The organism is Microcoleus sp. B3-A4, assembly GCF_036705385.1.
Lineage (GTDB): Bacteria > Cyanobacteriota > Cyanobacteriia > Cyanobacteriales > Microcoleaceae > Microcoleus.
This window is the reverse complement of the sequence record NZ_JAUBUI010000001.1, coordinates 214,593-319,397: the sequence shown is the minus strand read 5'-3', so window position 1 is coordinate 319,397 and position 104,805 is coordinate 214,593. Positions and strand designations below refer to the sequence as shown.

Sequence of the window (104,805 nt, the reverse complement as noted above, 5' to 3'; positions counted from 1 at the left end):
ATAAGCAAGTTGTACTAGCTTTGGATCGAGCAGGGTGGCATACTGCCGGGAAACTTGAAGTCCCAAAAGGTATTCACATTGTTGAGATGCCATCTCACTCTCCAGAACTTCAACCAGCAGAAAGACTTTGGCCACTTACAAATGAGCCTCTTGCTAATCGAACATTTGAAAATCTTGATGAATTAGAAGAGGTTTTATTTGATCGTTGCAAACAATTACTCCAACAGCAAGATTTAATTCGGGGTTTAACAAACTTTCACTGGTGGCCTCAAGTTCCAGTTGCTGCTTAATTATGGGTAAGCACCCGGACATGATATGAGCCATCTTCGCGAGCAATAAAACCGTCAACGGTGCAAGCAACGTAATATTTTACTTTTCTCATATTTAACCTTTCTTTTGATAAAGTTAAAAGCCAATAAATGGAGAGGACGGGACTCGAACCCGCATCGATCGACAGCAACTTTCAGGAAACGCGCTTCCTTACTGCCCGCAAGCAGATGAGAACTGCCCCCATCTCGGACTGTTAATTCCTTTCAGTGCCTCCGCAACCCGCTGCCAGTTTGCGTTTTCCGGGAACGTCGCGAAGCAACTTTTTACCCTACTCAACACACCCGATCGTCCTTGTGAGAGCCGCTTTTCCAAAGTTTTTACGGTGCCATTCCAGTTAGGCAACCTCCCCATAATTTTGCTCAGTCTAGGATAGCAAATCTCGTAAAAAAATTACCCATAATTCTCCCTTATTTATATATAAAATCATAAGCAATCCACCGAGGAGGTACTGCCCCTCCTATCCCCGCGTTATCAGCACGGTGTCTCGCTTTTCGACTTCCGGTGGTTAAAAGGAAGATGAAGGAATCGAACCCTTACAGTTACCTGTACCCCAGTTTTCAAGACTGGTTGCCAACCATTTAGCGGCATCTTCCAAGGGGTGTCTGACGGGAGTTGAACCCGCTATTACTGGTTCCACAAACCAGCGCCGCTACCACTTTGGCTTCAGACACCGAAAGTGGAGTCAAGGAGAATCGAACTCCTGGCCTCTTGCGTGCAAAGCAAGCGCTCTACCAATTGAGCTATGACCCCGCGTAAAAGATTCACCTGTGGAGTAAATCTAAAATCTACAATCTAAAATCTACAATCGACTTCAGACACCACAAGTGGAGTCAAGGAGAATCGAACTCCTGGCCTCTTGCGTGCAAAGCAAGCGCTCTACCAATTGAGCTATGACCCCGCGTAAAAGATTCACCTATGGAGTAAATCTAAAATCTAAAATCTAACATCTAACATCGAATGACCCAAATTTGGTGGATTGCGATCGGATTTGAACCGATATCTTTCTAACAGCCAGTTAGATGCTTTACCAATTAAGCTACGAACCCCAGGGAGCAGGAGCGGTAGGACTCGAACCCACAACATTCGAGGTAGAAGCTCGACACTCTATCCAGTTGAGTTACACTCCCGTATTTTTTGTTGATTTGTGCGATCGTACTTTGACGTGCAAGTTATCAGAGCATTGCGTTTTCTCAGTTACTAGAGGGACTCCGCCGATGAGTTATTACACACTCTTTAAAGGATGGCTACCTTCAAGCCAACCTGCCGGGTTCAATGCACTCCTCGTTCTCAAACGCCCGCTGAATTTGACAGCGTTACCTTTCCTCTCGTACTAAAGTATGTAGGCTCCAAAGATTGGGACACGCAAAGGGCGATCGCTCTTCATATAAAAAATTATCCATTCAATGGAATCAACCTCCTTAAATTAAAGCAAAAACAACGAGAGTGGCAGGACTTGAACCCACAACATCCGCGTCCGAAGCGCGGCGCTCTATCCATTGAGCTACACTCCCATAAATTAGTAGTCCTGGCAGGATATTACCCCGCGTCTGCTTGTAACGCAAACGCTCTACCATCGAAGCTCAGGACTACAAAAGCGGATGATGGGACTCGAACCCATGCGCTGAGAATGGCATACTCAGATGCTAGCCTTTACATCACACCCGCAAACCGATTTTAGATGGGAAATTTGAGATTTTAGATTGAAAAAACCTCTCGTTTAGCCAAGCGGATAACGAGGATTGAACTCGTGCCTAGAGTTAGGAAGACTCGAATGCTACCGTTACACCATATCCGCAATTCTGGGGCTGGTGATAGGAATTGAACCTACAACCGACTGATTACAAATCAGTTGCTCTGCCTAATTGAGCTACACCAGCACGCCAAGCAGATGGTGAGATTTGAACTCGCAAGAAAGCTTTACAAGAGCCTCATCTTGCCAATTACATCACACCTGCATTTTTGGTGGCGGGGGCAGGAGTTGAACCTGCTATTAAGAGGCTTATGAGACCTCCAAGCCTACCCAGGCTACTTCACCCGCGATGTCACCAAATACCCCTGACTGGCATCGAACCAGCACTAACTAGATCCTAAATCTAGCGCCTCTACCGATTGGGCTACAGGGGCAAAACCGATTTGAGATTTGAGATTTGAGATTTGAGATTGAATAAAACCTCATACCCCTGACAGGCCTCGAACCTGCAAAAAACACTCGTTTTGAGCGAGTGATGTTTTCCAATTACATCACAGGGGTAAAGTCGGGATGGTTGGATTTGAACCAACGACTCCATGCTCCCAAAGCATGGCTTCTGGCCGCTGAATTACATCCCGTTCATGCTCCTAGTGAGACTCGAACTCACACTCTAAATAAAACAGATTTTAAGTCTGCCGCGTCTGCCAATTCCGCCACAGGAGCAAGTAGAAACTTAGTTAAAAATTTGGTACTCCTGGTGAGATTTGAACTCACACAACACAATTTTTGAAATTGCGGCCTCTGCCAATTGGGCTACAGGAGTGTAATTTATCTGCTTTGGTAATAGCAGAACTGGGAAGGCAGGGATCGAACCTGCATTTTGCCGCTTTCAAAGAGCGGTGCCATACCGATTAGGCGACTTCCCAATAACATTTACTCAACTTACTAAATATTTAGATATTTAATATTTTTTATTTCGATTCCAATATCCTCTTGGCGGTTTCTGAATTCCATAAGTCTTACACCATTTTTCTATTGCCTTGCCACTGACACCAAACTCTTTTGCTAAGCAAGTGGTTGGTTTTTCCCAAAGCATTTTTTCTAGCTCTTCTTTAGAGGGACGCTCAACTTTTCTGGCTTTCATATGAGGAACTCTTTTGTTCTGGTGAGCTATGTAATTATTTGCTTCCTGCTCTCTGCGTTTACTTCCATAATTTTCAGTTTGTCTGTGACAGTTAGGGCAAATAAATCTCAGATTCTCTTGCCTATTATCTTGCCAATTCCCATTGATGTGATCGATGTCTAAAACTAACTTCTCTCCTAACCATTCACTTTGCACCAAACATTTATTGTTTTCACATTTATACTTTCTCCCAATCTCCATTAATGCTCTTCTAAGTTGGAATGTTGGTGTTCTTCGATTGCGCGAACTTAGAACCAAAATTTCTTGGCAAGGCTTTTTGGGGTTAAGCCCTTTCAAACTTTGATCGGATTGTTTAAAGTGAGAGGTATCAATACCCAACTCTTTAATCCGCTTAGTTATGTGACCATGACTTCCACCACCTGCTATACCAAGTTGCCTTAAAACCCCACTGATAGAAAATGAATGTTTAACAGCTTCTTCCAAGATTTCTTTGGTGTATTTCATGAAAAGTGTAGAACTCAAGTAATTATTATTATAAATGAGTTCGGCACCATGCTTTACCAACTTTTTAACGTTGTCTAAAATGGCTGCCCCAGTAGGACTCGAACCTACAACCTAACGGTTAACAACCGCTTGCTCTACCATTGAGCTATAAGGCAACGCAATCCCCCAAGTCAGTATCGAACTGACGACCTCTTGTTCTTCAGACAAGCGCTCTACCAACTGAGCTATCGGGGGAAAACGGAGAAGGAGGGATTTGAACCCTCGACGGCTGTTAAACCGCTCTTTCTTAGCAGGAAAGCGCCTTAAGCCACTCGGCCACCTCTCCACAGCGAGAACGGAGGGATTTGAACCCTCAATCTTCAGTTTTATTAACTGAGATGTTATCCGGCTACACCACGCTCTCAAGATTGCAACTGCAGATTAAATGCAGTTACAAATGGGTCGGGCTGGAATTGAACCAGCAACGCTTTAAGCTACTGTTTTACAGACAGCTACCCACGCCAATAGGAGGGCCGACCCAAGATAGAAATTTTGGTAGGTCGTCGAGGAATTGAACCTCGATCCATCCGCTTAAAAGGCGGCTGCAAAACCATTCTGCCAACGACCCACGAGAAGTGCTGACGGGAGTTGAACCCGCAATCACTTGGGTGAAAACCAAGCGGCTTAAACCATTTGCCTACAGCACTATAAATTGGCACAGGAACTGAGATTTGAACTCAGAATGCTGGTTTTGGAGACCAGAGTGTTGCCAGTTACACCATCCCTGCTTGTGGTCGCAGCGGCGGGATTTGAACCTGCATTGACCAAGGTATGAACTTGGCGCTTTAGAATTAAGCTACGCTGCAATGTCACTTTCGCTTCGTTCCTTTTCAAAGTTAAAAATTTCAATTAAAAGACTGTTAGTTTAATCTTTTAATTTCTAATTTTTAATTCCTGATTGGGAACAGAGGTTAGGGCGGGATTTGAACCCGCGCAATTCGGTTTTGCAGACCGACGCTTTGAGCCACTCAGCCACCTAACCTGGGAGTCCCGACGAGGTTTGCACTCGCAATCTTCTCCTTGAGGGGGAGACGGCTTGACTTTTGCCTACGGGACTTTGACGGGAGTAACGAGACTTGAACTGGCAACCTTTCGCTCGACAGGCGACTGCTCTGACCGGTTGAGCTATACCCCCGCGAAAATGAACAATATTCTGTCCTTGAATTACTGAAGTTGGGACGGGGTGGCGGTTGATTCCGCGTACTACAACCCGATCGGGCTATTGTTGCCGGAGTCTACACCGCCAATGTCCACAATTATGTGACAAGATTAACTTCCTATTCAGTTGTCAAGGTTCATATTGCTTGTGGGGTAAAGCTTTGAATCTCTTTCCCCTTCGCCATACATTTATACTACATTGCATAATACAAGACTGTCAAGGGGGTAATACAACTTTTTTTTAAATTGGGTTTTTTCAAGGGGTGTCGATCGCTCCAACCCACCCTCTGCTTTCCCCTAAACCCTTATAAATCAAAAGATTTTGCGGCTGAACTGATGTTGCGGCGTAAGGTGAATCTGATGCTGAAACTGTACTACACTCCAATTTCTCTGAATTCTCGCCGTCGCGCGAGGTGGCACTTCTGGAAAATGCGATAATCAGCTTTGAGATATCAAATACTACAAATCAAATCTTGTCTGAATTGCCGTTAACTCCCGTGCCCGCATTGCCAGAAGCCGATCGCCCAAACCTCCATCACTGGCTACACTCCTTGGATACCTGTCCGAGTACCAACAGTTGGGCGATCGCCCGCGCGGCCCAACTCCACCACGGAGATGCTGTATTTACTAGGCGACAAACCAGCGGGCGCGGCCAACACGGGCGCACCTGGCACGCCCCAAGCGGTGTCTTGACTGTTAGTTTTGTACTCGAAAACCTCAACCCCACTCTGTTGCCGGGACTCAGTTTAGCAGCGGGTTTAGCCGTGATTTACGCGATCGAAGATTTGGTTCCCGACTGTCGCGATATGCTGCGCCTGAAATGGCCAAACGATGTCTGGATCGATCGCCACAAATTAGCCGGAATTCTCTGCGAAGCTACTTCCGGCAATGTTTTTGGTAAAACTCGCGCGGTTGTGGGAATTGGACTCAACCGCTGCGTAGATTTCGCGGCTGCGGGATTGGATGAAAAGGATCTCGGCAATGCGGTAAGCTTGCATTCTCTTGCTAGTACAGTACCAGATGAACTGTGTTTGCTTGATCGACTGCGGCACTATTTACTCGAACTAGCCGATATGTTTTCTACCACAGACAAGCCAGCCTCCAAGTCCGGTTTAGCGCTACTTTTGCCGGAATTGCGCCGCCGCGATGCGTTGATTGGCTGCCCGGTGGCGATCGAACTTGCGTCGGAAACCATCTGCGGAGAAGCCGCCGGCCTTGACGGATGCGGCCGCTTGCTAATATGCTTGGCGGGCGATCGAATACAAGCCTTTACCTCCGGGCGAGTTCGATTAATTTAAGAGGAAGAAGGAAGAAGGAAGAAGGAAGAAGGGAAAGGGAGTCAGAGCAATATTTTCAGCGATAACAAATGTCCTAACCTTCTTGCCAGTTACTATAAATTAAGAGAAAGAAGTCATTAGTCATTAGTCATTAGGGAAAATCCCCAATTAACAATGCCCGATGCCCTATGCCCTATGCCCGATGCCCAATTCCCAATTCCCAGTTCCCTATTTTAATTTATCACCTCAAATACTACCAATCTGCTCAGCCACAGCGGTTGATTTGCCTCCACACCTTCAGGACGACCCTTAGTAGAAGCAACTTGTATTCTGTTGCCATTTATCCCTTGTCTAACCAAAATATTTTTCACATTTGTCGCCCTTTCCAGTGCCAGCTTTTGATTTTCTACCGGAGCGCTTTTAAAATCACTGTAGCCAACTATCCTTAAATTCTTCGTGCGATTTTTCTCCATATATTCCTTGATTTTGCTAAGCTTTTGTGCTACATCTTTCGCCTGCAAACTTGCCGAACCTGCACCGAAATACACGCGAACTGGCATTATTATCTTTGGCGGCGGTGGAGTTCCTATTATCACTGTATTTGTTACAGACTTCACCCCCGGAATTTTCTCAAAAGCTTGAGTTATTTTCTGAGCATCGGGCACTTTGCTCACGCTGCCTGCAACGGCGACTTTTCCCTCTGCATAGCGAGCTGAGATATCAATGCTTTCTACTTTATTCAAAAGAGCTGCCGTCCGCTTGACATCGGCTTCTACTAAAACCGGATCAGGAGGTACTTCAACGGCTATAATTTTATTATTAACTCTTAATTGTGGAGCTGCTTGCTGAGCGATGTTTTCCGCTTTCGAGCGCAGCTTTTGATTGGGCACTCGTCCCGAAATCTCCAATAATTTATCTTTAACATCTGCCACGATACGATAAACCGATAACTCTGGAGCAGATTGTAATGCTAAATTCGTATCTGCTTCTAAGCTCGCTTCAACTCCGCTGCGGTATTGATGAATTCCCCAAGGTACGCCAATTAAACCTAATGCTGCCAAACCGATAATTGGTAAAATGGGAAGTTTAGAAGATTTAACTTTTACATCTGTATCGATTAATTTTTGCAATTTCGAGTTTACTTCTGGTGGTACAGTTGCTGGATCGCCGTTAAATGACCGAATTATCTCTCCGTATTCTTGAACAATATTGTTGAATATCGTTCGCATTTTATACTTAAACCACTGGCGGCTTTCTCCTTGTATAACTACTGCCAGATAACACGAACCCGCTACTTCCAATACTATCTTCGATGTGCCGTATTCTATAGCATCAATCTCTGCAATATTTCCAGACTGAGATATGCAATCGTTGACAAAAGCCCGAATAGCAGTCAGCATCCCTGCTACCATGTCTGATTCTAGCTGTTCGCGTTCAGATTTTTGCACTGCTGAAATTACTAAGCCCGATTTTGCTTGAATTAAAAAGACAGCTCTAACACTCAGTGGTGTTGTTTCTTTCATCAGCACTTCTGCTTCAGAAACTCCCTGTAATTTGGCTTTAATTTTGCGACTAATTCCCTCTGGGCTTAAAGCTGATTCGAGTTTTTCATTAATCTCCCGCATCATTTCGGCGATGTATTTTAAAATCGTGCTGCCGATGATCGGATAAAGTGCATCCGACATTGCTTCTCGCTTGAGATGAATTTGCTGTTTGATAGCGGTGGCCATTTCCGGCGCGAGCGCCATTGCAATTTCATCGGGCGATTCACTGATTCTGTGGCTGATTCCCACAGGAATAGCCGGCGATATTGCTACTCCCATCGACTGCCTGTTTTGTCGGGTTTTGCTATTAATTACTTCATCAATTATCGGAGCTATAGTTTCGGCAAATGATTTTCTCGACTCATTAATTGTTTGGATCATCATTTCTGGAAAGATGACTTTAATTCTGGCGAGTAATTCTTCCCGATTGCCTCCCCATTCAGCATCAGTAATTTTGCGATCGAGTTCGCCTACTTTATCGTTGAGTCTGTAATTATAACTTACCACTTCATCTAACAATGGTAAAATAGATTCTATGACCGACTTTTGCAGTTGGGCGTGATGGCTAACCATCAGCTCGTCAATCAAAGGTTTCAGTAAATCGGTAAACAAGTCTGTCGATTCATAAATCCGGTGTTCGATCGCCACAATCTGTTGTTCGATCTTCCCGAGTCTTTGATCGATCCTTTTATTCTGAATGATGGCATCGACAGCGGGGGCGATCGCAGATTCTATCTCTAGCTTTGCTTCCCCGATGTTTCGGGACAGCATTTCTACAATCACTGGCATTATTCTTGCCATCAACCCTTCTATCTCGCCTAAAACTTGCTGCTGAACTTCGACAATCTTAGTTTCATTATTTAATATTTGTGTTGCAATACCGCTGTTTTGAATAGCCGTGTTGACACTGGGCGCGATCGCCTCTCTCACCTCTAACTTTGTCTCCTCGATTTTCCGGTTCAGCGACTCAATCATTAACGGCATTAACCTTGCCATTATATCTTCCGGCTGAGATTTTTGCTGTCGCTGAAGATTATTTAGTCTACTTTCTACGTCGCTCAATTTTCCTTGAACTTCTCTTTGAAGAATTGCTGATTCTATCAAAGGTTCAATCGTCGCTGCTACTTGTAATTTGGATTCATCTATTTTCTGATTCAGCAAATCAGCTATTGCGGGCATTAGCATCGCCAGTATCTCTTCTGGCTTCTGAATAGGCGACTGTTGTGTAGCCAGTCGGCGTTCGATGATGCTCAATACTTTTTCTTCTATTTCTACCCAAGCTATTCTTACCTGTACTGAGGGGGTAACAGCTTCTACAATCTCTGATTTTAATTCACTAATTTTGCGGCTTAGCAACTCGCTAACTACTGGTACTAGCTGCTTGATTAAATCTTCCGGTTGCTGCTGGTAGCGCTGCTGGATATTCGCAACTCTATCTTCAATTCTTACTACCTGTTTTTCTAGTCCGTTTTGATTGTGAATTACTTGATTGACTTTTGGTGCGATCGCCGAAGCTACCTCTAACTTAGACTCCTCTACCTTACGCTTGAGCAGCTCGCCCACCACCAACATCACCCTTTGCATTAACTGTTCTGAATTCGGCAGTTGCTGCTGGTTGAAATTAGCAATTTTATTTTCCAAATCAGCTATTTTGGTCTGCAATTCGATCTGATTAATTTGATCGCTGCTAGCGATTTCTAGTGCCTTTTTTAATTCCGACTTCAACCCCTCTAATTCATCTCTCATTAACTCAGGAATTAACGGCTTCAGTAAAGTCATCAACTCTTGGGGTTCAGACATCAACTTCTCAAAATTTTCTAATCTTTGTTCCACGCTCAAAACATTACTGTAAAATTCCGGTAAATCCCTTTCAAACAGCAGTTGCTGCAACCGCTTAAACTCCTCCACTGCTTGTTCTAATTCTTCCTCCGACGGCGGATTTTTTTTTGCTCCCTTGGCGGCTATAGATAAATCGGGTTCCTCATTACTTTTTTCTCGTCTTTGAGATGGGATCTCTTCATCGTTACTTAATACTTCCGGTACAATACTCGGTGATTCGATCAGGAAAGACAATTGTTTGCGCCGATTTTCCTCATCTTCCAACCGCTGAACAGACTTTTCCGAAAGCGGTAATTTTATCTCGCTTGGCTCTTTTTTGGATTTCTTCAATAACTGAAATTCAGTCAGTATGGTTAGCAATTCCTGAAGTTGCTCTCCAGCTTTAGAACTTGCCTGAGTTGCATCAGAAACCTCTTTTTCTGACTGATACATTTTGCCTGAATTATCATTAGATGCTGCCATACTGCGCTACCCAAACGTAATTTTTATCGACCGAAGTAAATTACCAGCTTGCTTGCCGCCTCACCCCAGCGACAATCAATAGGAATGACACAATTTTTCCCAGCGTCAGGCGTACTAAAGCTATCGCCTTATTTTAACTGCTGTTCTGCGACTAGCCAACTGGGCGGCCAACTGCAATGCTGCCGTCATGCTGGAGGCATCTGCAATCCCTTGACCTACAATATCAAAAGCTGTGCCGTGATCCGGAGAGGTGCGGACAAAAGGCAAGCCAATTGTAGTGTTGACTGCTTTATCGAAAGCCATCAATTTTACTGGAATCAACCCCTGGTCGTGGTACATTGCCAAGTAACCGTCGTGAGCTTCCTTGGCTAAACCGTACCAAACTTTAGCCGGTTTTACCCACAGGGTATCGGGGGGGACTGGCCCGTCTAACTGCACTTGAGGAAAGCGATCGCGCTGCGTTTCCAACCAAGGTATCATCCAGTCTTGCTCTTCATTTCCCAGTTTGCCATTTTCGCCGCTGTGAGGATTTAAGCCAGAAATCGCAATTTTCGGTCTTTCCAGCCCAAAATCTTCCCGCAAACACTCTACCAGCAATTCTAGTTTTTCGCTCAATAATTCTGGACTCAACGCATCTGGGACTTGACGCAGGGAAATATGTGTAGTAGCCAGTAAAGTTACCAGCGTCCAACCGCTGTGTGGAGATGTGGCGGCAAACAGCATTCCGAACCGCTGCGATTTTGCCCTTTCTGCGAGGAGTTCTGTTTGTCCCGGATAATTGTAACCGGCCGCCTGCCAGCAAGTTTTGGAAATCGGGCCTGTCACGATGGCGGAGAATTCGCCCGCGAGGGTACGGGCGATCGCGCTTTCCATGTAAGCAAAGCTAGCGGCCCCGCTAGCTGCACTCCCGACACCGGGGACAATTTCGCCCCACTTGCTGTCTGGTTCAATATCAATAATGTTTAATGTTTCGGGATTTGCCGCTTGTGCTGCTGGATTGCTCGATCGCAACATATCGTAAGTTTGCTGCAAAATTCTCTTAGAACCTATAACCGTTACTCTCCAAGCAGCAGCGGGATCTGCCAATGCCTTGAGAATCACTTCCGGGCCAATTCCCGCCGGATCTCCCAGAGTTACAGCTAGTTGTGATTCCCGATCGAGACTCAAGGCAGTTTTCTCCAACAAAATTACAGGAATTTCGGCACTGAAATTTTAGCATTCATGTACCTGCTTGCCCCAAATTATATTATCTTTATTTAATGTGATCGCCCAATTGGACATATAAAATCGTCAAGAACCTCAGCCTAAAGGCATGAGGCTTGAAAGAGAAATCTAACAAGCCATCTTGACCCGCCTAAGTCTTAACTGACTACGTTTTTTGAGTCACGACACCCTGGAATGCGAAGCTAGTTCCCTGCTCTGTCGCTAGTGGTTAAACAGTTCTAAGGTCACTGGAACAGTGCTGCTAGCCTAACAAGCTCACTAAACATTGGCAAAGCTAACTTTACCCCAGAAATGGGAGATTGAGGACACCCATATCCTCACGGGGGGGCAACCATACCCCCCTACCCCGCAAGGGGATTCAAATTAAATGTAAAGCCGTCCTGTAAGGACGGGGTTTCAGACCCGAGGAATTTTGATGAATCCTGAAATTTTCACTGCAGCCTTTTTGTCCTTTTCCCTAATTTTCGTGGGTATAGGTGGAGGCTTCCTCCTGCTCAAATTGCAAGGCCGCGAAGAATAAGTTTTTTTCAACCAATCCTTCAGAAGCCTTCTCCCTTCTGCCTTCTAGAGTCTACTTTCTGCCGAAAGCCAGCCTTGTGCCGAATATCTCAAGCCTAAAATGAGAAAATTTCAGGTTTTTGTTAAGTTTTTATAACAAACTTAACAAAAACCTGATACCATCTTATAGAAAGTTTAAGATTCATAATTAATCCCTAGATGACTTTATTGATTTTAGGTGCCACCGGCACTCTCGGCCGCCAAATAGCCCGCCGCGCCCTAGACGAGGGCTACCAGGTGCGCTGTTTAGTCAGAAGTTACAGAAAAGCTGCATTTTTGAAAGAATGGGGCGCTGAACTCGTACCCGGGAACCTTTGCCAGCCAGACAGTCTGCCTCCGGCCCTAGAAGGCGTCAGTGCTATTATCGATGCAGCAACAGCGAGTGCAGCCGATTCTGTCAGCATCAAAAGAGTAGACTGGGACGGAAAAGTATCGCTGATCCAAGCAGCAGCAGCAGCAGGCATCAAGCGTTACATATTCTTTTCCTTTCTCGACGCTGAGAAATATCCTCAAGTCCCCTTGTTGGAAATCAAGCGCTGTACCGAATTGTTCTTAGCAGAATCCGGTCTAGACTACACAATCTTGAGACCTTGCGGCTTTTTGCAAGGACTGGTGAGCCTGTATGCAATGCCGATTTTGGACAATCAGGCAGTCTGGCTGCCCAATAAGCCATCCGCCCTTGCCTACATGAACACTCAGGACGTTGCTAAATTTGCCGTCCGGGCCCTTTCCGTTCCTGAAACCGAGAAAAAAAGCTTTCCGGTGGTGGGAAATCGCGCTTGGGATGCTGACGAAATTGTGCGGTTGTGCGAACGGCTGTCAGGGAAGCAAGCCAAAATTACGCGCACCCCAGACGCCTTGTTGAAGGCTACTCGTCAATTTGCTAAGTTCTTTCAGTGGAGTTGGAACGTAGCTGACAGATTGGCTTTTTCAGAAGTTTTGGCAGCCGGAAAACCCTTGAAAGCTCCGATGGATGATGTTTACAGTGTCTTCGGAATCGACCCCAAAGAAACTACTACTTTGGAGTCTTATCTCGAAGAATACTTTAATCTGATTATGAAGAAGCTCAAGGAAATAGAGTACGAGCAGCTTAAAACTAAAAAACGGAGTAAACAAAAAATGCCCTTTACATTTTAAAGTGCCGAAAGCTGGGATTATATACAACGACGTTAAACCTGTGGCTTGTCGCATCGCCGCAGAGTTGGAAGACAAGCTGACTGCCCGCGGCTGGGAGGTTTGCTCGGTTTCTGGTTCCGGAGGAATTCTGGGCTATTCTAGCCCCGATCGCCCGATGTGCCACAACCCGATCGAACAACTCGTCCCCCCCGGTTTTGACAGCGACATGGAGTTTGCAGTGGTTTTGGGTGGCGACGGTACGGTGCTGTCGGCATTTCGCCAAGTCGCTCCTATTGGAGTGCCGCTGCTGACTGTCAATACCGGTCACATGGGCTTTTTAACAGAAACTTACCTGAACTTGCTGCCGCAAGCTTTGGAAAAGGTAATCGCCGGAGAATACGAAATAGAAGAAAGATCGATGCTGGCGGTGCGGCTGTTTCGAGAAAACGACTGCCTCTGGGAAGCTCTTTGTCTCAATGAAATGGTGCTGCACCGGGAACCGCTGACTTGTATGTGTCATTTTGAAGTGGCGATCGGCCAGCACGCCTCTATTGACATTGCCGCAGATGGAGTCATCATCGCGACTCCCACAGGATCGACAGCTTACGCCCTTTCTGCGGGTGGCCCTGTCATTATTCCAGGAGTGCCGGTGTTGCAGTTGCTGCCTATTTGCCCGCATTCAATGGCTTCGCGGGCTTTGGTGTTTTCCAACACCGAGCCGGTCAAGATTTTGCCGGCGAGTCCGAACCGCCTGGTAATGGTGGTAGACGGTAACGGCGGATGTTATGTTCTGCCCGAAGATTGGGTGCAAGTCGAGCGAGCTCAGTACCCAGCCCGGTTTATTCGGGTGCAATCTTTTGAGTTTTTCCACATTTTGCGGGAAAAATTGGGCTGGGGCTTGCCTCACATTGCTAAACCGAGTTCGGTTGAGTTGCCTTGATAGTTGTTGTTGACACTCCCCGACTATCAAGGTACGGGGATTGTTGGCTCAACCAGTTGGCTTGCTGGTAGATATCATATCAAGTCCTAGCTGTAGTCGATCGCAATTCCCCTTCCCGTTTTTCACCGATTGAAGGGATTTTGATTTTTTTATCTGTTGATAAATCGTAGAATAAAGCAGCAATTAGTGTTGGTAATGTAGGGCGACATTTATCCACCGGAATCCTTAATTCTCGATCAAGCTTCCGAATCATCTCCACAGTCAGGCAGCGTTTATGATAGATGTATTCTCGTACTTCTGGGAGTTTAAACCATGTCTCTCGCTGAGTTAATTCCTTTGGTGAACAATCTGAGCCAGTCAGACAAATTATCACTCTTCAAACTCCTAGCCGCACAAATCCCAGACGCTGAATTACAAGTCATCTTTTCTGCATCAGAGTATCCAGTTTGGTCGCCCTACGATGCAACGGAAGCTGCAAACATTATGATGCAGATGATTCAGGACGATCGAGAGGCATCTACTCATGCCTAGTTCGATCGAGTTTCCCTTTTCTGACGATGAAGCATTACCCACGATTCCCATCACTCTGATTCATGCAGGCTTTTCTGTCTCGGCGAATGCACTGCTAGATACTGGGTCTGCGGTCAATCTATTACCTTATGACATTGGTCTGCAATTGGGTGCAATTTGGGAGGAACAAACTGTCCGCTTGCCATTGGCTGGAAATCTGGCAACGGTTGAGGCGCGGGGTGTATTTGTAGATGTTCAAATTGGGAATTTGGAACCCGTTCGCCTAGCATTTGCTTGGGCACAAGCCTCTCAGGTTCCATTAATTCTCGGGCAAACCAACTTCTTTCGAGAATTTGATGTTTGTTTTGTGCGATCGCGAGGCACGATCGAAATTATTCGCTTCTAATAAGCGTCGATGCAGAACTCGGAGTTTTATTTATAGCTTAACTCTCGATCGAGCTTCCGAATCATCTCCAAGGTCAGGCAGCGTTTGCGAGATAACGTTGCCCATCACCCGCCCCCAACAACCTTTCTATCATAACAAATTACCTTTCGACAGTCGGTGTGCATGGGCGTTGTTAGGCATCAAGGTCACCTAGACATTCTCATAGCTTATTGTCACTGAGAATGATGTTGCATCTTGCGTAAAAATTGCTGGAGAAAGATTTTGATGCTTTAGCATTTTTTTTACCCATAACAACCCACTACCAACTAACTCAACAAGCCCTTTTTGTCGAAGCTGCAATGCTAATTTTTCATTCCTTATTACAACGTATCCTCCAGAAATTTGATTGTTACTAAGACTTACAGGAGGCAATAACCTTCCAGGATTTTTTACCTGAATCGAAGTTGGCATAACCTTAATAACTACATCATTAGCTCGATCGTATGCGCGATGTACTATCGCATTTACTAATAATTCGCGAAGCAGCATGATAGAGATGCGCTCTTGGTGAATCAGAGGTGAGAAATTAGGAATAATAAACTCTTCTAATATAGAAATTGCTGAGGATATTAATTCCTCTATTGTATCTTCAAGTCGATATTTCTTCCTAACGACTTGACCGCTAATGTCCAATACTTCTACTACTACTGCACATTTACTTTCAATGGTAGTGATAGATGAAATGATTTCGTCTGAGGGAACAATATTTTTTTCAATCTCAGATTTTAATTCTTGAAAACGACTGTTTAGATAATTGCAAGGATCAGCAGGAATTTTCCATTTTTGATTAAATAATATATCTTTGCAAGGTAGAGCAATGCGTATGTCAGCATCCCAAGACAAGTTATTATATGGACGATGCTTTGCGTTCCACGATTCTTGTGAATGATAGACTTCTTGTATTTTTTTGCTGCCGTTTATAAACCATATTTCATTTGTTTCAGGACGGTAAATGGCAAGACATAAGTATGGTTGACGTTCTAAATATTTTTTCTTTAATCCCTGAATAAAATTATGTTTTATATTTCTTTTATCTGGAAATTGAACCGATTTAACTTGTATAGGAATTGTAATATTAAGTTTTCCAATTTTTACTCTGATGTTTACATCAATCTCGTCATCAATTTGTAAAGGTTTATCAATATTGAATCCGCATCGCGACAAAACTGCTATGACATTCATTTCGCCAGCAGTACCAGATCGGGTATTTCTTAATTTATTGGGCATTTATATAGTTTCCCTCACATGGCATCTGTAGTTTCGGTAGTTCATAGTTGGAATTTTTGAGAATCTCCTAGTTTGAGGTTTGGTGAAAAGATTGGATTTACGAGCTTGTTGTATGGTGCGCGATGAAGCGTATCTATTTATTCTACCAATTTTCTTTCGGTAAAGCTCTCGATCGAGCTTCCGAACCATCTCCAAAGTCAGGCAGTGTTTGCGAGATAACGATAAAGTTGAGCTGCAGCCGATCGTCCCGATTACCCACAAACACACTTGATGCAGTCGGAGCCAACGCAAGGTTGGACTGTGCTTACTTATTTTGGGTAAGCTTACCAAGCAGTGCTGTATGTTTAGCTTTCAAAAACTCAAAACTTACTATCACTTCCCGCTCAAAATCAACAGGCCAATTAATTTTTGAATGCCACGAATATTCGACACCTTCTTCCTTCCATCGCTTGTGTTGGATTGACCATGAGTTTTGATGATCTAGAAAAGCAACATAGCTATCGGGAAAACGAGTTCCTTCAATTAAATGTGTTTTAGATGTTAGCAATTCTTTAATCTGCTCATTTCTAGGTAGAAAAGATTTTTCAGCCCAGAACAGCCAAGTTTTAAGTTCTTGTTCAGGAAGTGGTTTACCTTTTATAAAAACATAATCCCTTTTTAGCGTATCAAGGAGATCCTGATACGTTCGACGAGCTTCATAAAGAAGAAAAGCCATTGGACCATATAATTCCTCAAGCTGTCTTTCTACGTGTTTTAACGAAGCTTCTGTTCTTTGTCGTATACGCTCGCGTCGCTCGGTAAGTATATGATTGACTATCCATCCGACAGCACTAACAGCACCAGCTATTAAAGCAACAACTACTGAAGTATCCATACAATTCCTCGCTTAACCTTACAACCTAATTCAGCATTGGTTGATCGTTAACATAAATTTCCCACCCCTAGCTTTGAAACAGGGTCGATATTCAGAAATAAAGCAGTCCAACTTATAATTCGCAGTTGCGTTACAATACTGGATATAATCGAATAATACCGCAGTTTGATGATGTATGTCAACCGCTTCTTAATCCCCATCGGAATCTCCTTTCCTCGATCGAGTTCGCCGCACGATTCGACTTAATCACTTAAGCCGCCGCACTGAAAAAAGCTATCTATATTAGATTTTAGATGAGAGAGCATTTAGAGTCGATCGCACACTAGGGCGATCGCACAAATCGAGACATTCATCAGAACTTCTTCACGCACGAATAACTGTAACAGTTCGCCCCATTGGTGTCAGATGAATTTCAGTATTCAACCGCTCTTCTAATTCGAGCGCATTCTCGCGTCGATCGAATATCACCAACCACCCTTCATCTTCTCCCAATCGAGCCAAATATCCATCTAACTGTTCCAACCCTTTACTCAACGGATCGACTTTCCGAGTTCGCCAAACCTTCAGTTCAATTCCCAATGTTACCTCACCATAACGCAAACATAAATCCATTCTGTCGCGTCGGATCGCATATTCCCGCTCCAATGTTCCGCCACCATTAATCACTCGATGCAGAAATGCCATCAACACTAAATGCGGGGCAATTTCGGGATAAGACGCACTTTTGAGTAACGGTTCGCCATGTTGCAGCCAAAATTCCAGAAAAGTTTTGAGTAACGCTTGCGTGTCTAATTTGCCTTCATGAGTCAACCAACTCGGTGCAATTTGCGGCAGAGAAGCCATTGGCGTTACGGTGAGGACGCGGGGCAAAACTTCTCGATAAATTGGGTTAGCGATCGTCAATCCACCCTGAACATCCATCTTACACAAACCCAAATCGATTAAAAACTGAATATCATCATTGGGGATATTTCCCAATTCCAAACCCGCCAACATCGGCTCGATAATGGCTTTGACTCGGTTTTCTCTGAGTCGTTCTGCCAAGCTATCCAAATGCGTATCTTGTCGTTTGATGAGAATTTCTTTAGCTGATAAAATATGTTCTGTGGTAATTTCTATAGATTCATCTGTCACTAATTCTTCTACAATTTCCTTAGCTAAAGCATTCACTAACCAAGGTTGTCCCTGAGTCAGTTCAAAAGCTAAGGCTACGGCTTCAGGTGTAAAAACTTGTCCGGTATCTTGCGTATGTTGCGCGTATAGTTCGGCGACTTCTGAGGCATTAAAATCTCTCAGAGTAATCGATCGCACTTTAATATTAAACGGACTGGATGTATTGAGTCGATCGCTTCCCCCCGCAGCCACTTTGTAATCGCGAACATCCCGCAAACCAATTAAACCCACCGATTGCGGAAACGCTTTCGGGCGATTGGGATAACCATCGCGTAATTGGCGCAGAATAGAAATCAAAGCTTGGTCTTGTAGTGCGTCAATTTCGTCGATAAAAATGACCAAAGGACGAGATGAAACTTGTGTCCAAGCTTGTAAAGCAGCCCGAATTTTCTGTCCCGATTGCATCGCTGTCCAGTCAGGCGGTTGCAGTTTGAGTGGGAGACGGACGGAAATGTTATCTCGCCAAGCCCCCAAAATAGCCTCTTCTGCACCCGCGATGTCTTGACTGAAGGGTGCGCCCACTTCAACTGACAGCATCACGGCGGTGTATTGTCCGCTTTCGGTGAGTTGTTTGGCTAACGCCAGCATGGCGGTGGTTTTCCCCACTTGCCGGGGTGCATGGATGACGAAATAGTTGCGTTGAGCGATTAACCGTTCTAAGCTTGGTAAGCGTACCGTGGGCGACAGTGCGTAATGAATGTCTTCTTGGCAGGGGCCAGCAGTATTGAACCAACGCGGCATAGGTCAACTGGGGCGAATGGGGCTGCTCTCAGTTTATTGTACTGTTGTTGGAATGGCGTTCTAGTTGTTAAGCGGGGGTTTGTATCGACTCTCCGGGCCCGATGAAACTCTCTCAGAGCGAAAGTCGTACTCGATTCTTGATTCATAGAACGGAAGAACCCCAACTGCCAACTGCCAAAGTTTCACTCTTCAACGCGATAGCCCAATTCCGCCAAACGAGTACGCGACTGCCGCCACTTCGGCTGCACCTTGACAAATAACTCCAAATACACTTTGCCTTCAATTAACTTTTGAATCTGTTCCCGGGCCGCACTGCCGATCGACTTGAGCATACTGCCGCTTTTACCGATTAAAATGCCTTTTTGGGAATCCCGTTCGACGTGAATTGTCGCCAGAATGCGAGTAATTTTTGCTTCTTCTTGAACTATGTCGATCGCAATTGCTACGGAATGCGGCACTTCTTCCCGCGTCAGCAGCAAAATCTGTTCCCGAATCAATTCGCCCATAATAAAGCGTTCCGGCTGGTCAGTCACCAAATCGGGCGGATAATAATAAGGCCCAACCTCCAAATGTTCGATTAACAATTTTTGCAGCGACTCGACACCCTCGCTCGTGAGAGCGGAAAATTTCACTACAGGCCACTCAGGATTGACAATTTGCTCGTAAGTTCGATCGATCAACACGGAATCCGACGGTTGTTCGTCCAACTTATTCATCCCCAAAATCACCGGAATGCCGATATTGCTGAGAATTTCGACAATATATCGATCGCCCCCTCCCGATTCCACCGAACCATCCACCACAAACAGCACCACATCCACCGACTTAATCGCCGTGCGGGCATTCTGCACCAAAACCTTGCCCAATTGGTGGTGCGGCTTGTGAATTCCGGGAGTATCTACAAAAATAATTTGTGCTTCCGGTGTCGTCAGGATGCCCCGTAGCCTGTTGCGCGTCGTCTGAGACACCGGCGAAGTAATAGCAATTTTCTGCCCCACCAACTGATTCATCAGCGTTGATTTGCCGACATTCGGGCGTCCGACAATACCCACAAAGCCGGATTTGTAACCCGCCGGAGCCGCGGGAACACCCATAATGTCCGATACGTCGATAAATTTACTGTCTTCCACTAAAATCACCTATTTTCAAGCCCCTTCTCTGTCTATTGTCGCCTGAAAATACTCAAACGGCCATTGGTGCACTCTAGCATCTTTCTCGCTTTGGTATACCCCGCAACAGTCAAAGCTCGATCGACCCGCAAACCAGTGTTAAAACGTGATACGCCATCGGCAAAACTTGATATCTGAGACAAAATTTGATAAAGTTCCAATGACATCGCTCAAAAATGAATCATTCTGGTAAAACCGACTCCCAAATGCTGTAACAACTTCAGATGTGTAAATGTCTAACTCAACTGAAACTATTCTACAGTTTGTCAGGCCAACCAGTTATAACATTTTTGAGAATGTTTGGTAATAAATTAGGTAGATTAAACTCAAACTCAAAAGCTCAATGTCATGAGGCGCTTTTTTCATAAAAGCTACTGTTTTTAGAGCATACCTAATTAGTGCTAATCGTCATAAAGTTGAGGAGATGAATCAGATGAAATCGAAATTATTTTGGAGTTTTTGCACCGTTTTGGTAGCCAGCCTGCCTGTTCCTGGGTTGGCTCAAACAAGCCCTCCCACAAGCCCTCAAGTAGATTTTGACTACAAGGGTGGCTCAATGAAATACCAGTTGCTACCGGGCCGAATCCAGGACAGAACCTTGCCCAGAGCCTTTGACTTTCCAATTATTACCAATGTTGGTACTGACACTAGCATCACCTCGGATTTCCTAATTACCGATCAGTTTCGCGCCCCAGCGGGTCGTACAGAATACACCGGAGCTCTCACCGCCTGGGCAACATCAATCAGAGAATGTCTCGCCAAACAGCCTCTCTTGATTCGAGCCAGCACTAAGAACCCGGTTCGGATTAATGGCAGAGCAGGCACGATTGTTAGAAACGTAAATAACCGTGCAGTTTGCAAATAAACCAGCAATATCACGGCGGCTAAATTGACCGTAATTGCTGTAAGGGCGGGTTCACCAATATCTCCCATGCAAGCATCGATACAGTAAACCCGTCACCGCAGCGATATTGGGGTCAATCGAAGCCAGTTGATATAACTTCCGCTATCTTAAAGATAAAAACTAGAGAGTGTTTTTGAACAAAAAGAGCAATAGAAAACCTATTGCTCTTTTTGTTGGCGAAATTTCAATTAATATCTATTAGGACTTATATGATATCGGGTGAAACGACATCATATAAGAGGTTTGTAGTGAGGAATGCAAGTCCTTATCAAGGTTTAAGGGCTTGCATTCCTCACTGCAAACGACATAATTACGCCGAAACCAGCTTTTTTCCAAAAAATCCCGTGGAACGCGAGGGATATAAATTTTAACACCCCGTTTATGAAAGTTTGTCTGCGTAATTCAGGATTTAGTAGCGCAAAATTCATGTGTACTCAGTAAGATTTCGCCATAATCAGGAATCCAAGCTAGCCACTGTTCTTCCGAACATTCACACAACAGCCACGCTTCGTCAAAGCTGAATGCGGTTGGCGGATTGAACAATTTAACCCACATAGAAGGAGCCAATTTTGGTGCAGGTACGGCGCAGCCAAATTTTTCCCAGTCGCGGACACTGGCGAAGCTTCCGGGCGTTGGTTGGGATTGCCAAGTACGAATATCTGTTTGCAGTTGCATAACTACTCCTGTCTAGCTAAGAGTCTGCACCAGGGCGCGGTTGAAATAACGCAGAGCGAAGGCGCAGATAAACTTTGATTCTGTAGTCTATGTTACCGAATTATCTAGGCGAATGTGTAAGGTTGTAGCAAAAATTTACAATCGAGAGGAAAACCCTGCCTCAAAGGTGAAAAGGTCGATCGGCTATTGTTCAGCTCGGCAACCATCGCCTACCATAGCAAGCAACATCTGATTTATTTAAAAAATTCCGACATGAACCAAACTGCAAAATCCCACTGGAAAACTCTAGACCGCTTTGTAGAAATCAACTCTCGTTGGGTAAAACTAATCGCGGAACATCTCGAAACAACAGAAGGAAAAACAGTAGAATATTGGCGAGTAGAAAGAGCTGATTCAGTTGTAATCTTGACCATTCAAGCTGACAAATTGCTGTTTCCCCCACCGATGTATCGCCCCGGCGTGGCAGAAGCAACCCTTGATTTTCCCGGCGGTCGCGTAGAAGCCGAAGCCACGCCAGCAGCGGAAGTTCCAGCTATACTCAAAAAAGAGCTAGGCGTGACAGAAAGTGCGATCGCCCGCATCCAACCGATTAACACCGTAGGCTGGGCAATAAACAGTTCATTCTCCAATCAAAAACTCTACGGTTTTGTTGCAGAATTGCACCCGACAGTAACAGTAAACCCCGAACTGATCGGTGCTGAATATCCTGTCACCCCAGACGGAATTCGCGACTTGCTCAAAGAATTAACTTGCCTGCAATGTCGAGCATTACTGCTAGAATGGCAAAATCAAGTCGATTTTAGATTTTAGATTTTAGATTTTAGAATGGGGAATTGTTCCCCGATGCTCGCTGATTTGAATTTTAGGACTTACGCTCATCAACCCGGTTTCTCTGACAATTTTTGGGTTAAGCAGCAAATTATCTAAGAATAAAACCGGCTTTCTAGACCCTTGTCTGTAAGTCCTAAAATTCCTGAAAGCCCAAATCACCGGAACTAATCATGCCTCTAAATAATGAAGTTGCTGTCGAATGCCTGGACGCGACATATCGCCTCAACCGCAGGCATTTAGTAGACAAACTTAATTTCAAAGTGCTGCAAGGTGAAGTTTTAGTATTGCTGGGACGCAGCGGCAGTGGCAAAACTACTACCATGAAATTGATTAACAATTTACTAACGCCAAGCAGCGGCGAAGTTCTTGTCATGGGAAAACCGACAACTCAGTGGAACCCAATTCAACTGCGCCGAAAAATTGGTTATGTGATTCAAGAAATCGGTTTGTTTCCCCATTTTACCGTCGAGCAAAACGTCGGTTTAGTGCCAAAATTAGAAGGTTGGGAGGGCGATCGCATTCAATCTCGCGTCCGCAAACTGTTAGAATTAGTCAACCTCGACCCCCAGCACTTCGCCAAACGCTATCCCCATCAGTTATCCGGCGGACAGCGGCAGCGAGTAGGCGTCGCTAGAGCACTGGCGGCTGACCCTCCGATATTGTTAATGGACGAACCGTTTGGTGCTTTAGACCCGATTACTCGTCTGGAATTACAGCGGGAATTCGGTCAATTGCAGCAGCAACTCGGCAAAACTGTGATTTTTGTGACTCACGGCATTCAAGAAGCTTTTTTGTTAGCTTCGAGAATTGGTTTGATGCAAGATGGGCGGTTGATTGAATTGGCAACACCTGATGATTTTCTCAAATCTCAGCATCCAGAAGCTCAGGCATTTCTTGAATGTTTGCAATTACCCGGGACTGGGTAATAATATGATGTGCGCGCGCATCATTCGTTTATGGCTCTGGGTCGCTTTTTGAAGCTGATGGCGGGAAATTAAAGATTTTGGTGAACCGACTCCTACGAGATATTCGATTATAGGAAAATTTACAATTCTGAATTCCTAATTACTAATTTCCACATGATGCAATTTATCAATCGGTATGGCGCTGAGATAATTAAGCGCGCGAGCGAACACTTATATTTAGTAACTGTGGCAATTTTTATCGCTATTAGTGTGGGGATTCCCCTCGGGATTTTAGTCACCAGACAACCAAAATTGAAAAAGCCTATTTTGGGATTTGCTAATATTATGCAAACAATTCCCAGTTTAGCTTTGTTTGGCTTGCTAATCCCGGTGCCAGTAGTGGGTGGAATAGGCGATCGCACGGCTATTATGGCGCTCACTCTGTATTCTTTACTGCCAATTATCCGCAATACTTATACTGGTATTGTCGGCGTCGATCCAGCGATTACGGAAGCCGGCAGAGGCATGGGGATGACTGATATGCAACTGTTATGGCAAGTGGAAATTCCCCTGGCGCTGGGCGTGATTCTGGCGGGGGTGCGAGTTGCTGCAGTAATTGCGATCGGACTCGCTACAATCGCCGCTGCAATTGGCGCGGGTGGCTTGGGGGTGTTTATTTTTCGCGGCGTTGCTACCGTCAACAATCAGTTACTTTTGGCTGGGGCAATTCCGGCCGCTTTAATGGCCTTAGCTGCGGATTTTGGGCTGGGTTTGGTAGAAGCGCGCCTCTCTAAAAGTACCTTAAAAACTATTAATGAGGACTAAAATCCTGGTTACCTTCCGTCAGCGTTGTCACTGTCTGCGAACCAGAAGCATTCGCAGGATTTGCTATCAGATTGCGGATTTCATTGGAGCGTTCAATGTACTCTCGATCGCTCAAAACAGCTTCGCTTCCCTCCAGCGAAATAGCATCTGCCAAATCGATCCAAGAACGGCAACCGCCGTATTCAGGAGTGTAGGGAATTTCGCGGATTTCTGCAAGGCGATAAGCCCGCAGCAATAAAATATAAATTGGCTGATTTTGTTTCCATTTCAGGCGATCGCTGACAAAATTTTCATTCCAAATATGGTAAGGAAATAGCGCAGTAATTGCCGGTTCCCAAGCTACCAAAAAAACATCGGTAATCTCAGCCCAACTGCCAATTCTAATAACTTCAGGATGCCAGCCAGATTCGACAGTCTTGACTTGATGTGCAAACTCCGGCTTTAATAAATCCGGCTGTTGGTGTTCAAAAGTTGGATAGAGCAAAACTTGTTTGTCAGTGACATTGAACTGTCCTGCTTGCTCGCGAATTCCCCCCTTCCGCAGCAGCACAATTGTTTGACCTTGTTCCAAAGCATTAACTGCTACATTCCATTCTTTCAGCGCCCTAGTAGTTGATTTCATAGGAATTTAGTTGGGTTTTAACAATAGTAACAAAAATCGGTACTTTCAAGCAAGTACAGCCATTTTTTCCTGTTAAAATTTGCGTATTCCTGACTATGCAGGACTACCTTATTTTGATAAAGACAATAATTGGTTGCATCACATCGTGGGTCAACTGCTGTTTTCTTTATTACTCTAACCGATAAAATAATCGTCTCTTCTGTGTCCAAGCTATTCTATACTATGACACCGGGTATATTCAGTAACTTTGTGGTTAATTTTTCAGGATTTTACTTAAATACTTAAGAAATTTTAAAGATTTTCGCAGGCATATTAAGTACCAAACCAGCATATTTAGATTTGTTAAAATTTAAATAGTATTCAAAAAGCTTAGATTATACTTATTTATAGTGCATTGAAACTTTTTTTAATTCTGTTGTCTCATAAATATCAGTATAGCTACTGAAATACCGCCTGCTCTTCAATTTCTTATTAGTAAAATTACGCACATGAGCATTACTATTTTCGGTTACAACCTAAGCGAAGCTATTTACGAAAGTGTCAATACTATTATTTATCGCGGCACAAAAGACATTGATAGAACCTCAGCAATTATCAAAACCTTCAAAGCTGAGCATCCGACAATCGCAGAAATTTCCCGCTTAAGACACGAACATAAAATCCTCAAACATTTAGACAGTGAAGGAATAGTTAAGCCCATAGCCTTAGAAAACTATCATAACAGCTTAGCGCTGATTGTAGAAAATTTTAGGGGTCACTCTTTGAAAGATTTTCTCAACAATCAACCCTTGGCTATAAACGCCTTTCTCAAAATCGGCATTCAGTTAGCAAACACTCTGGGAGAGATCCATCATAGTAATGTGATCCATAAAGATATTAAGCCCCAAAATATCCTAATTAACCCAGAGACAAAAGAAGTAAAAATCATTGATTTTAGCATTGCTTCTCTTTTAGAGCGAGAAAATCAAACCGTAACAAATCCAAACTTATTAGAAGGAACTCTTGCTTATATGTCGCCGGAACAAACCGGCAGAATGAACAGATCCGTGGACTACCGCACCGACTTTTACTCCCTCGGTATTACATTTTATGAAATGCTGACGGGTAAACTACCTTTTTCCGCAAAAGACCCCCTAGAACTCGTTCATTGCCATATAGCTAAAGCACCCATACCACCTAAAAAGCTGAATCCAGAAATCCCGGATGCAGTTTCTGAAATTGTAATGAAATTATTATCTAAAACTGCTGAAGATAGATATCAAAGTGCTTTCGGAATAAAAATTGACTTGGAAACCTGCCAGCAGATGCTGTCTGCTGGAGAGATTTTCCCCTTTATGATAGGTCAACTAGATTCCTACAGCCAATTTATGATTCCGCAAAAACTCTATGGACGGGAAAAAGAAGTTGCTAGTTTGCTAGAAGCCTTCGCTCGCGTCAGTGGTGGGACAACGGAAATGATGCTAGTTTCCGGTTATTCAGGTATCGGCAAATCTTCCTTAGTTAACGAAGTTGATAAACCTATAGTCGGAGCACGAGGGTATTTTATTTCCGGTAAATTTGACCAATTTAAGCGGAATATTCCTTATGCTGCTTTAATTCAAGCATTTCAAGGATTGATGCGGCAACTGCTCACTGAAAATTCTGCTCAAATAGCAATTTGGAAAGCTAAAATTCTCGAAGCACTTGGTGCCAATGGGCAAATTATTATTGAGGTTATTCCCGAAGTAGAAAAGATTATTGATCCACAGCCTGCGGTTCCGACTTTGGGACCCACTGAATCTCAAAACCGATTTAATCGAGTGTTTCAAAAATTTATACAGGTGTTTAGTAAAGCCGAACACCCCCTAGTTATATTTTTGGATGACTTGCAGTGGGCAGATTCGGCTTCCCTCAAGCTTATCCAGCTAATTATGACCGATCCAGATAGTAAATATCTGCTATTAATTGGCGCTTATCGGGATAATGAAGTCAGTGCCACTCATCCCTTAATTTATACATTAGAGCAAATTCAAAATACCAACGCAACAGTAAATAATATTATCCTCCAATCTTTGGAACTCTCTCATGTCAACCAATTAGTGAGCGAAACTCTTCGCAGTCACATTTCCGAAGTTTTACCCCTGGCTGAGTTAGTTTTTAAGAAAACCCAGGGAAATCCCTTCTTCTTAACTCAACTGCTCAAATCCCTTTATCTAGACAAACTTCTATCTTTTGATTTCGATCTAGTTTGTTGGCAATGGGATATCCAACTGCTTCAAGGCATTGATATCAGCGATAATGTCGTCGAATTGATGGTCAGCCAAATTCAAAAGCTATCCTCCCCGACGCAGAATGTCTTAAAATTAGCTGCCTGTATAGGAGATAAATTTAGTTTAGACGTTTTGGCAATTGCTAATAAAAAATCTCAGTCAGAGACGGCAAGGGATTTATGGGAAGCGCTACAAGCGGGTTTCGTTCTGCCACTAAATAATTCCTACAAAATCCCCCTGCTATTTGAATCGGAAATATCTACAGAAAACTCAACGGAGCAGTTTAATGTCACCTACAAGTTTTTGCATGACCGAGTGCAACAGGCGTCTTATTCTCTGATTCCCGACGATCAGAAAAAAGAAACTCACCGAAGAATTGGTCAACTACTGCTGAATTCCACAACCCCTGAAGAACGAAAAGAAAATATCTTTGCACTGGTTAACCAACTAAATTATGGAACGGATTTAATCACTTTAGAGTTGGAAAGATATGAGTTGGCAGAACTGAATCTGATCGCCGGACAGAAAGCCAAAGCTGCCACAGCTTATGAGTCTGCTGTCAAATATTTGAATGTGGGTTTAGGATTACTCGCGGAGAATAGCTGGGAGAGTCAATATGAGCTGATGTTTAACCTGCATCTGGAAGCAGCAGAAACTGAATATATAAACACTAATTATGAGCGAGCGCAACAGCTTTGTGAGACGAGCCTGACACAAGCGAAAACCCTTCTGGAAAAAGCCAAGTTCTACGAGCTGAAAATTCAATTAGAGATGTCTCAAAATAGGATGCAATCAGCTATAGATAATGGGATCGCCGTTCTAGAAAAGTTTGGAGTTCGCCTAGAGCAAGAACCCCCTCAAGAACTAATCTTTGATGATTTAGCTAACTTGCCGCCAATGACAGCTCCCGATAAGCTCGCAGCTATGCGGATATTAAATATCATGACAACGCCGGCTTTTGTTGTAAATCCAGCGATTTTTCCGCGGATTCTTTATACAAAAATAATCTTGTCTATTAAGTATGGAAACTCGCCTCAAGTCGCTGTTGCTTATGTGTGGTATGGAGTGTTACTCTGTGGAGGATTAGGAGACATAGATTCTGGATATCAATTTGGTAAATTAGCTATTTTGCTACTAGAAAGGTTTAACACGATTACCCTTAAATCAAAAATATTTTGTGTATTTAATTGTCTGATTAGATTTTGGAAAGAGCCGCTTAATACTACCCTAGAACCTTTGATTGATGCCATTCAAAGTGGTGTGGAAACTGGAGACCTAGAATATGCTTGTCACAGTACAGTCAATTATTGCAATCAGTTATTTTTCAGCGGGCGGGAACTACAGAAAGTTGAGCAGGAACAGGCAAAGTATGTTGCCCTAACCATTAAACTCAAACAAGAATACGATACTTTATTTGTTAAAATATACCAGCAAATAGTTGACAATCTACTCGATAAAAACTCAGATAAATACTTTTTGCTAGGTGAAATTTTTAATGAAGAAGAACTACTGCCAGGAATCGAGGCGTCTAACACTGGGACTTTGCTCTATGCTTACCATGTGGGCAAAATGATTCTCTCTTATCTATTTAAAGAGCCAAATAAAACAGTGTCGAGTGCAAACTTAGCATTAAAATATGCCGACACGGGGGCAGGATTAATGCACATGAGTATCTACAACTTCTACTATTCTCTTGCCCTTATAGCAGTTTATCCTGAAGCGGAACCAAACCAGAAAGAACAATACCTAAGTGAATTAAAAGCAAATCAAGAAAAATTAAAGACCTGGGCGTTTTATGCACCGTCTAACTTCCAGCATAAGTATGACTTAGTAGAAGCAGAAAAAGCGCGGATTTTGGGACAACCTTTAGAAGCCGGTGATTATTACGATCGCGCCATAGCCGGAGCCAAAGAACAGGGATATATCCAAGAAGAAGCCTTAGCTAACGAACTAGCAGCAGAGTTTTATTTTTCCCGCGCTAAAGATAAAATTGCTCGGATTTATTTAACCGATGCTTACTACGGATATAGTCGATGGGGAGCTAAAGCTATAGTCAAAGATTTGGAAGCCAGATATCCTCAAATATTTTCCCGGATAGCCAAGCCAGAAACTCAACGTAGCCAGGTCACGATGAGCACTACCTCGACGAGTGGAGGGAGTGCAGGATTTCTAGATTTAGCTACTGTGATCAAAGCATCCCAAGCTCTTTCTGGTGAAATTGTACTGAGTAAGCTGTTGGCAAAATTGATGAAAATTGCGATCGAGAATGCGGGCGCTCAAAGTGGCGTTTTCATTTTAGAAAAAGGGGGAACTTTACTAATAGAAGCTTATGGAACCGTAGATAGCGATGTAGAAGTTCAGCAAACAAGACCAGTGGAAAATAGTCAGCAACTACCCATATCTTTGATTAATTATGTTGCAAGAACTCAGGAAAATGTTGTATTAAGCGATGCGAGTTGTGAGGGAACCTTCACAGCCGATACTTATATCGTCAACCAAAAACCCAAGTCAGTATTATGTACTCCAATCGTTCATCAAGGAAAACTTACAGGTATCCTTTATTTAGAAAATAATCTCACAACTGGTGCTTTTACTCCCGATCGTTTAGAAGTTTTACAGCTTTTATCTTCTCAAGCAGCTATTTCGATTGAAAATGCCCGTCTTTATAACGATTTGGAAGCAGCAAACGCTACTTTAGAAGCGAAGGTGGCAGAAAGAACGCAACAGTTACAAGAAAAAAATATCCATTTACAAAAAGCAGAAAAATCAGCGAAAGCCGCCAACTCTGCCAAGAGTGAGTTTCTTGCTAATATGAGCCACGAGCTCAGAACTCCACTTAATGGCATTTTGGGTTACACGCAAATCCTCAAACGACAAAAAAACTTGGCTGACCAGCAAAAAGATGGTCTGAACGTCATTAGTCAGTGCGGCGATCACCTCTTAACCCTGATTAACGATATTTTAGACCTCTCTAAAATCGAAGCCAGAAAAATGGAAATCCACCTGAGTAATTTCCATTTATCAGAATTTTTGGAAGGCCTGGCTGAAATTTGCAATATTCGGGCAGAACAAAAGGGAATCTCCCTGATTTACGAGGCAATTACCCAACTACCTATTGCCGTCCAGGGTGATGAAAAAAGGTTGCGGCAAGTTTTAATCAACTTACTCGGCAATGCGATTAAGTTTACGGAAAAAGGTGGGGTGGCATTCAAAGTAGGATATCAAGATGGCAAAATCCGGTTTCAAGTGGAAGATACCGGAGTTGGTATGGCACCAGAGCAATTGCAAGATATATTTTTGCCTTTTCACCAAGTAGGGGATGCCAACCGTAAGGTTGAAGGAACCGGGTTGGGACTGGCAATTAGCCGCCAATTAGTCCAGATGATGGGCGGTGAAATAAAGGTGAAGAGTACATTAGGACAAGGGAGCGTTTTCTGGTTCGATTTAGATTTGCCAGAGGTATCCGAATGGGCGACTAATGCAGCCAAAGCCAATGCCCACACCATCGTTGGTTTCAAAGGCGGAAAGCGAAGAATTCTCATAGCTGACGACAAGTGGCAGAATCGCTCGATCATGGCAGGAATGCTTCAGCCGTTAGGATTTGAAGTTCTGGAAGCAACGGAGGGTCAGGACTGTTTAAACAAGGTGGCAGAGTTTAAACCAGACTGTATTTTAATGGACTTGATGATGCCAGTAATGAGTGGCTTAGAAGCAACGCGCCGGATTCGCAAATCACTAGGTCAGACTAAGTTAGTGGTGATTGCTACTTCGGCCAGCGTTTTTGATTTCGATCGACAACAAAGTGTCGAGGTAGGTTGCAATGATTTTATTCCCAAACCCATACGAATCGAGGAGCTTTTAGAAAAATTACGTACTCATTTAGGGTTAGAATGGATTTATGAAGAAAACCAGGAAGAGATTAGGAAAGCAGAAGGAGAAACAAAATCTCTAAGTTCTGAAATTGTAGCTCCCCCCGATGAGGAAATCGCCGTTTTATTCGATCTAGCGATGATGGGCGATCTCCGAGGGATTGCGGAGCAAGCTGCAAAACTCGAACAACTCAATGAGCAATGGGTTCCCTTTGCTACCCATCTGCGCCAGTTAGCAAAAGGATTTGAAGAACAACAAATCCTAGAGTTTATTAAACAATATAGGACGACAACTAATGAGTAGTGAACTTGCCGAACCAAGCACCATTTTAATCGTAGATGACACCCCGACTAATTTAGGTGTCCTGTTCGATTTTTTGGCTGATTTTGGCTTTAAAGTATTGGTAGCTAGGGATGGCCAAAGTGCTCTCCAGAAGGTCGCTTATGCTGCGCCAGATCTGATTCTGTTGGATGTGCTTATGCCGGGAATAGATGGGTTTGAAACTTGTCGCCGTTTGAAAGCGAATGATTTAACGAGAGACATTCCCGTGATTTTTATGACGGCTCTTGCTGATACGGTGGATAAGGTTAAAGGTTTGAGTCTGGGTGCGGTGGATTATATCACTAAGCCTCTTCAGCATGAAGAGGTTTTAGCTCGTGTTAATGTCCACATGAAGCTCCGCAATTTGTCGAAGAAACTCTTAGAGCAAAATGTGTACTTACAAGCAGAAATCGAACAGCGTGTCAAAGCGGAATCTTCGCTCTTGAAGCTGGCATCGGAGTTGGAAAGGCGAGTTGACGAAAGGACGGCTGAACTTTTTCTATCCAATCAATTGCTCAAACAGGAGATTCAAGAGCGTCTGCAAGCAGAGGCGGGATTGCAAGAATCGGAAGCTCAATTGCGAACCCAAGCTCAATGTTTAGAAAAAGCTTTTCGCGAATTGCAATTAACCCAAACTAAACTTGTGCAGAGCGAAAAAATGTCTTCTCTCGGCCAGCTTGTTGCAGGTGTAGCCCATGAAATCAATAATCCCGTTAATTTTATTTTTGGGAATCTTTCTTATGCCCATGATTATACCAAAAATCTGATCGATCTAGTCAATCTTTATCACCAAGAATTCCCTGCGGCTGGGCAAATAATTGAACATAAAATAGAAGAAATAGAACTAGATTTTTTGGTTGAAGACTTACCTAAATTGCTGAGTTCCATGAAGGTAGGTGTAGACCGGATTCGGGAAATTGTTCAGTCGCTGCGAATTTTCTCGCGATTGGATGAATCTGAGATGAAACCAGTGGATATTCACCAGGGTATTGATAGCACTCTGTTAATTTTGCATAACCGCGTTAAAGGAAGGGGCGATCGACCTGCAATTGAGGTTGTTAAAGAATTCGGCAATCTGCCTCTGGTAGAGTGTTATGCGGGTCAGCTTAACCAGGTGTTTATGAATCTTGTTGCTAATGCTATTGATGCCATAGATGATTATAATACGACGCGATCGTTAAGTGAAATGAAAGCTAATCCTTCTAAGATTTTCATTCGCACGGAGGTCACGGAATCTAATCGGGTGTTAATTCATATTAAGGATAACGGCCCTGGGATGACCGAAGAAATTAGCCAACACCTATTTGAGCCATTTTTTACTACTAAGCCTATCGGGAAGGGTACTGGCATAGGGCTGTCAATTTCCCATCAGATTGTAGTGGATAAACACGGGGGCCAGCTCAATTGTATTTCAGCTCCAAATCAGGGGGCAATCTTTATTATTGATATTCCAATTCACCAGAAAATTTTTGCTAATAATTTAATTACGATGTCTGAAACAGCTTTGGGTATTTCTTAGTTGATTTTAACTAAGGGGAGTTCAATAAATTTTAAGGGTTGCACAACTATATCAAAATCGATCGCGCATGGGGATATTCCAATACTTTAGGTAATGAAGTAAGAGACGGATAGAAGCCTTCGGTAGCATCTCACTTTTGCAGCCAAGCTAGAAATTGGAGTTTTGAGGCAGGAGGCAGAAGGAAAGAGAAGAAGTGTTTTTACAAATATGAGATGCTCCCTTGCTATTGTTGATGGGGGCGGATTCACATTTAGGACAGTTCATATTTCCATTATGCAACGCCCGAAAATACACGGGACGGGCGGGACGCCCATCCCACAAAAAAAATCAAAATCATCCCGCTATTATGCAACGCCTAAATTATTGCTCTCGAAGCTAGTTTGCGACTAGCCTAGAAAGGATTAACGGACTGCTATCAAACTATTTAATTTGGCAACTAAAACGTCCAGATGTTCCGATGTTTATCGTCTAGTGGGTGGAGTCTCCTGTGCGGTGTAGTCGCACAGGAGAGCTTACGATCAGGGGTTTAGTGCTGACCAACTTTATTGCTAAATTCTCACTGCAAAAGATGCTGCTAATTCCCGTTCTGGTTCCATACCAACTGTAGGCGGCATGGAACGATTTGCTACTTGCTCGATCAGTTGTAAATGTTGCGGTAGCATTTTAGCTAAACTGTAGCGTTCTAGGGCGGTTTGACGGGCTTTGATGCGAATTTCTGCCATGCGGGTAGGATGGTCTAAAACTTCATCAATGCGATCGGCTACTTGTTTTGGTGAGAAGTAATCGACTAGCAAACCGTTTTCTCCGTCGCGGATAACTTCTCTGACTGGCCCTGTGTCGGAACCGATTACTAAACATCCGGTTGATAGAGATTCAATCATCGACCAAGACAGCACAAAAGGTCTGGTCAAATAAACGTGTACGTCGGATGCTTGAATTACTTTTAAATACAGTCCGTAAGGTAGCGGCCCGACAAAGTGAACTCGCGACAAATCTAGGGGGACTTTTTTGAGCATATAGTCTTTGTAAGACTCGCCGTTGGGTAAAGAACGCCCGTAACAAACTCTTTCTGAACCAACGATTACGACGTGACAGTTGGGGCGGCGTTCTTGTACATAGGCGATCGACTCAATGAATTCGGGAAAACCCCGGTAAGGTTCCATTCCCCGCGATACGTAGGTGACAATTTCATCAACGCCAGACAAGTCTAAGTTAGGCAAAACCAGTTTAGCACCGGGGTCTGGTTTGAAGTAATCGGTATCTACGCCGTCGTGGAGTGTGGATAATTTTTGTTGTAATTCTGGCGGAAATTGCGATCGCTGCCAATAAGTAGGCGACACACCCCAATCGCAAGAATATAAATCGATCAGAATCGGCGCATTTTTGATTCTAATTCTGGCCATATCGTCAACTGTTAAAGGTTCCGCTGGGTCGAAATCTGCGTCGGAACCAATAGCATGATAAAACCACTCGAAATAACACAAAAGCGGCGTATTTGGAAAAGCTTCTTTGACAAATAATGTTGGCCCCCAACCGGAATGTCCGCAGATAATATCGGGTACGAAACCGTCTGCTTTGAGTTGTTCTGCCATTCTAAATACGGCTTGTCCGTAGATGACGGCACTTTCTAAAGGGCGGACGTATTGGTGAGTCTGCGCGTGGGGTTCCCGGCTGGGGGTAAATGCTGCTTTGCGAACGCCGGGAATGTTCCACTCTGGGCGCTCATTTTTAGTGCCGAAAACAATTTGATTTTTGGGATCTGCGCCTAAAGCCGTGATAATGTGGCGGTATTGGGCGGGGAAGTTGGGATGGAGAAATAATGCTTTCATTGTCAGTTGTCTGTTGACTGTTGACTGTTGTCTGTTGACTGTTGACTGTTGACTGTTGAAATAAAATACTTTGATTCGGCTAAAAAGCTTTGGTTTTATTCATTGGGGGTTGGTGCTTTGCATATCCAGACACAATCTCGCGGTACTGAAGATGTATTTTTCAGGATGATTTCATAGTTTAAATGATGGAGAAATTTTTCCATAATTGTATCAGTCATAACTGAAAATGCTGTGCCGTCTCTGTGCCCTAGCAAGTTTTTGTCCCACTCGCTGGCGAATTTTTGCCACCCTAATTCGGTGAAAATATTGGTGTGGTGAAACACGCAAATTCGATCGCCCCGCAGCAGTTTGGGAATTCGAGTCAGGTAGTTGAATATATCTACCGGCTCTACGTGTACCATTGTATCGTAACAAAAGCAGACATCGGCTGAACTTGGGGCGATGCCGTCTAATGTTAAACCGTCGAGTTTGACGTAAGAAACTCGATCGTCTCCCAAGCGCGATCGCGCCGCTTGCAGCATTTGACTGGAAATGTCGGCACAAATTAGTCGATCGCAATATTTCAGCAGCAGCGAACCGGTTTTTCCGCCGCCGATACCAATTTCTAAAACCGTATGTTCTTTTTTGATGTACGGTGCAATAAATTGCTGTTCTATCAGCGCTTCGTATTCGGCTAAGGAGTTAGCGGCACCGGCAGCTTTTCCTATCCATTCATCGCCCAAATAAGCGAGTTCAGGATTATTGTCTTTCCATTCTTGGGCGTAGCTGTCCCAGGCCGTTTCATAATCTACTTTAGGCGGTATTATTTCCATTGTTTTTTTTTATGTCTCAAAATACACAAACAAAAGTCGCTTGATAGTCCTCCCGGCAGATCCATTAAGATTGTTTCAATCTCCAGCAATAACTTTATTATTGTTTCACTCTTGGGTTCTCCGTCTGAAAGTTGATCGTGAGCTAAGAAAGGGTAAAGTTCGTGAAGCAACCCTCCACCGGCTGGATTCAAGACTTCCACATCAAAGTAGAATTCTAAAAACGGAAGGATCAGCTTTGACCGGACTGCTTCTGAAGGGTCTCTCGTAAATACTTTCTCAATACTTGGACTCGAAAATTTTTCAGTTGTTCCCGACTTTAGCGTGTAGTGAAAACATTTGTAAATGCGATTAATCAAATCCACTTGAGCTTGATTATATATATTGTAGCAATCTCCTATGTATTCATTGACAATAAAATATCCATCTGGTTTTAAACATTTCTGAACAATTGATAAACATCGTTCTAGTTCTCTGACGTGATGCAGCGAACCCGAGCAAAAAACTAGATCGTATTTTTTATTATCATCAATCGTAAACAAATTAAAATTATCTTGATAAAAATTAATTTCTACTCCCGCTGCCGCGGCATCTTTTCTAGCAATTTCTAAAGAAGTTTCGGAAAAGTCAAAGGCATCAATTTGATTGGCCAATCCTAATTTAGCCATCAAAATCTCGTGATTTCCCACACCGCAACCAATAGACAAAAGACGATCGAACCGTCGATTCTTGAAATATTTTTGGACTAACCAGGTTAGCCAGTAACCTTGAGTGCTACCACCTGACAGCCGATAGTTTATAGCTTTTTCAATAATCGGATTAGACAACCAGTAACCTTGCTTCGTAAAGCCTGCTGTTGGGTTAGTCTCCCAGTAATTTCTAGCTGTTAATTCATTGGAGGTGTTCTCCTCCCCGATCCTCGAAATTTGACGCCATACTTTTTTACCATTGAATATTGAAGGGTTACTTTTTAGTCGTAAAATAAGCTTCTCTAAAAATTTGACCATAAGCTTGAGTCATTTCTGCAAAACTATTCAACGACTCTAACACATATTTAGCGTTTCCAGCTAACTGCTGCCGCAATGATCGATCGTCCAATAAACTAATCAAACCTGCAACTAATTCGTCCGGACGATCGGGCGTATAAAACAAACCATTAATTCCCGGTCGCACTTGTTCTTTAATCCCAAAAACTGGCGATGTAACAATTGGCAAATCGCAGGCCATCGCCTCCAAAATCACTCTGGGAAAACTTTCGACCCGAGAAGTGCAAACAAAAATATCAGCCGCTTTGTAATATTTTCCCGTCTCCCCAGTTTCGGGGACTACTGTCACCCTTTCCCGCAACTCTTCTGGCAATTCCCCCACCAAGTCTGCTAATTTATTGCTGTAAATACTCGGGCGATCACCCACAATAAAACACCTAATTTTATTGTGCCATTTGTCAGGTAAAAGTGAAAGTGCCTTAACTAAATCCTGCTGTCCTTTGCGTTCGCATACCGTTCCCAGCAGCAAAATTACCACATCTTCCGCTGCAACACCTAAAGTTTTTCTAGCCAATTCAGAGTTATCCGAATTTTCCAATTTGCTCAAATCTAAGCCGTTGTGAATCACTGTAAAATTGTGGTGGCTGTTGAGAGGCAAATACCTGTCCCGCGTTGCATCTGCGACAAAAATAACTTTGTAAGGAAAGCGAAAACACTCTAAAGCTCTCGCCGCAATCTCCGAACCAAACCTATTAAAATAAGTTTGCCAAGGTTCGCTTTCGTGCACGTTCCACACTGTAGGAGTTCCGATTTGTCGCGCCGCATCAACTACAAAAAAGTTTTCTAAAGTATTGGCATAAATTGCATCTACTTTTAAACGTTCAATTTCTGTGCTAAAACTGCGGATAGCTTCATCATAAGCATCGCGCTGATAGATATGTTCGAGAGGATTGTCGCGCACAATTACTTCAATTCCCTGCTGTTCGTAAGCTTGACGCAGGGGCCCGTCTGTTGTGCAAAGTACGATCGGCTTAATCACACCCTCAGCCGCCAATTTCACCGCGATTTCGTACTGATGCAGCGGCGCACCAGTGAAATCCAGCGAATTGCTGCACATTAAAACTTTGATAGGATGGATAGAACTGTTTGCTATGGATAACAAACCACAATCAGCACATTCTAATTCTTCCTTATTCCTGACATCAGTTACATCAGTTACATCAGTTACAAAATGCCGTGCCGAACTTCCTTCTTCCTTCATAAAAACCCGCCGGGGTTGAATATGAAAATACTCATCTTCTAAAGACAAGTGAGGACTGTAAAAACTGTCATTTTTTCCCGCATACTTGCGTCTAAAAGCCGCCACTTCTTGAGGATTGTCGGTAAAACCCCTAGAAGTTCCTTCTTTATGCAACAACTCCGCATCGGGACAATATACGCACCGATAACCCCGTTCTAACAGTCGGTATCCATAATCTGCATCATTGTAAGCAACAGCAAAATTCTCCTCATCAAAACCGCCCAATTCTAAGAACAATTGACGCGGAGTAATCGTGCAAGCGGCTGTTACCGCAGAGTAATTTCGCGTTACCATCGCTTGAGACAGATAGCCTCGATTGTCGCTGTTCATCAGCTTAAAAGCGTGACCAGCCAAGCCGTGATGCAGCCCGTGAATTACGCCCGCGTGCTGAATTCTGCCGTCGGGATATAACAGCCTCGCCCCGACTGCACCCACGCCAGGGATTTGAGCGTATCCCACCATTTGACTCAGCCAGCGCGGGTTAATTACTTCAGTATCGTTGTTCAAAAACAACACATAGTCGCTATCTACTTGTTCGGCAGCGCGGTTGTTAATTGCTGCAAAACTAAACTTACCACCCGGATTTTTAATATGCAAAACTTGGCAATTTAATTGCTTTAAATATTCCAGAGTTTTAGGGTCGTCGCTTTCGTTGTCGATGACGGCAACTTGATAATTTTTATATGTTGTAGTTTCTAGAGAATCCAGACAGGCTTTCAGCAATTTAAACTGATTTTTAGTAGGAATAATTACCGTTACTGATGGGCCATTATCCGGGAAATCCTGGGCAAATATGCCCAAATTTTCTGTAATCGCCCATGCGTGCTGAGCGACATTGCCGTTAATTTTGCGGCGGTTTAGTGCATCTTGAATGGCTTTTTGACCTGCGGCAAAACTGGCGGGTTTCGCGGCCCCAGATATGGCTGTAGAACCGGGTGCGGTTCGCCAGTGATACAGCACTAACGGCAGGTGCGCGACGTGGCGAGAAATTTCGGTTGCTCTCAATGCAAAATCGTAATCTTGCGAGCCTTCAAGACCTATCCGCAAACCGCCTATTTGTTCAAAAATGTGTTTTCTCACGGCGCACAAATGACCGAGATACATATAGGAAAGCAGCAGTTCCGGCGACCATTCCGGTTTAAATTGCGGGGCGAAGCGGCGACCTTTAGTGTCGATTTTGTCGTCGTCGGAATAGAGAAAATCGGTGGCTGGATGTGAGGCAAAATATAAGGCGACTTCGCCTAATGCGTCGGGAGTGAGTTCGTCGTCGTTGTCTAAAAACAGGATGATGTCGCCTGTTGCGAGGGCGGCGGCGCTGTTGGTGGCTGCGCTGATGTTGCCGTTTTCTGTACGAAATGTGATGCGGATACGATCGTCCTTTTGAACCCAGTTTTTCAAAGTGTCAGCAACAGTGAAATCGGTACTGCAATCGTCGGCAATGCAGAGTTCCCAGTTTGGATAAACTTGATTGATTACGCTGTCGATCGCGCTTTCTAAAAAATCTATCTGCGGGTTGTAAACTGGCATTACTACCGAAATTTTTGGCAGGGGTTCCCGGCAGGATTTTAACCTAGAAATTAAGTAATCGCGCGCGCGATCGTTCCACTGATTCACCTCCAGCCATGCGTCATATCTATCAATGGGTTGAGGCACCACAAAACCCGCAGGTGGCAGTAAATCTCCCGGCGCAGTAAACTGTTTTTGCTGCCGATAAATCTTCCCCAACTGGCGAATCACCTTGACAATTTCCCAAGGCATCGGCACAATTCTGCCGAGACGCTGTTTTCTCTCCTTCGCCCGCTGCTGAATTGCGGCTGTAAACCTTGATAACTCCTCAAATTTATCTGTACTTCGCTGCCAGATATTGTAGCGCCGCACGGTCAATATTTTCGGCGCTTGAAAATACAAAATTTCCCCGGTTTCTAACTCAGCTTGCAGAGAAACGTGCCATTCGCCCGGAGGCAAATCGACAATGGCCTCAAAACCGCTTTCCGAACTGTTAATCCAGTCGGGGAACACTTCGCCGACATCTTTTCGCCGCAAACCGTAGGCGCATTCTACAGAAATATCGCCGCAAAACAAGCTTAATTTAGCAATTTTGCGATCGTGGTGGCAGCACCAACCTGCAAACAAAATTTGACCCTGACGCTGTTCCCACACCACCGGTACATCTAACGATGCTTGAATCGTTGAAACTAACAACGGATAAGCTGCCAACAAATGCCATTTACCTCGCTCATCTTGCGCTTCCAGTAGCACTTCGTGCCGTCCGGCAGGGGCTTCTAATTGAATTGTAAAACCTGATTTCTTCGCAGCCGGAATATTAGAGTGTGCTAGCGCTATATCACTTCTATCTATGCCGTAAACGCCTGGGAAACTCTGGTCTTTAATTCTGGCCCGGACTGCTGTAGTCTCTCTTTTTTGGTTAAAAACCCAGCCCACAATTAGCAGGTTAGAATCGCAAACTTGCCAAGTAGTGGGTTGGTCTAACGAAAAAATAAATTTAGGGAACAAGTCGCGGATTTTGCGCTGAACTTCCCACAACTTTTCTCTCACTTGCCACGAGATTGAAGACTTAATTATAGCAAGTTCTGCACGAAAAATTTCATTTTCCTGGCGGGCTTGTTCTAAATTTTCCTGAGTATCCTTTAATTTTTCCTGAGTTTGACTTTGTGTTCTTTCTAACTGAAGTAACTCAGCTAACTTTTGCTGCAATATAAATTCAGTCTCTTCAAATTGTACCTGAGTTTGTCCTAATTCTGCTTCTAATTCTAATACTTTCGCTAAAGCGGTTTGAAATTGCGATTCTTTGCCGGCAAGCTGTACCTGAGTTTGTCCTAATTCTGTTTCTAATCCGAGGAGTTTTGCTAACGCTTCTTGAAATTGCGATTCTTTGCCGGCAAGCTGTACCTGAGTTTGCCCTAATTCTGCTTCTAATTTTAAGACTTTTGTTAAAGCTTCTTGAAATTGCGATTCTTTACCGGCAAGCTGTACCTGAGTTTGTCCTAATTCTGTTTCTAATCCGAGGAGTTTTGCTAAAGCTTCTTGAAAATTGGATTCTTTGCCTGCAAGCTGTACTTGAGTTGCTCCTAATTCTGTCTCTAATCCCAACACTTTCGCCTGGGCATGGTGAAATTCTTCTTGCCACTGTTTGAGTTCTGCAGACCTAGTTTTTTGCTGTTTTTCCAGCAAGCGGATTTTTAGCCAATCTTCAAATGGCCAGACTGGAGAGGCTGGCAAATGAATAACTTGATCGATCGCCCCTTTCGATTCGCTGCTCAGATTGCCAGCTTGGGTTTCCAAAAGTTCATATAGTTCTAATGCTTCGGGAAAATATTTTTCTATTAAACTCGGTCTGTGACTTTTGACAATATCGTTGACTAATAAAGATTCTTCAAAATTGTCGCCTGGTATGGCACCTAAGTTAACATTAAATTTTTCGTTGACTCGATCGAGGAAAAGTTCAGGAGTGTTGCCGATGGGGTAAACATTGGCTAGGAGACAGCGATTGGGGAAACGTTCGTAAAGTTCTAAAACTTTTTGATTGTAGTGAATCCACATTTTTACTGCCATTTCGGGATTTTGCAGCAAGCTGACATCGGTTCCCCGGCGGTAAAGGGAATCGACTACTTCCCAGGGCGATCGATAAACACAGATAAAATTAGCTTCGGGGAGTAAAGTCAGCCAAAAATCCCAAAAAAGGGCTGTTCGCGGGTCTTTCCAACCCCAATGTTTGTGAGTTTGTTGATTTTGCTCGATCGCGCGTTTGGCGATTTCCACGTATTCTGCTGCTACCGGAATCGTTTTTTCAAACGTACATCCGAGTTCATCAATACCGTGCGATCGCAAAACACTTTTGTGAAACTCCACAAAATCAACATTCTCGAAATGACCTTTCACATTTCCGTCGGCCGGGCCCACTAACTTTTTGCCAATATCAACCCCGACTTTCTGAAACAAAGAAGCTGTTAAAGACGTACCGGAACGGTGCATTCCGGTAACAATAAAAACCGACGGTTTGCTGTCATTTGTACTCACAATTTCTCTCCCTCGCCCTAATTCCCACACCAAATTTACTCGCTACTCTCCCGCTAAGCCCAGGGATCGCCTGACTTGAAACCACGCGCTTCTGATCTTCCAGAACTTGCTGCTTTCCATTGCTAAAACTCGACACTTCGCTTGCTCTAGTTCTTGTTTGAGATTAATTAGTTGATTTTCCGTTTTCTCCAACTGCATTTGCACGGATAATAAGTGATTTTGAGTTTGCTCCAATTGCGTTTGAGCTAAAACTAATTCAGTTTGAGTTTCTTCCAACTTTGTTTCAGTAATCATTAACTTACTTTTCTTTTGCTCCCATTCTATCTTAGCCGAGGCTAACTGAGTCTCGAGTAATTTTAGTTTTGTCTGGGTAGACCCCAACAAAGACTGCGATTGCCTTTGGTTAAGCAGCGATTTAACAGTGCAAGTTTCCAGAATCCATTCCAAACCGTAGTTATTGATTGCTTTGACTATTAACACATCCTCCAGCGCCACTGTGTTTTTTAGTAAATAACACCTCCAACCCGACTGCAAAGCCCCATCATTTTCAAAATATCCAGCCACATCCGGGCGATCGTAAAAAGGCTCGCACCTCTGTACAACCTCGCCGTTTACCAGCACTTGCAGCTCCTCAACTCTACCGTCGCAATTCACATCAGCCACCCATCCTTCCAGATACAAATTCTTCTTCTTCGTAAAAGCAGCAACATCAATATATCCTTCCGGATGATGATGGAATTTCAACTCCGAAAAATCTCTAACTAACTCATTTGTTACAACATACAAATCCTGAAACCTGCATATGCCTTTTTTGATGCGGTGAACAAAAGCTTTGCCTCCGCTAACTTTCTCGACACATTCTCTCACAAACTTTTCAGTTACATAAGTTGTGCCGTATTCCTCCTTATCTAAAGACTGACTTTCGCTTAGAGGGCTAAACAAAATACCCTTAGCCGGCATTTCTGTATTAGCTGCACGCAAACACTCATCGTGAACGCTGAACATCAAAATGCCGTTAGGAGTCAACAAATCGTACAAATTTTGTAACCAATTTGTAAAAGTTCTTTCCGGCATATGGCTGAAAAAAGAATTAGCCAGAATGCAGTCAAACTTGCGGTCAATTAAATAATTTTCTGGTTCTCCAGTTGAGACAATACCGTTGACGCCCAAGTATTCAGTTTGAAACTTAACCGCGTTAGCATAAATATCAGAAACCCAAATTTTTTCCGGCGGCATTTCCTGAATCAAAAACCGGGTAAATCGACCGTAACCGCAGGCAAAATCTAGAAAAGAGGGAACATTTTCAAAACAGCCAAAATGCCATTCCACAACTTGTTTAACCGTATCCAAGATGCGACGCCCAATCGAATAATAGCGCACCAACGCCCGATCGCGATCGTCTTTGACGTTGTTCAAGCTGAACAAATACATTTCATCGTCTTCGCAGATATTCAGTTTAAAATTTTCGGGAAACTTAGCTTGATCTTGAATAAATGCTTTGATTACGGGATTTTCGACTAAATCTAAATTGATATCGCTCATTGTTTTTACAGAATTTTAGATAACCTCTGTTGATTGCTCTTTCACTATAGAATCAGCATTAACAACAGTTAAACACGGTTCGATCAGCAAGTCAACGATGCCGTTACCGCAGGACTCTGTACAAGACTGAACTCTAAACATCGCCACATCAACGCAGCGATCCAGATAAGTTAAATCTCCATCAACCGTTCCCACAACCCCAGCATTCAGAAAATAAACCCCGGGATTCAGCAAACATTTAAACTGAAACTTAACTACAATTGTCGTTCCCGCTTCCACATACCTAACTGACTGACTAGAAGCCTTCAAAGAAGCACCCGCCAACTCAAAACCGCTAATCGTTTTAATCAACATTCCAAACCTAACCTTGGAAGTTGACCGCGAGAAAGTGACCGAGTAAGTATAAATATAATCTTGACGGCCTAGCAAGTGATTTACCACATTGCCCTTCAGCGTCTCGATGTGGGGGTTGATAATTTCCGCTCCGCGAGACGGATACCTTACCGTATTCGACGGTATCATCCCCGGATCGTAAAATTCATCGTAATATTCTTTGGGTTTAGAGAGATGTTGCTCCGGTTTAACTTCCCTCTTTGTGCTTTCTAAATTAACCTCCTGAAGGTGGTCTTGACTTTCCTGTTTTGTCAGTTGGTTCAGAGATCGAATATCTGACTTCAACCCCAAAACCTGATCCGGATCGGCATAAATCAGCTTTTGATACTTAGAAATTACCACCTTCGGCGTGTGAGCGAGCAGCAATTCACCGCTATCCATTAAAATAGCCGACGTACAAAGTTGCACCACAGAAGTAGCAGCGTGAGAAACAAATAAAATTGTTCCGCCACCTTCCTGAATGCTTTGCAAGCGGGCAAAACACTTGCGTTGAAAAGCTTCGTCGCCCACCGAAAGCGCCTCGTCAACCACCAAAATATCTGGCTCGACGCTAGTCGCAACAGCAAAAGCTAGCCTGACAAACATACCGCTAGAATAAGTCTTGACTGGCTGTTCGATGAAATCCCCAATATCAGCAAAAGCAGCTATATCGTCAAACTTTTCTTCAGTTTGTTTTTGATTGAATCCCAGTAACTGAGCGTTAAAAAACACATTTTGCCGCCCGGTAAATTCCGGGTTAAACCCGCTTCCGAGTTCCAACAAAGCGGAGACTCGCCCTTTAACCTCCACGCTTCCGGCGGTAGGCGTTAGCGTCCCCACAATTATTTGCAGGAGAGTGCTTTTTCCCGAACCGTTGCGACCGACGATTCCCAGAGTTTGTCCTTGCGGAATTTCCAGATTGATGTCGTGCAGGGCCCAAAATTCGTCAGCCAGTTTTTTGCTGGGGTAAATAATTTCCTTTAAGCGGTCTCCTGGACGATCGTACCGCTTAAAGCATTTGGAAACATTTTTTAGTGAAATTACATTTTCTGTCATTGGCGGCAGTCAATCGATTTTAGATTTTAGATTTTAGATTTTAGATTGACTTGAAATCTCAAACATATTTACAGCACAATCGATTTTAGATTTTAGAATTTAGATTTTAGATTGACTGTAGATCTCAAACAAATTTACAGCACGTCAGCAAAAGCGGGACGCAAACGCCGGTAAACCGCCAAACCTCCACAAAATATAGCAGCAGAAATTAGCGTGGCGACACCCCATTCGCCCCAATGCTTAACTTCTCCAAGCAGTATGAGGTCTCGATAAACCTCCGCGATGGCGGCCATTGGATTCAGCCAAAATATCCACGCCCGCCACTCTTGGGGGATTATTGATGCTGGGTAGACGATCGGCGTCAAATAAAACCAAAAATTTAGAATAACACCTAATGTCTGAGGAATGTCTCGCAAAAATACAGTCAAGCCCGCTGTCAAATACCCCAAACCCGCTGTGATTAGCAACTGAGGCACCCACACAAGCGGTAGCAAGCATAAAGTAGCGTTCAGCTTTTGCGACGACACTACTACTATCACAATCAAAGCTGCTAAACCCAGAGAACTTTCAATAAAAGCTGTAAAAATCGGCACTAGCGGCAGCAAACCGAGAGGAAATACCACTTTTTTTACTAAATTCGGCTGCCCCACCACCGATACTCCCGACTTGATCAAACCGCTGGTGAAGGCACTCCAAGGCAACAAACCTGCAAACAGCCAGACTCCAAATGTAATGTCGCTGTTTTCGGGAAAGCCTGTAAGGCTGAGCTTTACCTTGAGGACGATTGAAAATACGTATGTGTAAATCACCAATTGCGATAGCTGATTCAGCAGCGGCCACAAATTGCCCAGAATCGAGCCTTTGTATTGAGCTTCCAAGTCCCGGCGCACCAATGTTGCCAGCAGATTCAGCTTCGCCCACCGCCGGGGCGTAATTGCGGGCAGCCTACCGCGCACCCTTCGGGCTTTTTGGGCAACTCCTTTCACCGTTCTCAGCAATTTTTTCGCCCTCGTTCACTACCTTCACACCTAAATCAACTCAAGCTACAATTGTGCAGCTTTTGTTAAACCGCAATTATTCCACAGCCCCGCCGCTTTGATCAAGGATCTGCCACCCTAGCTTCGGCTTCTTCTTTCTTTCTTCTTTCCTCTTCCTTCGGAGGTTATTTTAGCCGATCGCCGATCGAACTGCCGAACCCATCGCTAGTTTTTGCTCGTCATCGTAGCCCCACCGCTGGAAAAATTTTTCATACTTGCCGTTGGCACTCTGCAAACTTTCTAGCATTTGCGACGCTATAGTTTGACAGGCTGGCATTTGCAGGATTTGAATTAAATTGCGCGATCGCTCCTGCACTCTAGCAGAATCGGCCGCCATTTCCTCCTTTTGCTGGCGCGAATGATGTACAACCATTGCCGCCGACATCGCCAAATTTTTCACCAGCAGTTCTGCTACGATCTCAGGAGCCGATCGCAGCGCCTCGACTACTCCGGGTGACGGGTGATCTGCCTCCTGTCCATCGTCCGTTAGATAGGTAACAAAAAAACCCCTAGCACCGTTCTGTGTTTTCACCAGAGATGTAACAGCTTGCTGGATGTCGGCTTGTAAAAGTCGATCGGCCTCAATGAACGACAGTAAAGATTGAGTCAGCTCGATCGCCCCCTCAAAAGTTATGCTTTCCGATGCTAATAAAGAAGATGGAATACTCATAACGAACTCAATAATTTTAAAGATTCTGCTAACAATTGTAAACAATTCCCGCTGCCCGATCGCAAATAAATATGGCTATTATCTCCTCCAAACAACAGCCCCCCGACCCAAATCTACCCGAAGACATAGCCCCGACCCGTCGCAAAAAAGTGGCCAAACCCGAGGCGGAATCGCTGCTAGAATCGCAAGAACTACCCGACGAAATCAACAGCAAACAAGACGACAAAATCCGACCCCAGCGGTTAGCTGAATACATCGGGCAAAAAGACTTGAGAGAAGTTTTGGCGATCGCAATTGCAGCCGCCAAATCTCGCGGCGAACCGATGGATCACCTGTTACTCTACGGGCCGCCAGGGTTGGGCAAAACCACAATGTCGCTAATTCTAGCAGCAGAAATGGAAGTTGAATGCAAAATCACCACCGCCCCAGCTTTAGAAAAACCGCGAGATATTGTCGGATTGCTGATCAACCTCAAAGCAGGCGACGTGCTGTTTATCGACGAAATTCACCGCTTATCTAAAGTTACAGAAGAAATCCTCTATCCGGCGATGGAAGACTGTCGGTTAGATATTACGATCGGTCAAGGGAAAAGCGCCAAAATCCGCAGCATTCCCCTGAAACCATTTACCTTAGTAGGAGCAACCACAAAAGTCGGATCGCTGACATCTCCATTGCGCGATCGCTTCGGCTTGATCCAAAGATTGCGCTACTACGAAATAGACGAACTCAGTTTAATAATCCAAAGAAGCGCCCAAGTTCTCGACACTCAAATCACCCCAGAAGGAGCCGCAGAAATTGCCCGCCGAGCTCGCGGAACCCCCCGCATCGCTAACCGCTTGCTGCGGCGAGTTAGAGACTACAGCGAAGTCAAAAATTTAAAGCCAATTGATGCCGAAATTGCCTCAACCGCCCTCGAATTGTTCAACGTCGATCCGCTAGGTTTGGATTGGACTGACCGATCGCTTTTGACAGCAATGATCGAAAACTTTAACGGAGGCCCGGTGGGTTTAGAAACTCTCGCAGCTTCCACAGGAGAAGACACTCAAACAATTGAGGACGTGTACGAACCGTACTTAATGCAAATCGGATTTTTGCAGCGGACAAGTCGGGGCAGAATTGCCACAGCGGCTGCTTGGAAACACTTAGGTTTACTCGCAGATAAGGAGTAGAAAATGGTACAGATACCAACGAAAACACTAACTTTGTCAGAGTTCCTAAACCTGCCAGAAACAGAACCAGCTAACGAATATATCAACGGTATAATTATCCAAAAACCTATGCCCCAAGGAAAACATAGCCGTATTCAATGTGAATTAGTGTCAGCCATTAATGTCGCAGTTAAAAATCAGAAAATTGCCTTAGCTTTTCCTGAATTGCGGTGTACTTTTGGCGGTCGATCGCTCGTGCCTGATGTCACAGTATTTACTTGGGAAAGAATACCAGTTGATGAAAATGGGGATGTTGGTAATGTATTTGAAACTTACCCTGATTGGACAATTGAAATTATGTCTCCGGGTCAGAGTCAAACTAAAGTAACAGGGAATATTTTACACTGTCTGAAAAACGGCACTAAAATGGGTTGGCTGATCGATCCGATGGTGCGGTCGGTCTTAATTTATCCCCCTGGAAAGCAACCGGAAATTTTAGCAAAACCCGAAGAATTGTTGCCAGTTCCAGATTGGGCAGCAGAATTGCGGCTGACGGTAGGAGATGTGTTTGGGTGGTTGAAACTATAGCAGAAGTCAGTTGACAGTTGACAGTTGTTATTGGATACCAATAATTTTCCAGGCTCTCCCTCCAATTAGCAATTACCAATTACCAATTACCAATTAACAATTCCCAATTCCCAATTCCTCATGTTGCTATACCTCAGAATAGAAAACTTTGCCTTAATTGACTGCCTGGATCTAGAATTTGGCCCGAGTTTGAACGTATTTACAGGGGAAACCGGGGCCGGCAAATCGATTATCCTAGATGCGATCGATGCAGTTTTGGGCGGGAAAGTCGATCGCCGATCGATTCGCACCGGAGCAGCGCGGGCAATATTGGAAGCTACCTTTGAGTTGGACAAAGCCGCAGCTTTGTGGCTGGGCGACCAAGAAATCGAACCCATAGACGGAAATTTAGCCGTTTGCAGCCGGGAAATTAACGCATCTAGCGGTGCTCTGCGTACCAGGTCCCGCTTGAATGGAATTCTCGTCAACCGCCAGTTAATCGACCAACTGCGCGATCGGCTGGTCGAAATTACCGCCCAAGGCCAAACCGTCCACCTCGGACAAGAAACCCTCCAGCGAGAATGGCTTGATTTATACGGCGGCAAAAAACTTGCTGAAGCTCGATCGATCATCGCCTCCGCGTCGCTGGGAGCCAACAACGCCAAAACAGCCCTCAAACGCAGGCGTCAGTCGGAACAGCAGCGACTGCAAAGACTTGATTTGTTAGAATACCAAGTCCGAGAACTCGGCGAAGCCCACATCGAAGACGCCGACGAACTCGAACAGCTAGAACAAGAATCAATCCGACTCGGCCACGTCGTCGAATTGCAGCAGCAGAGTTACCAGATCCACCAAGCCCTGTACCAAAACGACGGCGACAGCGCATCAGCCGCCGACTTGTTGAGCAAAGCCGAAGTAATTTTAAGCGACATGGCCGTTTACGACGTGCAGTTGCAACCAATCCTAGAAATGGTCAGCGATGCTTTAGCTCAAGCCACAGAAGCCAGCCGGCAAATTAGCAGCTACGGCGAACAATTAGAAGCAGATCCCGAAAGACTCGAAGAAGTAGAAGATCGGATTCGCGAACTCAAACAAATTTGCCGCAAATACGGGCCGCTCAAAGAAGCGATCGCCTACTACCAAAGCATTCAAAACGAACTAAATGAACTTTTAGAAGGAGGCGAGTCAATGGAAGCCTTAGAACTCGCATATCAGACTGCTTTAGAGCAATTAAAAGACGCTTGCAGCCACCTCACCACCCTGCGACGCGAAGCAGCCCTCAAACTAGAAACACACCTCGTAGGAGAACTTAAGCCGTTAGCAATGGAAAAAGTGCAATTTCAAGTCGAGATCTCGCCTTGTACCCCAACCGCTACTGGTGCCGACCAAATCGCCTTTTGTTTCAGCCCGAATCCGGGTGAACCTTTGCAACCCCTGGGCGCGATCGCCTCCGGGGGAGAAATGAGCCGCTTTCTACTCGCCATCAAAGCCTGTTTTTCCCAAATAGAAAGTGCCGGCACCCTGATTTTTGACGAAATTGACGCCGGAGTCTCCGGGAGAGTCGCCGGGGCGATCGCCAAAAAACTTTACCAACTTTCCGACAAACACCAAGTTCTCTGCGTCACCCACCAGCCGCTGATCGCCGCGATGGCTGATTTTCATTTTCGCGTCAACAAACAGACGATCGAAGCAGAACCAAGTATCGGCGAACCCGCAGCCGACTCAGAACCAGTCGAACGCACAGTAGTCAGAGTTGCCGCCCTCAACAGTGAGCAGCGGCGCGAAGAACTCGCCCAACTCGCCAGCGGCCGCTCAGCAACAGAAGCCATCGCCTTCGCCGAATCCCTGCTTGTCGAAGCCGCCGGATTGCGCCAAACTCAGTCTGCCAAACCCTAAGCAGACCCTCCAGCCGATCGTGGGGTTTAAAAGGCGGAGTTTTTTCAGAGTCGGAGGTTACACTAAAAATATCAACCGCAAATCTTACAAAAAAAAGCTGAAAACCCCGTGAATTTAGTGGGATGAAAGCTAAGAGCAGCAAAATTGAGAGAAATTCTAGTTAAAAACCACAATTGTGTAGAGAAGGGCACACATCACTAGCAACTGGTAGTGTCACAATTGCGGCTAGTCCTACAATGCCATCCCTCTTTCAGCGGTCCTCCCAGCAGTACGCATTCATGTTCCTGCAGGCGATCGGCTCAAAGATCGGCAGAACCTACTTAAACCAGGTACGCACAATGTCAAAATCAGTTAATAAACCATTTAAACAACATTCGCGCTCTCTAAAAAGATTGCAGCACTCCCATAGCCTCGTTACTCTCCCACCCTCCGTTCAGCAGCAAGGCCAACTGAATTTCCCTTGGCCTGTGGCCGGAGTTCTGTAAACTGGGAAATACTTTCACACATAATTGAGTTTTGTGCGACAGGTGACTCACTAATGAACTTGCCCGCTCTCCTAGCTTAGAGACTAACCCTTACGCTTAAGATTCTGTAAAGGTCTATGAAATCTGCATCTCCCAATCTGCCAGCTATGGAAAACAACACGACAGTGACAGTAGAGGCCACTGTTGTCAGTGAAAACCATGATTTTACTGTTGTCAGTGAAAACCATCAGGAAAAATATTCTCAGCCTTCCTCTAGCAGTAGCGCTCTTGCCAAAAGTCCAGGATTATCCGGTGTTCTCGATCTCCTAAATAAGGAAAGCTTTACAGAAGTAGTTAAGGAAGTAGAAGAGAAACTTAAGGTTGTCAATCAAACCCTGGGAATGCTGGACAATATTCTTGACGCGCAGGGATTCGACGCCATCCTTAACGAAATGTTGCAGTCGATTACCCTCAAAACCGGGGAATTGCTAAATGCCGATCGCAGCACGATATATTTATTAGACGACGAAAAAAATGAACTCTGGGCGATCGTCGCTAAAGACGAAAATGGCAAAAGTCTAGAGATCCGAGTTCCCGCCCATGTGGGTATTGCGGGAGAAGTAGCCACGGAAAAAAAAGTGGTGAACATTCCTTATGATTTTTATAACGACCCCCGATCGGCTAACGCCCAAAAATTTGACGAAAAAAATGGATATCGCACTTATACAATGCTGGCGATGCCCCTGCTCAACGAAGAAACAGGAGAGTTAGTAGCAGTAGTTCAACTGATTAATAAACTCAAACCCAACCACCAACATTATGGTACTTTAGAATCACAGATTGACAAGGCAGGATTTACTCAAGAAGACGAACAAGTTTTTCGAGAATTTGCCCCGTCGATTCGCCTAATTCTAGAGTCTTCTAAATCTTTCTACGCAGCAACTCAAAGACAACGGGCCGCGACAGCGCTGATGAACGCCGTCAACGCTCTTTCTCAGAGCGGTTTAGATTTAGAAGATACCCTAAAAAGGGTGATGGATCAGGCCCAAGAACTCATGAACGCCGATCGCAGCACGCTGTGGCTGATCGATGAAGAGAAAGACGAACTGTGGACGAAAATCCCGTTCGCCGGCAGCTTGAAAGAACTTCGCATACCCAGATCAGCAGGTTTTGCAGGCATCGTGGCCGAATCCGGCGAACCGCTGTTGATTCCCTTTGACGTGTACGACGATCCTCGCGCTGAAATGGCCAAAGAAGTGGATCCAAAAACTGGCTACCGTACTTGCAGTATGCTCTGTATGCCAGTCTTTAATGCAGATCACAAATTGATCGCAGTTACTCAATTAATGAACAAAAAAAAACAAGGAGAATTTCCCCCCTACAACCCCGAAAACTGGCCACAAGCCCCAGAACAATGGAAAGCGAGTTTCAATCGCAGCGACATGGAATTTATGAAGGCGTTTAATATCCAAGCAGGAGTCGCCTTGCAAAACGCCAAACTGTTTGCAGAAGTCAAACAGCAAGAACAAAGACAAAAAGATATGCTGCACGCCCTGACTAACGGCGTGATTTCTACAGATAAAAAAGGCCATATAGTAGCGACCAATCCCAGTGCCACAAAATTACTGGGTGTCAGCGATGCCGAATTAGCCGAAGGTCAATCTTTGCGCGAGTTAATTAAGTTAGAAAAAGGCGATTTTGCTAAGTGGTTTGATGCGTCTTTGTCTCCCGAAGACGATAAGGATCGCCAGCAGTATTACCCCGATCAAGTTTTGGTATCCTGTGTAGGGAAACCGCAGAGTATCAATCTATCGATAAATTCTATGACGGATGCGATCGACCCCAGCAAGGTCAACGGCGCGTTAGTCGTCATGGAAGATATTAGCGAGGCCAAGCAAGTCAAGAACTTGATGTACCGTTACATGACGCCTGAAGTAGCCGAAGCTTTGTTAGCTTCAGGGGATATTGGATTGGGCGGTAAGCGCAAAAACGTTTCGGTGCTGTTCTCAGATATTCGCAGCTATACCACACTTACGGAAAAATTGCAAGCCGAAGAAGTGGTAGTGATGCTGAATAAATATTTTGAAGTGATGGTAGATGTCGTATTTGAGTACGGAGGGACTCTCGACAAATACATCGGCGACGCTCTGATGGCAGTTTTTGGCTCTCCAGCGCCCCTAGAGGATCATGCTTGGTGCGCCATGCAAACGGCGGTGAAAATGCGGGAAAAACTGGCAGAGTTCAATCAAGAGCGTATGGCACATGGGGAATTGCCGATCGGCATCGGTATGGGCGTGCATTCCGATGAAGTTGTCAGCGGCAACATCGGCAGTAGCAAACGCATGGAATTGACTTCGATCGGAGACGGCGTAAACCTCGCCTCTCGCTTAGAAGGCGCCAGCAAGCAATACGGCACCGACTTGATCATCAGCGACAATACTTACAGAGATTATGCCGATCGGCTCTACGTGCGAGAACTCGACTTTATTACTGTCAAGGGCAAAAGCGAACCCGTAATCGTTTACGAACTCGTCGGCATCCGCGAGGGATACTCGCCAGTGGGCAAGTCACTAACCGAAACACAGCAACAAATTATAGAACATTACACCAAGGGGCGCGAACATTACAAAGCTCCAGTCACCCAAAGACTCTCAGAAAGTGAGGTGAAAAACATCTTAAATGATGTCGCCTCCATGCCAGAGGCAGAGATTAAGAAACTGCCCAACAATTTTGTAGAGCAACAGTTGGAACACGAACTCAAGAACCTGTTATATCAACTGAAAAAGCTGTCAGAGTACGACCCCAAAAACCTGTCCGAAGCAGACAAACTCATCGTACTGTTGCAGACAGAAATCCAACTGCTGAAATTTGAAGGCATCAAAAACCTCTCGGAAGACGAAGCCAAAATGCTGCTGCAAGCAAAAATCAAGCCCCTATCAGCAGACGATATTAAATACTTGCAAGAAGGCGATGTCAAAAAGCTGTTGGAAGCAGACATCTTAGAACCATCAAATCCTCAAATCAAACGGCTGAAACCTGCAGAGATCAGGCAGCTATTGCAGGCGAAAATTAAAAGTCGGGCCTGCGAGACAGTTGCAGAAATGTTAGATGAGGAATTTGAAAACCTGGGACTCGATCGGGTGAAAAAACTGCTGAGCGAGTTTAAGAAAGCCTTAGAACCAAAAGCCAAGCAAGCCTTTAAAGACGCTGCACGCGAATTTGAGGCCGTTCTGGATGTTGACCCGAAAAACAAGGCAGCTAAATTGCACGTCGATCGCTGTATGTTATTTCAGCATAGTTTTTCAGACGTACTCAACTGGGATGGTGTGTGGAATCTCACAGAAAAATAGCAGTAGCCCACAGCAAATCCTCGCGGTGGGGTCAGGGTTCGGGGTGGGGGCGATCGCGATCGGGGGTGCGCCTCCCATCCGGCCACCAGTTAACCGGAATATCCTATGGAGGTAATTGTAAATAAACTCCAACAGGTATTATGGTTATATAACCGGATTTGAATTTGCAAGCGAGATGCCGGGGTTTCGCCCTAGGTGTTTCGGTCGCACTACCTACCGCAACAAACTTAGCACTTCTATTATTTGAAGCGCTTAAAAATAGTTATGACTGGCGGCAGCGTTACCCGGTTTCTGAGAAAAATCTTGGAGAAAGGCGACGAAACATCCGCTCAAAAACCGGGTTTCTCACCCCGCCCGCGTAAGTCTTAATAGCGTTACCGGCTCCTAAAAAGAGCTTCGTTCGCAGATAGTCAATGTTCTAGTCTTAGATATAGAAAACCACTAGCGTCAGTTATGAATAATTGGAATTCGCAATCGGGAGATGTTGAGTGGGTAGATCAGGTTTACCAACTATTGCTGGAGATTGCTCGCAGCTCCCTGTCAGATATCCCCAGAATCCCGGAAAACATCACGGTTAAGGCTATCCCTCTGATCCAGAAGGTACAAAGCATTCAGCAAAGACCTGACGGGCAAGTGTTCAAATCTGGTTCCTTTTCAGTAAACGATCACGAATGGGTCGATCGAGTCTGCCAATTATTGGTAGAACTAACCAGCGCGTCTTTGTCCGAACAGCCCAAAATGCCGGAAAACCTTGCAGGCAGATCTTTAGCCCTCGCCGATCGAGCACAAAAAATTAAAGAAGATATCGAAGAAAATGCAGCCCAAACCCCAGCAGATGAAGATGACAATTCTTCACAGTCTCCAGATGCGCTGCTTTCCCTATTGCACCACAGTTTGAAAACTCAGCGCGCCAAAAGCTACAACCCCGATGCCCCCGAATGGCAGCAAGTCTTGAGCCTGCTCGACGTAGTGCAGTCAATTTACAAGCAAATCCAAAATTAAATTCCAGCTTTATTCAGGGGCGTCTTTATTGTGCCAGATCGCTGGCTCTTAAAGGCAGTTGCTCTTTGACATAAAATTTTTTTTGCCGTAGCCCGAACATTTCCGATTATTGGACTTTTGTCAACTACACTAGGTTTAATCGGTTCTAGGGCAAGAGAACATGAGCGGACAAAACATCGGCGATTTGTCAAAAGAAATATTAGCCGATCGCTATCAGTGCGATCGGCGGCTCGGCAAGCAAGCAGGAAGGCAAACTTTACTCGCCCGCGACTTAAAAACCCAACAGCAAGTAGTAGTCAAACTCCTCTCATTCAGCAGCGACTTTAACTGGGAAGACTTAAAACTGTTTGAGCGAGAAGTCGAAACCTTAAAATCCCTATCCCATCCCGCAATTCCCCGATATCTAGACTCCTTTGAAATCGACACCCCCAACCGCAAAGGATTCGCCCTAGTTCAGAGTTACATCGAAGCCAAATCCCTACAAGAACATCTTTCAGACGGCCGCACCTTCAGCGAAAGCGAAGTCAAACAATTAGCAACAGCATTATTAGACATTCTCGCATACCTGCACCAGCGACAGCCCCCGGTGATTCACCGGGACATTAAACCCAGCAATATTTTACTCAAGAATCGATCGGGCAACAGCGTCGGCGAAGTCTACCTAGTTGATTTCGGTGCAGTTCAAACTCTAGCAACCCAACAAGGGAAAACAGTCACCGTTGTCGGAACTTACGGCTATATGCCGCCAGAACAATTTGGCGGGAGGGCGGTTCCCGCTTCCGACTTGTACGGCTTGGGAGCAACATTAATCGCCTTAATTACCAAGCAGCATCCTGCCGACTTGCCGCAGAAAGATTTGCAGATCGAGTTCGAGCAATTCACCCAACTGAGTTCCGGTTTTACCAATTGGCTGAAGTGGATGACACATCCGAGTTTAGATCGCCGTCCCGCCTCAGTCCAAATCGCAAAAGAAGTTCTAGAAAAACCACAGCAAATAAACCAATATTCCCTGCCATTGAAAAAGGAAAAAACGGTGGATACCTCTAGCTTGTTCTGGAATGCGATCTGGCGCAGCACTGGGACAGGAGCTCTAGCTGTAGGAGCTTCTATAGCAATTTACAGCACCTTTATTTATCCAGGTATGGGGACAATTATCGGAGGAATCGTGGGCGTTTCTCTCGGCTTGCTGCTGGGGCTGTGGAACGGAATAATCGTAGGAATTGTGACCCGCTTGTGGTTTTTTCCCCTAACTAATCCCAAACTTAATCGACAGGTTTTAAGTGCAATTAGTATCGTACTCTGTACCTCGACAAGCATCATCTTCTTTTGGATAAATCCTTTGTTTGGTAGGAATTATGATATTATCTTCGCATCTGCACCGTCCCTAATTGCAGGACTGTCAATGGGGGCAAATACCAACTCTATTGCTCGGTGGTATCAAAAAGCAAGCGGACTGTAATCTCAAATTGAGAATAAGATCATGATACCCAGATACCCGACTTCTCCAAGAAGTCGGGGATATAAAAGAAGAGCTTTTAATGTCAAGTTAAAATTCAGATGGAAAAACATGACTGGCCAAATATTAGCAGAACGCTACGAAGTGCAGCGACTATTGGGAAAACAAACTGGTCGCCAAACGCTGCTAGCTCGTGACTTGCAAACTCAAGCATTAGTTGTCATCAAACAGCTATTCCTCGGCAGCGATTTTGAATGGCAAGAACTCAAGCTATTTGAACGGGAAGCGGAAACTTTAAAAGCACTTGCTCATCCAGCAATTCCCCGCTACCTCGACTACCTGGAAATTGACGAACCAGACACTAAAGGATTTGCCCTGGTACAGACTTATGTAGAGGGGAAAACTTTGGAAGAGCATTTGCGATCGGGACGTACTTTTAGCGAAAGCGAGGTTAAAGAATTAGCTAAATCGCTGTTAGAAATTTTGATTTATTTGCACGAGGAGCAAGAGCCGCCTGTTATTCACCGCGATATTAAACCAAGCAATATTTTACTGCACAGCAGATCTGCCCACTCCGTCGGACAAGTTTATTTAGTTGATTTTGGTTCGGTGCAGAACCAAGCTGCAAAATTTGGCGGCACAATTACAGTAGTGGGGACATACGGATATATGGCACCGGAACAGTTTGGCGGGCGATCGGTTCCGGCTTCGGATCTCTACGGTTTAGGTGCAACTTTAATTTATTTGGTAACGGGTTTGCATCCCACTGAACTGTCGCAGCAGGATTTGAAAATTCAATTTGCCGATCGGGTAACGCATCTCAATTCTAATTTAGTCGATTGGCTGGAGTGGATGACAGAACCTAGTTTAAACAAACGGTTATCCTCGGCTGGGGAAGCATGGCTATCGCTCAAAAATCCCCGCCCGACAGACAAAAATCCTATAGCAGTGCAGCGGCAAGGCAGCGATATTAAATTGACCAAAAATTCGGAATTTATAGAAGTTATAATTCCGCCGCAGGGAGTCGGTTTTGGTTTAATTGCCATGCTTTCGGGTGTGATTGCTGCGAATGTCACATTATATATCAATTTTCATAACGGGGATATAAATCCGCTACTTTTTCTGATATTAGGAAGTTTCTTAGCTGTGGCAGGAGTATTAAAGTTTATCGATGCACTATTTGTGGAAGTGCGTCTCAGAATCGATCGACAGCAAATCTCCTATATCAGCCATCTGCTAGGGTGGGAATGGTATTATTGCCCGCCAGCTCCCAGACAAGACATTGGCCAGTTGGAAATTGAACAAATTGAATATACTAGGCGCGGCACGAAAAACAAATTATCTAGAGTTTCTCAGATAATTATGCAAGCGGGCAACCAAAAATATCAACTAGGAATGAAGCAGGGACTAAGTGAATCAGAAATCGAGTGGTTAGCGACAGAACTAAGCCAGTGGTTGGGACTGAAAATTCAAATAACTTTGAGAGACGATAAAAAGAATAAATGGTTCTGACAATATCTATCTCGCCCAAACAAAGCATTACCCTCTCAAGCTGGGGGATGCGTCCCGCCCCTCAGGTGTATTTTCACAGCAGGTGGGACACCCCACAAGCCTCATCCTCAAATTGTGTAACCCCGATCGCACTCGTCCGCTTTCGGTCAATCTCATGCAGCCGTTCGGCCCGATCGCCCGTAAAATGCTATCAAAGGGATTTGGCAAGTAGCACTCATCCCAATCATCTGTTAACTTGGAGATATTGTTGTGGACTTATCGCTAATTCCGGCACAGCCGAAACCAGGACTGCTCAACGTCCTCATCGAAATTACCGCCGGTAGCAAAAACAAGTACGAATTTGATAAAGACTTGCAAGCCTTTGCTCTCGATCGGGTGCTTTCTTCCTCAGTCCAATATCCGTGCGACTACGGCTTCATACCCAATACCTTAGCCGATGATGGCGACCCCCTCGACGGCATGGTGATGATGGATGAGCCTACATTTCCAGGGTGCATAATCGCAGCCCGTCCGATCGGAATGCTGGAAATGATCGACGGAGGCGACAGGGACGAAAAACTGCTGTGCGTTCCCGACAAAGACCCCCGCTACGCTCACTATAAGTCCCTCAAAGACGTAGCCCCCCACCGCTTGGACGAAATTGCCGAATTTTTTAGAACCTACAAAAATTTGGAGAAAAAAGTCACGGAAATTCTGGGTTGGCAAGATGTCGATCAAGTCATGCCCTTAGTCGAAAAGTGCATCGCAGCCGATCGCAAATAAGCCCCTAGCCCGCACTCCTCGACTACAACCCGACTAAAAACTCAGGAGGCCGAACTTAAGGCAACCGCTGCAGGTCAGGCGATGCAGTCGAGGAACGGGTAGCTAGAAGGTCAAATCAGTCGTCAATGCCGATTCACCGGAACGGCATTCCTCAAAACCCCGCCCCGGTCCCAATCTTGAAAAAAATACTACTCCTAGAGTAAGATTAAGCGCAAATTATACCCCTGGGGAATGCGTTCTACGTTTGAGGAAATTTTACCCTAACACTTAGATCGATCGGCGCTATCTTAATCTCAGAACACAGAACACGCCGGGCAGCCCGCATGATGCAAAAAATAATCTCTCAAGCGTGACATCTCCTACACCAACCCGTAAGGTTGAGAATTCTAACAGCCCAAGTGTTCGGCACTCGGATGGTTTCCCGATAAAGCGCTGGATTATAGTACAGATTGCTAAAAAGTAAAAACTAAAAAGTAAAAACTAAGATTTCAACTCCCAAGTTCCTGCCGCCAAAACTAAAAAAAATGCCAGATTCCGCACCCTCTCTACCCAATCCACAGCCTTCAGATCGCAAAGCCACAATGGAAAATAGTCCTTTGACCGAGTTTGTCGTTCAGTTTTGGGGCGTGCGGGGCAGCATAGCCACCCCCGGCACCAAAACACTGCGCTACGGAGGCAACACCTCCTGTGTAGAAATGCGCTTGGGCAAAAAACGCCTGATTTTTGACGGCGGTACGGGCCTGCGAGTTCTCGGCCTCAACCTGCTGCGGCAAATGCCTGTCGAAGCCCATATGTTTTTTAGTCATACTCACTGGGATCACATTCAAGGGTTTCCGTTCTTTACTCCCGCTTTTATCCCAGGGAACTGCTTTCACATTTACGGTGCGATCGCCCCCAACGGCACTACCATCAAACACCGTCTTGCCGACCAAATGGTGCACCCCAATTTTCCCGTCCCCATCCAAGTGATGCAGTCAGACCTCAAATTCAACGATTTGACCCCTGGGGATATTCTCGAACTCGACGATGTGAAAATCGAAACGGCACTGTTGAACCATCCCAACACCGCGATCGGATATCGAGTCACCTGGGAGGGACACACGGCCGTCTACTGCACCGATACAGAACATTTTCCCGATCGGCTAGACGACAACGTGTTACACCTAGCTCGCAACGCCGACGTGCTGATTTACGACGCCAACTACACCAACGAAGAGTATTACAACTTCAAAACCCCGAAAGTCGGTTGGGGACACTCGACTTGGCAAGCAGGAGTAGAAATAGCGAAAGCTGCTGGAGTCAAAAAAATCGTGATGTTTCACCACGATCCGGGCCACGACGACAATTTTCTCGATCGAGTCGAAGCAGAGGTGCAGGCAACGTTCGCCAATGCCTGCTTAGCCCGCGAAGGCATGAGCATACCAGTGATTTAACCAAAAATAAATTCAGAATTATGAAACAGGAAAAACCCCGCAAACGTCGCAGAGTAGGCTTGCGGGGGCTTTACTCAACGTTGCTAGTGTTGGTAATTATCTGCTGTACCTGTGGCGGATGGGTTGCAGCTCAGACTGCCTACTCTCGCACTCCCGCGCGACTTGCTCAGGTGTCTTCGATCGAGGATACTGGTACGGTCGATCGCATTCCCGAACGCTACCAACTCGGACAGCAACTGTACCTAGAAAACTGCGCCACCTGTCACATCGGTTTACCGCCGCAAGTATTACCTACAGAAACTTGGCGCCGCTTGCTGCAAGATTCCCAACACTACGGACAAACCATCAAACTGCTAGTAGACCCGCCCCGCCTGCTAGTGTGGAACTACCTGCAAACTTTTTCCCGTCCCCAAGGAAAAGACGAAGAAGTTGCCTACCGAGTCGCCAGTTCTCGCTATTTCAAAGCACTCCACCCTAAAGTAAAACTGCCACAACCCGCAAATATCAGCAGTTGCGTTACTTGTCACCCCGGCGCGTCTCAATACAATTTCCGCAAGCTTACCGCCGAGTGGCAAAACTCTCCGTAACGAAGATTAAGTTCGTAATTATATCCGAGTGCGAGCGAGAAGATCGCACTAACCAGAAAAGGGCGATCGCATTCTGACCTAGAGACTTATCCAAAGTGTGGGTGCGATCTTTCAATTTATGCTTACTGGGCATCGCACCTTACAAATAACCTCTGGCTTTACCCTCATCAATAACTCTGACGGCTAACGGTGAAGTTGTGCGACTGCCGATAACGTCTGTTGCAAAACCGACCAAACTTGCTAGTGGGTTCCAAGCGAGTGGTTAGCTGCTGCTTGACTGGCATAGAAGTAAAAAATCTGTGCCTTTAACTACTTTTTGACAAATTGTTATGATATCTTAACTTTAGCGGAGGCTAGTTCAGACAATTTAAGAAGCCTGGTTATTAACTAACCTGATTTATGATTGACCTTAAAAAAATTCGACTGAAATGGGAAAGTTATTGGTTTAAAACCCTTGGGAGATGGCGATCGTGTCCATTGGCCTGCCCAGTAGACAGACCTCATCCTCGGCATATTTTTTGGAGTTGGATTGGCAGTTTTTTGGCAATTACTGCAACGTCATATCTGGCTGTAAAAACTAATTCTCCTTTACTGATGGCTCCGTTTGGCGCTACAAGCGTTCTGATCTTTGGTGTCCCTGACAGCCCTTTGGCTCAACCCCGGAATGTCATTGGGGGCAATTTCTTCGCTGCTCTCACCAGTTTAATCATTCTGCATTTTCTCGGTTCTTCTCCCTGGGCGATGGGGATGGCTGTTTCTAGTGCGATCGGAATTATGCAGATTACCAGAACTCTACATCCGCCTTCGGGAGCAGTTGCCTTAGTCGTCATGATGACCCAACCAGACTGGAAATTTTTGCTAACACCTGCTTTTGAGGGCTCAATAATCTTGGTCTTGTGCGCCGTCATCTTTAATAATTTAGCGGCAGAAAGGACGTATCCCCAGCACTGGTTATAGGAAATAAGCTGAAAACCCTGTGACTTCAGTCCAGGGAAGGGCGATCGCGGGAGACTTTAGTCTCCCAGTCAAATCCTTGCTTAATCAGCAATACGAGTTATTCTCTCATCCTTCCCTCGGGATCACTACCCAAAATCGATATCCTCCCTAGATTCCGACTTCCATCGGACTTCTTTCTTCCATCCGTTACATCCCGATCGCGTGCAACGGAAGCCGAAGTTCCTTCTGCTAGATCAATCAAAAAAAACGGACGGATCGGCGGAAGGTCGAGATCCCTTTTGAAAGCGTTCCCAGGACTCCTTTAACTGAGCCGGCGCTGGATTTTCGCGATCGTAAACCACCAGCACATTCGTCAAATTCCGGCCCGGTGGCAATAAAACCTGCCCCTGATGAGCCAAACCCACCGAAGCGCCCCCATCCAAATTCATCGCTTCCAAACAGCCGATCGCTTGCATAACTTTAGCTTCTGCTTCCAAAGACAAACTATCAAGAAAAGTCACCAAAAATAACTTATCTCTCGAAGCTGGAAAGCCGATCGCCGTTCTCGAACCCACACCCAAAACATGAGAATCTTTAAAACCTTCCGATAAAGGAGACAGCCAAACTTTCCCCCCTTTAACCAATCTCGGCCCGCAAGTCAGAGAAAACCAATGTTGACTCCAATCCGGCTTACCTTCAGTTCTAGCCGTCACCATTTCCAATTGATTTCCCGCTTTCATCCCCAAAGTCGTGCCGTAATTTTCCCATCGGCTGTATTTCAGAAACTTACCCGCCGCCACCATATTTCCCAGCACAGATTTCTGCTCATCTTTACCAAAAAAAGTCCCGTTAGCAACAACAGCAGCCCGGTAACGCGACACCATATTTTCAAAAGGTTCGTCACCCCGCGTTACTTTAGAAGTATTTGCAAAGTCTGCATTATTAGCTAACCCAATTGTGATATAAATTTCTGGGTCGGCGAGGTCAATAGTTGTCAGATAAAAACTTGCGCCAGCTAGATTTTGACTGCTGAGTTGTACAGGTTTTGCTTGATTAGCGGAACGTCTAATAACTTGAGTTTGAGACTTCACAAAAGGAGAATTCGCGGCCTTTGGTTGAGGACTTTCGGGCGATTTAACGATGGGATTGCTGGGCGGAGTTTGAGGAGTTTTCGCGGATTTTAGAATGGAATTACTAGGCCGAGGTGGAGGAGTTTGATTGGATTGTATACTGGATAAAAAAGCGAGTGACTTTTGCCACATTTGACCCATGAAAGTCAAGAAACTATCTCGGTTTTGGGCGATCGCAAAATAGTCAGCCGCAACCCGGGCCAAAGCTATGCCCGTTAAAAATAAAAAAGTGCGCCGCAGCATCGGGCGACAACCTTCAGACTGTTTGCGTTTAGACATAAAAAAATCTCAGCTAGCATAGCGAACAGTTTTCTATGGCTGTGACTACAATGGGCGATCGCCTGAATTCTGAAACTAGCAGTAGCAAGGTGCGTAAGCGCGCACCTCACCACGAATTCAAAACTCAAAACTATTTCCTTAGCCGGTATTCCGCATCCCCGCAGCAATTCCATTAATCGTCAGCAGAGCTCCCCGCAACAATTCACCCTTGCTGTAACGCGAGTGAATCACCCCCGGAACCCCGCCACTACCGTGCTGCCGCAAACGTTTCAGCAGCGAAACCTGCAACAAACCCAAAGGCACAATCGTCGCATTTCGCAACTGCACCGATCGCTGCAATGCCGGATCTTCGTCCAACAAACGTTGGTGTCCGGTAATCGTTAAAACCAAATCGCGAATCAAGTGAAATTCGGCAGCAATTTGATCGAATAAAGCCTTAAACCGCTCCTTATCAGCAGGCAAAGCTAACTCCTGCACGTAATGTTCTGCAATCTGCAAATCCACCTTAGATAAAGTCATTTCCACCTTAGAAATTACCATTCTAAAAAATGGCCACTTCAAGTAGAAATATTGCAAAAGTTTCATGTGTTCTTCTGGTTCCTCCAGCAAAAACTCTTGCAAAGCTGTGCCGACACCGTACCAAGAAGGCAGCAAAAAGCGGCTTTGAGTCCAGCTAAACACCCACGGAATTGCTCGCAAACCGCTGATGTCTTTTTTGCCACCGCGACGGGCCGGGCGAGAACTAATTTGCAACTGGCTGATTTCTTGAATCGGAGTAACTTGGTGGAAGAAATCAACTAAATCCGGCTGTTCGTAGATTAAATGGCGGTAGTGCGATCGCGATCTCACCGACAACTCTTCCATAATCTCATTCCAAGGGTCGATGCCATCAAAACCAGTGTGCAGCAAACTAGCTTGAATGACCGCTGCCGCCACAGTTTCCAAATTGTAAAGCGCCAACTCCGGCAAAGAATATTTAGAAGCCAAAACCTCGCCTTGTTCGGTAATCTTAATTCGCCCGCTAATACTCTTTCCAGGCTGAGCCAGAATTGCCTTGTAAGCAGGCCCGCCGCCGCGCCCTACAGAACCGCCTCGGCCGTGAAAAATTCGCAACTCTATATTGTATTTTTCCGCAACCATTTGCAAAGCCTTTTGAGCTTTGTGGATTTCCCAATTGCTGCTGAGGAAACCAGAATCTTTATTGCTGTCCGAATAGCCCAGCATCACCTCTTGCAATTTGAGAGTGTCGATTGGACATTGGATATTTTCTTCGCTTTTTTCCGCTATTTCCTGCGCGTATCCTCCTATTAGCAAAGCTCGATAAAGCGGCAGATCAAAGATTTTTTGCATTACTTCCGGCGCTTTTTTCAAATCTTCCACAGTTTCAAACAGGGGAACTACTTGAATGCTGCTAATTCCTGTCGCCGGATCGTAAAGTCCGGCTTCTTTTGCTAACAGCAAAACCGCCAGTAAATCGCTGACATCATGGCTCATGCTAATGACGTAAGTTTGGCAAATTTCCGGGCCAAACTCCTGGTGCATTTGCCGCAATATCCGGAAGGTATTGATCGTCTCGCAAGTTTTGGGAGAAAAGGGCAATTCTGCTGGAATTAAAGGGCGGCGAGTTTGCAGTTCCGTTGCCAGCCAAATAATTCGATCGCATTCCGACATTTGATTGTAAGGCTTGGGCAAAATTTGCAAGTATTCAGCAATTTCGCTCAAAGCGTCGGAGTGTACTGTTGACTCTTGGCGGATATCTAGGTAAGCCAAATTAAATCCGTAAATTTCTACTTGGCAGAGCAGATTTTCCAAGTCCCGACAGCTCAAACCTGTTTCGACTAAATTGCGCTCGATGAGCTGCAACTCGGCTAAAAACTCAGTACCCGATCGATAAAGCCCCGACATTCCGGGAGGTTCTGACAAAGCTTCGCGTTCCCGCTGCAACTCGTCTCCTTTGTAGAGCCGCCAATTGCGATCGCGCGTATTTTCCAGCCGCTGCAGCACGTAGGCCAGCTTCAACCGATAAGGCTCTTGGCGGTAGCGGATCGCCCACTGCTCGTAAACCTCGGGAAATTCCGATCTGTCGCGATCGAGAGATTCGAGCAATTCCGGCAGCACGTCGCTCCAGTGCAGCGACAAACTCAACAGTTCATTGAGGCGTTTCACGGCGTTGATGTACTTACACAGCACCAAATGGCGCTGATAACAAGCTGTTTGCCAAGTAACTTTCGGAGTCACAGAAGGGTTGCCGTCCCTATCCGATCCCACCCAAGAACCGAACTTGCAAAAATTGTAACTCGGCGGTTTCAGATAAGGATAAGAAGCGTGGAGCGCTTGCTTTAAGCGGTGGTAGAGTTCGGGAATCGCATCAAACAGCACTTCATCGAAGTAGTGGAGAGTGTATTCCACCTCGTCAAGCACAGTCGGCTTGAATTGGTGCAGTTCGTCCGTGCGCCACCAGAGGCGAATTTCTTCCATCAGTTGCTCTTGGAGAGCCGCCGCTGCCCAACAAGACACCGGGTAGGGGCTTTGAGGGTCGGCTCCGAGCACCTGAAATTTCTCGTCAACTTGGTCTAGCTGTTGGAGAATCTTCGCCATCCGCCGCTGCTTGGTGCGGATCGTGTGGCGGACAATTTCCGTCGGGTGAGCGGTGAATACCAAGCGGATGTCTAACTGATCGATCAAACGCTGGATTTGCTGGCTGGGCACGTTCAAGCGCAGCAGCATCGGGAACAGTTGGTGAAAAGTGCCGGCATCTCGGGCGATCGTCTCGCTGCTGTCTGCATTGCTCAAAGCTGTTTGGGTGGGGCTTGGGCCTTCCCTGTGCCGCGGGCGATCGGGGGCATCCGTTGCTTGTCCTGGCAGCTTAGAAAACATCCGCCCACCAGCATCGTTGCTGCTAGAGTAAGCTAGCTGTTGGTCTCGCTGTTCGTAGTGCTGTTCGACAATGTTGATCAACTGAAAATACAGTGCAAAAGCCCGAGCGGCGCGGATGGCGGCGTTGAGGTCGAGCTTTTCGATTAACTGTACGACATTCGACTCGCGAAACTGAGTGGCTTGTCCCTCAGCGGAATTGACCGATCGCATTTGTTGGAGCAAATCCACCAATTCCTGCCCGCACTCCTGTCGCAGCACCGATTCCCACAAGTCCTCTACTACTTTGAGGCGATTGCGCAGAAACAGGTCTGATTTTGGGTAAGCGGGAGAATGGGAAATAGATGTTGCATCAATAGCCTGTTCTGAAGACTGGAGGACTGAACTCATCGGGCTGTTCCTCAATAGCTGCGGGTGTCAAGAAAATTGTATGGTTTAGTTTCGCCTAAAACACTTTTGTTTGCAGTCAAATTTGAGACAACTTCTTGCAACGTAGAAAGTAGAAGGCACTTATGTACAAAGTATAAGGAAAGATTAATTCTTAGGCCACAGATTGTACCTATTGTCAAGCTTTCATATCAGTTGACTTGCGATTTTAGATTTTAGACGCTCAGCCTGAGAGGTTCGGCGAGCGGTCAGTTGACTCGCGCTCAGTCGAACAATTTTAGATTTACTCCAAAGATGAATCTGGGAAGTTGAACTGGGGTCGAAAATTTTTATCTCTCCACGACAGGAGTACGTGGCACCGTATCCGTTTTTAGGCGGGGTCAAAAAATTAAACTTCTAGCTGCAGCATCCTTCCTTATCCTTCCTTGGGCCTTCTAGTCCTGTGATTGAGGAAAGTTGAGCACGGGGAGGCGCGAGCCCCGAAAAACTTCTTCGCTTTCAACGCCGATCGACGCAACAAACTCAGCAGCAGCTTTAGCCACCACCAACCCGCCCAGCATGGGTAAGGCGACCAAGCTCAATAAAATGTCTGAGGGAACTGGCAACTTTGGACTGTTAGGTGTTTTATTTTTGAGCAAGTCTTGGTTTTCCGACGGCATAAATTTCTCCTGTGTCAATCCGTAATCCTCAGTTTACAAGGCAAACAATCATCTTGACTGCTGCTTTTTGACTAATGACTTCCGATCTCAAATCCGGTGACATCCGAATGATATCCTGCAAGCGATCGTCCCCGCGCAGCCAAGTCTATAAATATCTTCTCGCGAGATCTTAAGCTTGCACTCGGAAAAAACGCTTTGTATAAAATCGGGATGCTCCCCGAATGAGATAGATCGTGCGACTCTCTCCGCGGAGCATGGCGAAACCACAGCACTACAGTCGGAAAATAATAGAAATTTCCCGAAAAGCCAGTCTTGAACAGGCAGGATGCCTGTTCCACAAGAATTATGAGAGAGGTCTAATTATTATTCGGATGCAAACGGAAACGATATGACTAATGACGAATAACTTATTGCTTGGCTTAAGTTGGACCTATCTGTGCCAAAATGTCGAGGTATTATCAAAAAAATATTCCCCAACGGCTCGAAGCCGAGGGGATACAAGGCAAGACACTAAGTCCAGCATGGCTTAAACCAGACAAAACGGTTAGGCTCGGCAAATCAAATAATTGTCTGTAAAATCTGTAACTGTGCTATTTCTAGAAAACAAAACCAGCTTTGGCAAAATTTAGAGTTTCATGTTGAATGCGAACGGGAGCATATTGGCAGACAATCGATCGAGCGCGTCGCAGTGGGCCGGGGAAGCTTTAGGGCTTCCCGAAGTTCAAGTACAAGCGCGTTTGCGGGGAAATCACCTGCACATTTTGTGCGAAGCAGCGCAGTGCCCGTCTCAAGAATTGGTGACGGCGAGATTTACCAACGCCCTCGAACACACTGATTTAACGCGACTGCTGCCCGATCGACCTAAAATTTACCAGTTGTTTCTGTGCGGTCGCAAAATCGGTTCCCGACAAAATGACTGGACAGTCCGGCTCGATTGCAGCAGTCCCAAGCGACAGCAACAGCCACAGCCACAGCAACCGGAACCAAAAGTTGCCGAAGTGCCGCCGCCAGCTAGTTCCCCCGACGAACCGCCAGCCAGCCCTAAAAGAGGCGGATTTTTCGACCAATTTAAGAATCAAAATCACAAACTCAAACAGACACCAGAGGCTGTAAAAACATCGACCCACCCGCCGCAAGTACGGGAAGAACTGGATTTTGACGCCGAAAGTCTGCCCGTCGCCTCCCGGATTCAATACCCAGAAGTTTTTGAAACTTCCGCCGTGACGATCGACACTTCGGCTGCTGCGACGCGGGAAGTTTTCGGTTCCGCCGTTCCCCCGCAGCAGAAAGCGAACCGTGGCGCGGTGGCTTTGATTCAATCCCCCGAAGCTGACTCAGGCGAGGGCGATCGCGGTGGAACATTGACGGTTTCGCCGGAAACTTTGGCGCGCCGGGGCTATCCAGAGGCGATCGCCAGCTATCTCAGCGAAATCCTCGGGCCGATGGGAGTTTCGGTGAAAGTAAGCATTCGCGAAAAAGAACTCAAAAGCAGCCGGGAAAACCTGCAGGCTCAGGCGCCGGAAAATATCAAGCCCAAGGAACGCCGGCTGCTGGTGCTGTGCGAGTCAGCTTACAGCCCCGACCCTTCCTTGCTGGCAGAACCCATCGCCGGCAGGCTGCGGAAACTGGAACTAGAGGATTTCCGGGAAGCATTAATCGGCAGCCAAGTCAGCGGCGAAGCGAAGCCGGACTGGGTGCTGCGGGTGGATTTGACTTCGCCAGACAAAATTCTCAAGGAATGGGCCAGGTGGGGAGACGTACCTGCGATCGCCAAACTGCTAAACCAACACTTGGCAGCATCGAGAGTCGAAGTGCGGGCCACCCTCAAAGAAGCAACCCTCCACCTGTTTTGCAGCAAAACTGCCAAAAAAGGACAAAAGACTAAACGGCAAGAATACCCCGACAAGCAGCAAACCACCGACACGATCGCCCCTTTGTTGGCTTCCTTCGCACCCCAAGGCATCCGCGCAGCTACTATCTACGGCGTAGAACCAGCCAAGGACTCTCAGGCGGCCCCGGAGTCTCCGGTGTGGATAGACTGGGTGGACTTGCCTGCTGCCCACCATCCCGACTTGGCTGCGAGCACCAAAACGCTCGCGATCGAGGGCGACCAATTGGCTTTGACTTTTTTATTGAACAGGTTGCTCAACCCCAGTCTCAGGCGCAAGCTGGAAACTGGAGGGATTCGGGCGGTCGTGCTGCAAAAAGCCGACGTGCTGCACGTCATGACTGAAGCTCTGACTTGCCCTTCTCAGTCGAAGGTCGGGCCGCCGGTGGCTAAATTCTTGCGGCAGTTACAAATTCCGGGAGCCTCAGGGGTGCGAGTCTACGGACGCCGCGCGGGCCAGAAAGTGCCGCTGTGGCGCTACGCAATTGACCTCAGAACGGCGGTTGACGAGGAATCAGCAGCGGCACCCGCACCGGCTCCCTCGCAACTGGCTGTGTTGGAAAAGGAACCGGTACCGGAGTTTGCGCCGGCGGATGAGGGGGCTTTTTCGGGTTTGGGCGACAATTTGGTGTTCGATGCTCCGACGCCCAACTCCTGGCGGCCCCGCTTCAAAATCAGACTCCCGGGATACAATCTGGGCGAGCAGTTAGTTCAAGCTGCGGTGCAACCGCTTGTCGCTTCGGGTTTGTTTGTTCCCAACGATGGTTTGTCAACGAATGCTGCTGCGCCGGGAGGCGTGAGAGCCGATCGCGCGGCGGGAATAGCTTTGATTTGGGCGATCGCGGGCTGTCTGCTGACTTTCAATACCGATTGGCTCCTCGGTCTATTTCTGCAATCTGCGACTGTCAGTCAAGCTCCTAGCGCCTCGGAAGTTTGTAAGGGCCCAAATTGTCAAAATCCCTCTCCCAAGGCTGTGGACGACGTTACAGCCCCACTTCCGAAGGAAAGCCCGAACCCCGTTCCCCCTGCTGATGAGGTAAATTTGCCTCAAATTCCGTTGCAGCCGTCGCCGTCGGCGAACCAGCAAGAGGCTTTCAATGGCTCTGGGTTTACGAAACCGGGAAATACTAGCGTTCCTGTAGCTGATGTTTCTGCTCCTGCGGTGTTCCCAACTTTGAGGAGCCAGCAGCTTGACGAGCAGATAGCGCGCTATCAAGAGTACATCCACTTGCACAAAAAACCGCCGGATATTTTAATTGTCGGTAGTTCGAGGGCGCTGCGAGGCATCGACCCGGCGGTTTTGGAAACAGCTTTGGCAGCTTCAGGCTACCCGGGGCTGAGGGCTTACAATTTTGGGGTGAATGGAGCTACTCTCCAGGTTGTAGATTCGCTCATCCGCCGGATTTTGCCGCCGCAACAACTGCCGAAATTGCTGGTGTTGGCGGACGGGGCGAGGGCTCTAAACAGCGGGCGGCCGGATTTGACTTTTAGTGCGATCGCTTCTTCGGAAGGTTACAGGCAATTGAGCCGGGGTAGTTTTCTGATCCGCACCAATCAATTAGAATCCGAAACATCGAACGAAAGCGCCAACAATCCGGTGGGGACTGCCACTGAATTGGTGAACAATTTGGCACAAACTCAAGCTAACGTTCAGCAATTGGTGAGTAAAAAGTTGGTTGAGGGTTCTGCAATTTACAAAAAGCGCGATCGACTCAAAGGGTTTTTGCGATCGATCGTTAATCCATCAGCCCCTGCTGCAACTGACAGCCCCCAAACCGCAGCCCTGGGCGAACAAACAACGGAAAATGCCCAGCCAACTGCTGCGAGTAAACCCGTCAGCGAGTTTCAACCAAATGGCTTTTTGCCGATCGATATCCGCTTCAATCCCGAGACTTACTTTCAGAAGCACCCGAAAGTATCTGGTTATTACGACTCCGACTATCAAAATTTTAAATTGATAGGCGAACAAGCTCTAGCACTCAAAAATTTGATCGAATTTACCAAGGTTCGCAACATCAATCTCGTGTTTGTGAATATGCCTCTGACTGAGGATTATTTAGACCCGGTGCGGACAGGTTACGAAGAAGAATTCCGGCAATATATGCAACAATTAGCAGCCCAAAGCGGACTAATTTTCCTAGATAATAGTTTATTGTGGCCCCAAGCGCGGGAATCTTTTTCCGACCCCAGCCACCTCAACCGTTACGGTGCTATTGCAGTTTCTAAGCGGTTGGCTCAAGATCCCATGATTCCCTGGCCCGCGAAACAGTAGTTTTGACTTTTGAGTTGTGAGTTATTTTAGAAGTTAAAGGAGCCCAGCGTTGCGAGTGCGGCGCGGGTATCTCAAAACTCTTCTTTCCGGCCACTGGATACTGAAAATGAAAAAATTGATATTTCCTGAAAACACCAAAAATCTACAGATAAAAAGTGCCAGAAAAAATCTGCCTTTGATATTTTTTATATTATCTTTAGCATTTTTCTGCTTCAGTTTGTATAAAGGTTTCTGGTTACCTTTTGCTTTATCCTCTGGGCCGCCCAGCAACGAACAAAGTAGCGAACAGCAAACTCTGGCACCCTTTGAACAGGTTGTCCAAGACGCACAAAAGTTAGAGGGACTATTTACTCTTTACCGCAATCAAGCCACTGATAAAGTGTATCTGGAAATTAAACCGGAACAACTCAACAAAAAGTTCCTGTGCTTTGTGACATTGGCATCTGGTTTAGGGGAAGCGGGCATTTTGAGCGGAATGCCGATCGGCGATTTCTTGTTTCAACTGCGCCGCGTCCAAAATAAGGTGCAGTTTGTGATACCAAATATAAACTTTCGCACCAGGCCGGGCGACCCGCAAGCAGGTTCGGTACAACGGGGATTTAGCGAGTCGATTCTCTATTCTTTGCCGCTCAAAAGTATTCATTCGCAAAGACAAACTCTGCTGATCGATTTAGGCGATTTGCTGATGAGCGAAAAGCGGGATTTACCTGGGGTAAAAGCGATTTTGCCGATGATTTTGGGCGCTTCTTACTCGATCGATGAAGACAAGTCTTATTTTAAAGATGTTAAGGCGTTTCCGCTGAATGTGGAAATTGCTTCTATTTACGGTTTTTCTAGCGATGATGACAGTGCGGTTAACTATTTACCTTCGATTCCTGACAGTCGCGCTTTTAACCTCCGCATTCACTACAGTTTCTCGGAAGTGCCGCTAAATAACGGCTACCGCCCCAGACTTGCGGACGAGCGAGTGGGCTATTTTCTTACAGCATATAAGGACTTTTCTGACAAGAGCAGCCGGGAGCCTTTTGTGCGCTATATCAATCGCTGGCATTTGCAAAAGCAAATCCCGACAGCGCCGATGTCGCCTCCGGTACAGCCGATCGTCTTTTGGATTGAAAATAATGTGCCTCCCGAATACCGAAACGCAATTCGCGAGGGCGTTTTGGAGTGGAACAAAGCTTTTGAAAAGGCAGGTTTTACTGAGGCAATTCAGGTCAAACAAATGCCGGACAATGCTAAATGGGACCCGGCTGACGTTCGCTACAATACTATTCGCTGGTCGAGTTCTTTTGAGCCTCAGTTTGCAGGCATCGGGCCGTCTCGCACTAACCCGCTGACTGGGGAAATTTTGGATGCTGACATTCTTTTGGATGCTAATGTTGTCCGGGAAATCAAACAGGGCTATGGGTCTTTGGTGGAACAAAATCGCTCGCTATCTAAGAGTTTTCAAGGGCGAAACGGTTCTAATACCAATCCCTGTCAGTTTGGGATGTATTCTCGCTATTTGAAGGTGCTAGAAAATGGCGATTTAGGAAAAAGCAGCGGGGAAAATGGTCAAGGTGGAATTGCTGATGATTTGCCGACTTTGGTAGAAAGATACCAAGAGCAACAGCGATCGCCTTTATCGCGCTTGATGTCGAGTTCGGATATGTGTTTTGGGTTGGAATCGAGCCGGCAGTTTGCGATCGGGGCAATGTCGATGGATCTGTTGGAAAATGCAGCGCCTAGCAGTGGGACGATTGACGATTATGTGAAGGAATATATCAGATATTTGACGGCGCACGAAGTCGGTCACACTCTCGGTTTAAGGCACAATTTTCACGGGAGTACGATGCTGCAACCGGAGGATTTGAACAATACTCAGGTAACTCGCACGCAAGGTATGATTGCGTCGGTGATGGATTATGTGCCGATTAATTTGGCACCGCAGGGAACAGTGCAGGGCGACTATTTTCCAACGATTGTAGGGCCTTACGACGATTGGGCGATCGAGTACGGTTACAAGGTGATTGGCGGCGCAAACCCGAACAGCGACTTACCAGCGCTGCAACAAATTGCCAGCCGCGCTGCGGAACCACAATTAGCTTACGCGCCGGATGAGGATTCTGTCGATCTCGATCCCGCTGCAAATACCTTTGATCTCAGCGCCAATATGCTGAGGTATTCGCAATGGCAGTTGGATAATGCTAGGGCGATGTGGAAGCGTTTAGAAAAGCGAATTCCGGTTGGGGGAGATGGTTATAACGAACTGCGGGTGATGTTTGATTCGGTGTTCGGGTATTATGTCAACCAAGTGATGAATGCGACTTTGTATGTGGGCGGACAGTCGTTTAGTCGGATTCGCCCTGGAGATACTAATGCGAAGTTGCCGTTTGTGCCGATCGAACTTTCTCAGCAGCGAGAAGCTTTAGCAACATTAGAGAAGTACGTTTTTGCGCCGGATGCGTTTAGTTTTGCGCCGGAGTTGCTCAACAAATTGGCGCCTTCGCGCTGGGAGCACTGGGGAAGTCCGGCTTTGGTGTTTCCTCTAGATTACCCGATCGGCGATCGAATTACTTTTTTGCAGCGGTTTGTATTGCGGGTTTTGCTATCTCCGACGCGGCTGGCGAGGCTGCGGGATGCGGAGTTAAAATCAGCGCCGGAAACTGCTTTGAGGTTGCCGGAAGTGTTGGATACTGTGCAAAAGGATATCTGGAAAGAGGTTTTGCAGCCGGAAAAGAAGATGCAAATTTCAACTTTTCGGCGTTCTTTGCAGCGGGAACATTTGGCGATTTTGATCGGAATGGTGCTGCGAAAAACCAGTGTTCCTGAGGATGCGCGGAGTTTGGCTTGGTACGAGTTGCGGCAGTTGCGGGAGGGTTTGAGCAAGAGTATTCGGAATTTGGATCGGAATGCTGATGCTTATACGCGGGCTCATTTGGAGGAAACGCGCGATCGAATTTCTAAGGTTTTGAATTCGCAAATTCAGTCGAATTAATTTGGGGTTCAGAAACCGGGTTTTTGAGGAAGATATTTCGTTGCCGCCCGCAGATTTGGTCAAAAACCCGGTTTGTTAAAATCTCAGTCAAGTTAAAATAATAGCGATCGCCGATCAATGGACAAACCTCCGTTATCTCTGAGTTTAAGCAAGGGGATGGTGGATTGCTATCGTAATTGAGGAAATAATTGTATCCCAATTGCTCGTACAGTTCGTCAACCAACGATTGCAAGTCTCATAATTTGCAAACACTAAACTTCTGTCATCGCCACGATTTGAGCGATCGTTAATACCAACTGAGGAAACGTTGGAGAAACAATAATGGCTTCTCCTTGATATCGCTGTGCCTGATATTCACCATCGATTAAGCGGTTGATGGTCACCGTAGACTGTTTTGGAGAACCAATATACTGAACGCCTCCCAACCCTGCATAATCAACGATCCAATACTCCAGGATTCCTAAAGTTTCATACTCATTCAATTTGATGCGGTAATCATCCCGCCAATTCGTACTGACAACTTCGATCGCCAACGGAGGTGGAATATAGGCAGCAGCAGAGGCAGAACTTTGACGCATTCTGACCCATTCTTCCTTGGCAAACACCACTATGTCGGCTTTACGACTCGATTCACTTTCGCCCGGGGCAGCGTTCAATCTGACTTGTTTACTTTGTCGAGGAACGTAGGGAAGGTTCAAGGATTGGCAATGATCTACCAAGAGACGACATAAACCATCGACGACATCCTCATGTTTGGCTGTGGGTTCACTCAGGGGCATGGCAACTCCATTGACTAGCTCGAATGACCTACCTGAGTCGTCATCCCAGTTGAGAAATTCCTCGAAGGAAAGGGTTTTTTGGGCGATCGCAACCATTGATATTAACCTTTTGCGTAGGTTGGCTCTCTGTTGTCTGTTTCTAGCTTAATGCTTTCGATATCCATTTTAGTGTGCATCAAAGGGGTAGCTTGGCAATACGATCGACCCATTCCTCTGCACTAGATGCTGCCCAAATCAAGAGTAGTTCTTCAATGACAACTTCCATCGGTATTTTTCGGGAAACAATAATGACTCCAGCACTCTGATTAGTAGTAATGAACTCAGCAAATTCCGCTGGCATTGTTTTGCGATCGTGGCTGACGAGAACACGTCTTTGCTGTGCTGCAATTGCCAGCACGTCGGAATCTTTAACACCTTCTAACCCAGCAGCAAAGGCAGTTTGAAAGTCGATTGTAGATTCTCGTCGCAGTAACCCTGTGACGATCGCCTGATTTAAGTCAGCATCAGCTTGATAGCGCACATTCACGATCGCACCTGCTGTCTTGCTGCTTTAGCTGCAATCAGTTTGTTGTACAAAGCTGGATCGCGGGTTTGTAGAGGTTGAGGCATCGCATCAAATGCAGCTTCTTCGGCGGCTAAGTAAGCGTCGATTTCAGCGCGGTTGGCTAGATAAAAGGCGATCGCACCATAAACCTGTTCCAGTGTCAGTAGTGGGAAAGACTGAACAATAGTTTCGGGCGATAATCCTTGTTGGAAAGCATAGGCGATCGAGTCAAGAGAAATCCGAGTTCCTTCAACCCAATAGGCATCATTCCGATACTCTATGTAAGTTTTAACTGCTACAACTGGCATAAATTTTTTAAGACTCTAACTGCTTCTTATCATAGACGGAAGAACCCGCAGGCAGCCGAGGGTTTGCATGAGCTCCGTCAGAGGTTGGTTGCGAAAGGTGGCGAGTTGAATTAAGGCTTGAATGCGGGCAACATTGAGTTGTTCAAGGCGATCGCTCATTTGGATCAGTTGCTTGTGTTCTTCGGGAGTCAGGGTTTCGGCATGACGCTTGGCGATGAGGGCATGGTATTCTTCCCAGGTTTGTGCACTAAAGCCGATGTTAATTTGTTGCAGCAAGTCGGCTTCTGTAGGTTGGGTGGTTGGAAGTCTAGGCTGGAGGCGTTCTTGCAGGGCGTTGAGGATGTAGCGATCGGGTTCAACGCCCTGTCTAGCTGCTTCAGTGCGGATCTGGTGTTCGAGTTCGGGAGAGAGGTTGAGGGTGATGGTGGTCATGGTTATCTTGGCAGCAACATCTATTCATCATTTTAGCGATCGGGCTTTCACGTTATCTCGAACTTCATCGCCTGGGACTTCTCGATTTTACTGCCCGCGTCCTGGTTTGCAATCTACGAAACCTAATGCTTCTGTGTCGAGAAAATTGGCGATCGAAATGGCGATCGTCGCTGCGATCGGATATTCAATTTCCGCAGCACGCGCGATCGGAGCCACTTGAATTCGTTCTGGCAAACGTCTCAAAATGACTTCGGCATCAGCAGGAGAAAGTTGTTCTTGAAGTTTGGCTTGCATGGCATTAGCTTATACGATCATAAATTTCCATTGAGCTTCAGGAGAGCAGCTAGTTCTGAGTGTTGAAGTACACCAATTGGCCAATTAAACTTTTCGCGCATCTGCTTAATTGAATTCATCAGAGGTTGCGAACATTTTTTTGCCGTGACAAAAACGACAACGCAGTTATCAAAAAAGGTGAAAGGGCGGATAATTTGATACGAGTAGTCTACAGACACCGATTCTTTACGGACTTCAAGAGCAGATTTGAACGGCATACAAAGGTAGTGAGTTTTACCGCTTTTTAAGCTTAACGGTATTTCCATATCAGCTATTTCAGACACACCGTGGGGCTTCCGTGCCTCTCTTTCAATCACCACTTTATCCAAGTTAATCAGGGATTTTCCAAGTCGTATTCTTAGTTCATTATCATCCAGCGCAAATAATGTATCGAGGTCAGCCGGACTAACTGAGCAACTAGAAATAGCACGATATGCACTAAAGTAAGTCGTCATAACTTCATTTATGTCAAGAGAATTGCTAGCCGAGTAATTAAGATCTAAAGTAAATACCTCAGAAAACTCAGTTAACTTGAAATATCTGGCAATAATAAAAGTTAACCAAATCTTGGAGATTGGTTGCATACTCTCAAGATTTTGAAGCCAGTTATCAACTGAGTGAGAGCAAATTTGTATAAACTTATCTGGCGTATGAAAACTTAGCGAAGTCAGAGAGCGAGTTTGTGGTGTCCAGTCTAAAGAGTCAAAGGCTATCTCACTAAACTCATAACTAGGCTGATTTCCTTCAATAACTTGAAATCTTCTTAATTGGTCTGTCACAAAGAAACTCAACTGCATAGATTCAGCAAGAGTTTTTTTGATTTCTGGTCTTCCTGTAATTGTCACTAGGAGACTATTCACAACTCTCAGATTGTTTTGGACTATATTTTTTTCTGCGATTGCTCCATCAAGCAGTTCAATCAGAGTCTGATGAAGATTCGCCATAGCGTATAAAGCTGGAATATATAGATCAACACAACTTTTATTAAACACATACTTGATACCCCAAGTTAGCTGTTCTAAGCGTGATAAAAAGTATTGATCCGTTGAATTTCCACCAAACTTGGCAACTCCCATGCGAATTAGCCGGATTTTCAATCGCATTGCTAAGATGTCTAGATTCGCTTTCAAGAAGTGATTTTGCGCTTCCTTTAGTTCCTTTTGCACATTTTGGTAGCTGTAGTAAAAACTGCTGTAGTAGAACAGTGATTCTTCGTCATATATAATATGCGATATCTTGTAAAATACTTTTTCTAACAGGACACGATCGACAGATGATAAGCTGACTGATATAAGAACCTCATAAATAAGTAATGCAGCCTCTCCTAGCGTAGTTCTTCTTCTGGCTGATAATGCACCCGAATCAATTTCCGATTGACAGTATTGCCAAACTTCTTGAATTGCTGATCTGAACAGTTTGTGGCTTTGTTGGTTCATTACTACTACTTTTACTTCACAATATTGGGTATAGCTTTTCTTTTATTGTATGGGTGAAGATATGATCTGCCATAAGAAAGCGCTGAAACTCCTTCGGAGTTAAACATATTGGATCGATGCTGTAGTTGAGATCTCGCAAAATTTCACAAGTGATTTGTGCGCGCTTTATTCCTACAGTATCCGAGAACATATAGCTAACAATAATAATATCTATATCTCTAAAACTTTCTGAACCTTGGGCTAAAGAACCATGTATGAATACCTTTGCATCAGGGAAGTAATGTCTAAGAATTGCTAAATTTTTTGAGAGTAAAGGAATTTTTAGCAGCTTTTTTATCATGAGTAAGCCTAACACTGACGCTAGAGAACAAGGGGATATGTATGTGTCACACCTTAGCCGAGGATTTGAACAGCCCAACTATTAATCTGAACTTCAGTATAACAAATTGTCATGCGGCTACAACGGGACGATCGAGTTTGCGGACTGCATACAGAAGCGCAGCTTTGATATCTTCAAGTTCCAAGTCGGGCAATTCTTCGAGAATTTGCTCAAAACTAAAACCAGCAGCTAGCAACTCTAGGATATCGATGGCTCGAATCCGCATTCCCCGGATGCAGGGACGACCGCCACATTGTCTTGGGTTCACTGTAATTCTATCAAACAGATAAGCAACGGATGCTGGCATGGGTTAAAATTGTTTAAAATCTTTGTCTCTAGCTTATTTCATTTATCGCCCCAAACTCACACCGCGATATAATTCCTCTATCGCCACCTCAAGTTCAATACCCTGAAAGATCGTCACCCAAAGCCTGCCTCAATCCACACAACTACTTGCTTCCGGCAATAACTACGGTAGCGGCTCACGAGACTATTCCGTCGGCGAGCAAGTTAGAGTGATTATGGAAATAACTGGTAATAAGACAGCAGAGGAAATGGTGAACCAGTTAGAGTTTTTGCGTAAATACTTAAAAAATATCTAAATAGCGAGAGCCCCGACTTCTTCAAGAAGTCGGGGCTCTAAAAGCAGACTACATAACAACTGCACTAATCAAAGTTTGCACATTTTGTACAACAGCAGTAGTAAAATTATGAGTCGCAGGCAAACTGTCAACGACTATTCCGGCGCACAAGAGCATCAGGTACAGAATAGAGTATTTGAAGAGCGATCGCGCAACGGCCTTATCCTCTGGAGTCTGCAACAGCAACCAAGCTTTTTGGGCAAAAATAGCACCCAGGAAAATAGCTGTTCCCGCATACACCGCGCCCGCTAAATGCAGGGGATAAACTAGCAGCAAAGTTGCAGGAATCATCAATAGCGTGTAAATCCAAATTTGGCGGGCTGTGGCTTCGTCGCCCTCAATTACGGGTAACATGGGGACGCCTACTTCCTTGTATTCATCGCGAATCATCATTGCTAATGCCCAAAAATGCGGCGGTGTCCACAGGAATATAATCCCAAACAGCAGCCACGCACCCCAACTCAAATCTCCCGTCACCGCAGCCCACCCAACTAGCGGGGGAATTGCCCCTGCTGCACCGCCGATGACGATGTTTTGCACGCTGTGACGCTTCAGCCAGTGCGTGTAAATTAGGACATAGAAAACGATGCCTGACATTGCTAGCAATGCCGCTAATAAGTTGGCAACAACTGTCAGCAATGTAAAGGATATTGTAGCTAGGGCGATCGCAAATATCAAAGCATCCCGCTTCTTGACACGCCCCGAAGGAATCGGCCGCCACCGGGTGCGCTCCATAATATAATCGATGTCACTGTCGTAGACACAATTAATCGTATTTGCCGACGCGGAAGCTAAAGCGCCTCCAGTAATAGTTGATACCAGCAATAGCGGATCTACTTCTCCTTTGGCGGCCATCCACATTCCTGCTGAGGTAGTGATTAGCAGCAGTAAAATAATTCTGGGTTTTGTTAGTTGATAGTAACTTTTCACCACTTGCGAAAAGTTTTCGTGGAGGCGGGGCCTGTCGTTAGTAAAAATTTCTTGCATCGGTTGTAAGCTGTTAGTAATTATTTGCGAATTCGTCATTAGTCATTAGGTTGGAGTGGCGGGTTTTACGATAAATTATTGGTGTAGCTACAAGGATTAATAAACCCGCCGCCTCTTACTTTAGTCTTATCTCTCAAGCTGATAAAACTCGATCGCGCCAAGCTAAAACACTAAAAGCTATCAGGGTTCCCAGCAAAGCAGCACCGACGGCTTGGTGGGCGACTGTCAGCGGTTCTACCTGAAGGTGCAGCCGGAAAGTTGCTAATCCCAGAACTAATTGAGCAATTAGGCAAACACTCGCCCAGTTAGCCAGTTTTCGCAAGTTTGGACTCAGTGCAGGCTGCCGCCAAGCCATGACTGCTACGGCTAAAGTCGCTGCTGTAGCTGGTACGATACCGGCGATGTGGCTGTTCATTACCGAGCACAATTCTGAGGAGTCCAAACATTGGTGCAGTGCCCATCTAGAGCCTACTAATGCTCCTAGCAAACTTTGCAGGTAAACTAACAATGCTGCGATCGAACTTACCCAAGCCAATTTGCCGACATTTCCTGTAGCTTCGTAGGGAGTCAGCATGAAACCGATGACTAGCAGGGCGCCAAAAAATAGTAAAGCTGTTCCCAAGTGAGCCGTAACGATGTCAAATCTGAGCAGTTGTGTTACTGTCAAGCCGCCCAATACGCCTTGAAAAACGATTAAAAATACTGCCCCAGCGCTCGCCCAAGGCAGCCATTTTGGCAGGCGGCTGCGGTAAAACAAAGATAGTCCTAAAAGTGCGATCGCGCTTAAGCCAATTGCCGCAGCGTCCAATCGGTGAAACCATTCCAGAAATACCTGCAAATTCATTTGCGCTGCGGGTATTAATTGACCGTAGCACAGCGGCCAGTCGGGGCAAGCGAGCCCCGCATTCATGACTCGCGTGGCGCTGCCTACAGCCATTAACAGCCAGGTTGCGATCGCAATTTTCCACACTAGGCCGCGGATAATATCTTTTGGCTGCCACTGCACTCCTGCTGCTGCGTTTGGCTGATTTAAAACTGAGTTTGCCATGGAATTTACCTTAGCCTTTGTTATCGATCGAACTTAATTAAATATCAAGGTTTTGCTTTGACTGAGCTTAGCCTAGCTTAACACTCTTTTTCTCTGACCAACCGTCATTTTTACTACCTTAGCGACACTTTTATCCAATTAGTTTGTCTTTATATTTTTTTCAACTTTCTTCTTTATATTACAAAAGATTTCGTTTTTTTTGCCAAACTTAAAAAAACTTTAATCTTTCCCCGCCCCAGGATAATTAACAACTCTCCCACTGTCGAGATTGGACGCAAAAATAAAGATATAATTAAGAAAAACAATTTATTAAATAATTGTGATATGAAACGCTGAAAGGTGTTTACAAAAAGCTAAACAACATAAAAAAACCTATAAAGTAGGAATCGCAACAAACTATATTTAGCTGATTGTTCTAGCTTAGTAGGAAGTATGACCGCAAATAAAACGGCAGTCAACAACTTAAGCAAGCTATGAGCCAGCGACTCTTTAGTCCAGGTTTCGTAGCCGCGAGCAAGGTGTTCAAGGAGGGAAAAAGAAACAGGGAAAATATCGGGTTCGCTGGTTGCCCTAGATGACGGCATAGCGATCGCATTCCACCGATCGCACACTCAGGAGACGCGGTGCCTGAAACAGCACCAGAAATCACCCCAGAAATGGCTCCGACCCCCAGCAGCGCCAAATACGGTAAAGGAGCCAAACCCTCAGAGACGGGACAATCCGCAGGTATCATAGTCAACCTCAGTGGAATCTAAGCTGCTACACAGCTAGATTCTATAATATCCCGATCAAATAAATTAACAACTGCTAAAATATAGGTATATGTCAGCCCACAATCATCTATCTCAAGTATGAGAATTAGCATAATTGCTACATAAATTATTAAATGAAAGAGAACTTGTTATTAAATGCTTTACATCTCATACATTGCTCGTTGCCGAACTTCCTTCCTTCTTTGAATCTAAAACCTAAAATTTAAAATTCTGCAGCCATGTCCCAAAAAAATGAAACCGCTGTTCTGGTATTATCGCTCCTAATTACGATCGGGCTAGCCGGTGCAGGTATTTGGTGGCTGACAAGCCGAGGCGGCATCAATCTCGGAGGTTCATCACCCCCAAATCAGACATTTCCCAAGTCTGCGACGGGGAATTCGCCGCAATCAGAGGAGGCAATAGGGCAGCGTCTGAGTGCCGGACAAAAACTGTTAATTCCAGAGCAAGCCACAACAACCAAACAAGCCGCAGTACAGGCGATCGCATCTGGCAACTATAACGCAGCTATTTCCGACTTACAAGCTTCGCTGAAAACCAATCGCAACGATCCAGAAGGACTAATTTACCTCAACAACGCCCGCATCGGCAATCAAAAATCCTACACAATTGCCACAGCAGTTCCCATTGGCGGCGATATCAATGCTGCTCTAGAAATTATGCGGGGCGTAGCTCAAGCTCAAAATGAAATCAACCAAAGCGGCGGCATTAGCGGTACTCCCTTAAAAGTGGTAATTGCTAACGATGACAACAACCCAGAAATTGCCGCGCAAATTGCCAGTGCTTTAGCAAATAACTCGGAAATTTTAGGAGTAATCGGGCATTTTGCTTCAGATACAACGCTAGCAGCCAGCAAGATTTACCAGCAAAAACAATTAGTAGCAATTTCTCCGACAAGTACGTCTGTGCAGCTTTCAGGAGTTGGCAACAATATATTTCGGACAGTGCCGAGTGATCGATTTGCGGCTAATGCTCTTTCCCGCTATATGCGGGGAAAATTGCAAAAGCAAAAAGCTGCTGTATTTTTCAATTCGGCCAGCAGTTACAGCAAATCTTTAAAAGATGAATTTACTACGGCTCTTTACGGAGATGGTGGACAAATAGTATCAGAATTTGACTTTGCTAAGGGCAATTTTAATGCGGCCGATAGCGTTAAAAGTGCGATCTCCCAAGGAGCAGAAGTGATTCTGTTAGCATCCGATTCAGCCACGCTCGACCAAGCTTTGCAAGTAGTGCAAGTAAACGCCAAACGGCTGCCATTACTAGCAGGAGACGATGCTTATACTGCTAAAACACTGCAAATCGGTGGCGCAGGAGCAACAGATATGGTGCTAGCTGTTCCTTGGCACATTCTCGCAGATCCGCAGTCAAACTTTCGCCAAACATCCAAACAACTTTGGAATGCTGAAGTAAGTTGGCGCACAGCTTTAGCCTACGACGCGACGATCACGTTAATTGCCGGTTTAGGGCGCAATCCGACTCGTACAGGCATTCAACAAGCTTTATCGGCGTCAGATTTTTCGGCAAATGGAGCATCCGGCCCGATTCGGTTTTTACCTTCGGGCGATCGTAATGGCGCAGTTCAATTAGTAACTGTTAAACCCGGAAATCGCACCAGTTACGGTTACGACTTTGTGCCGATATCCGGTTTGTAAACTATTGGCGATCGCCAAATGTAGGTTATAATATTCATTGGTAAGTTCTAGGGCTGGTCAAGCAAAAATACTTACAAGATGAGTAGTTATCTACAACTAGAAAACTTGTATGGTAAAAGATCGGTTTCATGGTGTTGTTAAGACTGGTTTAGAAAAGCAAGGTTGGCAAATTACGGCCGATCCCTATGAAATTAATGTTGATGATGTAGATTTTGAGATTGATCTCGCTGGGCGGAACAACTGTTAGCCGCCCAGCGAGATCATCAGAAAATAGCTGTAGAAGTTAAAAGTTTCATTAGCCCATCCAATGTTTCAGATTTTCATACTGCATTGGGACAATTTCTCAATTATCGCGATGCGCTTGAAATGATTGAACCCGATCGCCGCCTCTATCTAGCGGTGCGAGTGCCAATTTATGAAAGTTTCTTTCAACGACGGTTTATTGTGGCTGCGCTTGGGCGATATCAACTACGATTGATGATTTATGATGTGCAACAGGAGGTTATTGTTCAATGGCTATAGAGCAATATCGGCAATACATTCGTCATCTTCTTTCAGAACGGCGAGAGCGCATTTCGATACAACGCAACGCGCAAGAATACGAAGTGCAAACCCTTTTTGATACTGAGCAAGATCATTATCAACTTCTGTATGTGGGTTGGCGTGGAAATAAACGCGATTTTGGCTGTATTCTGCATCTTGATATCAAGGGTGGAAAAATTTGGATTCAACATGACGGTACTGAAGTCGGAATTGCGAACCAACTCGTCGAACTGGGAGTGCCTAAAGAAGATATTGTTTTAGCATTCCATGAACCCGATGTACGCCAGTTTACTGATTTTGGTACTGGGGAAGCGATCGCCCTCAGTTTCGGGTAGCTAAATTAGGTGTAACCGATTGGGCGAAGGAGTTATTTCTGCTACATAAGATTGACATAAATATAACTTAGGCAACAAACCCGGTTGAGCCGAAAAATAGTGGCTCTCTCGCCTGAGAGATTGACGGAGAAACCTGGTTTTTGCCCCTGGATACGCCCAGGAATGATAAATCTAAAATTTTCAATTCATGTCCCCAAAAAATTAGGTATAAGTAGTCAAGCAAAATTAATTATATATTTTTCCCCAAAGCCTCGAAAGATATTTGACACTTCCGCAACTAAATTCTCCCATACTTACTTCTGTTTGATTACTACCAAAGTAATGTCATCAAATACTTTTTGCTCCCCGATATATCGCCGCACGTCGTCAATAATAGCTTGCTTGATTTCTGCTGCTGACTTTTCCCTGTTAAGGGCAACAAGTTCAATCAATGGCTCAATACCGTATTCCTTTTGATTCATATCAAAAGCTTCCGTAATTCCATCTGTGTAGAGTACGACAACATCCCCGGAATTTAGCTGTATTTCAGTAGTAGCAATGAAATCGGCAATATCTGGTTCTAAGGCGATGGGAAAGCCTAACTCCATGGTATCAATCCGCTCTACTTCGCCGCGGTCACGCACGACAATCACCTCTTCGTGCTGTCCGCTCAAACGTAGGATGTTGTCCCCCCTATATTCCAGCAAAGAAAGGCTCATACTTTTACCGCAATTCATGCGCTCTACGTTGTCAAAAAGCGTTTGGTTGACTGTCTGTAATAATTTCACTGGGTCGGTTTCATTGTGAACCAACAAAGTGCGAATAGCTGTTTGCGCCATAATCATTAACACGCCGCTTTCTAAACCGTGTCCTGTCACGTCGCCGATGCCAATTGTGGCTTTACCGCCGTGATTTAGTACGTCGTAGTAGTCACCGCCAACTTCATCAGCAGGTTCCATGAATGCAGCAATTTCTAACCCTTCAATTGAGTCTAATTCCTGCTGTTGAGGCAAAATCATTTGTTGCAGGCGGCGGGTTACGTCTAGTTCGGCACTCATGCGAATATTTTCTACTTTTAGCCGTTCGTTCAAACTCAATATTTGTGTATTAGCTTGGGCTAATTCTGCGGTACGGTCTTCTACTTTTTGCTCTAAAGTTCGGTTGTAATCTTCTAATTGTTCGTAGAGACTTGCATTTTCAATTGAGATCGCAGCTTGAGCCGCAATGATTTTTAAAGTTTCGACTCTTTCCGAGGTAAATGCGCCGATCGCCAAATTATTTTCTAAGTAGAGAATACCACCTAGTTTGCCTTGATTGAGTAGGGGAGTGCAGAGGATCGATTTGGGTTGAGTAGCGGTAATGTAAGAATCCCCAGTAAATAGTCCTTCCTCGGTGGCGTTATTTAATACTACATTTTCGTGGCTGCGAGCGACGTAGTTAACGATGGCGGTTGATAGGAGGGGAATTCCAGTTGCAGGATCTACAGAATCTACGGGAATGGATTGCATAATGGTAATGATCTCGCCTTCTACTGCTGCTTCCGCTTCAATCGCCCAATTTCCGCCTTGATCCAGAATCAGAAAACCTTTTTGGGCGCCTGCGTTTTCAATCACAGTTTTCATCACCTGGTTTAACAATTGTTCGAGAACGATTTCACCGGAGATAGCTTGGGATGCTTTCATTACTGCGGCAAAATCTAGCGCTTCGCCGGAATTGCTACCTGTTGTGGTGATTGGATTGATGATATTATTTTCAGTATCTGTTCGGGTTGAACTAAGCGACTGAAGGGCTAAAAATTGCGGGTATCGCGCTTCCAAATCTTTGACTTTAGCTACAGCCCCCCAACGCTGATAGGCATAGTGGGCATCTTGCAGGTAGTGACGGGCAACATGATTTTGATTTCTGGCTAAATAAAACCTGGCTGCTAGTTCGTAGGCGAGGGCTTCTTCGTTGAGATATTCGTTTTCGCGGGCTAAGATGATGGCTTTGTCGTAATATTCTCTGGCATCCTTATCGTTGCCTAATACCCGATCGCGTTCCGCTTCCACTAGATAGAATTTGTGCAGGTAATTCATGGGAGCCTGCTTTGCCCATGTTTCCATTTTTTCTTGTTTAGCAGCCACCTTTGTCAGGATTTCTTCTCTTTCCGTTTCTGAGGAATTAGGATAGAGCGCTAGTCGGGCTAACATATCATACAAATAGACAACAGGGAGAATAAAAAAGGAGCCTGCATTAGCTGAGTATTCTTCAAAGCGGTCTGCATTCTCCACAGCTTGCTGAAACTCCTCGAAAAGATAACAGAGGAGAACTTTAAGTGAATAAACCTGCATGAGCCCAGTGCGATCGCCACCTGCTTGATGAACGGGTATCATCTTTTGTTCGTCGTATACTTCACCAATCAAACAGCAGGGATTTTCTACTTGTTCCCCCAAGTTTAGGATCGCCTGCATAAAGATTTGACCCCAAAGAATGTATGCTTCCTGTTGAGTTTGATAAGTAAATTCAAGGGCTTTCGCCATTTCTTTCTTGGCATCGATCAGCTCCACACCGCTGAGGTACAAAGCGTAAGCATAGCTAAGGGTAATACTAGCAGCATATTCAAGATCTCCTGTTTCTATCGCACATTGATAAGCTTCCATGCACAAAGAAGATGTGTCTTTGAGCGGTTCATTCCAATGCTTGATAAATGTCTTATATATTGCATAAATTCTTGCTTTAAATGTTCTATCTTTGAATCGATCCAGTAGCTTCAAAGCAAGTTGACTAAACTGATAGCCAGTGTCAAGCTCTCCTGACGAGCAGAGGATCATTCCGTAACCTATATACGGTAAAGCAGAGCTAGCAGCATTACCATGCTGAATCGATAAATTCACCTGTCGGCACCAAATTAATAAGCTCAGTTGATTCATTGCTATGAACGCAGGACCCAACAAGTAGTTCATCACCCGCATAGCTGCTAGTTTATACGGGTCGGTCATTTGCGGTAAGTCGATTAGATCCTGGGCTTGCCTGCCCGCTAAAGCAGATTTTATCTGCTCCATCTCTTGTGCCAGATCGGATTGGTTCGGTCGTTGCGGTAATTCTACCCCAAGTAATTTCAGAACTTCTAGCCCAATGTCGATCGCCTCTAGGAATTTAGTTTGGGCGCAATAAGCTTGGATTTTGATTTCATAGACTTTTACTTTTTCTAACAGCGTTTGGGCTTTTTGCCAAACTACCCCAGCTAAGCGCTCCATTTCATCGTAGTTAGCAATTGTATAAGCTGTTTCTGCTGCTTCTAAATACAAATCTAAGGTAAGGTTGTACTGCTGCGACCAACTATTGTTATTTAACAAACTTAAGCCGATCTGAAGGTAATTGAAAGCTGATTGGCTAGCTGCTGAAGATTTGGCTTTTTTACCTGCCTGTAAGTTGAATTGGGCTAACTCGTATCGCTCTATTTGTTGATCTATCAGCGCTCGGCCTTTGTTCAAATGATTGACAATATCAAACAGCTTCTGTGCCACTTCTTCAGATGGTGTATTTTCCAGTAATAACCTGCCCACTCGCAGATGTACTGACTGTCTATCTGCTTCGAGGATGAGAGAGTAAACTGCTTGTTGAATGCGATCGTGAGCAAATTTGTATTCTGCAACTAACTGATCTGACAAACCTGCTACATCAAGTTCTGCCAACTGATAAGCATGGCTGAGGGGTATAATTAGACCAGATTGGAGTGCTGACCGTAAATCTGTTGCTGTTTCTTGAAGAGATTTTTCGTAGATAATCGCTAGTGTTTTCAACTCAAACTGATTCCCTACGCAAGCTGCTAATTTTAAGACTGCCTGAGTTGCTGTCGGGAGTTTTTTTAAATTTTTGCTCGTTAGTTCTAAAACGTTATCTGTAAGCGGTTGCGCTTTGATTTGTTCTAAGTCCCACTGCCATTGCTGAGATTCGTAGTTAAAATACAACCATGCTTCAGAATGCAGTGATTTTAAGAATTCATTGATAAAAAACGGATTGCCACCAGTTTTTTGTTGGAGCAATTCGGCAAGTGGCTTAGCATTTTTTGATTCCGCAAGAAGTGTATCAACTAAAAGTTGCGTAATATCGGTTAAGGCTAAAGGTGTCAAGAATATTTTATTAATTGTTGTTTCTTTGGCTTTCTCAATATTTTCCAATGTATGAATTAGCGGATGTGCCGAGTTTACTTCATTATCGCGATATGCGCCAATAAAAAATAGATATTTACGATCTGCTACTGTCATCAGCAGTTGAATTAATTCCAGCGAGGCTCCATCTGCCCACTGCAAATCGTCTAAGAAAATTACTAACGGATGTTCGGGCTGAGTGAATATATTAATAAATTTTTGAAAAACCAGATTAAAGCGATTCCTCTGTTCTGCTGGAGGCAGATCTGGTAGGGGTGGTTGCGAACCAATAATTAGTTCTACTTCAGGAATAACTTCAACGATTACCCCTACAGCTTCCCCTAATTCCGCTTGGAGTTTCTCTCGCCACTTGCTAATTTCTGCCTCGCTTTCTGTTAGTAACTGCCGTACTAATGAACGAAATGCCTGAATTAAGGATGCGTAGGGAGTATCTCGTTGAAATTGGTCAAACTTACCAGAAATAAAATAACCGCGTTGGCGAGTCAGCGGCTTATATATTTCTTGTATTAATACAGTTTTTCCAATCCCACAATATCCTGAAACCAGCATCATTTCGCTGGTTCCTTGGCTGACTCGCTCGAAAGCAGCTAATAAGGCAGAAATTTCCCGTTCTCGCCCGTACAGTTTTTGGGGAATTTGAAATCGATCGGAAATATTGTGCCGAGCGATTGGGAAAGGGTCAATTTGCTCTTTGCTCTGCCACTGTCTGAGACATTCTTGTAAATCTGCCTTTATTTGATATGCTGACAAGTAGCGTTTCTCAGCATTTTTTGCCATTAATTTCAACACGATCGCCGAAATAATAGGTGGAACTTCTGGTTTGACTTCGTGCGGTGGGATAGGTTGTTTAGCAATATGACAATGCACTAATTCCAAAACATCCTTCGTGGGGAAAGGTAACTGTCCGGTTAGTAATTCATAAAAAGTTATCCCCAGCGAGTAAAAATCAGTGCGGTAATCGATTCTTCGATTCATGCGACCTGTTTGTTCTGGCGAGAGATAAGCCAGCGTTCCTTCTAATACGTTCGGGTTAAGAAAGGTTGGGTTTTCTCGCGACAGTGTTGTGGAAATGCCAAAATCAATTAGCTTCAGCTTACCTGTCTGCTGATTTAAAACAATATTTGATGGGTTAATATCTTTATGAATAATATACTGCTGGTGAATCTGACCGAGAATGTCAACAATCTCAATTGCCAGATGGAGAAATTCAGCAAGTGTAAATTGCTTCTTAGCGATTATCAGATTGAGGGATTCGCCGCCAAAATCTTCTAACTCAATTACCCACTGATTTTCTAGGTTTTGGAAGCTGTAAACATCTATTACGCCTGGTAAGTTAATGTTTTGGGTTATTTCATACTCTCGCTTAAACCAGGCAATTTTTTCAGGTGAAGGATAGGCTTGTTTGAGCATTTTGAGGATAACAGGCAGATTGTCTGCTTGCCGATATCCGCGATAGACTAACGAGTTACTGCTCTCATGCAGTTTTTCAGTAATTTGGTAATTTTGCATAGTTAGATTTTGAGGATAAAAAACCGCAACAAGTGCGGTTTTAGCTTATAAAATATCAATCTACTTTCTAAAAGTGTAGACAATTATGAGTGATCTGGCTGCTGTTGTAAATTCCACAGTTGTCCTTGTAGGCGATCGCCATAAATTCCGGCAGAGATGGGGGAGTTTTGCAATACTTGCTCTGGAGTGACATCCCCACGCCCGATATGATAAAGACCTACCCGTACTCAATAGGTATTCCTGTTTACAAAACCCGTCAGTTGCTGGGCATCTTCCGCTGACCAATCCAGTCCTTGCCGTTTCGCCCAATCCTACACTTGCTCGCTTTTAAAGGGTCGTAGCCCCACCTTAAACGGCGATTTATTTGCGCTCAGCGGTATATACAGCTTAGTGGAGTGTACCACGACTAACCGGGGTTTTCGCCAAATTCCCCGATTTTTTGCTTCCTCGTGCCAAGTTCGCAAAAGTCCGCAAAAGTCGATGTCAAATTGGGATAGGCAAACAAGCGATCGATATCGCCTCAAGCTAACACTAAAAGTTTGGTTGTTGAGAGTAGCAAATACTGCTGGAAGTACATCTTGCAGCTAATCTGACTGCCAAACAGCTACTCCCAAAATTCTGCTATTTGATTTCCCAGTTGCAAACCCAAACCGACGTTCGCAGAACCACCGCCAGAATTTATCCAAATCTTGAAAATTATCTCTATTTGCTAACTGAAAATGTATAAAAATTTTTGCACCATTACTTAAAAGAGATGAGGTAAGCTTCTCTAAAAATCCCTCAGCCTTCATCTGCTGATATTTGGGGTGAAAAATTCCCAACTAGGAGAAATTCCCTCTAAAGCTGCGAAACTGCGATCGGTCTAACTGACCTATTCCTCTCAAAAACAGCCCTCGGTTTCAAAGCAATTCTCAACAACAGCCACAGCGATCGCCATTCTCCGGGAGTTTCCTGCCGCTGCCACTGGCCCGGGCGACAGTACAGCATTTGGATCAAACAGCGGTGCTGGCTAATATTCAGGCGATCGAACGCAATTCGCACAGTGGGAAATTCCACAACACTGCACTCTTTTCCATCCCGAAAACTCGACTCCAACTGAGATTTATCGCTAACCAACTCAATCTTAGCCACAGGAATAAAACAGTTCTCTTCCATAATTTCCAGAGTGGCCGAATCGCAATCAATCAAACCTTGGGCCAAACTACGCTCAGTGCCGAACTCAACAACCGACGGCGCTAGCGATCTTCTTGCTTTGACTGCCGCACTGCGAGGGGGCGCTTTTATTTTACCCTGGGATAAACTTGTCTCAAAGGCATATTTTGGCACAACCTCTGGTGCTGTCAAACTTTCTTTACTGCCTTTATTTTTCACCGCAAAACTTGGCCACTGCGTCAAAGCAACTTCCGCGCCACTTTCCGAAATTACAGTGGTTACACCCCAAAAACTTTGACCGCCAATATTTAATTGTACAACCCTGCGTAAATTGAACCATTCGTAAATGTCTGGCTTAGGAATATCCACCAAAATCAGTAATGCAATCCCGATCATCAGCAGGTTGTACGCGCTCCAAATCCATCCCAAACTCATTCCTTTTGACAAATGTACACTTTCTGATATTGACTGTACGCTGCCAACATTTTTAACTAAATTAATGTTTAAATTGTGCCACAAACTGAATGCTGTAGCTGCGAACAAGACAATCAAAGGCCATCCCAAATTCCAGTTAAAACGAAAGCGATCGCTCGCCATTCCTTTTGGCGTCACCTGAAACCCTTTCCCAAAGGGATTCAGCATGGAACTCACTACCGTCACCGCTAAAGGAATACACTGGACGAACGAATAAATATCCGAAAGCAAAGCCGATCCCGATCTGCGGTTCAGCCAAGAAAACACAGTAAGTTGCACCAAATAGTAAGGCAGGAAAAAGTACAGCAATTCCCGCGCACTTGCCCGCAAAGGAATGATGTCGAAAAACGAATAACCTAAAGGTATCAACAGATATAAAACCTTGGTTAAACTGGTAAACCAGTGCAGCAATCCTTCCAAATGAGACAGCCTTTGTACGAATGTGAGACCGCGAATTGTTAAAGGATTGGAATCAATAAAAAATGCCTGAAGCGTGCCTCGCGCCCAGCGTAGCCTTTGATTTAGATGAGCCTCTATATTTTCAGCCGCCAAACCAGCACTCAATTTTTCATCTAAATAAACTAAGCGATATCCGGTTGCTGACAGCCGAATTCCGGTAAAATAATCTTCGCAGATTGAATCTGTGACCAAGCCTCCCGCTGCTTCTAAAGCGCTCCGCCTAACTACAAAAGATGTACCGCAACAAACCACGCTGTCGGCGCTGTCTTTGATGATTTCAATTTGCCGGTAAAATATTTCTTCTTCCGGCGCGAGCACATTTTCTAAACCTAAATTACGGGAGATGGGGTCGTGGTTGTAAAAGCTTTGCGGTGTTTGAACGAGGGCGATTTCGGGATTTTGAAAAAATCCAACTGTGCGAGTTAAAAAGTTTTTAGTTGGAATAAAATCCGCATCAAAAACTACAATTAGTTCTCCATTAGTAAGGGCTGTGGCATGGTTAATGTTTCCAGCTTTGGCGTGAAGATTATCGGGTCTGGTTATATACTCGCATCCCAGTTCTTTTGCCAGCAACTTGATTTCAGGGCGCTTAGTATCGTCGAGCAAATATACTTTTTTGTTGGGATAATCTAAAGCTTGACAGCCGATTACAGTGCGCCGTAAAATAAAAGCCGGTTCGTTGTAAGTTGGGAGAAAAATATCTACGGGCGGGGTGAAGTTTCCAGCTTCAACTGCAACTGCCATGCGATCGGCTTCTCGACGCCGGTCTTTCATTCTCAGCATTAAATACAGTTGAATACTGGTATTGAAAACCAGAAGCATTTCTAGGAAAAACAGCCCCAAACTAAAGATACCGTTGAGGGGATCGGTTAAATTGAGAGTAGCGAGCGATCGCCATAAAACGTAGCGAATGGTTAAAGCCAGAACTATTGCAACTACTACAGCGCGCGACCATTTCTGCGGTTGAGGCGAAATTTTAATTGCAGCTAAAGCAACGGAGACAAGCGCGATCGTCGGCACTAACAAATACATTTTGCTCGTAGCAGGCACTTGCAGCCACACAGGCGGGTTTTGCTGCCAAGTGTTGATTGTGGCAAAAATACCGCTGACTGTACCTTCGCGGGCAAACCAGGCTGCGGCGATCGCACTTGCGAAAGCCACTGCCCCCAACACGACTAGCGTTGCCGTCGGCACCCGCGAAATCCGCCAAAAGCGGCGTTTCAAGTCTTGAAGATCAAATCTTGAAGTTGTCATAAAATAATTTTAAAGTCCCGATCGTGCATACAACAGTAACGGTTTCCTGCTGTCCACTTTTTAATTCAGTTGCAAATTCCGATACACCCCAATTATTATATTTACATTTTTTAACATTCTGACCATTGTATGATAATTCATCTTGCTTGGTGTTGCCAAACTTCTTAGCGAGTCCAAACCTGGCAAAATATAGCAGAAGGAAGAACGAAAAAGCCTTTAGTTATCGTCGCGAGAGAAGTCAATCGATTTTAGATTTTAGATTTTAGATTTTAGATGGAAGCATTGACCCCACGGATAAATTCGGGGGCTTGTATCCTGGATGCTTTCGGTCAGAAGCAATCTTCGGCAAGGATTTCAGCAATTAAGAACCTCCTAAGTTACCTTTTGCTGACATTGCTGCAAAAGGCTTTCGGGCCTGTTCCACAATAAAAAATTTTTATTGTGGCCCGTTTCTCGGACGCCACCCCTAAAAAGGTTATTGAAAATGCTGCCACATCTGAGTCCTAACCGTCGGGCGCGCTTGCTATAGTTCCAAAAAAATTATCTTGTCTACAAATCAAATAGGATTGCTATATCAAACTATAGCAATCCAGAGAATTTAGCAATTAGACGAATTTTACATCTAACTAAAGGTAGATTAATTTTATATTAATTTAAAAAAAATTACCGCTATCGCAGCCCAAAAACCCAGCCATCAAAAAACTAATCAGCAATTTCTAATTGCGAGATTGCATAGCGGGCAACAGCCAAACTAACTCTGGCTTGTTCTATTTCCGACAATTGGGCCCAAGGTCTTTTAGTCGCCATGACCAATTCCCCCCCTTCCGAATCAACATCTCGCATGGCATAAGCCAAAGGACGTGCCAACACCTGCAAATCTTCCTCAGCCCACTGAGGCAAAATATCTAAGACACACTCTACCATTTGGTCAGCTAAAGATTGATACTTAACAGTTGCGTTTTGCACGCTTTGAGCGATGCTGGCCAGAAAATCTTGAGGAACGCGAGCAAATTTTTCGCGCAAAGACTTTTGCAGAGCAGTCGTCAGCCAAACTTGTTCTAATTGCGAGAATAAAACTTGGGACTTGAGGGCAATATCGCTGTCGCTGAAGGAATCAGATAGCGCAAATTCCTGCTCTAGGGCAGTTAAATAAGATTCGGATTCAAGCTGTGCAGGATTCCAGGGGTAAGCAACATCAGTCTGAACAATTGTGGCGAGAAGTTCCATCTGGGCCTGAGTTTGTGAGTCGCGAAAATATTCAGAATCAGGAGATTGGGTAGCCATGATGTAATACCTCAGGGGGAAAAGGAAAATATAGAAGGGGGACTGTGCCAAGAGCTAGTTGGGAGCTATCAGTGGTAAGTAACTCTTTTAAATTCAGATTGGAGACTCAACGCCCAGAACTTTGCTGTGCCACTCGCCGCTTGCCTTCATTAGCTACACGCGCACCTTAATTCGTTCCGCAATCAGTCTCACTGTAGCCCGAAGTTTTAGCAACCTCAATAGTGAACTCAAAAATCTGACCTTGAGAACTGCCAAATTTTAGCTGAGTACCCGATCGCAGCAGCAATTCTTGGTGGTGAACTCTCTGCCATCCCTCAGGGCCCAAAACTAGAGTCCCATAACGAGAAAAATCGCGCAGGAAGTAGCTAGGTTCGCCCCGGTTATCTCCGATAGTGTTGCGGCAGAAAATCTCGGCGTGTTTTTGAGAAACCCACTGTTCTCGAATCACTACGTCGTTTTCTTCCCACCGTCCGACTCGAACCATACCTGCGCGAATCGGCCAAACCTGATTGCTCGAGTCGGTGGATTTGGCATTTGGTCGATCGCGCCCCCGCAAATAAGCACAAGACGGCAAGCGTCCCAGCCAAGTAGAAGAATTTAAAGGCAATTCAGTTTTGAGGTCATCTACCGGCTCAGTTAGCTGACCGTCAAACTCAGGGTGCATATACAGCACAGGCAGCGTCCAAGCCGGTTGATTGAACTTGTAGAGCGTCAGTAACTGCTGTCTGGCGACGGCGACTGCCCGATCGATCGACATCCGTCCTGCCAAAGCTTGGGCAAAAGTTTGGATAAAACTCAGGGCCTCGCGATCGGCGATCGAGTCCCGCATCCCCAACACCGCAGGCACCCCGTGATGGATCAGTACCTCAGCCAAACTGCTGCGGGCGATCGCCTGTTGCTGGCCGTTAATTGAGTGCAGCCTCTCCACCGCCGGCTGAGCTCCCCAGCAGGCATTAAACACTGCCAGAGTCACGCGGCACCGAACTAAAACCTGAGCCAGTTCAGTACCGTTAATCGCCGTTTCCGGCCCCAAAAATAGCAAGCCGCCGTCGGGGCCAGGTATCCCGTGGCCGGCGTAGAACAGAATGTTGTAAGCTTGCGTTTCCAGTCGAGAAATGAGTTCCGCCGCAGTAGGTTCGATCAGAGTATCGACGCGAGTCGGAACGCTGATGTCAAAATATTTGCCGCTGTCGTCGGTTTGAAAAGCACTTTCCAGAATGCCAGCTAAGGCGAGTGCTTCCTCTCCCAACTGCAAATGACCGTTATTGCTGCTGGAAAATTGAGAATTAGCACCGCGGCCGGGTTCTGCTTGTCCCAAAACTAGCAAAATGTTGAGCGACTCCGCAGGCTGCAGGGGTGGCAAAGGTTCAACATTGCTGGTAGTGCGACTGAACAGCAGTTGCTGCGACAGAGAAATTGCCGGTTGACCGGCTTGAGGCTGCATAATTTCCCAAGGCAAAGCAATTAAATACGGTTCGCGCAAGTCTACGCGCACTCGCAGGGGTAGATTTTGCCCGATCGCGATACCTTTACTTTCCTGGAGACTACCCTGAATAGGCCCTTCAAACAGCCACTGCCAAAGATTAATCCCCAAATGCTGCATCAGGCGGCTGCTGTAGCTTGCCGGTGGCCGAGGCGGCTGCTGATCCCCTTTGTCGCCCCACCCCCGCTGGCCGAGGTGCAGCGGCACAGAGGGCGTCGCTGGAGCGAGGTCTAGCGACTGAGGACTTCGTTGTTCAGTTTCTGCCAGTATATTCTGGTTGTTTTCCGGCGAGACGAAACTGCCATCAGGATTTAGGGGCAATTCGTGAATTGTCCCGGAGGGCGAAAACATTTCCTGCCAAGCTTTCCAAGATTGAGATAGGGTATCGGGCCACATACAGTCGTGGTGAACGTACCCGCTGGGATAGGGAGCTTGTAGAACCCAAGTGGCAAAATGGTTTGCCCCAGCGGTTCTCAGGCGAGCGATCGCTATACTGAGGCAAGGACTTTCAGGGCGCGCCATTCACAACTACCGACTCTGGATATAGGGTTGGATTGAGTTTATCTATTCGTAGTTTATCGGGTTTGGGGTGCGATCGAGTGCGTGAGATTGCTTTGGCAGTTTTTACTTAGTGTCCAAAAATTTATCTATATTCGGTAAATCTACCCAAGTTCCCGTAGCATTCGACTCCTGGGTCAAATCCATCAACAACTGCGAGTAAACCCCTTCTCTGAGGGACGGTATCAAAGATTTACCTGCATCTATGGCTTCTACCCACCTATCTACTACTCGAATAAACGGTGCAATCCTCCCGTCTGGATATACTTGAGGAAACTCCAATCTTTGAGGAATTTTGATTTCAGCTAAAGGTTCTCCACCTTGGGAACCCCACAAGCGAAATCCGTGGACGTAATCTTGCTGGTTGTCGCTTCCCAACACCAACGTACCCTTACTCCCGTATATTTCCACCCAGTGTCCCCGCCCTTGATAAGTAACAGAACTCAAACAAACTTGACAAGGAGTTCCCCCGGCTAATTCCAACATCAACGTGCACGAATCATCGGCATCAACTAATTTTAAACTTCCCCAATCATTCGGATCGGGCCGCCGCGAAATTCCTGTAATCAAATGCCCAGAAAGCCTCTGCGGCGGGCCGAACAGCCAGCTAATATAATCAAAAACGTGAGAACCTGTCGCGCCCAAAACTCCGCCGCCTCGCTCTTTTTGCGCGTACCAATTCCAGGGGCGACTCGCATCAGCGCGGCTCGACACCAGCCAATCTATCTTAATTAAACGCTTTTCTCCCACATATTCTGCTGCCAATAATTCTGCTAGCATTTGCCATGCGGGGATGAAGCGAAACTCAAAGTCCATTGTGGCAATTGCTCTCAAACCACCATTTTTAAAATCGGTTTGAGATTCGTTGTTGGCCAATCGGTAAAGTTCCCTGGCTTCATTTGCTGTCAGGGCTGTGGGTTTTTCTAATAATAAATGCTTGCCTGCTTCCAAAACGGTTTTTGCCATTTCATAATGCAAAAATGGCGGTGTGGAAATGCTGGCGCCCGCTACTTCTGGGATCGCTACTATATCGGCGATCGAGTCGCAAGCGTAGGGGATATTGTGGGTAGAGGCGATCGCCTTTGCTTTGTCTAAATTCCGGTGGTAAACAGCCACAACCTCTGTCCGGTGATGGGCCTGGAATCCGGGAAGGTGTACTTTTTGACCGAAACCTGTACCGACTACTGCAACGCCAATTTTTGACATAATTTAATAATTGGGAATTGGGAATTGGGAATTGGGAATTGGGAATTGGGAATTGGGAATTGGGAATTGGTAGCAACTAACAAATAACTAACGACTGCAACATCTGCCTGACGTTCGATAATTAATCCGTGTATGCGTGTCCTGATCTGTGTCGTGCTTGGCTTCTTCCCTCATCCTTCTTCCTTCTTTCTTCTTCCTTCTTCCTTCTCCACCCATTCAATTACTTGTTTGCCCAAACTAACGCCGTCAAACAAGTCAATTTCTCTGATCCCTGTAGGGCTGGTGACATTAACTTCTGTGAGATAACCGCCAATAATATCAATGCCGACAAAGTACAGTCCGTCTCGTTGCAGCACTGGTTCTAACTGAGCGCAAATTTGCAGTTCGCGATCGGTAATTTCTGTTTTTGCGACTCGGCCGCCGACGGCCATGTTGCCGCGAAATTCATTGCCGGTGGGAATGCGATTTATAGCACCGATGGGCTTGCCGTTCAACAATATAATCCGTTTATCTCCCTCTTTGGCTTCCGGCAGATAAGTCTGAACCATCACTGGAATTTGCCCTTGTTGAGTGCTAATTTCCACCAGGGAGTTGAGATTGCGATCGTCGGCTTCCAAGAACAAAATCCCCTCGCCAGCTTTGCCACCCAAGGGTTTAAGAACTGCTGCTCCTTTTTTCTCAACAAATTGCCGAATTACCTGCTTGTTTTGAGAAACAATTGTCTCGGGGATCGCTCCCTCAAATTGCAAAGCATACATTTTTTCATTGGCTGCCCGCAATCCTTTGGGACTGTTAACTACCAAAGTTTTAGTTGGATCGATGCCATCTAAAAGGTAAGTAGCGTAGAGGTAAGGAATGTTGACTGGGGGGTCTGTCCGCATAAATACTGCGTCCATTGCTTCCAGAGGCTGCAAAGTAGGCTGTTCCACCTCATACCAAGCCTCAGCAGCTTCCCAGCGTCCATCAACCAGTTTGACTGGGGTGAGGGCTACCCGACTCAGCATTGCCCAGGTTTTGCCGCCGATGACGCTTAGTTCGTTGGCTTGAGTCGCCCAGACTTCGTGACCCAACTCTTGAGCTGCCTCCATCAGCGCTACGCTGGTATCGTGTCCTGGAATTAGTCGCGCGAGGGGATCGATGATGAATGCAAATTTCATTGTCAATTAAAATTAAGAATTGGTCGCAGGAAAATTAGGGCTAACTGAAAATTCGACAGGGAATGCCTCATTTTGCTGCTAGCAGGGGGTCTAGCTGGCCTAGAGCATCAAGTTTGTGGATGTCGTCGCAGCCACCTATGTGTTGGTCGTTAATGAATATTTGTGGCAGGGTACGGCCTCCGTTGGCTCGATCGCTCATTTGAGCCCGTGCTGCTTCATCTCCGTCGATCGCGTACTCTGTAAAATCAATCCCTTTTCGCTTTAGCAGTGCTTTGGCACGAACGCAAAACGGGCAGGTTCTCCAAGTGTAAATTTCTACTTTAGGGGTCATGGACGCTCAAGCAATAACAATATTTTTTAATTGTAATCTTAACCCTAGTGCGGACTGTTTTTAGTTCCTAGGCTGAAACCCTTGATTTTTCTGTGGTAGCGAACTTGCCTTGGAGCCTTGAAACCCTTATTAGACGGTTGACTCTCAAAAACTGTCGGAAGGATTGATCTTAACCAATCTTAATTTTTCTTTTTATTTTTCTTTTTATTTTTTAATTTTTATTATATATAGCAACCTTATCTTTGGCACCGGAAGTTATTCATTGCTGGAACCCTTGCCGGGAAGTGAATTGATCTTCTTGCTTCTTCTTTTTACCCTGACTCAAGTCGCTATAGTTTTCTTCTTTCAACATCCGGCTCTATTTGCAGCGCACAAGCTAGGTGTGAAGTTATTTTTTATACAACTTTTTATTATTTTATATATTAAGTAAACAAATACCCATGCTTAAGTAAACGGAGACATTGGGAAGGAAAACAGGTTAGTCCTCAGCCTGCCTAGCGCTGCGGACCAACCTGCTTGTTTCGCTTTCTGCACGAACAGATCATGCCTGCACCTGTCAGTAGGACTGCGATCGCAGTACCCGGTTCAGGAATAGAAGTTGAGTCTCTCGAAGGTGTGCTTGTGTATATTTCGGACAAACTCGGCTGGGTCGCCAATTGCGGGTCGGGTTCCGTTGTGGTTGATGCGTCGCTGGAGGCACAGGCACTAGAATAATTTCCAGGCCCACACACATCTACTTGTGCTGAAGCCGGAGGGGCGGCAGCTAGATAGTAAAACGCTGTTGCCATTGTGGCAGAGAGTCCAATTGCTAGTTTTGCCAGTGGCGTACACATAACTATTTAGTTAAACAGTGGTAAAATCGAAAAATAGAAATAGTCTTAGAGATTAGCGCTGTACGACGGGCAAGGATTTGAGAGTTCTTACAATAAATGGATGTATTCTCTGGCGGACGTCTGTAAAAGATAGTATAGCGCTTGAGGTGAGTGCCCAAACACTTTAATAATAATATTATTCTCTTTCACCTTTACGTCGCGTACCGTGGTTGAACCAGAGTGAAGCAACATCTTTTTGCAACCTCTGAACCAATAGCCGTTACAGCCATTAACCAAGAGTGTTTTTACCTTGACCGGGACCTCCGGAAATTATTTATTTAACCGAGCGCAAAATAGAGATGCTGTATTGTACTTTGCAATGCACAATCTGACTACTCTTTTATAATCTCATAGTTCGACTAGATCTGTCCTCAGTATATGTACGTATATTCCCCCATGTCAACTACCCAAAAGAAATATTTCAGTATTTACCGAGGGTAGAGGGCGTATTGAATGAGCTGAGCTAGTCTGTCGCGGAGAGTTTCCATCCCCAAACCTTTGGCGGCCGAAATAAATACTGCTTGAGGAAATTCTTCTCGGGCGAGGGCGAGAGTATCTCCATCTACGGCATCTATTTTGTTAAAAACTACAAGGGCTGGCCCGGGAGTGACGGGCATATCTGTCAAAATATTCATGACCGATCGAATTTGGCTCTGCCACGCCGGATGGGAGAGATCGACGAGGTGCAGCAAAGCATCGGCGTCAGTGACTTCTTCGAGGGTAGCCCGGAAAGCGTCGATCAAGGCGGGGGGCAGTTCGCGAATAAAGCCCACTGTATCTGTGAGGACGATCGACAGGGGTTCCCCGGTGACGCCGGGAATGGTCAACCGTCGGGTTGTGGGGTCGAGGGTGGCAAATAACTGGTCGGCGGCATAGACCTCGGAATTCGTGAGCAGGTTGAGCAGAGTCGATTTACCGGCGTTGGTGTAGCCGACGATCGCCACTGAGGGTACGTTGTGATGATGGCGGTTCTGCCGCAGCCGGAAGCGGTGCGCCAGCAGTTGATTTACTTCTTGCTGCAATCGAGAAATGCGTTTGGCGATCGTCCGCCGTTCGGTTTCTAGTTTGGTTTCCCCTGGGCCTCGGGTACCGATGCCGCCACCCTGTCTCGACATTGCCTGACCGCGACCTCTGAGCCGGGGCAGGGCGTACTCTAGCTGAGCGAGTTCGACTTGTAATTTACCCTCGCTCGTTCGAGCTCTTTGGGCAAAAATGTCTAGAATTACCTCTGTTCGATCGACGACCCGGATACCTATCTGAGTTTCCAAGTTCCGTATTTGTGCGGGGGCCAGGTCGCGATCGAATACCACGAGGTTAGCGCTAACCGTTTGAGCGGCGAGGGAAATTTCCTGAACTTTGCCTTCGCCGACGACTGTCTGCGGATGGGGGCGCGATCGTTTTTGGCGCACTGTTTGCAGCACCTGACCCCCCGCGCTTTCAACCAGCCGCGTGATTTCTGCGAGCCCGTCCTCAAACTCCAACTGAGTCATGTGCTGAGTCATTACACCTACCAAGAGCACTTTGTCTTGGTCTGCATCGACCTGCTTAGCGACAAACTCTGCTTCAAACTCTGCTTCGAGTCCTTCCACCAAATCCAGAAAGTCTTGGTTGGCGAGTTCGTCCAAATTTAGCGGTTCTGATATTTTCCAGGGAAAGTGTTGAGTTTTGATTGGTGACTTTTGAATTGAAGGCTCTTCTATTTCATCAGTTGAATCTGGTTCTAACTGAGCGCTCAAAACAGAGAACTCAAAATTTGGCTGGTCTCCCTGGGGTATCAAGTGAGCGAGATAAGTTTCTTGGATGTAACCAGTCGCACCGCCGCCGCGGCGCTGAAATCCTCCGCCGCTCAGTGTCAGCCAAACGAGGGCGTCGAGGCGCTGAATTGCCATTGCTGTGAGAGCTGCTTCGCTTGGGGTTTCTGGCTTCAGGTGCGTGGCGATGCAGCGAATGCCGCTGAGGCGACCTCCCCCGTAGCGGGGCAATTCTAAGGGCGCAATCTGCGTTTGGCGGGGTGAACCCACGCCGACGCGAATTACTTGTCCGCGGCGGTTGATGTAGGTGCAGATTGGTTTGTCTATTTCCGTGCTGATGGCGGCGACGCGCTGGGCGAATTCTGCCGTGGTGATGCGATCGCCCGGTAGTCGCTGGTGGTAAAGCTTTTCGAGTTGCTTGAGCTGGCTGGACTTTAAACCTTGAAGATTGCCGTAGATGGTTTCGATAACTGTTTCTCCCGATGATCTGTTTATCTCCTATTTTAGTAAACTCAAGGGCGATCGTGTTCGGGTTTTAAGTTGAAATTTACCAAAAACTTGGGTCTAAAGCCCCGTCCTTCGCTCGACGGCTTTAATTTTCCTAGAACTGTGCTATAATTTTTATAACCTGTTCAGGAACGTAAATGTTAGTATTTGAAGCCAAGCTAGAAGGAAAAAGCGAGCAGTACGAAAGGCTAGATGAAGCCGTTAGCACTGCTCGCTTTATTCGTAATAGCTGCATCAGATACTGGATGGATACGAAGGGTGTGGATCGATACGACTTAAGCGCTTATTGTGCGGTACTAGCCAAAAAATTCCCTTGGGCTGCCAAGCTAAACTCAATGGCACGACAGGCGTCTGCTGAAAGAGCTTGGTCATCAATTGCTCGTTTCTACGACAACTGTAAGAAAAGTAAGCCTGGAAAGAAAGGTTTCCCACGCTTCAAAAAACATGAAACACACGGTTCCGTAGAATACAAAACTTGTGGGTGGAAGCTTTCTTTTGACAGAAGAACTATCAACTTCAGCGATGGCTTCAAAGCAGGAAGCTTTAAGTTGTGGGGAACTCGCGACCTACACTTCTACCAATTGAACCAGATCAAACGGGTGCGAGTAGTTCGTCGCGCTGATGGCTACTACGCTCAATTCTGTATTGACGCTGAACGAAATGAAAAGCGCGAACCTACTGGTAAGACTATTGGTTTAGACGTGGGCTTGACCCATTTCTACACAGACTCTGATGGTAATACTGTTGAGAATCCACGTCACCTGAGAAAGTCTCAGAAGTCACTTAAACGACTTAATCGTAAACTTTCCAGAACCCAGAAAGGTTCTAAAAATAGAGCCAAGGCTCGGAATCGATTGAGCAGAAAACACCTCAAGGTAACTAGGCGGCGTAAAGACTTTGCTGTGAAATTAGCAAGGTGCGTAGTCAAGTCAAACGACTTGGTAGCCTATGAAGACTTGCAGGTGGGTAATATGGTTAAAAACAAAAAGCTATCCAAGTCGATATCAGATGCAGCTTGGAGAGCTTTTAGGGGTTGGGTTGAATACTTTGGCAAAGTGTTTGGTGTAGCTACTGTTGCAGTCGCACCACACTACACCAGCCAAAATTGTTCTAATTGCGGGAAAGTTGCGAAGAAATCGCTAAGTCAGAGAACACATATTTGCCCGCATTGTGGACTTGTTTTAGACCGAGATTGGAATGCAGCTCGCAACATATTAGAACTTGGATTGCGTACCGTGGGACACACGGGAACCTCAAACGCCTCTGGAGACATCGACCTCTGCTTGAGTGAGGAAACTCCTTCAAGTAAGTCGGGTCGTAGAAAGAGGAAACCTAAACAGTGATGTTTAGAATCACCGTGGCTTTAGCCCGGTGAGGATGTCAATAAATTTTCTTGTCTCTAGCAGAGCGCGGATTCAGTCTTGTCGAGTCACCAACGTCGTTGTTTCTCGCGAGGCTGCGATCGAGCCTTTCACAGCGGCCACCTCAGCTTGCAGTTGTATTTAGTATTTACAGATACAGGCGATCGCTGAAAAATCTCGCGCAACAAAACTTAACACTTTATTTTTTGTTTCAAAATCCTCCTTTAGACTTGTGTGTATCTTGAGCCTAGAGACAGATAGCAAAGCAGAAATTAGGTCGCTACCATGAGAAGCGAACATTGTTAAGGAATGTAAAAACATGGAAACTCGTCCTACTAACCTGCCTCCTACGACTAATGCTTACAACGGCAAAGATCGGAATGCCTTTTTGTTTGGCTTCAACCCGCAAGCAGAACTTTGGAACGGTCGCTTAGCGATGATCGGTTTCTTAGCTTATTTGCTCTGGGATGCTGCTGGATATAGCGTTCTGCGCGACATTCTCCACTTTCTGCCTACCTACATTGCTCAGTAATGAGTAGCTGTCTGTCCTGTCTGGCAGCGTGAGTAAATGCCGCCACTGCCAGACAGGCTAAAAGTTACAAATGGCAGCGAGTATGGTTTTGTCCCTTTGTATCTTTCGTTACTTTTGAATGGCATTAAAAGACTTCTTGCTGTGATTCGATGATTACGGGTGGGGGCGCTGTCGCCGACGCGGTGAATATTGACAGCAACAGATATTTATTGCGTAAAGGCGATCGCCCCTGCTGCATTTTTGGCAAGAAATCTCATCGAGCATTTCTGATAACTTATGAAAAATAGGAGCATCAACAATGATTAACTCAAATTTACTGGCAGTAGTAGCATCGACTGTGACTGACACAGCATCAGGAGATTGGCAAAAGCCTGTGATTATGTTTGTTTGCAATATCTTAGCGTTGCTAGTTCTCAGCCGCAGAATTTGGTATCCCCACGTCGGGCCGAAAATGCCTTTGCCCTTCCCGTCTCTGTTCAACAATGTTAGCGTACCGGCCTTTCTGGCTTGCATGAGCGCAGGTCATTTGCTGGGAGTATTCGCGATTTTGACCCTCCACATCGACAAGTATTTTTAGGAGCAATTGCGTCGCTTCTGTGGCGGCTTATTGCTACAATCGGTAGGTTAAAAGGCAGACAAAAAATGGCAGGGGTAAGTGAAAAGCACTCACCCCGACTTTTTATTTTCTCTAG

At 45.4% G+C, this 104,805-nt stretch carries 74 protein-coding genes, 27 tRNA genes and 1 pseudogene; 35 read left to right on the top strand and 67 right to left on the bottom strand.

Annotated features, from left to right (window positions below):
• Positions 1-290 (top strand): transposase (locus tag QUB33_RS01485; protein WP_333346249.1); only part of this gene is annotated, 290 nt, incomplete at its 5' end.
• A gap of 550 nt (positions 291-840) precedes the next feature.
• Here QUB33_RS01485 and QUB33_RS01480 read toward each other — a convergent pair.
• The 28 genes from QUB33_RS01480 to QUB33_RS01345 all read right to left on the bottom strand — a co-directional run bounded on the left by QUB33_RS01480 (position 841) and on the right by QUB33_RS01345 (position 4,842).
• Positions 841-923: transfer RNA gene (locus QUB33_RS01480), tRNA-Ser, on the bottom strand.
• Between the two features lie 4 nt (positions 924-927).
• Positions 928-1,001: transfer RNA gene (locus tag QUB33_RS01475), tRNA-His, on the bottom strand.
• A 6-nt stretch (positions 1,002-1,007) separates the two neighbouring features.
• A tRNA-Ala gene (locus QUB33_RS01470) sits at positions 1,008-1,080 on the bottom strand.
• Between the two features lie 75 nt (positions 1,081-1,155).
• Positions 1,156-1,228, bottom strand: a tRNA-Ala gene (locus QUB33_RS01465).
• A gap of 71 nt (positions 1,229-1,299) precedes the next feature.
• Positions 1,300-1,376: transfer RNA gene (locus tag QUB33_RS01460), tRNA-Ala, on the bottom strand.
• 7 nt (positions 1,377-1,383) lie between these two features.
• A tRNA-Arg gene (locus tag QUB33_RS01455) sits at positions 1,384-1,457 on the bottom strand.
• 311 nt (positions 1,458-1,768) lie between these two features.
• Positions 1,769-1,841 (bottom strand) — tRNA-Arg (locus QUB33_RS01450).
• 213 nt (positions 1,842-2,054) lie between these two features.
• Positions 2,055-2,125, bottom strand: a tRNA-Gly gene (locus QUB33_RS01445).
• Positions 2,126-2,130: 5 nt separating this feature from the next.
• Positions 2,131-2,207 (bottom strand) — tRNA-Thr (locus tag QUB33_RS01440).
• A 6-nt stretch (positions 2,208-2,213) separates the two neighbouring features.
• Positions 2,214-2,285, bottom strand: a tRNA-Thr gene (locus QUB33_RS01435).
• A gap of 95 nt (positions 2,286-2,380) precedes the next feature.
• A tRNA-Leu gene (locus QUB33_RS01430) sits at positions 2,381-2,454 on the bottom strand.
• A 131-nt stretch (positions 2,455-2,585) separates the two neighbouring features.
• Positions 2,586-2,658, bottom strand: a tRNA-Pro gene (locus tag QUB33_RS01425).
• 4 nt (positions 2,659-2,662) lie between these two features.
• Positions 2,663-2,743, bottom strand: a tRNA-Leu gene (locus QUB33_RS01420).
• A gap of 23 nt (positions 2,744-2,766) precedes the next feature.
• Positions 2,767-2,843: transfer RNA gene (locus QUB33_RS01415), tRNA-Leu, on the bottom strand.
• 29 nt (positions 2,844-2,872) lie between these two features.
• Positions 2,873-2,946: transfer RNA gene (locus QUB33_RS01410), tRNA-Gln, on the bottom strand.
• Between the two features lie 35 nt (positions 2,947-2,981).
• Entirely contained in the window at positions 2,982-3,668 is a 687-nt protein-coding gene (locus tag QUB33_RS01405) for a hypothetical protein (protein ID WP_333346246.1), read from the bottom strand.
• Positions 3,669-3,748: 80 nt separating this feature from the next.
• Positions 3,749-3,823: transfer RNA gene (locus QUB33_RS01400), tRNA-Asn, on the bottom strand.
• A gap of 6 nt (positions 3,824-3,829) precedes the next feature.
• Positions 3,830-3,902, bottom strand: a tRNA-Phe gene (locus QUB33_RS01395).
• Between the two features lie 4 nt (positions 3,903-3,906).
• Positions 3,907-3,993: transfer RNA gene (locus QUB33_RS01390), tRNA-Ser, on the bottom strand.
• A 4-nt stretch (positions 3,994-3,997) separates the two neighbouring features.
• A tRNA-Tyr gene (locus QUB33_RS01385) sits at positions 3,998-4,071 on the bottom strand.
• A 34-nt stretch (positions 4,072-4,105) separates the two neighbouring features.
• Positions 4,106-4,187: transfer RNA gene (locus QUB33_RS01380), tRNA-Tyr, on the bottom strand.
• A gap of 13 nt (positions 4,188-4,200) precedes the next feature.
• Positions 4,201-4,275: transfer RNA gene (locus QUB33_RS01375), tRNA-Lys, on the bottom strand.
• 5 nt (positions 4,276-4,280) lie between these two features.
• A tRNA-Glu gene (locus QUB33_RS01370) sits at positions 4,281-4,354 on the bottom strand.
• A 6-nt stretch (positions 4,355-4,360) separates the two neighbouring features.
• Positions 4,361-4,435, bottom strand: a tRNA-Trp gene (locus QUB33_RS01365).
• A 3-nt stretch (positions 4,436-4,438) separates the two neighbouring features.
• Positions 4,439-4,513 (bottom strand) — tRNA-Met (locus tag QUB33_RS01360).
• A gap of 102 nt (positions 4,514-4,615) precedes the next feature.
• A tRNA-Cys gene (locus QUB33_RS01355) sits at positions 4,616-4,689 on the bottom strand.
• Positions 4,690-4,764: transfer RNA gene (locus tag QUB33_RS01350), tRNA-Glu, on the bottom strand. It abuts the tRNA gene before it with no gap.
• A gap of 4 nt (positions 4,765-4,768) precedes the next feature.
• Positions 4,769-4,842, bottom strand: a tRNA-Asp gene (locus QUB33_RS01345).
• A gap of 496 nt (positions 4,843-5,338) precedes the next feature.
• Between QUB33_RS01345 and QUB33_RS01340 the strand changes: the two genes are divergently transcribed.
• Positions 5,339-6,163: a biotin--[acetyl-CoA-carboxylase] ligase gene (locus tag QUB33_RS01340; RefSeq protein ID WP_333346243.1), complete on the top strand. Its 825-nt coding sequence runs from the start codon at positions 5,339-5,341 to the stop codon at positions 6,161-6,163.
• A gap of 212 nt (positions 6,164-6,375) precedes the next feature.
• On the opposite strand, the gene QUB33_RS01335 is transcribed toward QUB33_RS01340, so the two are convergent.
• Both QUB33_RS01335 and pdxA read right to left on the bottom strand, forming a co-directional pair.
• Positions 6,376-9,987: an OmpA family protein gene (locus tag QUB33_RS01335; RefSeq protein WP_333346240.1), complete on the bottom strand. Its 3,612-nt coding sequence runs from the start codon at positions 9,985-9,987 to the stop codon at positions 6,376-6,378.
• A gap of 120 nt (positions 9,988-10,107) precedes the next feature.
• A complete protein-coding gene (gene pdxA, locus QUB33_RS01330; protein WP_333346237.1) occupies positions 10,108-11,154 on the bottom strand; it encodes a 4-hydroxythreonine-4-phosphate dehydrogenase PdxA in 1,047 nt (348 codons plus the stop codon).
• A gap of 472 nt (positions 11,155-11,626) precedes the next feature.
• Between pdxA and petM the strand changes: the two genes are divergently transcribed.
• The 5 genes from petM to QUB33_RS01305 all read left to right on the top strand — a co-directional run bounded on the left by petM (position 11,627) and on the right by QUB33_RS01305 (position 14,741).
• Positions 11,627-11,731: a cytochrome b6-f complex subunit PetM gene (gene petM, locus QUB33_RS01325; protein ID WP_071587849.1), complete on the top strand. Its 105-nt coding sequence runs from the start codon at positions 11,627-11,629 to the stop codon at positions 11,729-11,731.
• A 197-nt stretch (positions 11,732-11,928) separates the two neighbouring features.
• A complete protein-coding gene (locus QUB33_RS01320; protein WP_333215976.1) occupies positions 11,929-12,906 on the top strand; it encodes an NmrA family NAD(P)-binding protein in 978 nt (325 codons plus the stop codon).
• Between the two features lies 1 nt (position 12,907).
• Positions 12,908-13,825: an NAD(+) kinase gene (locus QUB33_RS01315; protein ID WP_333172418.1), complete on the top strand. Its 918-nt coding sequence runs from the start codon at positions 12,908-12,910 to the stop codon at positions 13,823-13,825.
• 312 nt (positions 13,826-14,137) lie between these two features.
• The gene (locus QUB33_RS01310) at positions 14,138-14,356 is read left to right on the top strand and encodes a hypothetical protein (RefSeq protein WP_333165484.1); all 219 of its coding nucleotides are present in this window, start codon (positions 14,138-14,140) and stop codon (positions 14,354-14,356) included.
• Positions 14,349-14,741 carry an aspartyl protease family protein gene (locus QUB33_RS01305; RefSeq protein WP_333145301.1) on the top strand — a complete coding sequence of 131 codons (393 nt, stop codon included), beginning with the start codon at positions 14,349-14,351 and terminating at the stop codon, positions 14,739-14,741. Before QUB33_RS01310 ends, QUB33_RS01305 begins: the two co-directional genes overlap by 8 nt.
• A gap of 189 nt (positions 14,742-14,930) precedes the next feature.
• Here QUB33_RS01305 and QUB33_RS01300 read toward each other — a convergent pair whose 3' ends face one another.
• The 4 genes from QUB33_RS01300 to era all read right to left on the bottom strand — a co-directional run bounded on the left by QUB33_RS01300 (position 14,931) and on the right by era (position 19,889).
• Positions 14,931-16,007, bottom strand: coding sequence for an ATP-binding protein (locus QUB33_RS01300; protein WP_333346234.1), 1,077 nt, complete (start codon positions 16,005-16,007; stop codon positions 14,931-14,933).
• Positions 16,008-16,311: 304 nt separating this feature from the next.
• Positions 16,312-16,881: a hypothetical protein gene (locus QUB33_RS01295; RefSeq protein ID WP_333346231.1), complete on the bottom strand. Its 570-nt coding sequence runs from the start codon at positions 16,879-16,881 to the stop codon at positions 16,312-16,314.
• A 363-nt stretch (positions 16,882-17,244) separates the two neighbouring features.
• A complete protein-coding gene (locus tag QUB33_RS01290) occupies positions 17,245-18,795 on the bottom strand; it encodes an ATP-binding protein (protein ID WP_333346228.1) in 1,551 nt (516 codons plus the stop codon).
• 182 nt (positions 18,796-18,977) lie between these two features.
• Positions 18,978-19,889, bottom strand: coding sequence for a GTPase Era (gene era / locus QUB33_RS01285; protein WP_333346268.1), 912 nt, complete (start codon positions 19,887-19,889; stop codon positions 18,978-18,980).
• Between the two features lie 508 nt (positions 19,890-20,397).
• On the opposite strand from era, the gene QUB33_RS01280 reads away from it, so the two are divergent.
• Positions 20,398-20,829: a hypothetical protein gene (locus tag QUB33_RS01280; RefSeq protein WP_333215988.1), complete on the top strand. Its 432-nt coding sequence runs from the start codon at positions 20,398-20,400 to the stop codon at positions 20,827-20,829.
• 441 nt (positions 20,830-21,270) lie between these two features.
• On the opposite strand, the gene QUB33_RS01275 is transcribed toward QUB33_RS01280, so the two are convergent.
• On the bottom strand, positions 21,271-21,543 hold the full coding sequence (locus QUB33_RS01275) for a hypothetical protein (protein WP_333073661.1): 273 nt from the start codon (positions 21,541-21,543) through the stop codon (positions 21,271-21,273).
• A gap of 252 nt (positions 21,544-21,795) precedes the next feature.
• Here QUB33_RS01275 and QUB33_RS01270 point away from each other — a divergent pair, with 252 nt between their 5' ends.
• The 3 genes from QUB33_RS01270 to QUB33_RS01260 all read left to right on the top strand — a co-directional run bounded on the left by QUB33_RS01270 (position 21,796) and on the right by QUB33_RS01260 (position 24,104).
• A complete protein-coding gene (locus tag QUB33_RS01270; protein ID WP_333346224.1) occupies positions 21,796-22,353 on the top strand; it encodes an NUDIX hydrolase in 558 nt (185 codons plus the stop codon).
• A 191-nt stretch (positions 22,354-22,544) separates the two neighbouring features.
• Positions 22,545-23,300 (top strand): ATP-binding cassette domain-containing protein, encoded by a 756-nt coding sequence (locus tag QUB33_RS01265; protein ID WP_333346221.1) that lies wholly within the window; start codon positions 22,545-22,547, stop codon positions 23,298-23,300.
• A gap of 153 nt (positions 23,301-23,453) precedes the next feature.
• Positions 23,454-24,104: an ABC transporter permease gene (locus QUB33_RS01260; protein WP_333346218.1), complete on the top strand. Its 651-nt coding sequence runs from the start codon at positions 23,454-23,456 to the stop codon at positions 24,102-24,104.
• Here the strand turns inward: QUB33_RS01260 and QUB33_RS01255 are convergent.
• Positions 24,091-24,726, bottom strand: a complete 636-nt coding sequence (locus tag QUB33_RS01255; protein ID WP_333346216.1) for a DUF1802 family protein — start codon at positions 24,724-24,726, stop codon at positions 24,091-24,093. The two genes, QUB33_RS01260 and QUB33_RS01255, sit on opposite strands and share 14 nt — an antisense overlap.
• A gap of 488 nt (positions 24,727-25,214) precedes the next feature.
• Between QUB33_RS01255 and QUB33_RS01250 the strand changes: the two genes are divergently transcribed.
• Both QUB33_RS01250 and QUB33_RS01245 read left to right on the top strand, forming a co-directional pair.
• Positions 25,215-31,148 carry an AAA family ATPase gene (locus QUB33_RS01250; RefSeq protein ID WP_333346213.1) on the top strand — a complete coding sequence of 1,978 codons (5,934 nt, stop codon included), beginning with the start codon at positions 25,215-25,217 and terminating at the stop codon, positions 31,146-31,148.
• The gene (locus QUB33_RS01245; protein WP_333346210.1) at positions 31,141-32,685 is read left to right on the top strand and encodes a response regulator; all 1,545 of its coding nucleotides are present in this window, start codon (positions 31,141-31,143) and stop codon (positions 32,683-32,685) included. The genes QUB33_RS01250 and QUB33_RS01245 overlap by 8 nt, the downstream gene beginning before the upstream one ends.
• A 548-nt stretch (positions 32,686-33,233) precedes the next feature.
• Here QUB33_RS01245 and QUB33_RS01240 read toward each other — a convergent pair.
• From QUB33_RS01240 to QUB33_RS01205, 8 genes are all read right to left on the bottom strand, one after another.
• A complete protein-coding gene (locus QUB33_RS01240; protein WP_006634596.1) occupies positions 33,234-34,514 on the bottom strand; it encodes a glycosyltransferase family 4 protein in 1,281 nt (426 codons plus the stop codon).
• 95 nt (positions 34,515-34,609) lie between these two features.
• Positions 34,610-35,326 carry a class I SAM-dependent methyltransferase gene (locus tag QUB33_RS01235; protein ID WP_333346207.1) on the bottom strand — a complete coding sequence of 239 codons (717 nt, stop codon included), beginning with the start codon at positions 35,324-35,326 and terminating at the stop codon, positions 34,610-34,612.
• Positions 35,317-36,330 carry a class I SAM-dependent methyltransferase gene (locus QUB33_RS01230; protein ID WP_333346204.1) on the bottom strand — a complete coding sequence of 338 codons (1,014 nt, stop codon included), beginning with the start codon at positions 36,328-36,330 and terminating at the stop codon, positions 35,317-35,319. The genes QUB33_RS01235 and QUB33_RS01230 overlap by 10 nt, the downstream gene beginning before the upstream one ends.
• Positions 36,287-41,647 carry a glycosyltransferase gene (locus tag QUB33_RS01225; protein ID WP_333346201.1) on the bottom strand — a complete coding sequence of 1,787 codons (5,361 nt, stop codon included), beginning with the start codon at positions 41,645-41,647 and terminating at the stop codon, positions 36,287-36,289. The genes QUB33_RS01230 and QUB33_RS01225 overlap by 44 nt, the downstream gene beginning before the upstream one ends.
• A 42-nt stretch (positions 41,648-41,689) precedes the next feature.
• Complete coding sequence (locus QUB33_RS01220; RefSeq protein ID WP_333346198.1) at positions 41,690-43,189, bottom strand: methyltransferase; 1,500 nt, start codon at positions 43,187-43,189, stop codon at positions 41,690-41,692.
• Positions 43,190-43,204: 15 nt separating this feature from the next.
• Complete coding sequence (locus tag QUB33_RS01215) at positions 43,205-44,617, bottom strand: ABC transporter ATP-binding protein (protein WP_333346194.1); 1,413 nt, start codon at positions 44,615-44,617, stop codon at positions 43,205-43,207.
• A gap of 134 nt (positions 44,618-44,751) precedes the next feature.
• A complete protein-coding gene (locus QUB33_RS01210; RefSeq protein ID WP_445299495.1) occupies positions 44,752-45,603 on the bottom strand; it encodes an ABC transporter permease in 852 nt (283 codons plus the stop codon).
• Positions 45,604-45,784: 181 nt separating this feature from the next.
• Complete coding sequence (locus tag QUB33_RS01205) at positions 45,785-46,324, bottom strand: hypothetical protein (protein WP_333346191.1); 540 nt, start codon at positions 46,322-46,324, stop codon at positions 45,785-45,787.
• A 71-nt stretch (positions 46,325-46,395) separates the two neighbouring features.
• Here QUB33_RS01205 and ruvB point away from each other — a divergent pair, with 71 nt between their 5' ends.
• The 11 genes from ruvB (at position 46,396) to QUB33_RS01150 (ending at position 61,458) form a co-directional block, all read left to right on the top strand.
• A complete protein-coding gene (gene ruvB, locus QUB33_RS01200; protein WP_333346188.1) occupies positions 46,396-47,493 on the top strand; it encodes a Holliday junction branch migration DNA helicase RuvB in 1,098 nt (365 codons plus the stop codon).
• Between the two features lie 3 nt (positions 47,494-47,496).
• The gene (locus tag QUB33_RS01195; protein WP_333346185.1) at positions 47,497-48,060 is read left to right on the top strand and encodes a Uma2 family endonuclease; all 564 of its coding nucleotides are present in this window, start codon (positions 47,497-47,499) and stop codon (positions 48,058-48,060) included.
• A 120-nt stretch (positions 48,061-48,180) separates the two neighbouring features.
• Complete coding sequence (gene recN, locus QUB33_RS01190; protein WP_333346183.1) at positions 48,181-49,935, top strand: DNA repair protein RecN; 1,755 nt, start codon at positions 48,181-48,183, stop codon at positions 49,933-49,935.
• A gap of 601 nt (positions 49,936-50,536) precedes the next feature.
• Positions 50,537-53,749: a GAF domain-containing protein gene (locus QUB33_RS01185; RefSeq protein WP_333346180.1), complete on the top strand. Its 3,213-nt coding sequence runs from the start codon at positions 50,537-50,539 to the stop codon at positions 53,747-53,749.
• A gap of 453 nt (positions 53,750-54,202) precedes the next feature.
• On the top strand, positions 54,203-54,751 hold the full coding sequence (locus QUB33_RS01180; protein ID WP_190656946.1) for an inorganic pyrophosphatase: 549 nt from the start codon (positions 54,203-54,205) through the stop codon (positions 54,749-54,751).
• Between the two features lie 160 nt (positions 54,752-54,911).
• Positions 54,912-56,210 carry a serine/threonine-protein kinase gene (locus QUB33_RS01175; RefSeq protein WP_333346176.1) on the top strand — a complete coding sequence of 433 codons (1,299 nt, stop codon included), beginning with the start codon at positions 54,912-54,914 and terminating at the stop codon, positions 56,208-56,210.
• A 108-nt stretch (positions 56,211-56,318) separates the two neighbouring features.
• Positions 56,319-57,719 carry a serine/threonine-protein kinase gene (locus tag QUB33_RS01170; protein WP_333346172.1) on the top strand — a complete coding sequence of 467 codons (1,401 nt, stop codon included), beginning with the start codon at positions 56,319-56,321 and terminating at the stop codon, positions 57,717-57,719.
• 249 nt (positions 57,720-57,968) lie between these two features.
• Positions 57,969-58,481 carry an inorganic diphosphatase gene (locus tag QUB33_RS01165; protein ID WP_006634582.1) on the top strand — a complete coding sequence of 171 codons (513 nt, stop codon included), beginning with the start codon at positions 57,969-57,971 and terminating at the stop codon, positions 58,479-58,481.
• Between the two features lie 524 nt (positions 58,482-59,005).
• Positions 59,006-59,914, top strand: a complete 909-nt coding sequence (locus QUB33_RS01160; protein ID WP_333346170.1) for an MBL fold metallo-hydrolase — start codon at positions 59,006-59,008, stop codon at positions 59,912-59,914.
• Positions 59,915-59,934: 20 nt separating this feature from the next.
• Positions 59,935-60,501: a diheme cytochrome C gene (locus QUB33_RS01155; protein WP_333346167.1), complete on the top strand. Its 567-nt coding sequence runs from the start codon at positions 59,935-59,937 to the stop codon at positions 60,499-60,501.
• A gap of 399 nt (positions 60,502-60,900) precedes the next feature.
• The gene (locus QUB33_RS01150; RefSeq protein WP_333346164.1) at positions 60,901-61,458 is read left to right on the top strand and encodes an HPP family protein; all 558 of its coding nucleotides are present in this window, start codon (positions 60,901-60,903) and stop codon (positions 61,456-61,458) included.
• 233 nt (positions 61,459-61,691) lie between these two features.
• Here the strand turns inward: QUB33_RS01150 and QUB33_RS01145 are convergent, their stop codons facing one another.
• From QUB33_RS01145 to QUB33_RS01135, 3 genes are all read right to left on the bottom strand, one after another.
• Positions 61,692-62,846 (bottom strand): phosphodiester glycosidase family protein, encoded by a 1,155-nt coding sequence (locus QUB33_RS01145; protein ID WP_333346162.1) that lies wholly within the window; start codon positions 62,844-62,846, stop codon positions 61,692-61,694.
• A 138-nt stretch (positions 62,847-62,984) separates the two neighbouring features.
• Positions 62,985-66,110, bottom strand: a complete 3,126-nt coding sequence (gene ppc, locus QUB33_RS01140) for a phosphoenolpyruvate carboxylase (RefSeq protein ID WP_333346157.1) — start codon at positions 66,108-66,110, stop codon at positions 62,985-62,987.
• Between the two features lie 431 nt (positions 66,111-66,541).
• Positions 66,542-66,766 carry a hypothetical protein gene (locus tag QUB33_RS01135; protein WP_190733033.1) on the bottom strand — a complete coding sequence of 75 codons (225 nt, stop codon included), beginning with the start codon at positions 66,764-66,766 and terminating at the stop codon, positions 66,542-66,544.
• Positions 66,767-67,401: 635 nt separating this feature from the next.
• Here QUB33_RS01135 and QUB33_RS01130 point away from each other — a divergent pair.
• Together QUB33_RS01130 and QUB33_RS01125 are read left to right on the top strand one after the other, a co-directional pair.
• A complete protein-coding gene (locus QUB33_RS01130; RefSeq protein WP_333346153.1) occupies positions 67,402-70,926 on the top strand; it encodes a hypothetical protein in 3,525 nt (1,174 codons plus the stop codon).
• Between the two features lie 106 nt (positions 70,927-71,032).
• Positions 71,033-73,903, top strand: a complete 2,871-nt coding sequence (locus QUB33_RS01125) for a zinc-dependent metalloprotease (protein WP_333346150.1) — start codon at positions 71,033-71,035, stop codon at positions 73,901-73,903.
• 251 nt (positions 73,904-74,154) lie between these two features.
• On the opposite strand, the gene QUB33_RS01120 is transcribed toward QUB33_RS01125, so the two are convergent.
• From QUB33_RS01120 to QUB33_RS01080, 10 genes are all read right to left on the bottom strand, one after another.
• The gene (locus tag QUB33_RS01120; protein ID WP_333346147.1) at positions 74,155-74,778 is read right to left on the bottom strand and encodes a Uma2 family endonuclease; all 624 of its coding nucleotides are present in this window, start codon (positions 74,776-74,778) and stop codon (positions 74,155-74,157) included.
• Positions 74,779-74,857: 79 nt separating this feature from the next.
• Positions 74,858-75,208 (bottom strand): DUF5615 family PIN-like protein, encoded by a 351-nt coding sequence (locus QUB33_RS01115; RefSeq protein ID WP_333346144.1) that lies wholly within the window; start codon positions 75,206-75,208, stop codon positions 74,858-74,860.
• Positions 75,205-75,534, bottom strand: a complete 330-nt coding sequence (locus tag QUB33_RS01110) for a DUF433 domain-containing protein (protein ID WP_333346141.1) — start codon at positions 75,532-75,534, stop codon at positions 75,205-75,207. Before QUB33_RS01110 ends, QUB33_RS01115 begins: the two co-directional genes overlap by 4 nt.
• 15 nt (positions 75,535-75,549) lie before the next feature.
• Positions 75,550-75,966, bottom strand: a complete 417-nt coding sequence (locus tag QUB33_RS01105) for a hypothetical protein (RefSeq protein WP_333346138.1) — start codon at positions 75,964-75,966, stop codon at positions 75,550-75,552.
• Positions 75,967-76,053: 87 nt separating this feature from the next.
• Positions 76,054-76,260 carry a hypothetical protein gene (locus tag QUB33_RS01100; protein WP_333346135.1) on the bottom strand — a complete coding sequence of 69 codons (207 nt, stop codon included), beginning with the start codon at positions 76,258-76,260 and terminating at the stop codon, positions 76,054-76,056.
• Positions 76,261-76,277: 17 nt separating this feature from the next.
• Positions 76,278-77,735: a hypothetical protein gene (locus QUB33_RS01095; protein WP_333346132.1), complete on the bottom strand. Its 1,458-nt coding sequence runs from the start codon at positions 77,733-77,735 to the stop codon at positions 76,278-76,280.
• Positions 77,736-77,751: 16 nt separating this feature from the next.
• Complete coding sequence (locus QUB33_RS29610; protein WP_445299494.1) at positions 77,752-78,075, bottom strand: nucleotidyltransferase domain-containing protein; 324 nt, start codon at positions 78,073-78,075, stop codon at positions 77,752-77,754.
• 109 nt (positions 78,076-78,184) lie between these two features.
• Positions 78,185-78,421 carry a DUF433 domain-containing protein gene (locus QUB33_RS01090; RefSeq protein ID WP_333346129.1) on the bottom strand — a complete coding sequence of 79 codons (237 nt, stop codon included), beginning with the start codon at positions 78,419-78,421 and terminating at the stop codon, positions 78,185-78,187.
• A 343-nt stretch (positions 78,422-78,764) separates the two neighbouring features.
• Positions 78,765-79,742 (bottom strand): heme o synthase, encoded by a 978-nt coding sequence (locus QUB33_RS01085; RefSeq protein ID WP_333346262.1) that lies wholly within the window; start codon positions 79,740-79,742, stop codon positions 78,765-78,767.
• Positions 79,743-79,875: 133 nt separating this feature from the next.
• On the bottom strand, positions 79,876-80,790 hold the full coding sequence (locus tag QUB33_RS01080) for a heme A synthase (RefSeq protein ID WP_333044957.1): 915 nt from the start codon (positions 80,788-80,790) through the stop codon (positions 79,876-79,878).
• A gap of 623 nt (positions 80,791-81,413) precedes the next feature.
• On the opposite strand from QUB33_RS01080, the gene QUB33_RS01075 reads away from it, so the two are divergent.
• From QUB33_RS01075 to QUB33_RS01060, 5 genes are all read left to right on the top strand, one after another.
• Positions 81,414-81,545, top strand: a complete 132-nt coding sequence (locus QUB33_RS01075) for a hypothetical protein (protein ID WP_333346125.1) — start codon at positions 81,414-81,416, stop codon at positions 81,543-81,545.
• Between the two features lie 236 nt (positions 81,546-81,781).
• On the top strand, positions 81,782-83,215 hold the full coding sequence (locus tag QUB33_RS01070; RefSeq protein ID WP_333346122.1) for an ABC transporter substrate-binding protein: 1,434 nt from the start codon (positions 81,782-81,784) through the stop codon (positions 83,213-83,215).
• A gap of 109 nt (positions 83,216-83,324) precedes the next feature.
• Positions 83,325-83,462: an element excision factor XisH family protein gene (locus tag QUB33_RS29605; RefSeq protein ID WP_445299493.1), complete on the top strand. Its 138-nt coding sequence runs from the start codon at positions 83,325-83,327 to the stop codon at positions 83,460-83,462.
• Positions 83,456-83,737, top strand: coding sequence for an element excision factor XisH family protein (locus tag QUB33_RS01065; RefSeq protein ID WP_445299496.1), 282 nt, complete (start codon positions 83,456-83,458; stop codon positions 83,735-83,737). The genes QUB33_RS29605 and QUB33_RS01065 overlap by 7 nt, the downstream gene beginning before the upstream one ends.
• Positions 83,728-84,093: a XisI protein gene (locus QUB33_RS01060; RefSeq protein WP_333346119.1), complete on the top strand. Its 366-nt coding sequence runs from the start codon at positions 83,728-83,730 to the stop codon at positions 84,091-84,093. The genes QUB33_RS01065 and QUB33_RS01060 overlap by 10 nt, the downstream gene beginning before the upstream one ends.
• Before the next feature lie 293 nt (positions 84,094-84,386).
• On the opposite strand, the gene QUB33_RS01055 is transcribed toward QUB33_RS01060, so the two are convergent.
• The 9 genes and pseudogenes from QUB33_RS01055 to grxC form a co-directional block, all read right to left on the bottom strand.
• A complete protein-coding gene (locus QUB33_RS01055) occupies positions 84,387-89,732 on the bottom strand; it encodes an AAA family ATPase (protein WP_333346116.1) in 5,346 nt (1,781 codons plus the stop codon).
• Positions 89,733-89,815: 83 nt separating this feature from the next.
• A pseudogene (locus QUB33_RS29600) lies at positions 89,816-90,256 on the bottom strand (AAA-like domain-containing protein).
• A 60-nt stretch (positions 90,257-90,316) separates the two neighbouring features.
• The gene (locus tag QUB33_RS01050; protein ID WP_333346113.1) at positions 90,317-90,523 is read right to left on the bottom strand and encodes a hypothetical protein; all 207 of its coding nucleotides are present in this window, start codon (positions 90,521-90,523) and stop codon (positions 90,317-90,319) included.
• 46 nt (positions 90,524-90,569) lie between these two features.
• Entirely contained in the window at positions 90,570-93,071 is a 2,502-nt protein-coding gene (locus QUB33_RS01045; RefSeq protein WP_333346110.1) for a glycosyltransferase, read from the bottom strand.
• A 702-nt stretch (positions 93,072-93,773) separates the two neighbouring features.
• Positions 93,774-94,355: a hypothetical protein gene (locus QUB33_RS01040; RefSeq protein ID WP_333346107.1), complete on the bottom strand. Its 582-nt coding sequence runs from the start codon at positions 94,353-94,355 to the stop codon at positions 93,774-93,776.
• Positions 94,356-94,521: 166 nt separating this feature from the next.
• On the bottom strand, positions 94,522-96,360 hold the full coding sequence (locus QUB33_RS01035) for a CHAT domain-containing protein (RefSeq protein ID WP_333346104.1): 1,839 nt from the start codon (positions 96,358-96,360) through the stop codon (positions 94,522-94,524).
• A gap of 102 nt (positions 96,361-96,462) precedes the next feature.
• Positions 96,463-97,602: a Gfo/Idh/MocA family oxidoreductase gene (locus tag QUB33_RS01030; protein WP_333346101.1), complete on the bottom strand. Its 1,140-nt coding sequence runs from the start codon at positions 97,600-97,602 to the stop codon at positions 96,463-96,465.
• A gap of 170 nt (positions 97,603-97,772) precedes the next feature.
• On the bottom strand, positions 97,773-98,759 hold the full coding sequence (gene gshB, locus QUB33_RS01025) for a glutathione synthase (protein ID WP_333346098.1): 987 nt from the start codon (positions 98,757-98,759) through the stop codon (positions 97,773-97,775).
• A gap of 67 nt (positions 98,760-98,826) precedes the next feature.
• Positions 98,827-99,090 (bottom strand): glutaredoxin 3, encoded by a 264-nt coding sequence (gene grxC, locus QUB33_RS01020; RefSeq protein WP_190656887.1) that lies wholly within the window; start codon positions 99,088-99,090, stop codon positions 98,827-98,829.
• A 543-nt stretch (positions 99,091-99,633) separates the two neighbouring features.
• On the opposite strand from grxC, the gene QUB33_RS01015 reads away from it, so the two are divergent.
• The gene (locus tag QUB33_RS01015) at positions 99,634-99,804 is read left to right on the top strand and encodes a hypothetical protein (protein WP_333346095.1); all 171 of its coding nucleotides are present in this window, start codon (positions 99,634-99,636) and stop codon (positions 99,802-99,804) included.
• Between the two features lie 586 nt (positions 99,805-100,390).
• Here the strand turns inward: QUB33_RS01015 and hflX are convergent.
• Entirely contained in the window at positions 100,391-101,983 is a 1,593-nt protein-coding gene (gene hflX / locus QUB33_RS01010; RefSeq protein WP_333346092.1) for a GTPase HflX, read from the bottom strand.
• Positions 101,984-102,357: 374 nt separating this feature from the next.
• Here hflX and QUB33_RS01005 point away from each other — a divergent pair, with 374 nt between their 5' ends.
• The 3 genes from QUB33_RS01005 to QUB33_RS00995 all read left to right on the top strand — a co-directional run bounded on the left by QUB33_RS01005 (position 102,358) and on the right by QUB33_RS00995 (position 104,690).
• A complete protein-coding gene (locus QUB33_RS01005) occupies positions 102,358-103,563 on the top strand; it encodes a transposase (RefSeq protein ID WP_333346088.1) in 1,206 nt (401 codons plus the stop codon).
• A 337-nt stretch (positions 103,564-103,900) separates the two neighbouring features.
• Positions 103,901-104,113 (top strand): chlorophyll a/b-binding protein, encoded by a 213-nt coding sequence (locus QUB33_RS01000; protein ID WP_333321424.1) that lies wholly within the window; start codon positions 103,901-103,903, stop codon positions 104,111-104,113.
• 298 nt (positions 104,114-104,411) lie between these two features.
• Entirely contained in the window at positions 104,412-104,690 is a 279-nt protein-coding gene (locus QUB33_RS00995) for a Photosystem I reaction center subunit PsaK (RefSeq protein ID WP_333346085.1), read from the top strand.
• Positions 104,691-104,805 lie beyond the last annotated feature (115 nt).

Excerpts from the sequence above, each read along its gene's own strand:
- QUB33_RS01405 (WP_333346246.1), bottom strand. The coding sequence starts at position 3,668 with ATGAAATACACCAAAGAAATCTTGGAAGAAGCTGTTAAACATTCATTT.
- QUB33_RS01335 (WP_333346240.1), bottom strand. The coding sequence starts at position 9,987 with ATGGCAGCATCTAATGATAATTCAGGCAAAATGTATCAGTCAGAAAAA.
- petM (WP_071587849.1), top strand. The coding sequence starts at position 11,627 with ATGAATCCTGAAATTTTCACTGCAGCCTTTTTGTCCTTTTCCCTAATT.
- QUB33_RS01320 (WP_333215976.1), top strand. The coding sequence starts at position 11,929 with ATGACTTTATTGATTTTAGGTGCCACCGGCACTCTCGGCCGCCAAATA.
- QUB33_RS01310 (WP_333165484.1), top strand. The coding sequence starts at position 14,138 with ATGTCTCTCGCTGAGTTAATTCCTTTGGTGAACAATCTGAGCCAGTCA.
- QUB33_RS01305 (WP_333145301.1), top strand. The coding sequence starts at position 14,349 with ATGCCTAGTTCGATCGAGTTTCCCTTTTCTGACGATGAAGCATTACCC.
- QUB33_RS01300 (WP_333346234.1), bottom strand. The coding sequence starts at position 16,007 with ATGCCCAATAAATTAAGAAATACCCGATCTGGTACTGCTGGCGAAATG.
- QUB33_RS01295 (WP_333346231.1), bottom strand. The coding sequence starts at position 16,881 with ATGGATACTTCAGTAGTTGTTGCTTTAATAGCTGGTGCTGTTAGTGCT.
- QUB33_RS01290 (WP_333346228.1), bottom strand. The coding sequence starts at position 18,795 with ATGCCGCGTTGGTTCAATACTGCTGGCCCCTGCCAAGAAGACATTCAT.
- era (WP_333346268.1), bottom strand. The coding sequence starts at position 19,889 with ATGGGTGTTCCCGCGGCTCCGGCGGGTTACAAATCCGGCTTTGTGGGT.
- QUB33_RS01280 (WP_333215988.1), top strand. The coding sequence starts at position 20,398 with ATGAAATCGAAATTATTTTGGAGTTTTTGCACCGTTTTGGTAGCCAGC.
- QUB33_RS01275 (WP_333073661.1), bottom strand. The coding sequence starts at position 21,543 with ATGCAACTGCAAACAGATATTCGTACTTGGCAATCCCAACCAACGCCC.
- QUB33_RS01270 (WP_333346224.1), top strand. The coding sequence starts at position 21,796 with ATGAACCAAACTGCAAAATCCCACTGGAAAACTCTAGACCGCTTTGTA.
- QUB33_RS01265 (WP_333346221.1), top strand. The coding sequence starts at position 22,545 with ATGCCTCTAAATAATGAAGTTGCTGTCGAATGCCTGGACGCGACATAT.
- QUB33_RS01260 (WP_333346218.1), top strand. The coding sequence starts at position 23,454 with ATGATGCAATTTATCAATCGGTATGGCGCTGAGATAATTAAGCGCGCG.
- QUB33_RS01255 (WP_333346216.1), bottom strand. The coding sequence starts at position 24,726 with ATGAAATCAACTACTAGGGCGCTGAAAGAATGGAATGTAGCAGTTAAT.
- QUB33_RS01250 (WP_333346213.1), top strand. The coding sequence starts at position 25,215 with ATGAGCATTACTATTTTCGGTTACAACCTAAGCGAAGCTATTTACGAA.
- QUB33_RS01245 (WP_333346210.1), top strand. The coding sequence starts at position 31,141 with ATGAGTAGTGAACTTGCCGAACCAAGCACCATTTTAATCGTAGATGAC.
- QUB33_RS01240 (WP_006634596.1), bottom strand. The coding sequence starts at position 34,514 with ATGAAAGCATTATTTCTCCATCCCAACTTCCCCGCCCAATACCGCCAC.
- QUB33_RS01235 (WP_333346207.1), bottom strand. The coding sequence starts at position 35,326 with ATGGAAATAATACCGCCTAAAGTAGATTATGAAACGGCCTGGGACAGC.
- QUB33_RS01230 (WP_333346204.1), bottom strand. The coding sequence starts at position 36,330 with ATGGTCAAATTTTTAGAGAAGCTTATTTTACGACTAAAAAGTAACCCT.
- QUB33_RS01220 (WP_333346198.1), bottom strand. The coding sequence starts at position 43,189 with ATGAGCGATATCAATTTAGATTTAGTCGAAAATCCCGTAATCAAAGCA.
- QUB33_RS01215 (WP_333346194.1), bottom strand. The coding sequence starts at position 44,617 with ATGACAGAAAATGTAATTTCACTAAAAAATGTTTCCAAATGCTTTAAG.
- QUB33_RS01205 (WP_333346191.1), bottom strand. The coding sequence starts at position 46,324 with ATGAGTATTCCATCTTCTTTATTAGCATCGGAAAGCATAACTTTTGAG.
- ruvB (WP_333346188.1), top strand. The coding sequence starts at position 46,396 with ATGGCTATTATCTCCTCCAAACAACAGCCCCCCGACCCAAATCTACCC.
- QUB33_RS01195 (WP_333346185.1), top strand. The coding sequence starts at position 47,497 with ATGGTACAGATACCAACGAAAACACTAACTTTGTCAGAGTTCCTAAAC.
- recN (WP_333346183.1), top strand. The coding sequence starts at position 48,181 with ATGTTGCTATACCTCAGAATAGAAAACTTTGCCTTAATTGACTGCCTG.
- QUB33_RS01185 (WP_333346180.1), top strand. The coding sequence starts at position 50,537 with ATGAAATCTGCATCTCCCAATCTGCCAGCTATGGAAAACAACACGACA.
- QUB33_RS01180 (WP_190656946.1), top strand. The coding sequence starts at position 54,203 with ATGAATAATTGGAATTCGCAATCGGGAGATGTTGAGTGGGTAGATCAG.
- QUB33_RS01175 (WP_333346176.1), top strand. The coding sequence starts at position 54,912 with ATGAGCGGACAAAACATCGGCGATTTGTCAAAAGAAATATTAGCCGAT.
- QUB33_RS01170 (WP_333346172.1), top strand. The coding sequence starts at position 56,319 with ATGACTGGCCAAATATTAGCAGAACGCTACGAAGTGCAGCGACTATTG.
- QUB33_RS01160 (WP_333346170.1), top strand. The coding sequence starts at position 59,006 with ATGCCAGATTCCGCACCCTCTCTACCCAATCCACAGCCTTCAGATCGC.
- QUB33_RS01155 (WP_333346167.1), top strand. The coding sequence starts at position 59,935 with ATGAAACAGGAAAAACCCCGCAAACGTCGCAGAGTAGGCTTGCGGGGG.
- QUB33_RS01150 (WP_333346164.1), top strand. The coding sequence starts at position 60,901 with ATGATTGACCTTAAAAAAATTCGACTGAAATGGGAAAGTTATTGGTTT.
- QUB33_RS01145 (WP_333346162.1), bottom strand. The coding sequence starts at position 62,846 with ATGTCTAAACGCAAACAGTCTGAAGGTTGTCGCCCGATGCTGCGGCGC.
- ppc (WP_333346157.1), bottom strand. The coding sequence starts at position 66,110 with ATGAGTTCAGTCCTCCAGTCTTCAGAACAGGCTATTGATGCAACATCT.
- QUB33_RS01135 (WP_190733033.1), bottom strand. The coding sequence starts at position 66,766 with ATGCCGTCGGAAAACCAAGACTTGCTCAAAAATAAAACACCTAACAGT.
- QUB33_RS01130 (WP_333346153.1), top strand. The coding sequence starts at position 67,402 with ATGTTGAATGCGAACGGGAGCATATTGGCAGACAATCGATCGAGCGCG.
- QUB33_RS01125 (WP_333346150.1), top strand. The coding sequence starts at position 71,033 with ATGAAAAAATTGATATTTCCTGAAAACACCAAAAATCTACAGATAAAA.
- QUB33_RS01120 (WP_333346147.1), bottom strand. The coding sequence starts at position 74,778 with ATGGTTGCGATCGCCCAAAAAACCCTTTCCTTCGAGGAATTTCTCAAC.
- QUB33_RS01110 (WP_333346141.1), bottom strand. The coding sequence starts at position 75,534 with ATGCCAGTTGTAGCAGTTAAAACTTACATAGAGTATCGGAATGATGCC.
- QUB33_RS01105 (WP_333346138.1), bottom strand. The coding sequence starts at position 75,966 with ATGACCACCATCACCCTCAACCTCTCTCCCGAACTCGAACACCAGATC.
- QUB33_RS01100 (WP_333346135.1), bottom strand. The coding sequence starts at position 76,260 with ATGCAAGCCAAACTTCAAGAACAACTTTCTCCTGCTGATGCCGAAGTC.
- QUB33_RS01095 (WP_333346132.1), bottom strand. The coding sequence starts at position 77,735 with ATGAACCAACAAAGCCACAAACTGTTCAGATCAGCAATTCAAGAAGTT.
- QUB33_RS29610 (WP_445299494.1), bottom strand. The coding sequence starts at position 78,075 with ATGATAAAAAAGCTGCTAAAAATTCCTTTACTCTCAAAAAATTTAGCA.
- QUB33_RS01090 (WP_333346129.1), bottom strand. The coding sequence starts at position 78,421 with ATGCCAGCATCCGTTGCTTATCTGTTTGATAGAATTACAGTGAACCCA.
- QUB33_RS01085 (WP_333346262.1), bottom strand. The coding sequence starts at position 79,742 with ATGCAAGAAATTTTTACTAACGACAGGCCCCGCCTCCACGAAAACTTT.
- QUB33_RS01080 (WP_333044957.1), bottom strand. The coding sequence starts at position 80,790 with ATGGCAAACTCAGTTTTAAATCAGCCAAACGCAGCAGCAGGAGTGCAG.
- QUB33_RS01070 (WP_333346122.1), top strand. The coding sequence starts at position 81,782 with ATGTCCCAAAAAAATGAAACCGCTGTTCTGGTATTATCGCTCCTAATT.
- QUB33_RS29605 (WP_445299493.1), top strand. The coding sequence starts at position 83,325 with ATGGTAAAAGATCGGTTTCATGGTGTTGTTAAGACTGGTTTAGAAAAG.
- QUB33_RS01060 (WP_333346119.1), top strand. The coding sequence starts at position 83,728 with ATGGCTATAGAGCAATATCGGCAATACATTCGTCATCTTCTTTCAGAA.
- QUB33_RS01055 (WP_333346116.1), bottom strand. The coding sequence starts at position 89,732 with ATGCAAAATTACCAAATTACTGAAAAACTGCATGAGAGCAGTAACTCG.
- QUB33_RS01050 (WP_333346113.1), bottom strand. The coding sequence starts at position 90,523 with ATGAAGGCTGAGGGATTTTTAGAGAAGCTTACCTCATCTCTTTTAAGT.
- QUB33_RS01045 (WP_333346110.1), bottom strand. The coding sequence starts at position 93,071 with ATGACAACTTCAAGATTTGATCTTCAAGACTTGAAACGCCGCTTTTGG.
- QUB33_RS01040 (WP_333346107.1), bottom strand. The coding sequence starts at position 94,355 with ATGGCTACCCAATCTCCTGATTCTGAATATTTTCGCGACTCACAAACT.
- QUB33_RS01035 (WP_333346104.1), bottom strand. The coding sequence starts at position 96,360 with ATGGCGCGCCCTGAAAGTCCTTGCCTCAGTATAGCGATCGCTCGCCTG.
- QUB33_RS01030 (WP_333346101.1), bottom strand. The coding sequence starts at position 97,602 with ATGTCAAAAATTGGCGTTGCAGTAGTCGGTACAGGTTTCGGTCAAAAA.
- gshB (WP_333346098.1), bottom strand. The coding sequence starts at position 98,759 with ATGAAATTTGCATTCATCATCGATCCCCTCGCGCGACTAATTCCAGGA.
- grxC (WP_190656887.1), bottom strand. The coding sequence starts at position 99,090 with ATGACCCCTAAAGTAGAAATTTACACTTGGAGAACCTGCCCGTTTTGC.
- QUB33_RS01015 (WP_333346095.1), top strand. The coding sequence starts at position 99,634 with ATGCCTGCACCTGTCAGTAGGACTGCGATCGCAGTACCCGGTTCAGGA.
- QUB33_RS01005 (WP_333346088.1), top strand. The coding sequence starts at position 102,358 with ATGTTAGTATTTGAAGCCAAGCTAGAAGGAAAAAGCGAGCAGTACGAA.
- QUB33_RS01000 (WP_333321424.1), top strand. The coding sequence starts at position 103,901 with ATGGAAACTCGTCCTACTAACCTGCCTCCTACGACTAATGCTTACAAC.
- QUB33_RS00995 (WP_333346085.1), top strand. The coding sequence starts at position 104,412 with ATGATTAACTCAAATTTACTGGCAGTAGTAGCATCGACTGTGACTGAC.